The 113490-nt window shown below is 65.5% G+C and carries 105 protein-coding genes and 1 tRNA gene (2 of these 106 running past the window's edge); 48 read left to right on the top strand and 58 right to left on the bottom strand.

Annotated features, from left to right (window positions below):
* The 5 genes from RB623_RS09360 to RB623_RS09340 form a co-directional block, all read right to left on the bottom strand.
* A protein-coding gene (locus tag RB623_RS09360; protein WP_308056509.1) for a hypothetical protein crosses the window boundary here: on the bottom strand, positions 1–1099 show its 5' portion. 647 nt of this gene lie to the left of the window's left edge; 1099 of the gene's 1746 nt are visible here — the first part of the coding sequence; its start codon is at positions 1097–1099; its stop codon lies beyond the left edge, outside the window.
* 77 nt (positions 1100–1176) lie between these two features.
* Positions 1177–2442 carry a S8 family serine peptidase gene (locus RB623_RS09355; RefSeq protein ID WP_308056508.1) on the bottom strand — a complete coding sequence of 422 codons (1266 nt, stop codon included), beginning with the start codon at positions 2440–2442 and terminating at the stop codon, positions 1177–1179.
* Between the two features lie 76 nt (positions 2443–2518).
* Positions 2519–3505, bottom strand: a complete 987-nt coding sequence (locus RB623_RS09350) for a DNA/RNA non-specific endonuclease (protein WP_308056507.1) — start codon at positions 3503–3505, stop codon at positions 2519–2521.
* Between the two features lie 32 nt (positions 3506–3537).
* Complete coding sequence (locus RB623_RS09345; RefSeq protein WP_308056506.1) at positions 3538–6342, bottom strand: S8 family serine peptidase; 2805 nt, start codon at positions 6340–6342, stop codon at positions 3538–3540.
* A 760-nt stretch (positions 6343–7102) separates the two neighbouring features.
* Positions 7103–8497 carry a YcaO-like family protein gene (locus tag RB623_RS09340; protein WP_308056505.1) on the bottom strand — a complete coding sequence of 465 codons (1395 nt, stop codon included), beginning with the start codon at positions 8495–8497 and terminating at the stop codon, positions 7103–7105.
* Between the two features lie 218 nt (positions 8498–8715).
* Here RB623_RS09340 and RB623_RS09335 point away from each other — a divergent pair, with 218 nt between their 5' ends.
* Entirely contained in the window at positions 8716–10740 is a 2025-nt protein-coding gene (locus tag RB623_RS09335) for a BTAD domain-containing putative transcriptional regulator (RefSeq protein WP_308056504.1), read from the top strand.
* A 17-nt stretch (positions 10741–10757) separates the two neighbouring features.
* Here RB623_RS09335 and RB623_RS09330 read toward each other — a convergent pair whose 3' ends face one another.
* The 3 genes from RB623_RS09330 to RB623_RS09320 form a co-directional block, all read right to left on the bottom strand.
* Positions 10758–11162 carry a hypothetical protein gene (locus RB623_RS09330; protein ID WP_308056503.1) on the bottom strand — a complete coding sequence of 135 codons (405 nt, stop codon included), beginning with the start codon at positions 11160–11162 and terminating at the stop codon, positions 10758–10760.
* Positions 11163–11179: 17 nt separating this feature from the next.
* Positions 11180–12913, bottom strand: a complete 1734-nt coding sequence (locus tag RB623_RS09325; RefSeq protein WP_308056502.1) for a peroxidase family protein — start codon at positions 12911–12913, stop codon at positions 11180–11182.
* Between the two features lie 787 nt (positions 12914–13700).
* A tRNA-Gly gene (locus tag RB623_RS09320) sits at positions 13701–13774 on the bottom strand.
* Between the two features lie 165 nt (positions 13775–13939).
* Here RB623_RS09320 and RB623_RS09315 point away from each other — a divergent pair.
* Positions 13940–15358, top strand: a complete 1419-nt coding sequence (locus RB623_RS09315; protein ID WP_308056501.1) for a DUF3300 domain-containing protein — start codon at positions 13940–13942, stop codon at positions 15356–15358.
* 22 nt (positions 15359–15380) lie between these two features.
* Positions 15381–16370, top strand: a complete 990-nt coding sequence (locus RB623_RS09310; protein WP_308056500.1) for a DUF2950 domain-containing protein — start codon at positions 15381–15383, stop codon at positions 16368–16370.
* Between the two features lie 45 nt (positions 16371–16415).
* Here the strand turns inward: RB623_RS09310 and RB623_RS09305 are convergent, their stop codons facing one another.
* The 4 genes from RB623_RS09305 to RB623_RS09290 form a co-directional block, all read right to left on the bottom strand.
* Complete coding sequence (locus RB623_RS09305; RefSeq protein WP_374121661.1) at positions 16416–17168, bottom strand: amino acid ABC transporter ATP-binding protein; 753 nt, start codon at positions 17166–17168, stop codon at positions 16416–16418.
* Positions 17169–17218: 50 nt separating this feature from the next.
* The gene (locus RB623_RS09300; protein WP_308056497.1) at positions 17219–18166 is read right to left on the bottom strand and encodes an amino acid ABC transporter permease; all 948 of its coding nucleotides are present in this window, start codon (positions 18164–18166) and stop codon (positions 17219–17221) included.
* Between the two features lie 62 nt (positions 18167–18228).
* On the bottom strand, positions 18229–19089 hold the full coding sequence (locus tag RB623_RS09295; protein WP_308056496.1) for an ABC transporter substrate-binding protein: 861 nt from the start codon (positions 19087–19089) through the stop codon (positions 18229–18231).
* A 130-nt stretch (positions 19090–19219) separates the two neighbouring features.
* Positions 19220–20233, bottom strand: a complete 1014-nt coding sequence (locus RB623_RS09290) for a 2OG-Fe(II) oxygenase family protein (RefSeq protein WP_308056495.1) — start codon at positions 20231–20233, stop codon at positions 19220–19222.
* A gap of 98 nt (positions 20234–20331) precedes the next feature.
* Here RB623_RS09290 and RB623_RS09285 point away from each other — a divergent pair, with 98 nt between their 5' ends.
* The 5 genes from RB623_RS09285 to RB623_RS09265 all read left to right on the top strand — a co-directional run bounded on the left by RB623_RS09285 (position 20332) and on the right by RB623_RS09265 (position 25257).
* Positions 20332–21276, top strand: coding sequence for a nucleoside hydrolase (locus RB623_RS09285; protein WP_308056494.1), 945 nt, complete (start codon positions 20332–20334; stop codon positions 21274–21276).
* Positions 21277–21431: 155 nt separating this feature from the next.
* Entirely contained in the window at positions 21432–22067 is a 636-nt protein-coding gene (locus tag RB623_RS09280) for a TetR/AcrR family transcriptional regulator (RefSeq protein ID WP_308056493.1), read from the top strand.
* Between the two features lie 298 nt (positions 22068–22365).
* Complete coding sequence (gene cmk, locus RB623_RS09275; protein ID WP_308056492.1) at positions 22366–23016, top strand: (d)CMP kinase; 651 nt, start codon at positions 22366–22368, stop codon at positions 23014–23016.
* 197 nt (positions 23017–23213) lie between these two features.
* Positions 23214–24908 (top strand): 30S ribosomal protein S1, encoded by a 1695-nt coding sequence (gene rpsA, locus RB623_RS09270; RefSeq protein WP_308056491.1) that lies wholly within the window; start codon positions 23214–23216, stop codon positions 24906–24908.
* Positions 24909–25059: 151 nt separating this feature from the next.
* The gene (locus RB623_RS09265) at positions 25060–25257 is read left to right on the top strand and encodes a CsbD family protein (RefSeq protein ID WP_308056490.1); all 198 of its coding nucleotides are present in this window, start codon (positions 25060–25062) and stop codon (positions 25255–25257) included.
* Positions 25258–25341: 84 nt separating this feature from the next.
* On the opposite strand, the gene RB623_RS09260 is transcribed toward RB623_RS09265, so the two are convergent.
* Together RB623_RS09260 and RB623_RS09255 are read right to left on the bottom strand one after the other, a co-directional pair.
* A complete protein-coding gene (locus tag RB623_RS09260; protein WP_308056489.1) occupies positions 25342–26928 on the bottom strand; it encodes a 5-guanidino-2-oxopentanoate decarboxylase in 1587 nt (528 codons plus the stop codon).
* Between the two features lie 181 nt (positions 26929–27109).
* A complete protein-coding gene (locus tag RB623_RS09255; RefSeq protein WP_308056547.1) occupies positions 27110–27958 on the bottom strand; it encodes an arginine deiminase family protein in 849 nt (282 codons plus the stop codon).
* Positions 27959–28187: 229 nt separating this feature from the next.
* Here RB623_RS09255 and RB623_RS09250 point away from each other — a divergent pair, with 229 nt between their 5' ends.
* From RB623_RS09250 to RB623_RS09230, 5 genes are all read left to right on the top strand, one after another.
* On the top strand, positions 28188–29030 hold the full coding sequence (locus tag RB623_RS09250) for an aldo/keto reductase (RefSeq protein WP_308056488.1): 843 nt from the start codon (positions 28188–28190) through the stop codon (positions 29028–29030).
* A gap of 78 nt (positions 29031–29108) precedes the next feature.
* Complete coding sequence (locus RB623_RS09245) at positions 29109–30095, top strand: Gfo/Idh/MocA family oxidoreductase (protein ID WP_308056487.1); 987 nt, start codon at positions 29109–29111, stop codon at positions 30093–30095.
* 479 nt (positions 30096–30574) lie between these two features.
* On the top strand, positions 30575–32113 hold the full coding sequence (locus RB623_RS09240) for a DUF4173 domain-containing protein (protein WP_308056486.1): 1539 nt from the start codon (positions 30575–30577) through the stop codon (positions 32111–32113).
* A gap of 10 nt (positions 32114–32123) precedes the next feature.
* The gene (locus tag RB623_RS09235) at positions 32124–32816 is read left to right on the top strand and encodes a response regulator transcription factor (RefSeq protein WP_308056485.1); all 693 of its coding nucleotides are present in this window, start codon (positions 32124–32126) and stop codon (positions 32814–32816) included.
* On the top strand, positions 32813–34372 hold the full coding sequence (locus tag RB623_RS09230; protein ID WP_308056484.1) for an ATP-binding protein: 1560 nt from the start codon (positions 32813–32815) through the stop codon (positions 34370–34372). The genes RB623_RS09235 and RB623_RS09230 overlap by 4 nt, the downstream gene beginning before the upstream one ends.
* 90 nt (positions 34373–34462) lie before the next feature.
* Here the strand turns inward: RB623_RS09230 and RB623_RS09225 are convergent, their stop codons facing one another.
* The gene (locus RB623_RS09225; RefSeq protein ID WP_308056483.1) at positions 34463–35620 is read right to left on the bottom strand and encodes a zinc metalloprotease HtpX; all 1158 of its coding nucleotides are present in this window, start codon (positions 35618–35620) and stop codon (positions 34463–34465) included.
* Between the two features lie 178 nt (positions 35621–35798).
* Here RB623_RS09225 and dnaK point away from each other — a divergent pair, with 178 nt between their 5' ends.
* From dnaK to RB623_RS09185, 8 genes are all read left to right on the top strand, one after another.
* Positions 35799–37712 carry a molecular chaperone DnaK gene (gene dnaK, locus RB623_RS09220; RefSeq protein WP_308056482.1) on the top strand — a complete coding sequence of 638 codons (1914 nt, stop codon included), beginning with the start codon at positions 35799–35801 and terminating at the stop codon, positions 37710–37712.
* Positions 37713–37884: 172 nt separating this feature from the next.
* Complete coding sequence (dnaJ, locus tag RB623_RS09215) at positions 37885–39012, top strand: molecular chaperone DnaJ (RefSeq protein ID WP_308056481.1); 1128 nt, start codon at positions 37885–37887, stop codon at positions 39010–39012.
* A gap of 102 nt (positions 39013–39114) precedes the next feature.
* Entirely contained in the window at positions 39115–39723 is a 609-nt protein-coding gene (gene pmtA, locus RB623_RS09210) for a phospholipid N-methyltransferase PmtA (protein ID WP_308056480.1), read from the top strand.
* Positions 39724–39744: 21 nt separating this feature from the next.
* Entirely contained in the window at positions 39745–40335 is a 591-nt protein-coding gene (locus RB623_RS09205; RefSeq protein WP_308056479.1) for an NAD(P)H-dependent oxidoreductase, read from the top strand.
* A gap of 33 nt (positions 40336–40368) precedes the next feature.
* Positions 40369–41067: an orotidine-5'-phosphate decarboxylase gene (gene pyrF / locus RB623_RS09200; protein WP_308056478.1), complete on the top strand. Its 699-nt coding sequence runs from the start codon at positions 40369–40371 to the stop codon at positions 41065–41067.
* A gap of 25 nt (positions 41068–41092) precedes the next feature.
* Positions 41093–41380, top strand: a complete 288-nt coding sequence (locus RB623_RS09195; protein WP_308056477.1) for a DUF1330 domain-containing protein — start codon at positions 41093–41095, stop codon at positions 41378–41380.
* Between the two features lie 156 nt (positions 41381–41536).
* Positions 41537–42814, top strand: a complete 1278-nt coding sequence (locus tag RB623_RS09190; RefSeq protein ID WP_308056476.1) for a polyhydroxyalkanoate depolymerase — start codon at positions 41537–41539, stop codon at positions 42812–42814.
* A 180-nt stretch (positions 42815–42994) separates the two neighbouring features.
* Entirely contained in the window at positions 42995–43618 is a 624-nt protein-coding gene (locus RB623_RS09185) for a transglutaminase-like cysteine peptidase (RefSeq protein WP_308056475.1), read from the top strand.
* A gap of 9 nt (positions 43619–43627) precedes the next feature.
* Here RB623_RS09185 and RB623_RS09180 read toward each other — a convergent pair whose 3' ends face one another.
* The 5 genes from RB623_RS09180 to RB623_RS09160 all read right to left on the bottom strand — a co-directional run bounded on the left by RB623_RS09180 (position 43628) and on the right by RB623_RS09160 (position 49180).
* The gene (locus RB623_RS09180; RefSeq protein ID WP_308056474.1) at positions 43628–45157 is read right to left on the bottom strand and encodes a YifB family Mg chelatase-like AAA ATPase; all 1530 of its coding nucleotides are present in this window, start codon (positions 45155–45157) and stop codon (positions 43628–43630) included.
* A gap of 135 nt (positions 45158–45292) precedes the next feature.
* A complete protein-coding gene (gene gshB, locus RB623_RS09175) occupies positions 45293–46234 on the bottom strand; it encodes a glutathione synthase (RefSeq protein WP_308056473.1) in 942 nt (313 codons plus the stop codon).
* A 164-nt stretch (positions 46235–46398) separates the two neighbouring features.
* The gene (locus RB623_RS09170) at positions 46399–47652 is read right to left on the bottom strand and encodes an SGNH/GDSL hydrolase family protein (protein ID WP_308056472.1); all 1254 of its coding nucleotides are present in this window, start codon (positions 47650–47652) and stop codon (positions 46399–46401) included.
* A 158-nt stretch (positions 47653–47810) separates the two neighbouring features.
* The gene (locus RB623_RS09165; protein ID WP_308056471.1) at positions 47811–48185 is read right to left on the bottom strand and encodes a GtrA family protein; all 375 of its coding nucleotides are present in this window, start codon (positions 48183–48185) and stop codon (positions 47811–47813) included.
* Positions 48182–49180, bottom strand: coding sequence for a glycosyltransferase (locus tag RB623_RS09160; protein ID WP_308056470.1), 999 nt, complete (start codon positions 49178–49180; stop codon positions 48182–48184). Before RB623_RS09160 ends, RB623_RS09165 begins: the two co-directional genes overlap by 4 nt.
* Positions 49181–49304: 124 nt before the next feature.
* On the opposite strand from RB623_RS09160, the gene RB623_RS09155 reads away from it, so the two are divergent.
* The 5 genes from RB623_RS09155 to RB623_RS09135 all read left to right on the top strand — a co-directional run bounded on the left by RB623_RS09155 (position 49305) and on the right by RB623_RS09135 (position 55018).
* Entirely contained in the window at positions 49305–51104 is a 1800-nt protein-coding gene (locus RB623_RS09155) for a GtrA family protein (RefSeq protein WP_308056469.1), read from the top strand.
* 112 nt (positions 51105–51216) lie between these two features.
* Positions 51217–52566: an EAL domain-containing protein gene (locus tag RB623_RS09150; protein ID WP_308056468.1), complete on the top strand. Its 1350-nt coding sequence runs from the start codon at positions 51217–51219 to the stop codon at positions 52564–52566.
* Positions 52567–52680: 114 nt separating this feature from the next.
* On the top strand, positions 52681–53448 hold the full coding sequence (locus RB623_RS09145; RefSeq protein WP_308056467.1) for an SDR family oxidoreductase: 768 nt from the start codon (positions 52681–52683) through the stop codon (positions 53446–53448).
* A complete protein-coding gene (locus RB623_RS09140) occupies positions 53445–54392 on the top strand; it encodes a 2-dehydro-3-deoxygalactonokinase (RefSeq protein WP_308056466.1) in 948 nt (315 codons plus the stop codon). Before RB623_RS09145 ends, RB623_RS09140 begins: the two co-directional genes overlap by 4 nt.
* Positions 54389–55018, top strand: coding sequence for a 2-dehydro-3-deoxy-6-phosphogalactonate aldolase (locus RB623_RS09135; protein WP_308056465.1), 630 nt, complete (start codon positions 54389–54391; stop codon positions 55016–55018). The genes RB623_RS09140 and RB623_RS09135 overlap by 4 nt, the downstream gene beginning before the upstream one ends.
* Positions 55019–55113: 95 nt before the next feature.
* Here RB623_RS09135 and trxA read toward each other — a convergent pair whose 3' ends face one another.
* The 12 genes from trxA to RB623_RS09075 form a co-directional block, all read right to left on the bottom strand.
* The gene (gene trxA / locus RB623_RS09130; protein ID WP_308056464.1) at positions 55114–55437 is read right to left on the bottom strand and encodes a thioredoxin; all 324 of its coding nucleotides are present in this window, start codon (positions 55435–55437) and stop codon (positions 55114–55116) included.
* 73 nt (positions 55438–55510) lie between these two features.
* Positions 55511–59026, bottom strand: coding sequence for a double-strand break repair helicase AddA (gene addA, locus RB623_RS09125; RefSeq protein ID WP_308056463.1), 3516 nt, complete (start codon positions 59024–59026; stop codon positions 55511–55513).
* On the bottom strand, positions 59023–62148 hold the full coding sequence (gene addB, locus RB623_RS09120) for a double-strand break repair protein AddB (RefSeq protein ID WP_308056462.1): 3126 nt from the start codon (positions 62146–62148) through the stop codon (positions 59023–59025). Before addB ends, addA begins: the two co-directional genes overlap by 4 nt.
* 104 nt (positions 62149–62252) lie before the next feature.
* On the bottom strand, positions 62253–62978 hold the full coding sequence (locus RB623_RS09115) for a nucleotidyltransferase family protein (RefSeq protein WP_308056461.1): 726 nt from the start codon (positions 62976–62978) through the stop codon (positions 62253–62255).
* Positions 62975–64483, bottom strand: a complete 1509-nt coding sequence (gene tsaE, locus RB623_RS09110; protein WP_308056460.1) for a tRNA (adenosine(37)-N6)-threonylcarbamoyltransferase complex ATPase subunit type 1 TsaE — start codon at positions 64481–64483, stop codon at positions 62975–62977. The genes RB623_RS09115 and tsaE overlap by 4 nt, the downstream gene beginning before the upstream one ends.
* Positions 64484–64488: 5 nt before the next feature.
* Positions 64489–67038, bottom strand: a complete 2550-nt coding sequence (locus RB623_RS09105; protein WP_308056459.1) for an ATP-binding protein — start codon at positions 67036–67038, stop codon at positions 64489–64491.
* Positions 67039–67241: 203 nt separating this feature from the next.
* Positions 67242–68642 (bottom strand): adenosylhomocysteinase, encoded by a 1401-nt coding sequence (gene ahcY / locus RB623_RS09100; RefSeq protein WP_308056458.1) that lies wholly within the window; start codon positions 68640–68642, stop codon positions 67242–67244.
* A 147-nt stretch (positions 68643–68789) separates the two neighbouring features.
* Positions 68790–69089 carry an HPr family phosphocarrier protein gene (locus RB623_RS09095; protein WP_308056457.1) on the bottom strand — a complete coding sequence of 100 codons (300 nt, stop codon included), beginning with the start codon at positions 69087–69089 and terminating at the stop codon, positions 68790–68792.
* Positions 69086–69487: a PTS sugar transporter subunit IIA gene (locus RB623_RS09090; protein ID WP_308056456.1), complete on the bottom strand. Its 402-nt coding sequence runs from the start codon at positions 69485–69487 to the stop codon at positions 69086–69088. Before RB623_RS09090 ends, RB623_RS09095 begins: the two co-directional genes overlap by 4 nt.
* Positions 69488–69818: 331 nt before the next feature.
* On the bottom strand, positions 69819–70283 hold the full coding sequence (locus RB623_RS09085) for an HPr kinase/phosphorylase (protein ID WP_308056455.1): 465 nt from the start codon (positions 70281–70283) through the stop codon (positions 69819–69821).
* Positions 70284–70567: 284 nt separating this feature from the next.
* A complete protein-coding gene (locus RB623_RS09080; RefSeq protein ID WP_308056454.1) occupies positions 70568–72352 on the bottom strand; it encodes a sensor histidine kinase in 1785 nt (594 codons plus the stop codon).
* Positions 72353–72372: 20 nt separating this feature from the next.
* On the bottom strand, positions 72373–73074 hold the full coding sequence (locus RB623_RS09075; RefSeq protein WP_308056453.1) for a response regulator transcription factor: 702 nt from the start codon (positions 73072–73074) through the stop codon (positions 72373–72375).
* A gap of 646 nt (positions 73075–73720) precedes the next feature.
* Between RB623_RS09075 and RB623_RS09070 the strand changes: the two genes are divergently transcribed.
* The 7 genes from RB623_RS09070 (at position 73721) to RB623_RS09040 (ending at position 80850) form a co-directional block, all read left to right on the top strand.
* The gene (locus RB623_RS09070) at positions 73721–74506 is read left to right on the top strand and encodes an SDR family oxidoreductase (RefSeq protein ID WP_308056452.1); all 786 of its coding nucleotides are present in this window, start codon (positions 73721–73723) and stop codon (positions 74504–74506) included.
* 132 nt (positions 74507–74638) lie between these two features.
* Positions 74639–75745, top strand: a complete 1107-nt coding sequence (locus RB623_RS09065; RefSeq protein WP_308056451.1) for an aminotransferase class I/II-fold pyridoxal phosphate-dependent enzyme — start codon at positions 74639–74641, stop codon at positions 75743–75745.
* Between the two features lie 14 nt (positions 75746–75759).
* The gene (locus RB623_RS09060; RefSeq protein ID WP_308056450.1) at positions 75760–77025 is read left to right on the top strand and encodes a cysteine desulfurase-like protein; all 1266 of its coding nucleotides are present in this window, start codon (positions 75760–75762) and stop codon (positions 77023–77025) included.
* A gap of 244 nt (positions 77026–77269) precedes the next feature.
* Positions 77270–78880: a phosphoenolpyruvate carboxykinase gene (locus tag RB623_RS09055; RefSeq protein ID WP_308056449.1), complete on the top strand. Its 1611-nt coding sequence runs from the start codon at positions 77270–77272 to the stop codon at positions 78878–78880.
* Positions 78881–79038: 158 nt separating this feature from the next.
* The gene (arfB, locus tag RB623_RS09050) at positions 79039–79476 is read left to right on the top strand and encodes an alternative ribosome rescue aminoacyl-tRNA hydrolase ArfB (RefSeq protein WP_308056448.1); all 438 of its coding nucleotides are present in this window, start codon (positions 79039–79041) and stop codon (positions 79474–79476) included.
* Between the two features lie 136 nt (positions 79477–79612).
* Positions 79613–80131, top strand: a complete 519-nt coding sequence (lysM, locus tag RB623_RS09045) for a peptidoglycan-binding protein LysM (protein WP_308056447.1) — start codon at positions 79613–79615, stop codon at positions 80129–80131.
* 101 nt (positions 80132–80232) lie between these two features.
* Positions 80233–80850, top strand: coding sequence for an alpha-ketoglutarate-dependent dioxygenase AlkB (locus RB623_RS09040; RefSeq protein ID WP_308056446.1), 618 nt, complete (start codon positions 80233–80235; stop codon positions 80848–80850).
* A gap of 69 nt (positions 80851–80919) precedes the next feature.
* On the opposite strand, the gene coaA is transcribed toward RB623_RS09040, so the two are convergent.
* Genes coaA through hisB form a run of 11 tightly spaced genes read right to left on the bottom strand, consistent with a single transcriptional unit; the run spans position 80920 to position 87792 of the window.
* Complete coding sequence (gene coaA, locus RB623_RS09035) at positions 80920–81879, bottom strand: type I pantothenate kinase (RefSeq protein ID WP_308056445.1); 960 nt, start codon at positions 81877–81879, stop codon at positions 80920–80922.
* Positions 81880–81901: 22 nt separating this feature from the next.
* Complete coding sequence (locus RB623_RS09030) at positions 81902–82225, bottom strand: phosphoribosyl-ATP diphosphatase (RefSeq protein ID WP_308056444.1); 324 nt, start codon at positions 82223–82225, stop codon at positions 81902–81904.
* A gap of 10 nt (positions 82226–82235) precedes the next feature.
* Positions 82236–83030, bottom strand: a complete 795-nt coding sequence (hisF, locus tag RB623_RS09025) for an imidazole glycerol phosphate synthase subunit HisF (protein WP_308056443.1) — start codon at positions 83028–83030, stop codon at positions 82236–82238.
* Positions 83027–83665: a Uma2 family endonuclease gene (locus RB623_RS09020; RefSeq protein ID WP_308056442.1), complete on the bottom strand. Its 639-nt coding sequence runs from the start codon at positions 83663–83665 to the stop codon at positions 83027–83029. Before RB623_RS09020 ends, hisF begins: the two co-directional genes overlap by 4 nt.
* A complete protein-coding gene (locus RB623_RS09015; RefSeq protein WP_308056441.1) occupies positions 83607–84170 on the bottom strand; it encodes a Uma2 family endonuclease in 564 nt (187 codons plus the stop codon). The genes RB623_RS09020 and RB623_RS09015 overlap by 59 nt, the downstream gene beginning before the upstream one ends.
* A 12-nt stretch (positions 84171–84182) precedes the next feature.
* On the bottom strand, positions 84183–85019 hold the full coding sequence (locus RB623_RS09010; protein ID WP_308056439.1) for an arginase family protein: 837 nt from the start codon (positions 85017–85019) through the stop codon (positions 84183–84185).
* 11 nt (positions 85020–85030) lie between these two features.
* Positions 85031–85759, bottom strand: coding sequence for a 1-(5-phosphoribosyl)-5-[(5-phosphoribosylamino)methylideneamino]imidazole-4-carboxamide isomerase (gene hisA / locus RB623_RS09005; RefSeq protein ID WP_308056438.1), 729 nt, complete (start codon positions 85757–85759; stop codon positions 85031–85033).
* 4 nt (positions 85760–85763) lie between these two features.
* On the bottom strand, positions 85764–86054 hold the full coding sequence (locus RB623_RS09000) for a DUF1330 domain-containing protein (protein WP_308056437.1): 291 nt from the start codon (positions 86052–86054) through the stop codon (positions 85764–85766).
* Entirely contained in the window at positions 86051–86701 is a 651-nt protein-coding gene (gene hisH, locus RB623_RS08995; protein ID WP_308056436.1) for an imidazole glycerol phosphate synthase subunit HisH, read from the bottom strand. The genes RB623_RS09000 and hisH overlap by 4 nt, the downstream gene beginning before the upstream one ends.
* The gene (locus RB623_RS08990) at positions 86701–87189 is read right to left on the bottom strand and encodes a DUF2628 domain-containing protein (RefSeq protein ID WP_308056435.1); all 489 of its coding nucleotides are present in this window, start codon (positions 87187–87189) and stop codon (positions 86701–86703) included. The genes hisH and RB623_RS08990 overlap by 1 nt, the downstream gene beginning before the upstream one ends.
* 3 nt (positions 87190–87192) lie before the next feature.
* The gene (hisB, locus tag RB623_RS08985) at positions 87193–87792 is read right to left on the bottom strand and encodes an imidazoleglycerol-phosphate dehydratase HisB (protein ID WP_308056434.1); all 600 of its coding nucleotides are present in this window, start codon (positions 87790–87792) and stop codon (positions 87193–87195) included.
* 576 nt (positions 87793–88368) lie between these two features.
* On the opposite strand from hisB, the gene RB623_RS08980 reads away from it, so the two are divergent.
* From RB623_RS08980 to RB623_RS08955, 6 genes are all read left to right on the top strand, one after another.
* Positions 88369–88716, top strand: a complete 348-nt coding sequence (locus RB623_RS08980) for a hypothetical protein (protein WP_308056433.1) — start codon at positions 88369–88371, stop codon at positions 88714–88716.
* A 214-nt stretch (positions 88717–88930) separates the two neighbouring features.
* Entirely contained in the window at positions 88931–89479 is a 549-nt protein-coding gene (gene hslV / locus RB623_RS08975) for an ATP-dependent protease subunit HslV (protein WP_308056432.1), read from the top strand.
* Entirely contained in the window at positions 89469–89984 is a 516-nt protein-coding gene (locus RB623_RS08970) for a GNAT family N-acetyltransferase (RefSeq protein WP_308056431.1), read from the top strand. The genes hslV and RB623_RS08970 overlap by 11 nt, the downstream gene beginning before the upstream one ends.
* A gap of 5 nt (positions 89985–89989) precedes the next feature.
* A complete protein-coding gene (locus tag RB623_RS08965; RefSeq protein WP_308056546.1) occupies positions 89990–90589 on the top strand; it encodes a DUF2585 domain-containing protein in 600 nt (199 codons plus the stop codon).
* Between the two features lie 8 nt (positions 90590–90597).
* Complete coding sequence (gene hslU / locus RB623_RS08960) at positions 90598–91911, top strand: ATP-dependent protease ATPase subunit HslU (protein WP_308056430.1); 1314 nt, start codon at positions 90598–90600, stop codon at positions 91909–91911.
* A 167-nt stretch (positions 91912–92078) separates the two neighbouring features.
* Positions 92079–93014 carry a DUF1402 family protein gene (locus RB623_RS08955; RefSeq protein WP_308056545.1) on the top strand — a complete coding sequence of 312 codons (936 nt, stop codon included), beginning with the start codon at positions 92079–92081 and terminating at the stop codon, positions 93012–93014.
* Here RB623_RS08955 and RB623_RS08950 read toward each other — a convergent pair.
* The 4 genes from RB623_RS08950 to RB623_RS08935 are packed head-to-tail and all read right to left on the bottom strand — an operon-like array spanning position 93011 to position 95753.
* Complete coding sequence (locus RB623_RS08950; protein WP_308056429.1) at positions 93011–93379, bottom strand: helix-turn-helix domain-containing protein; 369 nt, start codon at positions 93377–93379, stop codon at positions 93011–93013. The genes RB623_RS08955 and RB623_RS08950 overlap by 4 nt on opposite strands.
* On the bottom strand, positions 93376–93924 hold the full coding sequence (locus RB623_RS08945; RefSeq protein WP_308056428.1) for a Smr/MutS family protein: 549 nt from the start codon (positions 93922–93924) through the stop codon (positions 93376–93378). Before RB623_RS08945 ends, RB623_RS08950 begins: the two co-directional genes overlap by 4 nt.
* Positions 93921–95030: a murein transglycosylase A gene (locus RB623_RS08940; protein ID WP_308056427.1), complete on the bottom strand. Its 1110-nt coding sequence runs from the start codon at positions 95028–95030 to the stop codon at positions 93921–93923. The genes RB623_RS08945 and RB623_RS08940 overlap by 4 nt, the downstream gene beginning before the upstream one ends.
* A gap of 21 nt (positions 95031–95051) precedes the next feature.
* On the bottom strand, positions 95052–95753 hold the full coding sequence (locus RB623_RS08935; protein WP_308056426.1) for a Tim44/TimA family putative adaptor protein: 702 nt from the start codon (positions 95751–95753) through the stop codon (positions 95052–95054).
* A gap of 183 nt (positions 95754–95936) precedes the next feature.
* On the opposite strand from RB623_RS08935, the gene RB623_RS08930 reads away from it, so the two are divergent.
* Positions 95937–96431 (top strand): FxsA family protein, encoded by a 495-nt coding sequence (locus RB623_RS08930; RefSeq protein ID WP_374121657.1) that lies wholly within the window; start codon positions 95937–95939, stop codon positions 96429–96431.
* An 85-nt stretch (positions 96432–96516) separates the two neighbouring features.
* Positions 96517–97020, top strand: a complete 504-nt coding sequence (gene secB, locus RB623_RS08925) for a protein-export chaperone SecB (protein ID WP_308056425.1) — start codon at positions 96517–96519, stop codon at positions 97018–97020.
* On the opposite strand, the gene dnaQ is transcribed toward secB, so the two are convergent.
* From dnaQ to RB623_RS08900, 5 genes are all read right to left on the bottom strand, one after another.
* Positions 97013–97738, bottom strand: coding sequence for a DNA polymerase III subunit epsilon (gene dnaQ, locus RB623_RS08920; protein WP_308056424.1), 726 nt, complete (start codon positions 97736–97738; stop codon positions 97013–97015). The genes secB and dnaQ overlap by 8 nt on opposite strands.
* 88 nt (positions 97739–97826) lie before the next feature.
* Entirely contained in the window at positions 97827–98411 is a 585-nt protein-coding gene (gene coaE, locus RB623_RS08915; protein ID WP_308056423.1) for a dephospho-CoA kinase, read from the bottom strand.
* Entirely contained in the window at positions 98408–99256 is an 849-nt protein-coding gene (locus RB623_RS08910; RefSeq protein ID WP_308056422.1) for a shikimate dehydrogenase, read from the bottom strand. Before RB623_RS08910 ends, coaE begins: the two co-directional genes overlap by 4 nt.
* Positions 99249–99848, bottom strand: coding sequence for a Maf-like protein (locus tag RB623_RS08905; RefSeq protein WP_308056421.1), 600 nt, complete (start codon positions 99846–99848; stop codon positions 99249–99251). Before RB623_RS08905 ends, RB623_RS08910 begins: the two co-directional genes overlap by 8 nt.
* 28 nt (positions 99849–99876) lie before the next feature.
* Entirely contained in the window at positions 99877–100794 is a 918-nt protein-coding gene (locus tag RB623_RS08900; protein WP_374121660.1) for a pyruvate, water dikinase regulatory protein, read from the bottom strand.
* A 368-nt stretch (positions 100795–101162) separates the two neighbouring features.
* Here RB623_RS08900 and hemJ point away from each other — a divergent pair, with 368 nt between their 5' ends.
* From hemJ to RB623_RS08865, 7 genes are all read left to right on the top strand, one after another.
* Complete coding sequence (gene hemJ / locus RB623_RS08895) at positions 101163–101693, top strand: protoporphyrinogen oxidase HemJ (protein ID WP_308056419.1); 531 nt, start codon at positions 101163–101165, stop codon at positions 101691–101693.
* Positions 101694–101855: 162 nt separating this feature from the next.
* Complete coding sequence (gene rho / locus RB623_RS08890; protein ID WP_308056418.1) at positions 101856–103121, top strand: transcription termination factor Rho; 1266 nt, start codon at positions 101856–101858, stop codon at positions 103119–103121.
* A 230-nt stretch (positions 103122–103351) separates the two neighbouring features.
* On the top strand, positions 103352–104713 hold the full coding sequence (mnmE, locus tag RB623_RS08885; protein WP_308056543.1) for a tRNA uridine-5-carboxymethylaminomethyl(34) synthesis GTPase MnmE: 1362 nt from the start codon (positions 103352–103354) through the stop codon (positions 104711–104713).
* A gap of 96 nt (positions 104714–104809) precedes the next feature.
* Positions 104810–106684, top strand: coding sequence for a tRNA uridine-5-carboxymethylaminomethyl(34) synthesis enzyme MnmG (gene mnmG, locus RB623_RS08880; protein ID WP_308056542.1), 1875 nt, complete (start codon positions 104810–104812; stop codon positions 106682–106684).
* Positions 106678–107316, top strand: coding sequence for a 16S rRNA (guanine(527)-N(7))-methyltransferase RsmG (rsmG, locus tag RB623_RS08875; RefSeq protein WP_308056541.1), 639 nt, complete (start codon positions 106678–106680; stop codon positions 107314–107316). The genes mnmG and rsmG overlap by 7 nt, the downstream gene beginning before the upstream one ends.
* 24 nt (positions 107317–107340) lie before the next feature.
* A complete protein-coding gene (locus RB623_RS08870; protein WP_308056417.1) occupies positions 107341–108138 on the top strand; it encodes a ParA family protein in 798 nt (265 codons plus the stop codon).
* Positions 108139–108177: 39 nt separating this feature from the next.
* Entirely contained in the window at positions 108178–109053 is an 876-nt protein-coding gene (locus tag RB623_RS08865) for a ParB/RepB/Spo0J family partition protein (RefSeq protein WP_308056416.1), read from the top strand.
* Between the two features lie 69 nt (positions 109054–109122).
* On the opposite strand, the gene holA is transcribed toward RB623_RS08865, so the two are convergent.
* The 6 genes from holA to RB623_RS08835 form a co-directional block, all read right to left on the bottom strand.
* Positions 109123–110169 (bottom strand): DNA polymerase III subunit delta, encoded by a 1047-nt coding sequence (holA, locus tag RB623_RS08860; protein ID WP_308056415.1) that lies wholly within the window; start codon positions 110167–110169, stop codon positions 109123–109125.
* 125 nt (positions 110170–110294) lie between these two features.
* A complete protein-coding gene (locus tag RB623_RS08855) occupies positions 110295–110720 on the bottom strand; it encodes a GNAT family N-acetyltransferase (RefSeq protein ID WP_308056414.1) in 426 nt (141 codons plus the stop codon).
* A gap of 40 nt (positions 110721–110760) precedes the next feature.
* Entirely contained in the window at positions 110761–111264 is a 504-nt protein-coding gene (locus RB623_RS08850; RefSeq protein WP_308056413.1) for an L-2-amino-thiazoline-4-carboxylic acid hydrolase, read from the bottom strand.
* Entirely contained in the window at positions 111261–112058 is a 798-nt protein-coding gene (locus RB623_RS08845; RefSeq protein WP_308056412.1) for a dipeptide/oligopeptide/nickel ABC transporter ATP-binding protein, read from the bottom strand. Before RB623_RS08845 ends, RB623_RS08850 begins: the two co-directional genes overlap by 4 nt.
* Positions 112055–112834 (bottom strand): ABC transporter ATP-binding protein, encoded by a 780-nt coding sequence (locus RB623_RS08840; RefSeq protein ID WP_308056411.1) that lies wholly within the window; start codon positions 112832–112834, stop codon positions 112055–112057. The genes RB623_RS08845 and RB623_RS08840 overlap by 4 nt, the downstream gene beginning before the upstream one ends.
* Positions 112831–113490, bottom strand: partial view of an ABC transporter permease gene (locus tag RB623_RS08835; protein WP_308056410.1) — the 3' portion only. The gene runs 171 nt beyond the window's last position; only the last 660 of its 831 coding nucleotides appear in the window; its start codon lies off the right edge, out of view; the stop codon is at positions 112831–112833. The genes RB623_RS08840 and RB623_RS08835 overlap by 4 nt, the downstream gene beginning before the upstream one ends.

Here is a 113490-nt window from a genome sequence, read left to right as displayed (position 1 = left end):
CGGCGACGAAAGTCTCCACGTCGAACAGCGCGTCGCTGCCGCGCGTGCTCTCCTCCTGCAGCCTGCGGCACAAGGCGCCGTGGCCGTCCCACTGCGTGGCCACGAAGACGTAGAGGTAGCCGGGCGGACGATTGCGCCGGAAGCCGTCGAGATAGAGCTGCACAGGCTGCTCGCGATCCAGTCGGTGGAGAAGGTCGCGGGCGCGCTGGACGGGATTTCCCACCGCATCCGGCCCGGCCAGGGGCCGGCCGTAGCGGTCCTGCGGGACCAGGGCCCAGAAGCCCGCCGCGTGCTGGTCGATGCCTGGCCGGGGGATCGGAGCGATCGTCAGGATCTGGCCGTCGTCGACGTTGAGCGACCGGTTGAGCGTGCCGTAGATCTCGACCAGGTTCGCGTTTTCGTCGTTGCGGTATACGGATGCGCCGGACAGGCCCGCGAGCGGATTGGGCATCTTCTCCGTCGCTTCCCAGACCCGATCGGTGTTCACGAAGATGATACCCAACGCCGCCGGCTGTGCCTGCGGAACATTTCCGAGGAACGGCATCGCCGCCGCGAGGTCTGCCCGCCCGGCGTTTCGCGCCAGGGCCTCCAGGGTCGAATACGCCGCCGCCGGATAGCCGATGAATTTCGCCAGTGGCGGAGGGTTGCCCGCGACACCGAGGCGGACCGCCTCGGCGCGCTTGGCAAGCTGATGGCGTTCGAAAAGATCGTAGAGCCCGTCAAGCTGGTTGTCGTCGATGCCGCGCCCAGCCTGCGCCGGTTCAGGGTCGTCGACGTCGAGGGCGATCAGCGCGATGTCGGTTGCGTCCCTGCCCGCATCCGACCCGGGCGGCGGCCACACGAGCCGCGCCGGATATTCGGTTTCCGGCGACCAGGTCGCGCCGGGCATCGCCCTGCCCGCCACCTCGAAGCGGACGTACAGCGACAGGCTGTCATGCGGCGGCACCACGCAGCCCGGACCGAAGCCACAGACCACGTGCAGCGCCGTCAGGATCAGCCGTGGCGTGATCAGCAGGCCGGTTCCGGTCTCGTCGGAACCGCCGCCGGTCTCGCGCAGGACGAACACGGTCAAGTCGGCAATGGGATCGGATGTCGTCACCAGCACCCCCACGGATGCCCCGTTTGCCTAACATATAGAAATCATAGCACGATCAGCCGCCGCTCGCGGCTGAAACTTCAGCTCTGCCGGCGCCGCGCCACACGGCGCGGCCGCACCGCGGGGGGCGCCTGCACGAGGCCGAACCCGACGTCGTCCCGTCCGAAGGCCGCTCCAAGTCCCTTCGCGGTCGACCTTATGCGCTCGGCAACGCCGGCGGCGCTGAACCCGCCATTCTGCTTGAGTTGCTGCGCCCACAGTGCCGCCACGCCGGCGACATGGGGCGTCGCCATGCTGGTGCCGCTATAGGCCACGAGGCCGCCGCCCCGCTTCGCCGAGAGGATGTCTTCGCCCGGCGCCGAGACCGCCGCGCCTTCGTTGGAGAAATCGGCGACCCGGTAGGTCCCGTCTCCATTGCGTCCAAGTGCAGCGACCGACAGGAACATCTCTCCGGTCGCCGGCGGCGCGACGATGATGGTGTAGTCGGGCCGACGGCTCTCATTGCCGGCCGCGGCGGTCACCAGGCAGCCGGTCATCAGTCCGTCATGCCCGACCATGGCGCGTGAGAGCTGGTCGAACAGCCGCGTGTTGAGCCGGTATCCGGCCAATGCCAGCGACGTCGCCTGCTCGGGCGCCATGCCGTATTTGTCGGTCAGGATTTTCTGGTAGCCGGGGAAATCCATGCCCAGCGACATCGAGATGATCTCGGCGCCCTCGAGCTGCGCCCAGTGGATCGCCTTGACGATGTCTTCCGACGAGCCGCCGGTATCGCCCAGCACCTTGCCGATCAGCGCGCGCTTGACGCCTTTCGCGACGCCGATCCGGCGTCCGTCGACGTCCCGACCGAAAATCGTGCCGGCGCAATGGGTCCCGTGTCCGTCGACGTCCTCCGGCGGGTCGGCCGTGAAGTTGCGGGGGACGATCTCGACACCGTCGAAGGCCGGATGCGCCGCATCGATGCCGGTGTCCAGCACCGCGACAGTGACCCCTTCTCCCGTGAACGGGCTGTCGTGGGCGCCCACCGCCTCGATGCCCCAGCCCGTGGCCGGGGCATCGGCGGCCGCATGGCGCGGCGTCTCGAAGGCGCGGATGAGCGTCACCGGCATGCGCGGCGCGATCGACAGGACGGTCGGATCGGCCGAACGGCGGGCGCGCTGCCCGGCGTCCATCTCGTCGACCTCGACGCTAATCTCCTCGGCCCGGGCGCGCAGTGCGCGATTGCGCGCACTCGCACTGGGGCGCAGGTTGGACACCAATTCGCGGTCACGCCCGGCGCCCGCGCTCTCCGTTGCGGGGGCGCTACCAACAGGCGCCCGCAGCACCACCATTTCCAGCTTCATCGCCATGTTACTCTCCTGTCTTCGAAAGTTGCTCCTGTTGAATTCCCGCCTTGAATCGTACTGTGCCGCGCGGCTGGCGCGGCTACACCCGTATGTCGCTCAACACCCTGATTTCCGAGGAGATGGTCAGGCCGCCCTCGAGTTCCTCCTCGTTGGAAAACCCGTCGAAATTGGCGAGCGGCCCGAACGAAAGGCCGGAAAGCTCTTCGACGTGCCTTACGCTTCGCTGATAGGTCTTGTAGGCGCCGAACGCTGCTTCCAGTTCGTTGAGTTCCCGTTCCTGCCGCACCACGTAGGCGGTCGCCGACGGCCTGCCGTCATCCGACAGGAACGCCACGACCTTCCAGAATGCTTTCGGAATCAGGGCCTCGCGATAGCGAAGGTCCGTGCCCGTCAGCACCGGACCGGTGAACACCGAGCACCGGTCTTTCCAGGCACGCGCATTCTGCAGGATGTAGTTCTCAAGCCCGAGCCACGTCTTCTGGTTCACCACGTCCATCTGCGGCGCGCAGTTGGTGAAATGGAAGGTATCCTCATTGGCGACCAGGGCGTCCGGCCCCCAATTCGGATCCTCGCGCCGCACCAGATGGCCGCGGTCGAGGCGGTTGCCGGCATAGAGCGCCTCGCCGAGCTGCGCTTCAACCGGCAGGCGGCCGTCGAGCGACCATTTGTCGTCCCTTCGCTCGATCGACACCGAACGCTCGCCTTCGATGTTGACCGCCGTGAACATCGCAATGCGGCGCGACGCAGACATCACAATGGAGAAGTTGCGGTAGTCGAGCCGTCCACTCGCGTCGCCGCCGACCGGCGACACATCGCGGGACCGCGCGCCGACAGGCTTGGCCATGTCGACCTGGAACCCGGCCAGGAAATCCTTGTCGAAACCGTTCCGGCCGGCGAAAGCTTCCGGCGGCGTGATGCGGGGCCGGGCCGCCCGCTCGGCGGCGGCGCCTTCGAGCCTGACATGCGTTTCGAGCGCGGCCGCGGCTTCCGGTCCACGCAGCCGCCGCATGTCGCGCAGCCGCGGCCTGCGGTCGATCTTGACGGTAATCGGTCGGGGCGAGTTCATGATCGTTCCTCCAGACAAAGATGCCAACGAGGTCATGCGGCGTCGAAGAAGGCCCCGAACGAGGCCAGGTCGAGCAGCCGGGTTTCGTCACGCACCACCGTGCGGATGCCGGAAAGGTCGTGGGCGAGATTCTGGCGCAGCGTCTGGCCGCCAAAATGCAGGCCGCCGATGCGATAGGGATGGCGCAGGCTGATGACCGGGGCGCCGGAATTGCCCGCCAGCGTCGTGGCGTCGTGGCTGAACGCCCAGCCGCGCTCGTCCCCGACAATCTCGCCGGGCTTGTTCGAGACCTGGCCGGGGCTGAGGTACTTGGTCCCATATTCGTCGCCGAACAGTTCCCAGAACCGGTCCCAGACGTCGATCGAGACCTCGCCCGTGTCGGGGTCGATGGCGGCCGAAAGCCCTGGCTTGGCCGGATAGCCGACGACGATGAGCCTGGACTGCTCGGGCGATTCCATGAAGAGCGGGCCCGAAGGCACCGGGCCCGGCAGGTCGGCGCCGGCCACGTTGGTCGTCTCCACTTCGAGGAGGGCAACGTCCAACTTTCCGACGTCGGCGAATTCGCCGATCTTCCAGGGACCTGCCGTCAGCACGCTCTTGATGGCAAACCGGCGCGCCTCGTCCTTCGCCGCCTCGTCGAAGCAGATCGATACCGACGCATTGAGCAGGAATGCCTGATGACCGTTGGTGGAGGGAATCGGTTCGGCAAAAGCCTCGATCACATGCCGGTTGGTCATTACCACGCCCTTTCCGATGACCGTTCCGGTGCCGACATGCGAGTGGCCGTCCGGGCCGGCAATGTCGATCCGCCCCACCGCATCGATGAGCGGCTTGAGCACCTTGCGCGGCGGGCCGAGGTCGCCCGCCCAATGTTCAAGCTGCGGATCCTGCGGGTCGATCATGCCGTTGACGACCCTCAGCGCCGGCCGGTCGGTCAGCCGCACGATCGCTTCGGCCGTAGCCCGCGCCGCGCCGATCGACTCGGCGCGAATGTTCGCGCCGCGCGCCCAGGCGTCGACGACCTGCTCGGCCTGGGCCATGATTTCGCGGCGCGTCCTGTCGGCGGATTCCGTATTGGCGATGCGCGCGCTCTGGCGGTTGAGCACGCTTTCGATTCGATCGAGCATGTCCTTCTTGCCCGAGCGAGCGAGCAGCTTCCGGACGGTGACCGGAGGAGGCGTCTCGCCCCGCAAATCCGGCGCCCCCCGGGGAACCAGCCTGGCCGACGGCGTGCGCGGCCCGATGAACGGGGTGAGCGGCGTTATCGCGGTTCGCGCCGCCCCGCTGCCAAGCAGCGCCGCGCCGAGGCCGGAGGCTTTCAGGGCGGCGGCAAACGCTTGGCTGGGCCGGGGCGCGGCCGGGCTTTCGAGCGCTCCGATGCGCTTGGGGTCCGACCTTTGCCGGTGATCCAGCGCGAGAAAGCCGGCTTCGGCGACGAAGCGCCGCGAATCGGGTATCGCCTCCAGCAGCGGCTCGCCCGGGTTGGCATTGCGCCGCGACGGCGGCGCCGGGATGTCGGCGAGCGGCATTGCAAGCAGCCGCTCCGCATCGACTATGCCGGCGCCCATGGATTTCGACGGCCACCTGGCGGGTTTGCGGGACGTCTCGCGCACCGCGGACCGGAACAGACTCTGGACCGTGATGTTGCGCTTGCGCGCCTCGGCGCGGACTGCTTCCGGCGAGTGCTTCGCCAGCCACAGCGCCGCGCAGCCAGCCGTTATCGCGACCGCGAAGGAGGTGCCCTGGCCCGGTTCGACCAGGGACTTGTCGGTATCGGACGGCCAATGCCGGCGCGCCACGTAGACATTTTCGCCCGGGGCCGAAATGTCGACCTTCGGTCCATGAGACGTGCCCTTCCAGGGCTGGTCGTCGACGTCCACGCCGGCGACGGCGATGACGTTGGCGTCCCAGGCGGGATAGACGACGGCGTGCACGCAATTGCCCGCGGCCGCGAGTACGATCATTCCGGCATTGACGGCCCGTTCGATGGCGCGCCGCAGGTCGGGGCCTTCGATCGGCCCTCCCAGGCTCATCGAGACGATGCCGCAGCCGACAAGCCGGGCGTGGTCGATCGCCGCTGCGACCGCGGCGCCGCTTCCGATGATGACGGAGTTGACACAGCGGATCGGCACCAGCGTCGCGCCGGGGGCCACGCCGACAATTTCGAGCGACGGCCGGCTCACAGCCGCGCTCGACGTGGCGGTGCCGTGGCCGGGCGACCCCATCGACGGGGACAGCGGATCGATCGGCAGTCCACCGCCGGCGATCACATCTGTGCCCTTGCGGATGTCGATCGCGCCGTCCAACTCGCGGTGGTCGGCCACGCCGGTATCCGGCTGGCCGATCAGGATGCCCTGCCCGGTCGTGCCGAAAGCCGCCCAGGCCCTGTCCGCCTTCACGGCCGACACGGCCCACCGCCGCTCCGGCGGCACGGCGGCGTGCGACTTGCACAGCGTCCAGACGATGCCGCCGACCGACTCCGGCGGAAAGTGGCCGAGTTCGTCGTCGGCGATCCAGCCTGGATCGACGTCCGGGACGCAGGAGGCCAGACCGCAATCGTCGACGAGATGCTGCGCGACGTCGAACAGGAAGGTTGAGGATTGCTGCCGGACCACGCCGGGGAACTGCAGGACGCGGACAAGCGGGTCCTCGCCCGGCGGAAGCCGAAAGAAGGCGAAGCGGTCGCTGCCGATGACCCCGGCGAGCTTCCGCCTTTCCACCTCCGGATCGGGGACGTCACGGTATTCGAGCGTAAACCGGATGATGCCGGGCGTCAGCGTTTCGGAAGCGGGATTGCTTGTGGCCGCGGCGGCGGCCTCGAGGAACTGGCGATACATGTCCTGTCTTCCTTTCGCGGCGGCCCGCCTGACAGGCTGGCCGAACCTGACCTCGAAGCCGGCTATCGCCGATCGGCCGAGAACCCGGTCCAGCGCCGGATCACCTTGCTCGATATCGAGATCTTCGTTCCGTTTCCTTGGCGGCTCCGGCTGCCGACCACGCGCGACAACGTCACAGCGCAGGGCTGCTTGGCCAGGAGAACCGACAGCAGGCCGCCACCGCGGCGGCAAGCGGTGGGCAACCGGATGCTGCCCACCGCCCGTCCAAAACGAGCCCTGCTCGCCATGCGAGCCCCCCTCGCTTCGAACCTCTCTCTGTTCGATCGATGCTGCTGATTGGTCAAAACCGTCCCGCCATCGCTCTTGGCTGCCCCCGGCGCCAAATCTCCGGCACAGTTACGCAACGTCACCGTGAAGTGAGCGTGAAGCCCAAATCACGCTGAGGCCGGGATGTTGGCCGGACGCTCCCGGCTATATGCCCTTTGGCGACACCCTCTCCGCGGCGGGGCGATCGTCCGTGCTTTTTGGGTCGGCTCGGTCCACCACTTTTCGCGGAGCACCTGCGGACGTTCGGGATCGTGGCAGTCCAATCAAACCGAATCGGCCTGTGCTGTCGGTCCGAAACACCCAAAGGCGCCGTCGCGCCGGCCGCCCGAGGGTCCGCGCCAAACCAGTCATGCGGCTGTCGAGAGCCGCGCTTCACATTCCATTGAAATCGCTTGACTTTCCAGACTTCTCGCGGAGTCCGGCAGGCCAGTGCCTACACTAGCAGCGGCGGCGGCTTTCGCCAATCGCGCCGTCCATATTTCGTCGCCCAGCCGCGCTGTTGCGGCAAATCCCAGATGCGCCGGCAGCCCCATCGTGGCTTGAAATGGGCCAAGCCGGCCGATATCGCCTTCACCACGGGCACACCGATCTCGGCGCGCGACAGATCGGCAAACCAGACATCCGAGCCTGCTTCCGCCATTTCCCCGATCAGACCGGATAGCGTGCCGGTCCGGCCCGCCGGCCGTTTCGAGGGCGGGCCGTCGGCGCCGGCGACAAAATCGAGCGCGCCAAGATTGGCCTGCCGGAGCCACCGCGCCATGCGGCTGTCGCCGGCCGCTAGCGGGCCGTCCGGATCCACCTCCCGGCGAATCTCATAGGCGTCGATCGCCAGCTCCGTCTGGATCATCTCGAGAAACGACGCCCTGACCGCGTCGCGCAAGCAAAGGGCGGCGGCGAATCCCAATGCGACACGCTCGCCGTTGGGCCCGCATGAAACCGCGGCCACGGCGCGACAGTTGCGGAAGGTGGAAATGTCCAGAAACCAGGCCCTCCGCCCGGTTTCCTCGCCATGTTCGGCCAGTGCCGAAGACAGTTTGGCATCGTCCAGGCGATCGGGCGCGATGCGTTCGCGCCGGCAGCCGCGCCACCACCAGATGCCGGTCGCGTCGCGCTCCGCGATTTCGAGGATCGCGCGCAGCCGCGCGTCGTCCATGGAGCTTCCGGCGGCGCAGCCGTTCGAATCGACGTTCATGCTCTTGTCGCCATGGACGGCCTCGCCGAACCGCCCGAAGCAGAGGAACGCCGGGCAACGGGCGGCTTTCGAGCCAGTCGCGTCGCGCACCGTCGTCCACAGATCCGCCTTCCTTATCTGCCGCGCTGGCGCAATCGCGTCCCAGCCATCCCAAAACCGGTTGAAGTCCTGCCGGTTGCGTATCTGGGCCGCGGAAAAGCCAAGCACGTCTCCGGCTGAGACCGCCGCCTGCCGATCCAGCACCACGTCCCCGACCAGGACCTCCCGGTCGGTCGGGCGATACATCCAACTGCTGACTTCCGCCGCCTCGCCGAGGCAGCCCAGCACCGCCGGCGCAGTCGAAAAACCCTTGCCGCTGACCGTAACCTTTTCCGGCCCATCAGTGCCTGGCAGGTCGATATTGCTGGCGGCCAGGCTGCCTCCGGGAACCTGGAAAACGTCGACGGCCATGCCGCGAAGCGCCGCCAGAGCGAACAACCGCCGGCTGGAGAAATCGGAGGCCGCAAGATCCCCGCCGAACCCCGCGCTTGCTATTTCGGCCGCAACAGCCGGGTCGATGCCGCGAGACAATTCCCGGGCGCAGCCGATCGACGGGTGATTGGCAAGTACATCCCAGTGACGTTTTTCCAGCCGCAAACCGGTTGTCCACTTAACTCGAAATCGTTTCCGGTATTAGATGGGAGCAATGGCCCATTGATATTCGGACGGCGGCCGTCTGCAAATGGCACTTTCTGTGTTTCCGATACCCATCTACCGGCGGGTATGCTGTGCTTCGGTTCTCGGAAACCACCATTTTCAGCCCGCCCTCGATACTGACAGGCCACGGCGGGCGCAGGCGCGGGATGTCGATAGCATTGGTTGAAAAACTTGGGGAAGAAAGCGTTTCCGAGAAATGCCTTGAAGTCAGGCTTCTCGGCAGCTTCGAGATGCGCTGCGCCGGCAAGGTCCAGGCCTTCGACAAGCGCAAGGCTTGCGCCATCCTCGCATACCTGCTGCTCAGCGAGCAAACGCGCGAAACGCGCGGACGCCTGTCGGCGCTGTTGTGGAGCGACAGGGACGAGGAACATGCCCGCGCCTCGCTGAGGCAGTCGATCCGCGACCTGCGGCAGATCGAAATCGATACCGGCCTCGACTTTCTTCTCGTCGACAAGCTCTCGGTGGGGGTCGACCGAAGCGTGATCAAGGCGGACGTCTCGGAGGTTCAGCGCGCCCTGGCGGAACGGGATTTCGCGGCTGCCGACCGCTTGCTGTCGCGGCGGGGAGAGTTGTTTTGCGGGGGCGTTGAAGATTGCGATCCCGTGTTCGACAACTGGCTGAGGACGACCTCCACCCATTGGTGCGACGGTCAGGTGCAATCGCTGTCGAAGGTGCTCGACGGTCCCAATTCGACGCTCGCCGAACGGAAGGCGATCGCCACCTGCATTCTGCGGCTCGATCCATTCCACGAAGCCGCCGCGATCGAAATGCTGCGCGCGCTTCACCGGGAAGGTGGCTATGCGCGGGCGCGTGTCTTCTTCGAACGCTACGCGGCCGATCTGCGCTCGGAACTGGATATTTCGCCATCCCGCGACATCGTCCGGCAACTGGAGCAGTTCAGGTCGGCGCGCGAAACACCAGACGCCGGCGCAGCGTCCAGCACCTATGACAATGCCGAGTCGTTCCCGAATTTCATCGAGAGGCCGACCATCGTCCTCGTCACCGAAAGATACAAGGCGACCGACGCGCATGTGCAGTTCGCCCTGGTGAGCGAACTTTCGGCATCACTCTCACGTTTCAGGCACTGGACGGCGATCCAGGCCGAACTCGATCGCGATGTGCTCCGCTCCGGTTCGATCGAGGCGCTTCGCGCAGCGGCCGGCGGCAACGCGGATCTCGCCGTCGTGATAACCGCGTCGGATGACGGGCACGGGCACGCCTTCGAAATCTCGTGCCGCGCGCTGGCGTCGGGCGACCTTCAGTTTGCAACGACGGCGCCAGCCGAACCGTCGGCATGGAGAACGGTTTTCAACGAGATATGCGCGCAGGTAGCCTCCCGCCTTCAGCTCGTGATTTCCACGACGCGCCTGCATCGCATCGCCGAACAGTCGCCCAACTACATCTCGGCCTATGACAGTTGGCTGGACGGGCAGAGGCTCTCCATCCTGTGGCGCAACGACACCGAGGCAGCGGCAATTGCCCGCTACGAGGATGCCATTCGCCTCGATCCCCGCCTGTCCTGCGCCTATTCCAGCCTGGCCGCGATCCTGAACTCGCGGTGGATCGTCCTGCCGGGTTATCCGCTGGACAGCGCCGATCTCGATCGCGCCTTCGACCTGGCCAAACAGGCGGTCATGCTGGATCCGCTGGATCATCGAAACCAGGTGAACCTGGCCTGGAGCCATCTACTGGCCCGGCGCTGGGAACTGGCGGATTTCCATTTCCGCCTCGCCCACGACCTCAACGCAGCCAATCCGTCGACCCTGATCGCCTATTCCCTGGCGAGCGGGTTCATCGGCAATCACGAGCGCGCGGTCGAGTTGGCACGGCGGTCGTTCGAACTCAATCCGCTGCACGAGCCGCATTACTACGGCTATCTGGCGACCGTATGTTTCCTGGCGGGCGATCTGCAAGGCTGCCTGGATGCGGTGGAAAAGAGCGACGGCCTGTTCCCGGACATCCGTGGGTGGTCGGCGGCCGCAAATGCCCTGCTGGGCAACGACGCGACCGCCGGGGCCGACTTCCGGATGTTCCTCCGCAGTGTTACCGCCGCGTGGCACAATGGCGAACGCCCGACGCGGCGGGCCGCCATAGATTGGTTCAGAAACGTATTCCCCATCCGGCTCGACGCCGATCGGGAGCGCCTTTGGCAAGGCATCGACCGCGCCGCCAGGCTGGCCTGACGCGGCCGGCGCGACAACTATTTGCAGCGCGACATCACATAGTCGCCCAGGCGGCTGCGGTAGCCTCGAAGCCGGTTGGCCTTCTTCTCCTCAGGATTCGCGCCGGAATTCGGATTGAAGGTGTAGTGCGCCGGGAAGGGATAGTCCTCGCCGTCGCCGGTCTCGGGTGCAATCGTCCTGACGGTCTCTTCCACGTCGCCGGTGAAGGGGAACGCGATGTTGACGACATTGTCCTCGTCGAAATGCGGAACGATCGTGATCTCGTCCCAGCTCTTGCCCTTCGGCGTCATGAAGCCACTGAGAAGGCCTTTGATCTCCGACTGCGAGCCGGTCTTGAATATCTTCACCATTTCAGGGTCCTTGATCGCCCGCTGGATGAATTCGCCGAGCGCCTCGAACTGGATGTTCTCGAACTTTGCCATATTGCCCTCCTTGATTTTCAGGTTGCGTTACCGGTTCTGCGATGTCCCCTGGCGGAAAGATCGGGACGAACAGTCCGCTCAAGATAGCCGTTCAGGGTTTCGTCCGGGACGAGCCTTTCGTCCGCCAGGCTGAGAAGGCCAGCGAGAGTGCGAGGCTTGACCGCCCACGGCAGTTGCACGTGGATTTCGCTATCGCTGGCATTGAAAAGCGCCGCCGCGACGGTGGCGGCGATGACATAGGATCCGACGGGCCCGAGATGATTTCCGTCGTCGCCCAGCAGCGAAGCTTCCTGCAGCACATAATAGGAGAGCGGCGTCTCCTCCAGGAACTGCGGATGGGCCTGCAAGGCGCGTTCGAGTTCGGCGGCATGGAAACTGTGGCGCTGCCTGCATTTCTGCGTCGGCAACATGTCGCTGCCGGTGAGCACCTTGACCTCGCCGCATTCACGAGGAAGCGCCGCCGCGACGGCGGCGGCGACGCGCTGCCCGGACGGAAGCCCGAGGTGATAGCAGCGCCAGCAATCCATGAAGGCGATCGAACGCGGGGTCCCGTCGAGATCGGCCGCATGCTTGACGACCGCCAGTTCGTAGGTGAGGAACGGACTAATACGCCGCGCCTTCACCAGATCCCCGGCGCCGCCGAGCTCGGCGAAGCGGTGCCAGTCCACCGCCCAGTTCGCCCGGATCGGAACGTCTCCGTTCGGGCGCTGGCTGGAGAACGACAGGACCTCCCGCAACGAGCTTGGATCCCCGTCAAAGGTCTGATTGACGCGATAGCGGTCGCGAACCATCGCGTGCGCGAAGCGCGAGGCACCGAACGAGAATTCCAGCGGAAGGTCGGCGAGAGGCTCAAGCGAGGCCAGACCCGGCCCGTGAAAATCCTCGCCCTTGAAGAAATGCTCCCAGACCGGACCGAACAGGATCCGGCGCAGATAGTCGTCGACCACGACGCGGCGATAGGCGCTGGTCAGATAGGCGCGCGCTCGCTCGAAAGCATCCTTCGGAGACACCGCCTGGCGCTTCATCTGCACGTCGATGAGACGGTTGTGCACCTGCATCAGCGTGCAATGAAGCTGCGAAAGAATGAGGTTGTCGTCGTTGCGTGGATCGGCCACCAGCGGGCGATAGGGCGCCTTGCGCCCGCACACGCTCATATAGCCTCCGGCCCCATCGATGCGCGGCAGGTCACGCGCCCTTTCGACGGTCCCGTCCACAGGAAGATTGACGGTGCGGTCGCTGACGGCCGGCAGGCCCAGGGGAAACCGGCACAGCGTCGGATCGGTTGCGGAAGCCCAGTCATAGAGATGCGGGTCGACGACCGGACCGCGACCGTACAACCCGGACAGGTCGATGCTGCCGGAGGAGGCGTTGCGCATCGGGCGCTCCCCTACCTCCCGAGCCGGTGCACCGAAGATCCGGCTGAAGACCATGTCGTGGAAGACGAACTGGCCAAAATAGGTGAAGGCGGAGGGTATGTCGCTGACATCGGAAGGATCGATCGGGCCTAGCATCCGGCTGGAGATGGCAGAGATCGCCTCCTGCGTGCGTTCTACCGCCACGCTGTCGTCGTCGGACGAGATAAGGCTGATCGGCCTGCCGGCCAGGCTTGGAAAGAGAAGACGTTGTCGCAGGACTTCGCCGGAACTCGAGCGCGCCGATTCGACGGCAGGGCGTGCGCTCATCCGTTTCGTGCTGTAGGTTCGCCGGTGATTGACCAGCGTCTCGTAGTCCGCGTCGTCTCCGTGTCGCATCGCCCCCTCCACCTGTTCAGGCAGGCCTTTCATTTCTCGGCAATATCCGAACCGGCCCAATGCAATGCCGGCCCGGCAAGCCGCAATGCGGGCGAAAACTGCGCCGCAGCGACACGCCTAGCAAGCGAAAAGAGCGGAATGCTGCCCTGCCGGCGCCTCGCCCGGCGCCCGCTGGGTTCCCGCGCGCAAACAGGCGAGATGAAAAATGGGACGGATTGTGCAGGAGGCCACAATCCGTCCCGGCAACCGGCCGACCGAGCGGCGCTGCGACTGTCACGCAAGCCGTTCGATTCTGGTGACCGGCGCAGCAGGCTTCCATGTCGGTCGATGGCAGATCGTCCATTGGCGTCACGCCCGCGATCATCGGCGTCTCTGCCCCCACGCCGGGCGGCAGGACGAACCCTCGAAACCGGCCCCGGTCGGAGCCGGTGGCGGGTCAAGCATCATGTCGAAAATTCGCGACGACGCTGAACTCGCCCAAAAGTTCCGGACGCCGCGGTGCCGCGGCCCGCGAGTGCCGACAGGATCGGGCCTCGCATGGGCCGGCAGATCGAGCAGATAGGTCTTCGGATCTGGCATAGCCTCCCCCGGCGGCCCGGATGACGGCTCATTCGTCGCAAGCCCAGCGTGAAATCAGCGTGAAGCCCCACGCGGTCCCCAATGCGGCGACAAGCGTTCCGGTTCGCCGGCGCGCGACAATCGCGCCGATGGACCAGTACTTGCAGCCAGTTCGCCCGCTCGGATCTCGCACTGCCAGGAATGTGTGGACAGCAAATTTCTGAAAGGCTGGAGCGGGTAGCGGGAATCGAACCCGCGCGTTCAGCTTGGGAAGCTGACAGGCTACCATTACATCATACCCGCGCGGCAGCCTCGATAGCACGGCCCACCGCGGCTCGGCAATCGCCTTGAGGAGCCTCGGCTGCTCCGATCTTGGCCCAGTCATGCGGGACCAGACGGGCTAGCTTAATCCGACATGTATTGCTACGCTGGTCTGCTACTGGTTGCATAGGAGGTGAGGTTACCGGCATGAACAGCAAAAGCACCCGCAGGCTTGGTTTCGCCGTCACGGTCGCGCTCGCCTCCATCCTCTTGACTGCGCCTGGTCCGACATCCGCCTTGGCCCAGGAGCAGACGGCCGCCGCCGGGACGGCCGACGCGGCAAGCACCACGCCGGAGCCGCTGAGCGCCGACGAACTGGAAGTGCTTGTGGCGCGCATCGCGCTCTATCCGGACGAGCTGGTCGCCGTCATCACCGCGGCCTCGCTCTATCCGTTGCAGATCGTCGAGGCGTCGCGCTACCTCGACGACTACGCCAAGGACAAGAGCCTGAAGCCGAAGGAGAGCTGGGACGGCAGCGTGATCTCGCTGCTCAACTATCCCGAGGTCGTCAAGATGATGAGCGACGACCTGGAGTGGACGCAGCAGCTCGGCGACGCCATCGCCTATCAGCAGAAGGACGTGCTCGTCGCCATCCAGCAGTTGCGCGAGGAGGCGGTGGCCAAGAACATCGTCAAGACCGACGACAAGATGAAGGTCGAGACGCAGGGCGACAACATCGTCATCCAATCGGTGAACCCGCAAACCGTTTATGTGCCGCAGTACGAACCGCAGATGCTTTATGTGGAGGACTATCCCGCGGCGCCGATCGCCTATTATCCCGAACCCTATCCGAGCTACTGGTATCCGGGTGCGACATTCTTCGCCGGCGCGGTGACCGGAGCGATCTGGGCGGCCGCCGTCGACTGGGACGACTGGGACGTGTGGGGCGGCCATTGGGACGGCGGCGACATAGACATCGATTGCGACCATTGCTTCAACAACCGCGATTTCAACGGCAAGGTCAATTTCAACGACATCGACTGGAAGAACGTCGACCGCTCGAAGATCAAGTTCGACAAGGACCAGTTCGCCAAGTTCGACCGCACCAACATCAAGAACCGCGTCGAGAGCAACCGTAACAATTCGGTCCGCGACCGGGCAGCCGACATCAAGAGGAACCAGGCTGGCAACTTGGCAAACAGGAACATCAAGGCCAACGACATTCGCAAGAGCACGCTGGACGGGCTGAAGAACCGGCCGGGAGGGGACCAGGCCCGCCGTCCGGACGGTCAGCGGCCGGCGGCGCGTCCCGCCGGCGACCGCCGCGAGGCGGCGCGTCCGAATGCCGATCGCCGGCCCGACAAAGTCAACCGCCCGGCCGGCAAGCCGAAGGCCGCCAATCGGGTCGACAACCGGCCGAAAAAGCCTTCCGGGCTGGGCAATGTCGATCGCGGCAAGACCGCCAAGATGCATTCGAACCGCGGCCAGAAAGCCATGGGCGGTGGATCCCGCGGCGGCGGCCGGGCCATCCAGCACGGCGGGGGAGGCAGGCAACAGATGCATCGCGGCGGCGGCGGGGGCAGGCATGCTGGCGGCGGACATCGCGGCGGCGGCCGCAGGCGCTGAGAACGGGCAAGGGAGCAGAACCATGAACACGATCCTTCATCGTATGATGCGCACGATCTGCCTGTCCGCACTTGCAGCGGGGCTCGCGGTGGCTCAGCCCGCGGCGTCCTTGGCGCAGGATCAGGCTCCGGCCGATCAGGCGGCGGCAGGCGCCGAAGACCCAGGCATCTTCGCCTTCGAGGCGGAACAGGATCCGCCGCTGTTCGACAACGCGGAGGCCGCAATCGCCGCTTTCAAAAAAACACTGGCCGACAACGACTTCGACGGTTTGGCCAAATTGCTCGGCCTCGACGCGGCCAAGCTCAAAAGCGCCGAGGGCGTGACGGATACCTTCGCGCAGATCCGCGAGGGCGCTGCCAAAAAAGTCGTGGTCGCCGACATCGAGAACGGAAAAATCCTGCAGATCGGCGACAAGCTATGGCCATTTCCATTCCCCATACTGAAGGGGGATGAAGACGGCAAATGGGCGTTCGATACCCAGGCCGGGCTCGAGGAGATCGTCAACCGCCGCGTCGGCGAGAACGAACTGGAGGCGATGGCGACGATGCTCGCCTATGTCGAAGCGCAGGAGGACTATGCCGAAGAGGACCGCGACGGCGACGGCGTCGAGGAGTTCGCCCAAAAACTGATCAGCAGCGAAGGTGCCACCGACGGGCTCTATTGGCCTGCCGACGCGGTGAATGGCGAGAGCCCGGCGGGCGACCTCAGCCAGGCGGAGCTTGAGGACGCTAGCCAGGGTGAGGGCTATTTCGGCTACCGCTTCAAGATCCTGACCGGCCAGGGCGACAACATAGCCGGCGGCGCCTACGACTACGTCATCAACGACAACATGATCGGCGGTTTCGCGCTGATCGCCTGGCCGGTGAAATATGGCGAGACCGGCGTGCATACCTTCGCGGTCAACCAGCAGGGCATCGTCTACGAGGCCGACCTCGGTCAGGCCACGGACGCGATCGTCAAATACATTGATCGCTTCAATCCTGACGAAAGCTGGAACGTCGTCAACGACTGAGCGCTTGCCTTTGCACTCAGGTCGCCAACCTGAGTGCAAACCGCCCTATAGCACCCGCGACAAAAACTCGGCGGTGCGCGGCGATTTCGGTCGGGCGATCATCTCGCGCGGATTGCCGCGTTCGACGATCACGCCGCTGTCCATGAAGATCAGCTCGTCGCCGATCTCGCGGGCAAAACCGATCTCGTGGGTGACCACCACCATGGTCATGCCGCTCTGGGCGAGGTCGCGCATGACCTGCAGCACCTCGCCGACAAGCTCGGGATCGAGCGCCGAGGTCGGCTCGTCGAACAAGAGCACCTTCGGTTTCATCGCCATGGCGCGGGCGATCGCCACGCGCTGCTGCTGACCGCCCGAGAGTTCTCGCGGGTAGCGGTCGACCTTGTCGGAAAGCCCGACGCGGGCGAGCAGCACTTCGGCTTCCCTTTTCGCCTGGTCGACGGGCACGCGCCGCACCTGCGTCGGCGCCTCGATGATGTTTTCCATCACCGTCATGTGGGAGAACAGGTTGAAGGACTGGAACAGCATGCCGATCTCGGCGCGCCGCTTGCACAGTTCGTCGTCCTTGACCTCGAACAGTCTGTCGCCGCGCAAATCGTAGCCGACGAACTCGTCATCGACCAGCAATATGCCGCCGCTGAGCTTTTCCAGGTGGTTGATGCAGCGCAGGAAGGTGCTCTTGCCAGAGCCGGACGGGCCGATGATGCAGGCGACGGTTCCGGTCGGAACATCGATATCGACGCCCTTCAGCACCTCCAACTGGCCGTAGGATTTATGCACCGCGCGTGCAAACACCATGGAGTTGGCGGGGACGCCGAAGCGCGCCCGGTTCTCGGCTTTGATGTTGCTCATTTGACCGCTCCCGCCGGCCGCGGCCCGAAGGCGTTGCGCAGGATGCGCATGCCCATCGGATCGCGGCGCACCTCGCTGCGGCCGAAATGCCGCTCGAGGAAATGCTGTCCGACCGACATGATGCTGACAACAGCGAGATACCAGAAGGCGACGACGATCAGCAGCGGGATGGTCTCGAAGGTGCGCGCATAGATCGACTGCGCCGAATAGAACAGGTCGTCGACGGCGATGAAGGTCACCAGCGAGGTCATCTTCAAGAGGTTGATCGCCTCGTTGCCGGTGGGCGGCACCACGAAACGCATGGCCTGCGGCAGCACGATGCGTTTCAGGATCATGCGGTAGGGCATGCCCAGCGCGCTCGCCGCCTCCGACTGGCCGCTCGGCACCGACTTGATGCCGGCGCGGATGATTTCGGCCATGTAGCCGGCTTCGCACAGCGACAGCGCCACCACGGCGGAGAAGAACGGTGTCATGAAATCGTTGGTCCGCACCGAGAAGATCGTGCCGAACCAGGGCAGCGTCAGCGAGAACTCGCGGATGAGCAGCGACAGGTTGAACCAGAAGATCAACTGGATCAGCGCCGGCACGCCGCGGAAGAACCAGACATAGACGCCGGCGAAGGTGCGCAGCACCGGGCTCGGCGATACGCGCATGATGGCGATGACCGTGCCGACGACGATCGCTGCCGCCATGATCAGCACAGTCAGGATCAGCGTGTTGCCGAGACCGTGCAGGATCGGCGGATGGAACAGGTAGTTCGCCGCCGTGCCCCAGGCGAAGGCGGGATTGCTGGCGAAGGCGCGGACGATGAAGAAGGCTATGAGTAGAGCAAAGGCCGTGCCGATCCAGATGCCGTAGTGGCGGCGCGGCACCACAACCAGCCGCTCGGCTGCCGAAACGGCGGCCGGCTGCGCCGCAGGATGGCTTCCCTCAGCCGTACTCATCGTTTCTCCACGAATTCCCTTGGGTAGCGGCGCCGGCACAAGAGTCCGGCGCCGTGCCTGTGTCATTCGGCGCGCAGCGCGTCCATGCTGCCGACGAAATAGGGTTCCTTGATCGCGTAGGCGCCCATGCCGTATTTGTCGAGGATCGACTGGTAGGTGCCATTCTTGAAGAGTTCCGCCAGCGCCGCAACCATCATGTCGGCAGTCGCCTTGTCGTTCTTGGCGATCGCCATGCCGAGCGGCGCCACGTCGTAGAGCGTCGGCAGCACGACCAGTTGGCCTTTGCTGGTCACCTCGAAATAGCTGGAGGCGGTGGCGTCGTCCATGCGGGCGTCGACGCGGTCGGACAACACGGCCTGGACGATGTCGGTGGAGGAGTTGAACACCGACTTCTCGATCGCCTTCTGGCCCTTGTCGGTGCATTCCTTGCTGAGCTTGTCGACCAGAAAGTCGGACGCGGTGCCGGCCGAGACGCCTACGCGCTTGCCGCAGAGCGGCATGTCGCCGGCAAGACTGTCCTTCTTCTCCGGCGAGGTCGAGGCGGCGATGCCGGCCTTGATGAACATCACGAAGTCGACCTGCTGAAGACGCTCCGGGTTGGCCGAAAACGTCTCCCAGGCGATCTTGAAGCGGCCGGCTGCCAGGCCGGGGATCATCGACGGGAAGGGCGTACGCTGCACGTCAAGCTCGGCGCCGACCAGCTTCGCCACTTCGCCGGCGAGTTCGATGATGATGCCGACCTGCTTACCTTCGGCGTCGATGTATTCGAACGGCGCATAGTCGAGCGTGTTGGCGACGGCGAGCTTGCCGCTCTGCTCGACCTCGGGCGACTTCGGCACGTCTGCGGCAAATGCTGCAGCGCCCCACGCCGTGACCATGGCGGCAAGGCCCAGCCCCGCCAGTTGAAAGAGATTCTTGCGCATTCCCATTCTCCTCTGGAGTCTTCTTGACACTCTTGGTTCCCGCCGCTGCTCCTGCCCCAGGCCCGCAGCAGCGGTTTCCGGCCGGACCGCTGGCGGTCCCGACCGAATTCTCTAAGTGGCCGGCCCGACCTCAGGCGTTCGCAGCCTCGGCCGCCAGCTTCTTGCGATAGTGATAGTTCTTGTCGATGCGCTCCATCAAATAGTCGCCGTATTCGACCGGCCCGTATTTCGGCGCGGTCCCCGCGGGCACGCAGGCCGGCAGCGCCTCGATCATGGCCTCCATCGACGGATCGAAGAAGAAGGGCTGCGAATAGCGTTCGCGGCCCGAGCGGTTGATCACCCGGTGCGGCGTCGACACGAACTGGTCGTTCGACCAGCGGGCCAGGATGTCGCCGACATTCATGACGAAGGAGTCCGGCACCGGCGGCGCCGGCACCCAGTCGCCAGCCTTGTTCTTGACCTCCAGCCCGCCGACGTCGTCCTGTGCGAGCAGGGTGATGAAGCCGTAGTCGGTATGCGGGGCGGAGCCGAACAGGCCCTCCTCCTTCGGCTGCGTCGGATAATGAAGCAGGCGCAGGAAGGTCGTCGGCTGCTCGAAATGGCTGTCCAGGCTGTTCGCCGGCATACCGAGCGAGATCGCGATGGCGCCGACCATCTTTCGCGCCAGCGTGCTCATCTCGTCCACGTAGTTCTGGATCGTCGCATGGAACCCGGGCAGCACGGCCTCGTCCGGCCACTGATTCGGTCCCTGCAATGGCTTTCCATCCAGCGCGCGCGGATCGTCGGCCTCGACCTCGTGCATGAAGAAGATCGACTCGCTCTGGTTCGGCTTGCTGACCGTGGCGACCGACGAGGTGACTATGGTCGAACCGGCGAATGGCAGATAGCCGCGGAAATTCTTGTCGATCTTCAGCTTGAGCTTTTCCTCGTCCGGCAGCGCGAAGAATTTCTTGCCCGTCTCGCGCACCGCCTCGACATCGGCGCGCGGGATCGGGTGGCCGACGACGTAGAGGAAACCGATGTTTTCCAGATAGCCGCGCAGCGTCGCCGCCACCGCGCGGATCGCCTTTTCGTCGCCGCTGTAGAGGCCGGAGACATCCAGCATCGGAATCTCGGAAAAGTCGCCGCGCTCGCTTGCAGCCATCGCCGTCGTCCTGTCTTGAACATAAGATACAGTACTGTATCTCTACACATCGGCGTGCTATCGGCAAGCCCCATCGAATGCAAGCAGGATCGGACGAAATGGCGCCGCGAAAAATCATCATCGACACCGATCCGGGCCAGGACGACGCCTTCGCCATCCTGTTCGCGCTGGGATCGCCCGAGGAACTCGAAGTGGTCGGTATCACGACGGTTGGCGGCAACGTGCCGCTCGCCCTGACGTCGAAGAACGCGCTGAAGGTGATCGAACTCGCTGGCCGGCCCGATATTCCGGTGTTTGCCGGCTGCCCGGCGCCGATGGTGCGCAAGCTGATCACCGCCGAATACGTGCATGGCGAGACCGGCCTCGACGGCGCCGACCTGCCCGAGCCGGTGACGCCACTGCGGAGCGAGCATGCCGTCAACTACCTGACGCGCGCCATCATGGATGCGCCGGAAGGCGATATTACCGTCTGCACGCTCGGGCCGATGACCAATCTCGCCATGGCCATGACCATGGAGCCGCGTATCGTGCCGCGCATCCGCGAGGTGGTGCTGATGGGCGGCGGCTTCTTCGAGGGCGGCAATGCGACGCCGGCGGCCGAGTTCAACATCTTTGTCGACCCGCACGCGGCGCACAAGGTGTTCCACTCCGGCGTGCCCGTCACCATGGCGTCGATCGACTGCACCTATAGCGCGCAGATGACGACGGAATGGCTGGGCAGGCTGCGTGCCACCGGCAGCCGCGCCGCGATCGAGGCGGCCAACATGGCTGACTTTTACCGCCAGTACGGAAGCCACAAATTTCCCACCGCTGCCCGGCCGATCCACGATGCCTGCGTGACCGGCTACCTGCTTGCTCCGAAGATCTACGAGCAGCGCCAGTGCAACGTGACGGTCGACATCGTCTCGCCGGAGACGATCGGCATGACGGTCGTCGACTGGTGGCACGTCACCGGACGCCCGAAGAATTGCAACGTGCTGCGGCGCATCGATCCCGCGCCCTTCTTCGATCTGATGCTGGAGCGCATCGGCGCGCTGCCGTGATCAACGAGCGGTGGATGAGCGCGCAACCGCCTTTCGCGAGTGACCGCCATCGGGTGTATTGGCGGCACGATCAACCGCGTGGCGGGCATTGCGCTTTACGATCCGTGTGGAGATGACCCCTGGTGAAACCGAAACGGCCGTCCGCTAGACCTGCAGTGGGAAAAACTCGGCCGGCCGCTCCGCGCCAGACACTGAGCCGCGACGCCTGGGTCGCGGCCGCCAGGAAAGCGCTGGAAAAACGCGGCATCGCCGAGGTGAAGATCGACCGGCTGGCCCGGCGCTTCAAGGTGACGCGCGGCAGCTTCTACTTCCACTTCTCCAGCCTGAAGGATCTTCACGACGAGCTTCTGGAGGAGTGGCGGCGCATCAACTGCGCCCCGTTCAGGACCCTGCAGCAGATTGCCGACATGGACGGCGTCGAGTTCTTCTCCACCATTGTGCATGTCTGGGTCGACGAGGATCCGTTCAGCCCGCTGCTCGATCTGGCGGTGCGCGATTGGGCGCGCACCTCGAAAACGCTTGGCAGGGAGGTGGCGGAGATCGACGATCTGCGCATCTCGCTGCTCGAGCGTTCCTTCCTGGCGATGGGTTATGCCCCGGCCGAGAGCATCGTGCGCGCCCGAATCACCTATTTTCACCAGATCGGCCAGTACGCGATCTCGTTCAAGGAAGATCCGGCGCAGCGCAGACGCTACCAGCCGCTGTTCGGCAAGGTGCTGCTCGGACCGCTGGCCGAGGAGCCTGGCCTGGCACCGGACACCGAAACCGCCCCACGCCGGGCCGGGCAATAGCGGCCGGCGCCCTGGCGGCGGACGCGTGCGACTTCCGTTGGAACGCTGGTGCCTGTCTCCCAACTCGAAGGGCTGGGCCTTGCATTCGGCCTCATGGCGATCGCAGACCAGGCATCGCCGAACACGGCAGGGAAAATGCTGCCACAGTCGGCGGCACTGGTCGACGCCGACGCCGCAGCCGAGACGATGCCGGATCGGACCGCCGGACGCGGTTCTACAGGCCAGCCTTCGGCGTCACGGCCGCGGATGCGCGAGATAGCCGTTGCGCTTCCGGTTTTTCTCCGCCATGTCCGCCGCCATGACCAAATCACTCACCATCGCCATCGACGGCCCCGCTGCCTCCGGCAAGGGTACGCTCGCCCGCCGCATCGCCGACTATTTTCACCTCGGCCATCTCGACACCGGGCTGACCTATCGCGCCGTGGCGCACAAGATGCTGGAGAAGGGCTGGCCGCTCGACGACGCCGCGCATGCCATCGAGGCAGCGAGACAGGTCGACCTCGGCAATCTCGACAAGCATGCGCTGTCGGCCCATGCGGTGGCCGATGCGGCGTCCAAGGTGGCGGTCATCCCCGAGGTACGGAAAATCCTGGTCGAGAAGCAGCGCGCCTTCGCCGCTCAGCCCGGCGGCGCGGTGCTCGACGGGCGCGACATCGGCACCGTGGTCTGCCCGGACGCGCCGGTGAAACTCTACGTCACCGCCAGCGCCGAGGTGCGCGCCGCGCGCCGGCTGCGCGACATCGAGGCGCGCGGCGGCACCGCCGCGCTCGCCGAAATCCTCGACGACATCAGGCGCCGCGACGAGCGCGACATGGGTCGCGCCGACTCGCCGCTGCGCCCAGCCGCCGACGCGCACTTGCTCGATACGTCCGAAATGTCTATAGAAGCGGCGTTTCAGGCGGCCCGGGCAGTCGTAGACGGCGTCCTGGCCAAGCGAAACACAGCCTGAGCGGCACGGTCGCCTTCCTGCGGGAAGGCACAACCGGTCCGGTCTCGGGCGCTTAACCAGCCTGCCAGCATTCTTTCGCGCCGGTCCGCCGCTTCGATGCGGCTTCGGGTTTTCGACAAACCCAGATGCCGGCAGGCCAACGCAACACGAACCCACGGCGCCGCCTCGCCCCAGCCGCGAGGCTTTCAGGAGAAACAATGTCTGAACTGAACCCCTCCCGCGACGATTTCGCCGCCCTTCTCGACGAGTCGTTTTCCAGCGGCCATTCCGGCGAAGGCCAGGTCGTTCGCGGCATCATCACGGCCATCGAAAAGGACATGGCCATCATCGACGTTGGCCTCAAGGTCGAGGGCCGCGTGCCGCTGAAGGAATTCGGCGCCAAGGCCAAGGACGGCCAGCTCAAGGTCGGCGACCGCGTCGAGGTCTATGTCGAGCGCATCGAGAACGCACTGGGCGAAGCCATGCTTTCCCGCGACAAGGCCCGCCGCGAAGAGAGCTGGGTCAAGCTCGAGGAAAAATTCAACCGCGGCGAGCGCGTCGAAGGCGTCATCTTCAATCAGGTCAAGGGTGGCTTCACCGTCGACCTCGACGGCGCCGTGGCCTTCCTGCCGCGTTCGCAGGTCGACATCCGTCCGATCCGCGACGTCACCCCGCTCATGCACAACCCGCAGCCCTTCGAGATCCTCAAGATGGATCGCCGTCGCGGCAACATCGTCGTGTCGCGCCGCACCGTGCTTGAAGAGAGCCGCGCCGAGCAGCGCTCGGAGATCGTGCAGAACCTCGAAGAGGGCCAGGTGGTCGAAGGCGTGGTCAAGAACATCACCGACTACGGTGCGTTCGTCGACCTCGGCGGCATCGACGGCCTGCTGCACGTCACCGACATGGCGTGGCGCCGCGTCAACCATCCGACCGAGATCCTGAACATCGGCCAGACGGTCAAGGTGCAGATCATCCGCATCAACCAGGAAACCCACCGCATCTCGCTCGGCATGAAGCAGCTCGAGAGCGATCCGTGGTCCGACATCGGCACGAAGTTCCCGATCGGCAAGAAGATCACCGGCACGGTCACCAACATCACCGACTACGGCGCGTTCGTCGAGCTGGAGCCGGGCATCGAGGGCCTCATCCACGTCTCGGAAATGTCGTGGACGAAGAAGAACGTGCATCCGGGCAAGATCCTGTCGACCTCGCAGCAGGTCGACGTGGTGGTGCTCGAGGTCGATCCGGCCAAGCGCCGCATCTCGCTCGGCCTCAAGCAGACGCTGGAGAACCCGTGGCAGGCCTTCCAGGCCAACCATCCGGTCGGCAGCCAGGTCGAGGGCGAGGTCAAGAACAAGACCGAGTTCGGCCTGTTCATCGGCCTCGACGGCGACGTGGACGGCATGGTGCACCTCTCCGACCTCGACTGGAACCGTCCGGGCGAGCAGGTCATCGAGGAGTACCAGCGCGGCCAGATGGTGAAGGCGCAGGTACTTGACGTCGACATCGACAAGGAGCGCATCTCGCTGGGCATCAAGCAGCTGCAGCGCACCGCCGCCACGGCGGGCGAGGCCGGCGGCGAGCTGCGCAAGAACGCGGTGGTCACCTGCGAAGTTACGGCGATCAAGGATGGCGGCCTCGAGGTCCGGCTGGTCGACACCGGCCTCGACAGCTTCATCCGCCGCGGCGACCTGTCGCGCGATCGTGACGAGCAGCGTCCGGAGCGCTTCACGGTCGGCCAGAAGGTCGACGCCCGCGTGATCGCCTGGGACAAGAAGACCCGCAAGGTGCAGGTCTCGATCAAGGCGCTGGAAATCGCCGAGGAGAAGGAAGCGGTCGCCCAGTACGGCTCGACCGACTCCGGCGCCTCGCTCGGCGACATTCTCGGCGCCGCACTCAAGGGCCGCAACTAAGCTTCGGCGGCTTTCCAGCCTCACCGGAACGAAAAAGCCCCGCCGGAGCGATCCGGCGGGGCTTTTTCATGGGAACCGCGTCGCCGGTCCGGCGTTCACTCCTCGGCTGGCGCGAAGGCGCCGGTATCGAAAATGACCCAGGAGATGCGACATGAACTGGAATCAGGTTGAAGGCAATTGGGAGCAGTTCAAAGGCAAAGTCCAGCAGCAGTGGGGCAAGCTCACCAATGACGACCTCGACGTGATCAAGGGCAACCGCCGCGAGCTAGCGGGCCGGCTGCAGGAACGCTACGGCACCGCTGAGGAGGCCGCCGAGAAGGACATCGATACCTGGCTGTCCAGGCACTGAGGGCATCCCCTCCACGTTTCGATCCCGCCGGAGCAACCCGGCGGGTCTTTTTTGAGACGGACGACCGGGGGTGCCGCGCGGCGGTCAGGGCACGACATATTCGATCATGGCGGGCTGCGCGGTTGCGGCGCGAAGCGACGAGGCAAGCTCCTTGGCATTCGTCACCTTGGCATAAGACAAACCGTAGGCTTCGGCGACCAGGCAAAAATCGGGCGGCGCCGGCGACACACCCACGGGCTCCACGCCGACGTCGCGCATCGACACCTCGATCTCGCGATAACCGCGATTGTTCCACACCACAAAAACCACGCCGGCCTTGCTCTCGACCGCCGCCGCGATCTCCGGCAGCGTGAACTGGAAACCGCCGTCGCCGGTGAGGCAGACGACCGGCAGGCCGGGCCCGGCCAGCGCGGCGCCGATTGCCGCCGGCGGACCGTAACCCAGCGCGCCGTAGCCGGTGGCGGCATTGAACCAGCCCCCCGGTCGGTCATGGTCGTAGTAAAGATTGCCGGCATAGACCGGCTGCGTCGAATCGCCGACGATCAGCGCGCCCGGCAGCGCATCGCGAATGGCTTCGACCGCTTCCAACTGGGACGGCAGCGCCGGTCCGAGCCGCGCCAGCTCGGCGCGCGCGGCGTCGCGGCACGTTTCGGCCCGCTCGCCGCCATTCGACGTGCCCGACGGCCGGGCGCGGTCCGACAGGATCGCGAGCAGCGCCTCCAGCGCGGCGGCGCTGTCCGCCTCCACCTTGACATCAGCCGGATGCCGGTCGAGCTGCTCGGCGTCGATGTCGATGCGCACGAGATTGGCAGGCAAGGCGAAACCGCCGTCGGCATACATGTCGTAGTCGGTGGGTCCGAACTCGGTGCCGACGGCGAGCGCCAGGTCGGCGCCGTCGATCAGCTCGCGCACCGATTTCAGGCTTGGACTGGCCGGCACCACGAGCGGATGGCGATGCAGCAGGCCGCGCGCGTTCGCCGTCAGCACCACCGGCGCATCCAGGCGCTCGGCCAGCGCGCGCAGCGGCGCCTCGGCGCGGCTCGCGCCGCCGCCGGCAAGGATGACCGGACGCACCGCCTGGGCCAGCAGCCGCGCGGCCGAAACGATCGCGGCATGATCCGGCTCCGGCGGCTCGGCCATTTCGACGGGTTTCAGGGAAACGGCGGGCTTGCCCATCACGTCGAGCGGGATTTCGATGTGCACCGGCCCCGGCCGGGCGGTCCTGAACAGGGCAAAGGCACGATCCACCGCCGGCTGCAACTCCGCCGCGCTCTCGACACGCGTCGACGACAGCGCCACCTTCTCCATCATGCCGCGCTGGTCCGGCAGTTCGTGCAAATAGCCGAATCCCTTGCCGAGCGTGGCGGTGGCATTGACGCCGGACACCACCAGCATCGGCACCGAATCGGCGCGCGCCTGCGCCACGGCGGTGATGGCGTTGGTCAGGCCCGGCCCTGTGATGACGAAGGCGACGCCGGGCTTGCCGCTGGCGCGGGCAAAACCATCGGCCATGAAGGCGGCGCCCTGCTCGTGGCGCGGCGTGATGTGGCGTATCTTCGAGCCCGCCAGCCCGCGATAGAGCTCGACCGTGTGCACGCCCGGAATGCCGAACACTGTGTCGACGCCGTGGCGTTCGAGCAGGCTGATGAGAGCTTCGCCGATGGTGGTCATTGGCTTCCCTCCCCCTTGAGGGGAGGGTGGCCGCGAAGCGGCCGGGTGGGGTCGCTGCGGCCGCGCTCTACCCAATCTTCTCTACTGCAAAGAAGGCCCCTCGTACGGCCGCGAGGACCCCACCCGCCTCGCTTCGCTCGGCACCCTCCCCTCAAGGGGGAGGGACAAAAGCGCGGCCCGCTCATCCCCTTAACACCGGCCGCGTCAGGCATGTCGGTCCGCCCTCGCAGGCGATGCACAGCGCATCCGCCTCGAAAGTCTTGACCGTGCATCCCGCCGCCTCCATCGCCGCCGCGGTTTTCGGAAAACCCGCTACCGCGATCACCTCGCGCGGCGCGGTCGGCAGCACGTTGAGGCTTAGCCCGTTGGAGGCAAGAAACTCGTCGGCGTCGCCCTCGACCAGCCGGATGCCCTTGGTCTTCAGCATCTGATAGAACGCCGCCGGTAGCAGCGGCGCGTAGACCAGCGCCAGATCGTCGGCCAGCGGGCTGATCACCGACATCAGATGCAGGCAGGCTTCCTCGCCGTGCCACAGTGGCAGATCGAAGCCGTAGACCGAGATTCCGTGCGGCGTCAGCAGATTGGCCATCTGCTGGATGCCGTCCTGGTTGGTGCGCACTCCCCGCCCGATGGCGAGCGTGGTGCGGTCGACCCAGACGCAATCGCCGCCCTCGACCTGGCCGGGCTTTTCGATGCGGCCGAGCACCGGCACGCCGAGCCGCGCATAGGCCGCTTCATGCAGCGCCGGTTCCGGTTCGCGCAACGGCTTGCCCATCGACAGGATGACGGCGCCGTGGTCGGTCACTAGCGACGGATCGTGGGTGAAGACGGAATCAGCAAGACCGTCCTCGCTGTCGTCCAGCCATTCGATATCGGCGCCGGAGGCAGCCACGAGTCTTGCCAGCGCCTCGTGCTGGCTGCCCGCACGCCCGGCGTCGAAGCCCAGGGCATAGTGCCAGCGCTTCGCGTCGGCGCCGCGCATGGCCGAGGAGGCGCGGCGCATCAGCACCCGCTTCAACGGGCCGGCCATCGACTGCGACCCGTAAATCTGTGCTGCGGCCACGTTCATGAATTTCCTGCTCCCGATCGCAAGCGTCAGGATTATCCGCCCAGCAACATGGCCCGCAAGAGCCAGCACCGGCATTCGTCTTGGCGTTCGCGCCATTCGCTCGGCCCGCCCGATCTCGATTCTCCCCCACTTCCGCGCCAGGATCGAGTAACCTGCAACCTGCCGAACCAAAAAAACCGAGGAGCGCCCGATGTCCAAAAATGTCCGCACCACCCGCCTGCCGTCCGGGGTCGAAGTGCCGGTACTCGGTCTCGGTACCTGGAAGATGGGCGAGGACCGGCGAAGACATGCCGACGAGGTCGCGGCCCTCAAACTCGGGCTCGATCTCGGCATGACGCTGATCGACACCGCCGAGATGTATGCGTCCGGCGGCTCGGAAGAGGTGGTGCGCGAGGCGATCGCCGGTTGCCGCGACGAGGTCTTTTTGGTCAGCAAGGTGCTTCCCTCCAATTCCTCGCGCGCCGCCACGATGCGCGCCTGCGAGGCCAGTTTAAGACGCCTCGGCACGGACCGGCTCGACCTCTATCTGCTGCATTGGCGCGGCGGCGTGCCGCTGGCCGAGACGGTCGGAGTATTCGAGGATCTGAAGGCGGCCGGAAAGATCCTGCATTGGGGCGTCAGCAATTTCGACACCGACGACATGGAGGAACTGGCGGATGCCGGCGGCTCGGGCGTCGAGACCAACCAGGTGCTGTACAATCTGTCGGCGCGCGGCATCGAATACGACCTCCTGCCACAGGCGGCGGCGCGCGGCCTGCCGGTCATGGCGTATTCGCCGGTCGGGCAGGGCGACCTCACCGCCGATGCCCGCCTCGCCCGGATAGCGGCGCGCCATGGCGTCAGCGCGGCGCAGGTCGCGCTCGTCTGGACGCTGCGCCACCCGCATGTCATCGCCATTCCCAAGGCGACGCGGCCGGAACATGTGCGCGACAACCGCGCCGCGCTCGACCTGACGTTGACGCCGGCGGACCTTTCCGAGCTCGACGCTGCCTTCCCGCCGCCGCGCCGCAGGCAGAGGCTAGAGATGATCTGAGCCAAAACCGTTCTTGCGGTTTCATTCCCGAAAACCATGCGCTAGGGTCCGCCGGTTTTTAATTCGAGGGATGGAAAAATGTTTCGCTGGGGTGTTCTGTCGACGGCAAAGATCGGGCGCGAGCAGCTTCTGCCGGCCATCCAGGACGCCGAGAACGGTGTGCTGACGGCGGTGGCGAGCCGCGACGTGGCCAAGGCGCGCGCGTTGGCCGATCGCTTCGGCGCGCCGCATGCCTTCGGCTCCTACGAGGAGATGCTGGCTTCCGATACGATCGACGGCGTCTACATCCCGCTGCCGACCTCGCAGCATGTCGAATGGGCGGTGAAGGCCGCCGACGCCGGCAAGCACGTCCTGGTCGAAAAGCCGCTGGCGCTCGACGCCAAGGACATCGCCGAGGTGATCGCCGCGCGCGACCGCAACAAGGTTCTCGTCTGCGAGGCCTTCATGGTGGTCTACCACCCGCAATGGATCAAGGTTCGCGAGTTGGTGCAGGGCGGCGCGATCGGCCGGCTGCGCCATGTGCAGGGCGCCTTCTCCTATTATAACGTAGACGCCACCAACATGCGCAACATCCCCGAGCTCGGCGGCGGTGCGCTGCCCGACATTGGCGTCTACCCGACCGTCTCGACCCGTTTCGTCACCAGCAAGGAGCCGCTGCGCATCCAGTCGACGGTCGAGCGCGACCCAAAATTCGGAACTGACACCTATTCCAGCACCAAGGCCGATTTCGGCGACTTCCACCTGACCTTCTATTGCTCGACGCAGATGGCGCTGCGCCAGTTCATGGTGTTCCACGGCGAGAAGGGTTTTATCGAGGTGCACGCGCCGTTCAACGCCGGCGACTACGATCATCACCGCATCGAGCTGCACAACCAGAACCACACAGAGGCGACCGTCTTCCGCTTTCCGGCGACGCGGCAGTACCGGCTGGAGGTCGAGACTTTTGCCCGCGCCGCGCAGGGCGGCGGCGACGCGGTGTTCACGCTGGAGGAGTCGGTGAAGAACCAGAAGGTCATCGACGCCATCTTCCGCGCCTCGGAAAGGGACGGCTGGGAGCCGGTCTGATCTTCTTGCTTTTGGCTGATGGTCGCCGCGCAGGTTGCGGCCAGCGGCTCTCTCCCCGTTCTACACGGGGAGAGATGTCCGGCAGGACAGTGAGGGGCAGCGCCGACGGTCAAGGAAAATGACCCTTGGTATGAGTGTCGCGTCCAAGCGTGTGTCCGACCCACTTGGGCAGGAGGCCATGCCGGCCCGGTAAACCGACATCGCACCGCCCCCTGCACGATTTCTGCACGGCAAGCCTGAAACTCTGCGCGGCGGCGGCGCATGCCGGCCAGCATGGTCCGGCAAAAGCGCCGCATGCCAAACCGGAATCACGCCCTCCCCTCGCTCGAACCCCGGCTCCCGGATCGCATCCGGTTCGACGCCTGGTGGCTCGACCCGCTGCCGCGCCCGCGGGGCAGCGCGACGATTTTCACCTTCGCGCCTCCCTGCCGGCATACCAAACGGCCCGCGCGGCGCCTGGCTTCCGCAGGACGGCGGCCATGATCAGCGCCGCAATATCGCGCCCGGGTTTTGCAGCACGGCTCGGCATCACAGCCGCCCTGACGGCCGCCGCCGATTTCCTGCTGTTCGGGCATCCGTTCGGGATTTCGCTGCTTCTGTTCGCCGCACTGCTCGGCGTCGGCATTGCCATCGCCAACCGGACACCGCCTGACCGGCGAGCCTCCGTCCTGTGGGCGTTCCTGGCGGCCGGCCTGCTGCCGCTGGTGGAAAACATCAGCCTGCTTTCCGTGTCCGTCGCGATTGCCTCGCTCGGCATATTCGCCCTTGCCGCCTCGGGACGCCTGCGCAACGGCCTTGCAAACATGGCGCGGCAGTTGCCCGCGCTGGCGCTTGCGACACCGTTCCGCTTGCCTTTAGACCTTCTCCGCTGGCGCAGGGCAAGCCGCCGCACGAAAGGCGGCATGGTCCGGCTCGCCATTGTGCTGGGCTGGCTCATGCCCATCGTCCTCGCCTTAGTGTTCATTACGCTGTTCGCCATGGCGAACCCGGTCGTCGAACGATGGGTCGCACTGCTCGATCCGCGGGCGCTGCTTGCCCTGCTCCAGCCTTTGCAGCTGGCCTTCTGGCTCGCCGTCATCTTCTGTGTCTGGGCCTTGTTGCGCCCGCGCCTGCCAAAAGTCTTTCAGCGGCGAAGCACGCCCGGCCTTTCGCCCGCGCCGGGACCGAGATTTGCGCCGGCGAAGACAGAGCCCGACCGGTTGTTCGACACGCTGTTCGGCAGGGCCGCGATCTTTCGCGCGCTGCTGATCTTCAATGCCATCTTCGCCGTCGAGACTCTTCTCGACATCGTCTACCTGTGGGGCGGCGTGGCCCTGCCCGACGGCATGACCTATGCGGAATACGCGCATCGCGGCGCCTATCCGCTGATCGCCACGGCGCTGCTTGCCGCCGGTTTCGTGCTGCTGGCCTTGCGGCCGGGCAGCGCGGCCTCCGCCGACCGGCCTATCCGCCTGCTGGTTTATCTGTGGATCGCGCAGAACGTCGTGCTGGTCCTGTCGTCGATCCTGCGGCTCGACCTCTACATCGACATCTACATGCTGACCTATTGGCGGGTGGCGGCCTTCATCTGGATGGGACTGGTGGCGGTGGGGCTTCTGCTGATCGTGGCGCGCATCGCGCTGGAAAAACCGAACGGCTGGCTGGTCGACGCCAATCTTCTGACGCTTTCCTTGACGCTTTATGCAGGCTGTTTCGTAAACTTCGCCGGACTGATCGCCGACTACAACGTACGCCACAGTCTTGAAATGAACGGCCGGGGCCTGCCGCTGGATCGATCCTATCTGCTTTCGCTCGGCCCGGCGGCGGTGCCGGCGCTCGACCTTCTCATCGCTGGCGCGGTGCCGGAGCGCACTGCCGACCCGGCGTCGCTCCGCCGGGACCGCGATTGGCTGGCGCGGCGCCATGAACGGCAGACCGCCGAATGGCGCGCCTGGACGTTTCGCGGCTGGCGGCTTTCGCGCTATCTGGACGAAAACATGCGGCCGGTCCCTCCGGGCCTGCCGCTCGATCCGCGTTGAGAGGCCGCCGATGGCGCATCGCATCCTCGTTGCCGACGACGACCCGCATATCCGCGAAGTCATCTGCTTTGCGCTGGAAAAGGCCGGCATGGTGGTCGATGCCGTCGGCGACGGCGCGTCCGCCCTGGCGCAGGCCGAGCGCAAGCCGCCCGACCTGATGGTGCTCGACGTCGGCATGCCGCGCATGGACGGGCTGGAGGTCTGCCGCGAGCTGCGCAAGACTTCGCGCCTGCCGATCCTCTTCCTGTCGGCCCGCGACGAGGAGATCGACCGCATCCTCGGCCTGGAAATGGGCGGCGACGACTATGTGACGAAGCCCTTCAGCCCCCGCGAACTGGTTGCGCGCGTCAACGTCATCCTGCGGCGCGCCCGCCCGGAGCCTGACGCGGACGAGGACGAGCCCGTCTCGCATGGCCGGCTGACCTTGCGGCCGGCCAGCCGCGCCGCCCGCTTCGGCGAGACGGATCTCGGCCTCACGGCAATCGAGTTTTCTATTGTCAGGAGGCTGCTCGCGCGCCCGGCGCATGTGCTGACCCGAGCGCAGATCGTCGACGCCAGCCACGCCGCCAACATCCACATCTCCGACCGCACCGTCGACAGCCACATCCGCAACATCCGCGCGAAATTCGTGGCGGCGGGCTGCACCGACGCCATCGAGACGGTGCATGGCGTCGGCTTCCGGCTCGGCAGGTGCGGCGCGTGAGGGACAAATGGCGGCCGCGCCTCGGCCTCGTCGTATTCGCCATCCTGCTGACGGTGCTGGCGCTGCCGCTGGCCGGCCTGTTCTTCTTCCGCGTCTATGAGAACCAGTTGATCCGCCAGACCGAGGCGGAACTCATCGGCCAGGGCGCGGTGATCGCCGCAGCCTTCGCCGCGGAGCTGCGCGCCGCGTCGATCCCGTCATCGAACTTCGGAGCGAACGTGCCCGAAAGGCCACCGGCGGAACGGTCGGAACGGCTGCGCCCGATCGAACCCTCGCTCGACCTGGCGCTCGACCCGATCCTGCCGCCGCGCCCGGATTCGACGCCGGGCACGCCCGATCCCGCCTTTTCGGCACTTGGAGCGAAACTCTCGGAAATACTTGATGCCGCGCAACGGACGACGCTGGCCGGCTTTCGGCTGCTCGATCCCTCCGGCGTGGTGATTGCCGGCGGCAGCGAGGTCGGGCGCTCGCTGTCGCAAGTCGAGGAGGTTCGCGCTGCGCTCGACGGGCGATATGCCAGCGCGCTGCGCTCGCGCATCCGCGACCGGCCATCGCCGCCGCTCTATTCGGTCAGCCGCGGCACCATGTTGCGCATCTTTGTGGCGATACCGGTGGTGGTCGAAGACCGCGTCGCCGGCGTCGTCTACATGTCGCGCACGCCGAGCAATATCGTCAAACATCTCTATGCCGAGCGCGGCAAGCTGGCGCTGGCCACCGTCACCATCCTTGCCGCCACGCTGCTGATCGCCTTCGTTTTCATCCGCACCGTCAGCCGGCCGATGTACGAGCTGATGGACCGCACCGCCCGCATCGCCGCCGGCGACCGCGACGCCATCCGCCCGCTCGGCCATCACGGCACCCGCGAGATGGCCGAACTCGCCGGCGCCTTCCTCGACATGGCGCGAAAGCTGCAGGCGCGTTCCGACACGATCCGCACCTTCGCCACCCACGTCTCGCACGAGCTGAAATCGCCGCTCACGGCGATCCAGGGCGCCGCCGAGCTGCTGCGCGACGGCGGCGACAGCATGGACGAGGCGACGCGGGCGCGCTTTCACGCCAACATCGTAGACGACACCGAAAGGCTGAACGGGCTGGTGCGCCGGCTGATCGAGCTGGCGCGGGCGGAAAGCACGGTGAGCGGCGGCGAGACCGCCTCGCTGGCAGAGGCGGTTTCCACACTCGGTGAGGAACCGAGGCTCGCCGTCGAGATCGAGGCTGGTGAAAACATCCGCTTCCGCATGTCGGCCGAGAATGCCGCGATCCTGTTGCGGAATCTTGCCGACAATTCCGCACGCCACGGCGCGAAACACTTCCGGCTGGCGGCTTCCGAAGACGGCACGGTCACGGTCATTGCCGACGACGACGGCGACGGCGTGCCGCCCGTGAACCGGGCAAGAATATTCGAGCCGTTCTTCACCACGCGGCGCGACAGCGGCGGCACCGGGCTCGGGCTGGGCATCGTCGCGGCGTTGGTCAAGGCGCATGACGGAACCATCACGCTGGCCGACGGCGCCGCGGGCGCGCGTTTTGTCATCACCCTGCCGGGCGTTGGTTAGGCCGCGTCCCTCACGATCAATATAGGGAGCCTGTTCGACCGGCCGGCCGGAGCGAAGAGCGACGCGGGACGATCCGAGCGTGCGGCGCGCTCACCACCAGGCGAGGCCGCGCAGCAGACGGACGCGCGGCGCCCCGTCCGGCATGTGAAGTGAAGCGTCGCAACCCGGAGCGTCGCCGATTTCTGCCAGCGGAGCCATCAGCGAGCCGTAGAGCGGTCCATGCCGGCCGCCATGTTGATGGATGCGCGGCACCAGCGAACCACGCGGAACCGGGATCGGCCGCGCAGGTGTCGAAGTGGACGGCAGCACGATCGCCGCCTCGCCGGCCAGTGCACCCATCTCGGCCTTCAACGCCGCCAGCCGCTCCAGCCTGTCCTTGGTTGCCGGATGCGTGCGCAGCACCGATGGATCGGGGATGCGGCCGCCGGGCAGCAGGATGCCCTCCCAAAGCCGCCCGCGCGCCCGCTCCAGTTTTTGCAGCGCCGAGGCGAGCCCATCCGGATCGCCGGTCAACACCGCCGCACCGAAATCGGCGTCGAATTCGCGGGTGCGCGACAGCGCCATCTGCAGCAGGCCACCAACGGTGGGCGCGGCGAGCAGCACCAGCACGGCGAGCCACGGCACCGGCTCGCCCATGCCGCCGAACAGGCCGCCTATGTTGATGATCAGCGTGAGCAGGCCGACGGTCGACATGACCGATGTGAAGCGCGAGACGATATCGGCCAGCGCCATCACCTTGATGTCCTCATGCGCGATATGGCTGATCTCATGGGCCAGCACGCCGGCGAGTTCCCGCATCGTCAGCCGCCGCGCCAGCGCGTCGGTGATGGCGATGACGGAATCGTCGCGGCGGCCGACCGCGAAGGCGTTCATCATCTGCGAGGGGATGACATGGAGTTTTGGCGCGGCTGGCAGGCCGGCGCGCTGCGACAGGATGCGCAGAAGCCGGACGCCGGCCGGAAACTCGGCCTCGGTCACCGGCCGGGCCTTGTACATGGACAAGACCATCTGCGGGCTGACGCGCCGCACCGCCGCCAGCGAAACGGCGCCGAAGACTATGGCCAGGACCACGCCGATCGGGCCGCCGAACACCCAGGCGGTGACGGCAAGCAGCAGCAGGCTGCCGCCCGCCAGCAGGCCGGTGTGCAGCGTGTTGGTCAGCCGGTGACGGCGCATAGCTGCCGGATCGATCGTGGCCGTGTCGGTCATGCCGGTGAATATGGGGGATGGCCGCGGTTTTGCCCACATTTCCCGTTCGTTGCCGGCTTTACGGCGCTTGCACGGCGAAATGGCTATTCTTATATACGCGCCACAGCCGCCGGGCGGCCGTTGCATGCGGTCCGCCGGGCGAATTTCCAGAGAACAGGGGTTTTCACCGGAACGCCTCATTGGGTCCTGAAAACCTGCTAAACGGAGAGACTAGAACATGGCAAAAGTTATCGGCATCGACCTGGGGACCACCAATTCCTGCGTCGCCGTCATGGACGGCAAGGACGCCAAGGTCATCGAGAATGCGGAAGGCGCGCGCACTACGCCCTCCATCGTCGCCTTCACCGGCGACGGCGAACGCCTCGTCGGCCAGCCGGCCAAGCGCCAGGCAGTGACCAATCCCGAGAACACCATCTTCGCGGTGAAGCGCCTCATCGGCCGCCGCTACGACGATCCGGTCACCGAGAAGGACAAGAAGCTCGTCCCCTATCACATCGTCAAGGGCGACAATGGCGACGCCTGGGTCGAGGCCGGCGGCAAGAAGCAGTCGCCCTCGCAGATTTCGGCGACCATCCTGCAGAAGATGAAGGAGACGGCGGAAGCCTATCTCGGCGAGAAGGTCGAGAAGGCCGTCATCACCGTTCCCGCCTATTTCAACGACGCTCAGCGCCAGGCCACCAAGGACGCCGGCAAGATCGCCGGTCTCGAGGTGCTGCGCATCATCAACGAGCCGACCGCGGCCGCGCTCGCCTATGGCCTCGACAAGAAGGAAGGCAAGACCATCGCCGTCTACGACCTCGGCGGCGGCACCTTCGACATCTCGGTGCTGGAGATCGGCGACGGCGTGTTCGAGGTGAAGTCGACCAATGGCGACACCTTCCTCGGCGGCGAGGACTTCGACATGCGCCTGGTCGAGTACCTCGCGGCGGAATTCAAGAAGGAGCAGGGCATCGACCTGAAGAACGACAAGCTCGCCCTTCAGCGCCTCAAGGAGGCGGCTGAAAAGGCGAAGATCGAGCTGTCGTCGTCCGCCCAGACCGAGATCAATCTGCCCTTCATCACCGCCGACCAGAGCGGTCCGAAGCACCTGACGATGAAGCTGACGCGCGCCAAATTCGAGCAGCTCGTCGACGATCTCGTGCAGCGCACCGTCGAACCCTGCAAGGCGGCGCTCAAGGATGCCGGCCTGAAAGCAGGCGAGATCGACGAGGTGGTGCTGGTCGGCGGCATGACCCGCATGCCGAAGGTCCAGGAAGTGGTGAAGCAGTTCTTCGGCAAGGAGCCGCACAAGGGCGTCAACCCCGACGAGGTGGTGGCGCTGGGCGCCGCAATCCAGGCCGGCGTGCTGCAGGGCGACGTCAAGGATGTGCTGCTGCTCGACGTGACCCCGCTGTCGCTGGGCATCGAGACGCTGGGCGGCGTGTTCACGCGCCTGATCGACCGCAACACGACGATCCCGACGAAGAAAAGCCAGACCTTCTCGACCGCCGAGGATAACCAGGGCGCGGTCACCATCCGCGTCTTCCAGGGCGAGCGCGAAATGGCTGCCGACAACAAGGCGCTCGGCCAGTTCGACCTGGTCGGCATCCCGCCGGCGCCGCGCGGCGTGCCGCAGATCGAGGTGTCGTTCGACATCGACGCCAACGGCATCGTCAACGTCACGGCCAAGGACAAGGGCACCGGCAAGGAGCACCAGATCCGCATCCAGGCGTCGGGTGGCCTTAGCGATGCCGACATCGAGAAGATGGTGAAGGACGCCGAGGCTAACGCCGAAGCCGACAAGAAGCGGCGCGCGCTGGTCGAGGCTCGCAACCAGGCCGAGGCTCTCGTGCATTCGTCCGAGAAGTCGCTCAAGGAATATGGCGAAAAGGTTTCGGAGACCGACCGCAAGGCGATCGCCGACGCCATCGCCGCGCTGAAGACGGCTGCCGAGGGCGACGACGCCGACGACATCCAGGCCAAGTCGCAGACGCTGGCCGAAGTGTCGATGAAGCTCGGCCAGGCCATGTACGAGGCCTCGCAGAAAGAAGCGGCGGAAGCCGACGCCAAGGCGGACGCCGCCAAGGATTCGGACGTCGTCGACGCCGACTTCGAAGAGATCGACGAGGACGACAAGAAGAAGTCGGCCTGACGATCCGATGGTGAAACCTGGAAAGGCCCGGCGGCTTCGTCGGGCCTTTTGCAGAGGTGGTGTAGACGATGAGTGGCGGAAACCGTCGTTACCCGGCGCCCGGGGAGGGCGCCGCAAAAGCAGGCAGGAAGACGATGCGGCAAGACATCGGCAAGCTTGACGGCGGGGCGAGATGAAAGCTGATTTCTACGAGACGCTCGGTGTCCAGAAGGGCGTAGACGAAAAGGACCTGAAAGGCGCCTTCCGCAAACTCGCCATGCAGTTCCATCCGGATCGCAATCCGGGCGACGCCGCTTGCGAACATCGGTTCAAGGAAATCAACGAGGCCTACGAGACCCTGAAGGACCCGCAGAAGCGCGCGGCCTACGATCGTTTCGGCCACGCGGCTTTCGAGAATGGCGGCATGAACGGCGGCGCTGGCTTCGCCGGCGGCGGCTTCTCCGACATTTTCGAAGACATTTTCGGCGAGATGATGGGCGGCGGACGCCGCCGCTCTTCCACCGGTCGCGAGCGCGGCGCCGACTTGCGCTTCAACATGGAGATCCTGCTGGAGGAGGCCTACGCCGGCAAGACCGCGCAGATCCGCGTGCCGACCTCCATCTCCTGCTCCGACTGTTCGGGCTCCGGCGCAAAACCGGGCACCCAGCCGGTCACCTGCTCGCTTTGCTCCGGCTCGGGCCGCGTGCGCGCCGCGCAAGGGTTCTTCTCGATCGAACGCACCTGCCCGCAATGTCATGGCCGCGGCCAGACGATAAAGGACCCGTGCCCGAAATGCGCCGGCCAGGGCCGCGTCACCGAGGAGCGGTCCTTGTCAGTCAACATCCCCGCCGGCATCGAGGACGGAACGCGCATCAGGCTCGCCAACGAAGGCGAGGCCGGCCTTCGCAGCGGGCCGCCGGGCGACCTCTACATCTTCCTGTCGGTCAAGCCGCACGAGTTTTTCCAGCGCGACGGCGCCGATCTCTACTGCAAGGTGCCGATCTCGATGACGACCGCCGCCCTCGGCGGCTCCTTCGAGGTCACCACCCTCGACGGTTCGCAGACGCGCGTAAAAGTGCCCGAAGGCACGCAGAACGGGCGGCAGTTCCGCATGAAGGGCAAGGGAATGCCGGTGCTGCGCCAGCCGACAATCGGCGATCTCTACATCCAGACGGCGGTCGAGACGCCGCAGAACCTGACGAAACGGCAGCGCGAGCTGCTGGAGGAATTCGAAAAACTCTCCTCCAAGGAAAACTCGCCGCAATCCAGCGGCTTCTTTTCCCGCATGAAGGATTTTTTCGAATCCTTCGGCGACCGCTGACGCAGCTTGGCCGGGGGACAATCCCTTGGCAACGTTGCGTAAGCCTTGCAATGAGGGGTCAGGCTGCTATTGATCGCCTGAAAGCGACAGGGAGTGCGGCCCATGCGACGCGGATCGGAGTTGCGCAAGGCGCTGGCCGAGAAATTCGATGACGAGCTTCGGTTCTTCAAGGGCTGGATCGACAAGCCCAAGGCCGTCGGTTCGATCATTCCCACCAGTTCGATCACCGCGAAGCGCATGGCGTCCGTCATCGATGTCGGCTCCGGCCTTCCGGTGCTGGAGATCGGGCCGGGCACGGGCGTGATCACCCGGGCGATCCTGGGGCGCGGTGTGTTGCCGAAGAACCTTTATACCGTCGAATATTCGGCTGATTTCGTCCGGCACCTGCGGCGCAATTTTCCGGGCGTCAACGTGATCGAAGGCGATGCCTTCGACCTCGACGTCGCGCTAGGCCAAGACAGGCCCGAATGCTTCGACAGCGTCATCTCCGGCGTTCCGTTGCTCAATTTCCCGGTGCAGCAGCGGGTGGCCTATATCGAGGATCTGCTCGATCGCATTCCGGAAGGCCGGCCGGTCATCCAGTTGACCTACGGTCCGAAATCGCCGGTGCCGCCGGGCTTGGGCAACTATAGCGTGAAGCATTTCGACTTCGTCATCCGCAACATCCCGCCGACCCAGCTCTGGGTCTATCGTCGCGGCCGCGGCAACTGATGGCCTGACGAGCGAACGCCGGTGAACCCGACAATCCTGGTCTTCGCCGGTTCGATCCGAACCGGCGCCTACAGCGGCAGGACGGCCGACGCGGCGATGAAGGAACTGGCGCTGCAGGGCGCCGAGGTCACCCGCATCTCGCTGGCCGACTATCCGCTGCCGATCATGGACCAGGATCTGGAGACCGAAAAAGGCGTTCCCGACAATGCGGTGAAACTCGCCCGCCTGTTCGTCGAGCACGACGCAATTCTCATCGCCACGCCGGAATATAACGGCTCGATGCCGCCGCTGCTGAAAAACACCATCGACTGGATCAGCCGGGTGCGCCGGGATCGCGGCGTTCCCGTGCGGCCGCTGTCCGGCAAGGTCGTGGCGCTGTGCTCGTCCTCCGAGGGTCATTTTGCCGGCATCCGCAGCGCGGCCCATCTTCGCGCCGTGCTGTCGCACATCCAGATGGAGGTGATCGCGCCCCAGGTCTCGGTGCCGAATGCCGGCGTGGCCTTCGACGAGGACGGCAATTTTCGCGAGGAGCGGCTTCGCAGCGGCATGGAGCGCCTGTGCCGCACGCTGATCGAGCGGGCTTTGATGCTGTCGCCGCGGGGGCCGCTATGACCCAGGCGGGATGGAACTTCGACGGAGCTTCGGATGCCGCATGACGATATCGTCCGCCGCCTGATCGTCGGGCTCGACGTGCCCGACCTGAGAACCGCCCAGGCGGTGGTGAGCGATCTCGACGGCACGGTTTCCTTCTACAAGATCGGCTACCAGCTTGCCTTCGCCGGCGGACTGGACTTTGCCCGCGAACTTGTCGAAGCGGGAAAGAGCGTCTTCCTCGACATGAAGTTGCTCGACATCGACAACACGGTCGCCAAGGGCGTCGAGAGCATCGCGAAGATGGGCGTGTCGATGCTGACGCTGCACGCCTATCCCAAGGCGATGAAAGCCGCCGCCGAGGCTGCCCGGGGCACGCCGCTCTGCCTGCTCGCGGTGACGGTGCTGACTTCCATGGACGAACAGGATCTGGTTGACGCGGGCTACGAATACGATCCGCATACGCTGGTGCTGCGCCGCGCCGAGCAGGCAAGGATCGCGGGCATGGGCGGCATCGTCTGCTCGGCCGGCGAGGCGGCCGCGGTGCGAAGGATCGTCGGGCCTGATCTGGCCGTGGTGACGCCCGGTATCCGGCCGGCCGGCGCCGAGCATGGCGACCAGAAACGGGTGATGACCCCCGCCGAGGCGATCCGCGCCGGGGCCAGCCATCTCGTTGTCGCCCGTCCTGTCGTCGCCGCGCCGGACCGCCGCGCCGCAGCCGAAGCGATCATCGCCGAGATGGCGCGGGCCTGAACGGCTGAACTCCGGGAGGAAAAAGATGCCCAAGGGATACTGGATCGCCCGCGTCGATGTGCGCGATGCCGAAGGATACAAGGACTACGTGGCCGCTGCGAAGCTCGCTTTCGACAAATATGGCGCGAGGATGCTGGCGCGCGGCGGCGCCCATGAGTTGGCGGAGGGCGCGGGCCGAGGCCGCAACGTGGTGATCGAGTTCGCGTCGCTCGAAATCGCGCATGATTGCTACCATTCGCCCGAATACCAGGCAGCCAAGGCGATCCGGCAGAAATACGCGGATGGCGAAATCGTCCTGGTCGAGGGGATTTGACCCGCCCGAATGGCGGTCCTTGACGTGGACATATTGGACCAAAGGATAAGGCCACTCCCCGGCGCCGCCTCTATTGCATCGCAACAAGAGATCGTTAACTTCGTTGTCTAACGATAGGTGGGCTGCGCGCCGTTCGCGCAGCGTTGGGATTACTGCATGTATTATCAGATGTATGAGATGAACCACGCCGCAATGCAGCCGTATCGGGCCTATGCGGATGCGGTTCGCCTGTTCTACTCCAATCCCGTCAACCCGTTGTCGCAGACGCCGTTCGGCCGTTCGGTGGCGGCGATGGCGGAACTGTTCGAGCGCACGACCCGCCGCTACGGAAAGCCGTCCTTCAACATCGACAAGACCGTCGTCGACTGGAAGCAGGTGGCGGTCGCCGAGAAGGTGGTCTGGTCCCGGCCCTTCTGCAATCTGATCCATTTCGTCCGCGACCTGCCGGCGCGCCGGCGCTCCGACCCCAAACTGCTGATCGTGGCGCCGATGTCCGGACACTACGCGACCCTGCTGCGTGGCACGGTCGACGCCATGCTGCCGCATGCCGACGTCTACATTACCGACTGGGCCGACGCCCGCATGGTGCCGGTGACGGCGGGCCGTTTCGACCTCGACGACTATATCGACTACGTCGTCGACATGTTGCACCTGCTCGGACCCGACACCCATGTCATGGCGGTGTGCCAGCCCTCCGTGCCGGTTCTTGCCGCCGCCGCGCTTATGGAGGCGAGGGGCGACCGCTTCGCGCCATCAACGATGACGCTGATGGGCGGACCGATCGATACGCGCCGCAATCCTACCGCCGTGAACCTGCTCGCCCAGGAAAAGAGCATCGACTGGTTCCGCGACAACGTCATCATGCCGGTGCCGTGGCCGGCGCCGGGCATGATGCGCGACGTCTATCCGGGCTTCCTGCAGCTTTCGGGCTTCATGAGCATGAACCTCGACCGCCACATCACGGCGCACAAGCAGTTCTTCATGCACTTGGTCAAGAACGACGGCGACAGCGCCGAAAAGCACCGCGACTTCTACGACGAATATCTGGCCGTCATGGACCTGACAGCCGAGTTCTATCTGCAGACCGTGGAGACCGTGTTCGTCCGCCACGCTCTGCCGAAGGGCGAAATGACGCATCGCGGCACGCCCGTCGATCCGGCCGCGATCCGCAATGTCGCCCTGCTCACCATCGAGGGCGAGAACGACGACATTTCCGGCCTCGGCCAGACCCAGGCCGCCCATGACCTTTGCGTCAATATTCCGAACGACATGCGCGCCCATTACATGCAGCCGGCTGTCGGCCACTACGGCGTATTCAACGGCTCGCGCTTCCGCGCCGAAATCCTGCCGCGAATCGTCGACTTCATGGCAAGCTACGGCAAGGAGAGCCGCGCGCCGGCCCGACCGAGGCTGGTTCGCGCCACCAAGGTCTGATTCTCCCGCACCTCTCGACTGAATGACCCGCCCGTTTCCGGGCCGGTCCTGCTTCCTGTTGCAGATTCGCCGCGGCCGACGCCTCGCGGTAACCATCACTACAAACTGTTACCTTAGGCGAATTGACTTGGCCGGCAAATCGACCTTAACGTTTCATTAACGACAAAGGGCGAGTGGGCTATGCAATCCTCACCGCGGGCGCGGCTGACCGCGATGCGCATCGGAATGCTTGTGGCTGCGGCGATCGGTACGCTGACCGCCGGACAGGCTGTCGCGTCCGGCCCCATGATCACCGGCGGGCTGACTTCGCAACCGATCGGCCACTACGAATTCTGCAAGGCAACTCCATCGGAATGCTCGATCCGCCTGCGCGACAGGGGGCCGGAGCGCATGTCGGGAGCACTGTGGAGCCTGCTTGTCGGCATCAACACGGAGGTCAACGCGGCGGTCAAGCCGTTGAACGACCTCGACATCTACGGCAAGGACGAGGTCTGGGCCTATCCGGACGGCGGCGTCGGCGACTGCGAGGACTATGTGCTCGAAAAGCGCCGCCAGTTGCAGGAACGCGGTGTTTCGCTGTCGAACCTGCTGATGACGGTGGTGCGCAAGCCCGATGGCGAGGGCCATGCGGTGCTGACGGTCCGCACCGACAAGGGGGATTTTGTCCTCGACAACCTCACCAATTCCGTCCGCGACTGGAACCAGACCGGCTATCGTTTCCTGAAGCGCCAGGCGTCGAACCATACCGGTCGCTGGGTGACGATCCGTGAAGGCTCCGCACCGCTCGTCGGCTCGGTTCAGTAGATTCCTTTATCACGCCGCCTGTGCCAGCCGCTCGCCAGCGATGCGGTATGAGATCGCTTCGGCCAGATGGATGCGCCGCACCTCCTCGCTCTCGTCGAGGTCGGCCAGCGTGCGCGCCACCTTGAGGACTCGGTGATAGGCTCGCGCCGAAAGCCCGAGCTTTTCGCTGGCATCGCGCAGCAGCGCCGCGCCGCCTGCGTCCGGCCGGGCGATCTCCTCGACAAGAGAGGTCGGGCAATGGGCGTTGGTGGCGATCGAAACGCCCATCTCGTCGAACCGCCTGCGCTGGATCGTCCGAGCGGTGGCAACGCGCCTTGAGACATCGGCGCTCGGCTCGCCTTTCCCCGGCCGGATCAGGTCGCTGGCGCTGACGGCCGGCACCTCGATGCGCAGGTCGATGCGATCGAGCAGCGGGCCTGATATCCGCGACTGGTATTCGGTGCGGCAGCGGTCGCCTCGCGCGCAGCGAAAGCCCGGCTCGCCGGCCATGCCGCAACGGCATGGGTTCATCGCGGCGATCAGCTGCATGCGCGCCGGATAGGTGACGCGGGTGTTGGCGCGGGCGATCACGCATTCGCCGCTTTCGATCGGTTGCCGCAGCGAATCCAGCACCACCGGCGAGAATTCCGGAAACTCGTCGAGGAAAAGAACGCCGTGATGCGCCAGCGACACCTCGCCTGGCCGCACACGCAGGCCGCCGCCGACCATGGCCGCCATCGACGCCGAGTGGTGCGGCGCGCGAAATGGCCGGCGGTTGGTGAGCTTTCCGCCAGCCAGTTCGCCGGCGATCGAGGCGACCATCGAGACCTCAAGCAGTTCCTTCGGTGAAAGCGGCGGCAGGATCGACGGCAGACGCTGCGCCAGCATGGATTTTCCGGATCCCGGCGGGCCGACCATCAGGAGATTGTGGCCCCCGGCGGCGGCAACCTCCAGCGCGCGCCGCGCCGTCTCCTGGCCCTTGATGTCGGCAAGGTCCGGCAAATTGTCGGCCGGCACATGCACCTTCGCCTCCGGCCGCGCCAGCACCTGCGTGCCGCGAAAATGATTGGCGATGGCGATCAGGCTGCGCGGCGCGAGAATGTCGATCTCGGACCCCGCCCATGCAGCTTCAGGACCGCAGGCGGACGGACAGATCAGGCCCTTGCCGTCGGCATTGGCGCCCATCGCCGCCGGCAGCGTTCCGGCGACCGGGGCGATCGTGCCGTCGAGCGACAATTCGCCAAGCACGACGTAATCCATCAGCGCGTCGCCCGGTACCGCGCCGAGCGCCGCCATCAGCCCGAGCGCGATCGGCAGGTCGTAATGGCTGCCTTCCTTCGGCAGATCGGCCGGCGCCAGATTGACCGTCACCTTCTTCGCCGGCATCGACAGGCCAGATGCATGCAGCGCCGCCTGCACCCGCTCGCGGCTTTCGGCCACCGCCTTGTCGGGCAGGCCGACAATATGGATGTTCGGTTTGCCCGGCGCGATCATCACCTGCACGTCGACGGGAACCGCCTCGATGCCCTGGAACGCAACTGTGCGAACCCGCGCGACCATGCCGCCCTCTCCGGATCGCGCGGTCCGTCTGCCCCTTGCCGCGCCAATCCAATGAAGCACAGATTTCTTGTGACCGCAAGAACATTACAGGAACATTCTCGCGATCCGACAGGAGCAACCGTCTACATGGTCAAATCAGCCGCGCTTCTCCTCCACCGCGTCCCAGAACAGCGCGGCAATGTCGGCGCCGCCGAATTTTCTGACCTCGCGCACGCCGGTCGGCGAGGTCACGTTGATTTCGGTCATGTAGTCGCCGATCACGTCGATGCCGACGAGGATAAAACCGCGTTCTCGCAGCGAGGGGCCGATGCGGGCGCAGATCTCGCGTTCCCGGTCGGTGAGTTCGGTTTTCTCCGCGCGGCCGCCGACATGCATGTTGGAGCGGCTGTCGTGCTCGGCCGGCACCCGGTTGATCGCGCCGGCCACCTCGCCGTCGATCAGGATGATGCGCTTGTCGCCCTTGCGCACGTCCTTCAGGTAGCGCTGCACGATGAACGGCTCGCGGAACATCTGGGAGAACATCTCCAGCAGCGAGGCAAGATTGCGGTCGGCCTCGTGCAGATGAAAGATGCCGGCGCCGCCATTGCCGTAGAGCGGCTTTATGATGATGTCGCCGTGCCGCTTGCGGAAAGCGGCCACTTCCTGCGGGTCCTTGGTGATCAGCGTCTCCGGCATCAGGTCGGGAAACTCGGTGACGAAGATCTTTTCCGGACTGTTCCTGACCCAGGCCGGGTCGTTGACCACCAGCGTCTTGGGATGGATGCGATCGAGGATGTGGGTGGTGGTGATGTAGTTCATGTCGAAGGGCGGATCCTGCCGAAGCAGCACGACGTCCATTTCCGACAGGTCGGTCCGCACAGGCTCGCCGAGCGAGAAATGATTGCCCTTCTCGTCGTGCACCGTCATCTCCTCGATGCGCGCGAACACCTTGCTGCCGGCGAGCGTCAGCCGGTCGGGCGTGTAGTGGAAAAGGGTGTGGCCGCGCCGCTGCGCTTCCAGCGACAGGGCGAAGGTAGTGTCGCCGGCGATGTTCACCGTCGACACGTGGTCCATCTGGACGGCGATCTTGAGCGGCATGTGGCCCTTCCGAGTGACGTTTGCCTGTTTCGATGCCGCATGTATCGCGTCCGTGCGATCCTGCCAATCGCGAAGGCATGTGCGGCGAACGGAGCCGCGGCGGTCCCGGGGACCTCCGCGGTGCAAGTTCCATGGCGGGACCCGTCACAGGGCGCGGCCGCATTTCAATCGTCGGCGAGCAGCTCCAGGTCGATCGAAGAGGCCATGGCGTCGTAGCCGGCGGCGTTGGGGTGCAGGTGATCGCCCTTGTCGAACTCGGCCTTGATATAGCCGGGTCTTGCCGGATCGACCACGACCTTGTCGAAATCGATGACGCCGTCGAATTCCTTGCTGTTGCGGATGAAGTCGTTGACGGCAAGCCTAACCTTCTCCTTGTCGGGGGTGTAGTAGCCCTCGAACGGCGAGCCGGCGAAAGAATCGCCGAACGGCGTCAGCGTCGCGCCGATGATGCGCATGTCGTCCGCGTGGGCTCGGGCGATGAGTTGCCGATAACCCGCAATGATGTCCTCCGCCGTGGGCTCGGGATCGTGCGGCGCCAGACCCGTGCCGGGCCAGCCGATGTCGTTGATCCCCATCATCAGCACGACGGTATCGGCGCGCGGCTGGTTGAGCACGTCACGGTCGAACCGGGCCAGCGCGTTCACGCCCATGCGGTCGCTCAGAACCTTGGCGCCGGAGATGCCCTGGTTGAGCACCGCGACGGGATCGCCGCCGGCCTGTGCCAGACGTTCGGCGAGCGTGTCCGGCCACCGGTCGTTGCCGTCGATCGTCGAGCCGTCGCCGTCAGTGATGGAATCGCCGAACAGGACGATGGCGCGGGCGTCGTCGGGGGCATCGACCATGATGCCGGTGAGGAAGGCGCGCTGCGTCTGTGTCGAGTCTGCCTTCAGCTCCTCGTCGGCTACCTTGTTGCCGGCCGCGACGTAGGCGGTCTGATGGCCGTCCCAGTGGATGGTCGTCGCCGGCGCGCTTTCGGGGAAGAACAGGCTTACCGACAGTTCCGAAAGCGGCGCCACCTTCAGGTCGACCGGGTCGCTGATGACGGGGGCGCCGGGCGGGATGGTGATCGACGGGCTGCCGCTGAAGGTCAGCGCCTTGCCCGATCCAGGCTGGATGGCCGCGCCGTCCTTGGTAACTCCGATATGCGCCGCCCCGATCTTGAGCGGGAGCTTGCCGTATTCGTTCGACACGACCACGCGAACCTTGCCGCCGCCAATGCTGGTTCGAGCAACCTGACGGATCGTGTGGTTCCACAGATTGGCCGGCATGCCGAGCGGCACGGCGAAGTCGGCTTCCCAGGCGGGCTGGGCGCTTGCGGTCCACGTGGCGATCCAGTCACCGTCATCGTCGGCCGCGGCCATGCCGAGCAAGGCCGCAAACGCAGCACCCGCCAGAACGGCGGTCATGAGCTTCTTCATGAGGTTTCCTCCCGGCGCTGAAAACGCGCCGATGCTGGGGTTAAGTCGCTTGTCCCCGCCCCCGGCCGGCGAGAATGCCAGCCGGTTGCATTCTGTCAATGGAGTTGCACGCGATTGCCGGCACGGTGCCGGACGCCGTATGCACAATCCCTGTGCGACTACCGATCGAAAACGATGCGCGAATAACCCAGGAAGGAAAACACCGTCGCCACCAGGGACGCCACCGCAAGGGCGGCCAGCGGCGGCAGCAATGGCAGGGCAAGCACCAAGGCGGAATAGACCGCGTAGTTGATGAGGCTCGTGGCGATGCCTACGCCGCCATAACGCGCGCCTTCTTCGACGACGCCGCGCGAACTGTGCCCGAAAGTGATGTTGCGGTTCAGCAACCAGGTGACGCACAGCGCGACGGCGATCGAAACCAGTCTCGCCGGCAGGGGATGCAGCGATGTCGCCGCCAGCAGCAGTGCGAGGACGCCCGCATCCGCCAGGAAACCGATGGCGCCGACAACCAGGAATCCGACGACGCGGGTCACGCCGCCCGCTTGCCTTTGGCGGCCGGCTTGCCGGTGGTTTCGATCCGGACGTGGTTGGCCGGCAGGAAACCCATGCCGAGATAGGCGATGCGCTTCTGTTCGGCGCGGCCGCGGGAAACGGAATCGAGGATGGTTCCTGTGACAGCCATCAGCATCGAAAGCAGCATCAGGCTCACCGACAATATCCAGGTCGGCATGCGCGGTACGAGGCCCGTGCGGGAATAGTCGATCAGCACCGGCGCCATGAAGACCAGACCCGCCGCCAGGAACATCAGCGACAGGGCGCCGAAGAAGCGGAAGGGCCGCGTCTCCTTCATCAACATCGTAAACATGAACAGGATCTTCGCGCCATCGCGGAAGGTCGAGAGCTTCGACGACGAGCCCTCCGGCCGCCGGCCGTAGTCCAGCGCGATCTCGCTGACCGGCAGCTTGAGCTGGGAGGCGTGCACCGACATCTCCGTCTCGATCTCGAAACCGCCGGAGACAGCCGGAAAACTCTTCACGAAGCGCCGGCTGAAGGCCCGGTAGCCGGAAAAGATGTCGGTGAAGTCGGGACCGAAAAGACGCTTGTAGAGATGGTTGAAAATCCGGTTGCCGAAGGCGTGGCCGGAACGGCCGGCGTCGGCTGTCACGCCGCGCCGCGTACCCACCACCATGTCGCAGCGCTCGGTGATCAGCGTGTTGATGAGCAGCGGTGCGTCCTCGGGTGCATAGGTGCCGTCGCCGTCCGCCATCAGGTAGATATCGGCGTCGACGTCGGCGAACATGCGCCGGACCACATTGCCCTTGCCCTGGCGCGGTTCGCGGATGACGACGGCGCCGGCCGAGCGCGCCTTCAGCGCGGTCAGGTCGCGGGAATTGTTGTCGTAGACATAGACGGTTGCGGCCGGCAGCGCCTCGCGGAAGCGCCGCACGACATCACCGATGGTCAGTTCTTCGTTGTAGCAGGGAATGAGGATCGCGATCGTCAGGTCGGGACGAGAGCTGGGAGGCATTGCGGAACTCCGGCAGGTGGAGTGTGCCGCGACCGGCCGCGTTCCTCCGCACCTTGGCGTTTTACTATTTATTGAAGCCGTTAAGGCTAGGTTTAAGCCGGCGGATTTGACCGGGGCCTTCGACATGCATGACGCAACCACGCTTGCCGTGCCGCGTGCGGCGCGTCTCGAAGGCTGGAAGGCCGATCTGGCGGCAAGCCTGCTTGCGGCGCTGGTGATGGTCGTCACGCAGGCGGCAGGCGGTTTTCCGACCCTGTTCGATTCCGGCGGCGACAACGACAGCGTGATGCGGCTGGTGCAGATCCGTGACTGGCTGGGAGGGCAGCCCTGGTTCGACCTGCACCAGTATCGCATGGGCCCGGAAGGCGGCTTCGTCATGCATTGGTCGCGCATCGTCGACGCGCCGGTGGCCGCGATCATGCTGGCGGTGGCGGCGCTGACCGGCAGCATGGCCACCGGCGAAATCGTGGCGGCGATCGTATGGCCGGTCTTGCTCAGCGTCGCGGCGCTGTTCCTGCTGGTGCGGGCGGCGCGGCTGCTGGCCGGCCCCGACACGGTGATCCCGGCGCTGGTGATCGGCGCCATCACGCTGAACAGCGGCGGCCTCTTCACCGCACGCTCCCTCGATCACCATAATCTCCAGCTCGTTTTCGCGCTCGCCACGGTGACGCTGCTTCTGGCGCCGGGTAGGCGCCGGGCCGCTGGCGCTGGCATTTGCGCCGCCATCATGCTGGCGATCGGCATGGAGACCGCGCCCTATGTCGCGGTGGCGGGCCTCTGCGCCGCCGCGACCCTGCTGGCACCCCGAGACGACGGCACCGCCGCGGGCTTCGGGATCGGCTTTGCCGGCGCGTCGGCCCTCGCGCTCGTGACGACCGTTCCGCCATCGGAATGGTGGATCGCGCAATGCGACGCCTATTCGGCTCGACTGGGGGTGATCGCCGTCCTGGGCGGTCTCGGCCTCACGGCGGTGGCAGCCTTCACCGGCTCCAGGGGTCTGCCGGCCCGGCTTGCCGGCCTTTTGGTGCTGGCGGTTGCCGTCAGCGCCGCCGCCGTCCTGCTTGCCCCGTCATGCTTCGGCGACCCCTATGCCGGTCTCGACCAGAGGTTGCGGGACTTCTGGCTGGATGCGGTGACCGAGGCGCAACCCTTGTGGCGCGTCTTCGAGCGCCAGCCGGAGAACGTCGCCCAAAATTATGTGACGCCGCTCATCGCAATCGGCCTGCTTGCCATGACGGTGTTCAAGGCCGGCGCGCGGCGCGCCGAACTCATGCTTCTCGGCTTCCTGCTTGCCGCCACGGCGGTCAGCGTCTGGCAGATACGCGGCACGAATTTCTCGCTGCCCTTCGCGATCATCGCGCTGGCGGCCATGGTGGCGGCGGCAAGGCGCGAGGCGCGGCAAGGCGACGGCAAGGCGGCGGTCAGGATGGTCCTTGCCTGGCTGGTCTCGCTGCCGCTGGTGTGGGCCGCTGGCTCGCACACGATCGCCGACCTGGTCGCGCCCAAACAGAACACCGTCGCGCGGGGCGCCGAGAAGGGCCGGCTGACCTGCACCGCAGACGCCACTTTTGCCAGGCTGGCGCAAGAGCCGGCAACGACGGTGCTGGCGATCTCCAATCTCGGTGCGCCGATGATCGCCACGACGCCGCATCGCGTTCTCGCCGGACCCTACCATCGCAACATCGCAGGCAACGTCGCGACCCTCGACGCCTTCATGGGAACAGCGGAGGAGGCGCATGCGGTGATGCGGCGCGAGAAAGTCGGCCTGCTTGCCTTCTGCCCGGGCAACGGGGAGACGAAGTCGTTCGTAAGATGGGCACCGCACGGCTTCATGGCCGAGCTGGTGGCAGGCAACGTTCCGTCCTGGCTCGAGCCGATAGCGGAGACGTCCGGCCAACCGCTTCTGCTCTACCGCGTCCATTGACGCCGCGTCCGGCACCCGCCCGAACGATCATGCGCCTTCGGGCGACGATACGTTTCATCAAGGTTTTGATGCGACGTTCAGTTCTTGATTTTAGCATGGCATAGGAATTTTGATGCAGCCGTCCTTCGCTCCCGGATCGGACCGCGGCGAAAGTGCTGACCTGGCATTCACCGATCCCCTGACTGGACTGGGCAACCATCGTCGCTTCTTCGACAAGATAGACCGGCTGATCAGCGATCGGGCGGACGATCCCGCGCCTTTTGCCGTCGGAATCCTCGATCTCGACGGGTTCAAGCCGATCAACGACCTTTTCGGCCGCAGATCGGGCGACGACATCCTCGTCCAGGTGGCGATGCGGCTGCGCGCGGCCATGGACGGCGGCGCGACCGTGGCGCGCATCGGCCCGGACGAATTCGCCTTTCTCTATCCAATGGTATTTTCCGAGGAAGCCGTCGCCGAGCGCGCCAGGATGCTGATCGAGATCCTGTCGGCGCCCTACGACGTCGGAGATCGCACGGCCCGGCTCTCCGCCTCCGTCGGTTGCTCGCTGTTCTATTCTGGCGACGAGACCACCGAGATCCTCGTCGACAAGGCTGAGACCGCGCTCTATCACGCCAAGCGTTCCGGCCGCGGCAAGGTGGTGGTCTACACCCGCGAGATGGAAGCCGCGGCAAGGCGGGCGACGCATATCGAGCAGGCGCTGCGCCGGGCGGTTTCTTCCGGAGAGGTCGAGCCGCATTTCCAGCCGATCATCGATCTGGCGACACGGCGCATCCGCGGTTTCGAGACGCTGGCCCGCTGGACCGACAGGGACCTGGGTTTCGTCTCGCCCTCCATCTTCATTCCGATTGCCGAGGAGCGCGGCTTCATCGGGCCGCTGTCGCAACTGGTTCTGCGCAAGGCGGCGGAAGCGGCAAGGAGCTGGCCGTCGGACCTCTTTCTCTCCTTCAACCTGTCGCCGTCGCAATTGGTCGACCAGAACACCGGCCTGCATATCCTCGCCATCCTCGACCGCACCGGTTTCGATCCGCGCCGCCTCGAGATCGAGATCACCGAGACCGGCCTGATGAACGATCCGGTGTCCGCGGCCAAGATCGTCGAGGATCTGCGCCGCTGCGGCATACGCGTCGCGCTGGACGACTTCGGCACCGGCCTTTCGTCGCTCGGCCGGCTGCGCGAGTTCCATTTCGACAAGCTCAAGATCGACCGCAGCTTCGTCTCGTCCATCCTCGACGATCGGCCGTCCGAACACATCATCCGCGCCATCCTGTCGATGTGCGAGGGCCTCGGCATGGAAGCGATCGCCGAGGGCATCGAAAAGGAAGGGCAGGCGGCGCGGCTGACCGAATTCGGTTGCAGCGGCGGCCAGGGCTATCTGTTCGGTCGCCCTGCCAATGCCGAGACCACGCTCGGCCTGCTGCGCGACACCCTTCGCGGCACGGCGCTCGCGGCCGCATCCTGAATTTCGGCCTCCGCGGCGCGCCGCAACGCGGTGCCTGCAGCAGATTTCTGTCGCGCTCGGCCAGCGCCCGGTCTATGGGAATGACCGCCAGCCATCCAGCCTGAAGAGCTTTTCATGTTGCATCCGGCCAAATATGCCGACCTCGAGGGGGCGGCCGTTCTCATCACGGGCGGCGGCTCCGGCATCGGCGCCGCCCTCACCGAGGGATTTGTCGCGCAAGGCGCGCGCGTCGCCTTCATCGACATCGCAGACGGCCCGAGCGAGACGCTGCGTGACCGGATAGCCTCGTCCCATGGCGCGACGCCGCTCTATATCCGCTGCGACCTGCGCGACATCGAAGCGCTGCGCGACGCCGTCCGGCAGGCGGAAGCGGCGCATGGCGCGGCGACGGTGCTTATCAACAACGCCGCTTTCGACGAGCGGCACGACATTGCCGACGTGTCGCTCGACTATTGGGACGACAACCAGGCGATCAATCTCAGGCCGCATTTCTTCACCGCCCAGGCGGTCGCGCCGGGCATGCGCGCGGCGGGGCGCGGCTCGATCATCAACTTCACCTCGACCTCGTTCTTGATCAACCACCCGGACATGCCGTCCTACACCGCCGCCAAGGCCGGCATCATCGGGCTGACCAAGGGGCTGGCCGGCAAGCTGGGGCCGTGGAACATCCGCGTCAACGCGATCGCTCCGGGCTGGGTCATCACCGAGCGCCAGCGCGACCTGTGGGTGACCGACGAAACCCTGGCCACGCATGTCGGACGCCAGTGCATCCGCGAGGTGATGAAGCCGCAGGACATGGTCGGCCCCTGCCTGTTCCTCGCCTCCGACGCCTCGCGCATGCTGACCGCGCAGACCATGATCGTCGATGGAGGTTTCTTGTGAGCAGCGCCGCGATCCCTGCGATCGCCGCGGCCGACTGGGGCACCACGCGCCTGCGCGTCTGGCTTCTCGACCGCACCGGAAACGTGCTCGCCGAGCGCCGTAGCGACGAGGGACTGCTCGCCGCCCAGCCGGACCGTTTTGCCGAGATTCTTGAGCGGCAGCTTGCCGACATGGGTGCGCCGCCGACATTGCCGACCATTCTTTGCGGCATGGTGGGCTCGCGCCAGGGCTGGGTCGAGGCGCCCTATACCACCGTGCCGGTTTCGCTCGCCGACATTTTCGGCGCGGCGGTCCGTGTCGCGGGAACGGCGCGCGACATCCGCATCGTGCCCGGCCTGGCGCAACGCGACCCTTCTGCGCCGGACGTCATGCGCGGCGAGGAGACGCAGCTTGCCGGCGCGGTGGCGACACTCGGCTCCGGCCGTCATCTCGTCTGCATGCCAGGCACCCATTCCAAATGGGTCGAACTGGCAGACGGCGCCGTCAAGGCCTTTCAGACCTTCATGACGGGAGAGCTTTTCTCCGTTTTGTCCACGCAGTCGATCCTAAGACATTCGATCGGGCGGGACGCAAAAGTCGCTGCAGGCAGCACCGCCTTCGAAACCTGGTGCGCGAACGCCCTGGCCGCGCCGGGGCCGGTCGAAACGTCGCTGTTCCGCATTCGCGCCGCGACGTTGCTGCAGGGCCTGCAGCCGGCGGATGCGGCGGCCGCCTTGTCGGGCATGCTGATCGGCGCCGAGATCTCCGCCGCCAAGGCTCGGTTCCTGACGCAAGGCGGGTCGGTCGTGCTGATCGCCTCGGGGAGCATGAGCGATCTGTATCAAACAGCGCTCGGGCTCGCGGGCTTCGACGTCATGGTTGCCGATGCCGACGACGCCGTCCGCGCCGGACTGACGGAGGCAGCACGGCATCTGGGCATGATGGGTTCGAAGGACGTTGCATGAGCATGCCGTTTCCCAAACTGCAAAGAAACCTCGTCGCCATCCTGCGAGGACTGAAGCCCGAGGAGGCAGTGGACGTCGCCTCCGCTATTTACGACGCTGGGATCGAGGCGATCGAGGTTCCGCTCAACTCGCCCGATCCGTTTCGTTCGATCGAGGCTGTTGCACGACAATTACCGGGCGCGTTGCTGGGCGCCGGCACGGTGCTGAAGGCCGGAGAGGTCGACCGGCTGCACGCTGCGGGCGGGCGGCTGCTGGTCAGCCCCAACATCGATGCCGACGTGATGCGCCAGGCAGCCAGACATGGCCTGGTGACGATGCCCGGCGTGTTCACGCCGACAGAGGCGTTCCAAGCCCTCAGCCTCGGCGCGTCGGCGCTGAAGTTTTTTCCGGCAAGCGTTCTGGGACCGGGCGGCATCGCCGCGATCCGCGCGGTGCTGCCGGCCGACGCCACGGTGGGCGTTGTCGGCGGCGTGTCGGAAGCCGACTTCGCCGCCTACGCCAAGGTCGGCGTGCGCACTTTCGGCCTCGGCTCCAGCCTCTATAAGCCGGGTTTGAGCGCCGCCGCCGTCGGCGAGCGAGCCGCAGCCGCCGTCGAGGCGTGGGACCAGGTCTTCGCCAACCAATAAATGTGGAACGGCCCCTTCGGACCAAGGGGATAAGGGCGGGCATAAAAAAGCCCGGCGCGAAGGCCGGGCTCGGTCAGGTGGAGAGAAGGATCGGATCAGGCGACGGCGCCGTTGATCCAGTGCGACAGCGCCGTCTTCGGCAGTGCGCCGACCTTCATGTCGGCCACTTCGCCGCCCTTGAAGATCATCAGCGTCGGAATGGAGCGCACGCCGAACTGGGCGGCTAGCTCCGGATTCTCGTCGATGTTGAGTTTTGCGATCTTCACCTTGCCGGCGAGTTCGGTCGAGATCTCCTCCAGCGAGGGGCCGATCATCTTGCACGGACCGCACCATTCGGCCCAGAAATCGACGACGACCGGCGCCTTGGCGTCCAGCACATCGGCCTGGAAATTGTTCTTGTCGACCTTGACGGTGGCCATCAAAACTATCCTTTCGGTTCAAGCTTGCACAAGATGTGGTGGCTCAGGCGCCGCCAGTCAAGCACCGGTTGTTTCACGCCTTGGTGAGTCGGACAAGGGCCTCGTCCATGGCTTGCGCCGGCAGAACGATGAGGCGCGGCGCCTCGGTGAACAGCAGCGCGGCAGAGACGGTCTTGTCCGGGTAGATCGGCCTGAGCAGCGCCCGGTAGAGCGCGAGCTGCGCCACGTAAGCCGGCGGCACCGCCGCGGGGTCGCGCGGGGCGGGGCGGTTGGTCTTGTAGTCGACGATCATCACCTCACGGTCGGTGACCGCCAGCCGGTCGATCTTGCCCGAGACGGCACGCCTTTGCCCGCGCACCTCAAGCTCGCCCATGACCGCCACCTCCGGCCGCGAGCCCGGCAAAAACAGCGGCCGGAAATTCTCGGCGTCGAGGATGGCGAGCACCGAGGCCAGCGCCGCATCCCGCTCAGATGCGGGCCAGTCGGCGGCGGCGCGGTCGAGATAACGGCGGGCGGCTCCTTCGCGGACCATCGCCTCCATGTCGGGCAGCACTTGCAGCAGCTTGTGCAGCACGTTTCCGCGCGCAATGGCGAAGCCGGGCTCTTCGTCCGCGTCGAGCACCGGCGAGCGGCCGGAAACCACCACCTCCTCTGCCTCGACCAGCAGCGACGAGGCGCCGGAGGGCGCCAGCGGGCGCGGCAGGGTCTTGTCCGGTGGCAACGGAACCAGCAGGGCGGACGGGAGGATCGCCGGGGGAGCCTCCTCCGCCTCGGTGGCCGCCTCCGGCGCGAAACCCTCGCCACCGTTCCGGCGGAACCGCAAGACCTTGCCGGCGACCGGGTGGTCCAGCTCGGCGCTTCCGGGTGCCCCGGCAAGCGCGCCGGCGACCAGCGAATGCCAGGATGTGGGCGGCGGCGGGCGGCGGCCGTGGAAACCGCAGACGACCAGCCGGTCTTCCGCCCTTGTCATGCCGACATACAACAGACGGCGGTATTCGTCGTCGGCGCGGCCGCCTATGCCGGCCTCTATGCCCCGGACGAAGGCGGCCGGCGTTTCGCCCGGCGCGCGCCAGAGATAGCCGGGCGTGCCGGCCAGATCGCCCTTGGGCGAGAACGGGATCAGCCGCGGCAGGTGCTGGGCGCTGAATGGCTGCGAGCCGCCGTCGACAAGAAACACCACCGGCGCTTCCAGCCCCTTGGCGGCGTGCACGGTCATGATGCGGACCTCGTCGCGGGTCTGGTCCATCTCGCGCTTGATCTCGGGCGCCGCCGACTGCAGCGTGGCGAGGAAGGTTTCCAGGCCGGGCAGGCCGGTCTTTTCCTGCGCCAGCGCGAAATTCAGAAACTCGTCGAGAATGTCGCCGGCCTCCTGGCCGAGCCGGGCGATCATTTTTGACCGCACCTCGTCGCGGCCGAGCACGCCGGAGTAAAACTCGAAGGGGCGGCGGAAGGCGGCCTCGCTGGCCCAACGCTCCAGGGTTTTGGCGATACCGGCAAGGGCCGAATCGGCCGAGGAGCGGCTTTGCAGCGATTCAGCGAGCGACACGCCCTCGGCGCGGCCGGCGGCGAGCGCAAACAGCGCCTCCTCCGAGAGGCCGAAGACCGGGCTCTTTAGCAGCGCGGCCAATGAGAGGTCGTCCTCCGGCTGCAGCACGAAGCGACCGAGCGCGATCATGTCCTTGACCGCTATATGGGCCGGCAGGCTCAACCGGTCGGCACCGGCGACGCGGATGTGGCGGTCCTTCAGGCTCTTGGCCAGCGCGTTGACAAAACTGCCGCGCTTGCGCACCAGCACCAGCACGTCGCCCGGGCCGAGCCGCTTGCCGCTGCCCTCGATCACCTCGCCGGACTTCAGCCAGCGGTCGACGGTTTTCGCGATGGTCTCGGCCAGCCGCACGGCGGGCGCGGTGGCGTGGTCGATGGGCGTCGTCCAGTCGTCCGGCTCCTCGACCGTGTCGGCGCCGAGCGACGGCCACAATTCGACATAACCCGGCGCCCCGGCGCGGATGGCGGCGTGCTCGACCGGATCGCCGGCGAAGGTCAGACCGCGCCGCGCCTGCTCGTTGGCGAAGACGCGGTCGACGGCGGCGAGCACGTCGTCGGTGGAGCGGAAGGAGAGGTTCAGTCTGACATGCTCGAAGCGGCCGGCCGCGCCGCGCACTCTTTCCGAAAAAGCGTGCCCGCTCTCGGCGAAAGCTTCGGGGGCGGCGCCCTGGAATGAGTAGATCGACTGCTTTTCGTCGCCAACGGCGAAGACGGTGCGTCGAACATGGTCGCGCGCGCCGGCGCCGGCGAAAAACTCCTCCGCCAGGCGGCGCACCACGCTCCACTGGTCGGGGCTGGTGTCCTGCGCCTCGTCGATCAGGATATGGTCGATGCCTTTGTCGAGCTTGTAGAGCACCCAGGGGCCGGCATCCTGGCGGGCGAGCAGGCGCACGGTGCGGGTGATCAGGTCGTTGAAGTCGAGGAAACCGCGGCCGGTCTTCAACTGCTCGTAACGGCCGATCAACCAGTCTGCGATGGTGAGCGCGGCCCGGGTGTTTTCGACCAGGCGCAGATGGGCGAGGCGGTCGAGGGCCGTGACGATGGCCTCGCACGCGGCCTCGTAGCGCTCTGGCAGGCGCGGCAGGCCGGAAAGCAGCGCCTTGTTGAACAGCCAAGAGAGGCTGTAGGGCTCGCCCTTGCCGCTCAAAAAACCCTCGGCGAGGATTTTCAGCCGCCGCTCCGGATCGGTCTCGGCCATGGCGGCGCGCGTGGCGGGCACGATGCGTTCCAGCGCGCGGCGGGCGTCCAAGGCTTCCGCCGTCTGGGCGAAGGCGTCGATATAGGCGGGCGGAAAACCGCGCAGCGGCCACACCGTCGCGGCGACGGAAGCCGCGGTCTCACCGGGCTCGAAGCCGAATTCGGCGAACAGGCCGGCATAGGGCGGGTCGTCGACGGCGACCGCGTCGATGAAACGCCGCAACCCGTCGCGGTCGCGCAGGATTTCAGTGAGCAGCGTGTCGAGCCCGGCCTCGCCGCCGCGCGCCAGCACGGCGGCAAAAGCCTCCTGCAGGTCGGGATGGTCGGCGCCCATCGCGCCGGTGAGTAGCTCGCGCCTGGCGGCGCCGAACAGTGCTTCCTCCATCAGCGGGTCGAGCATATCGAAATGCGCGGCGATGTTGGCCTCCAGCGGAAACTGGTGCAGCACCGATTCGCAGAAGGCGTGGATGGTCTGGATTTTTAAGCCGCCCGGCGTCTCCAGCGCCCGGGCGAACAGTCTGCGCGCGCGCGCCAGCTTCTCGCGGCCCGGCCTTTCGCCCTCCATCGTTTCGATCTTCTCAGCCAGGGCTTCGTCGCCAAGCATCGTCCATTCCGACAGCGTCGAGAACACGCGGTTCGACATGTTGGCGGCGGCGGCGCGCGTGTAGGTCAGGCAGAGGATGCGCGACGGGTCGGTGTCTTCGAGCAGCAGCCGGATGACACGCTGCGACAGCACATGCGTCTTGCCCGAGCCGGCATTGGCCGACACCCAGGCCGAATTGCGCGGGTCAGAGGCGGTGGCCTGCGACAGTCTCGTGGCTTCGGGGACGGGGTAGACGCGTTTCATTCGCCCGCCTCCGCCGCATCCTCGCCGCCGGCCGACCATTCGAGCACACGGGCGAGATGATCGTAGTCGCCTTCCATGTCGCCCTCGCGGAACGGCAGCGCGCGCGACAGGTAGCCGGCCGAGGGCAGCGCATAGTGGTCGAGCAGGCGTTCCAGCCGCGCCCAGGAATCCTCGGCGAGATCGGCGGCGGAGCGGACGCTGCCGCGAATCTCCAGAACCGATTCCGGCACGACCTCGCCATTGGGCTTCAGCCTTATGTAGGCGAGGTCGGCGGGCTCGCGGCGGCCGATATCGGCGAAAGCCCCGCGCCTGAGCAGCGCCGCTTCAAGCGCAAGTTGGGGCGCGATCAGCCGGTGGGCCTGGATCTTCGAGGGCGACGAGCCGGTCTTGTAGTCGAGGATGTCCGCCATGTTTGCCGGCAAAAGATCGACGCGGTCGGCATAACCCGAGAGCGTGACGCCGGTGCGGCCGACCGGAGTGTGGGCGGCGCGCAGCTCCGGCAGGCGCGTCAGGACGGAATCGGCGCGGCCTGCCTCCCAGGCGACGACATTGGCCGCCAGCCGCTCGAAGCGCGGCCACCAGACGGCCGACACGTCGTCGGGAAGCTCGAACGCGGCGAAGCCGGCGCGGCCGGTCGTGAGCAGCGTGTCAAGCGCTTCGGGTGACGCGGGATCGACGCCGGACGCCGAAAAGCGATGCAGGATTTCGTGGAACAGCGTGCCGCGTTCGGCCGCTCCGGGATCGCGCACCAGCGGATCGACCGGGAATAGCTCGAGGATACGGCGCGCGTAGATCGCATAGGGATCACGGCGCAAGGTTTCGATCTCGGTGACTGAAAAGTGCTTCGGCCTCACCGCGACCGGCGGTTTCGGGTTCGGACGGGCGGCCAGCTCTTCCTCCGGGCGAAGATCCAGCGCGCGCGCCCAGGCAAGCAGTTGGCCGCCACGCGTCCGCATCTTCGCGGCCTCGCCCGGCCCGGCGAAGGTGAGGATGCGCTGCAGCCAGCGCGAGGCGACGGCCGGCGCGTCGCCCGAGCGCGCGGCACGCGTCAGCACCAGGTTTTCGATGCCCAGCGCCATCTGGAAATCATGCGCCGACTGGCCGATGCGGCGCTCCGGTGGCTCCAGCGCGATGCCCGCCTTCATCACACGCGACATGAAACGGTCGGACACCGCCTTGCGTGGCCACACGCCTTCGTTCAGTCCGCCCACCACCAGCGTATCGGGCGACAGCAGGCGCGCTTCCAGTGCGCCCCAGATCGAGACGCGGCTGTCCGAGCCAAAGGCCGGCTTGACCGTCTCCGGGCCGATCAGCGCGTCGAAAACATCCGGCCACTCGCGCGGCGGGAAAGCGAATTCCGCATCGGCGCCGACCAGGCCGCGCAGGAACTCCGCCAGTTTTTGCCCGGCATCGCCGGAATAGAACGCGTCCAGCCCGCCGTCAGCGCCGCGCACCAGATTTTCAACCACGACCACCGAGGTTTTCACAATGCGCGACAGCGGCGCTTCACCCTCGCCGGCCGCCTCCCGGCGGATGCCGGCCAGCGCCTCGCCGAGCGCGGCCAGCACGGCGCGCGCCTGCTCGAGATCGCCGGCGGAGAGGCGCGCGAACCAGAATGGCGCGCGCCTGTCGCCCGCAAGCTCCGCCAGCCGCTCCTCAAACAACATGGCCAGCGTGGCGATTTCCGGCCGGCCATAACCGCCGCGCAGGGCCACAAGCTCGATGACCTCGACGGCGCGCCGCACCTTTGCCCGGCCGAGGCCGAGCGACAGCAGTGGGTGCTTCAGCAGCGCCAGCACCGGCACGGGATCGCCGGGCTGGAAGACGGCGCGCAGCATCAGCGTCAGCAAGGCAGCCGGCGGTGTACCCGATAATGGCGTGCCGCCGGAATCGTCGGCGCGGATTCCGAAGCGCAGCAGCTCGGCCGAAACGCGCCGCGCCAAGTCGCGGTCGCCGGTGACCAGCGCCGCGGTCTTGCCGGGCGCCTCGACCGCCAGCCGCAGCGCGATGGCAATCGCCGCCGCTTCGTCGCGCTCGTTCGCAGCCTCGACCAGCGAGACGCCCCCCAAGGCAACGGCAACGTCCCCATCGGCAAAGACACCACGCCCTGACGCCCACAAATCCGTGGTGGCCGCCGGACGGAACGCCTCGCCGGCGATTTTGGCGCGTGCCGCGAGCGCCTCGGATGGGGCAGCCACATCCTCGATATCGGCGCGCAACACACCGATCCGTCCAAGCAGCTTTGCCAGGCCGAATTGCGGATGGCCGAGCACCGCCGGTTCCGGCGCCGGGGCGGTCACCACCTTCCAGGACGCCTCGTCCATGGCGCGGTCGAGGCCCGGCAACACCACTGCGCCGCGCGGCAGGCGGGCGATCGCCGCAAGCAGCGCGGCGGTGGCGGGAATGGAACCGGTGGAGCCGGCGGCGATGACGGGACCGGCGGGGGGATGCGCCTTCAGGCGCTCCGCCTCGGCGCGGATCAGTGCGTTGCGGTGCGCAGCCGGATCGGAGCGGCCGCGTAGGGCCAGAATGCCCGGCCAGTGCTCGGTGACGATGGCGAGGAAATCCAGCGTCACCTGCCACCAGGCCGCGAGGTCGCCGTCGACGAGGCCGGCCAGTTTCGACCAGGCGGCGCCTTCGGTCTCGACCTCGTCGATGAGCGCAGCGAGGTCGCGCGCCAGCCACAGCGAATCCGCCGCCGAGGCGGGCACGACCACCTCCTCGGCGAATTTCGCAGCGACATGGGCGGGCAGATTCTTCTTCCAGCGCTGCACCAGCGGAGCGAGCAGCAGCAGACGGTCGACGGAGGAGATCGGCGGCACCAGATCGAGCGCGGCGGGGTCGGCGTCGAGGAAGGAGGAAACATCCTCGTCGAATTCGCCGAGCGGACGCACCGTCGGCAGGATGACCGACCGGCCGCCGGTGCGCTCGACGAAGATGGTGCGCAGCTCGCGCGCGGCGCGGCGGGTCGGGACGTAGATGGTAACGTCGGCCAGCGCCAGCGGGTCGGCACCCGGCCGGAAATCCGGCACCAGATGGCCGTCGACCAGCGCCTCCGCCAGCGCCGGCAGGAACCGAACGCCGGGCGGAATGGAGAGGACGCGGGGAGCAGCGTAGGACATCGGTGGTTCAGGCTGGCGGGCAGGTCGCAACATGTCGGATTCGCGACTTGCAGCCTAACGTCAACTCGGCCCGCATCAAAGCGGCAACGGACCAGGCGCCAGGGTTATGCCCGCTCTCCACGCGCCCTCCTCACCGCCTCCTCCGCCGGCGCGATGGCATCGGGCGTGCCGACGGTGATCCAGCTCCCCTCCAGCGGCATGCCGAAGAAGCGGCCTACCGCGATGGCGTCGTCGAAATAACGGTTCAACGAGGTTTTTTCGATCCGTTTGCCGGCAAAGAGTTTTGGATGAGCGATGGCCGCGCCGGCATAGATGAAGCCGGACAAGGCACCGGCGGCACGCCTCAGCAGGCCATCGGAGTCGCGCAGGAAATCGATGCCACCGCTGTGGCCCGTCGCCGAAGCGAGATCGGAGAGCATGATCAGAATATCCATGCGTTCTTCGTCCCACGCCTCGGCCAGCCGCGTCAGGTTGGGCGCGCCGCGATCGATCCAGAACGTGTCGGCGTTGAGGATGAAGAACGGCTCCGGCCCGAGCGTCTCAAGCGCCTTCACAATGCCGCCGGCCGAATCCAGCAATCCGTCGCGCTCATCGGAAATGACGACTTTCGGCCTTTGCCGCGAGGCGACATGCGCGACGATCTGGTCCGGCAGGTAGTGGACGTTGACCACGGCCGTCTCGACGCCCGCCTCGGCAAGACTGTCCAGTCCCCAGTCGAGCAAGGTCTTTTCGGCAACCTTGACGAGGGGCTTCGGCATGGTGTCGGTGATCGGCCGCATGCGGACGCCAAGCCCGGCGGCCAGCACCATGGCTGTCTTGGGAGCCGTCATTTGTCCTCCGCGAGCAGGCCGTGCGCTGTATAGAGAGCGGCGACCGGCGCCAGCGCCGGATGCACCAGCGCCCGGCGCAGATACGCCCGAATGCGTGGCAAATGCCTTAGATAGGCCGGCTTGCCGTCACGGCGATCCAGCCGCACGAAAATGCCGAGGATTTTTGTGTTCCGTTGCGCCGCGGTGATCGCGTAGGCCTCGCAGAAACCGGCCTCGTCGAAGCCGCCCGCCGCGCGCCGCGCCGCGACATAGGCGGCGACCGTCGCGCGCTCGACGTCTTCCGGCACGGTGACGCGGGCGTCCATGGCCAGCGAGGCGACGTCGTAGGCCGACGGGCCGATCATGGCGTCCTGAAAGTCAAGAATGCCAAGACGGTCGAACCCTTTGCGCTTCGGCCGCCAGACGATGTTGGGCGAGTGGAAATCGCGCAGCACGATGCCGCGCTCGGCGCGGTCGAGGTGATCGAAGACCACATTCCAGGCGCCGGCGAAGTTTTCGCGCAGGGTAGCGTCGGCGGGCCTGCCCGTCTTCCACGGCACGTACCAGTCGATCAGCAGCTCGACCTCGATCGTCAGCGCGTCGCGGTCGAAGGGCGGCACGTCGTGAACGATGCCGGGCGCGACGTCGAGCCGGTCGGGCCAGGGCTTTCGATGCAGCATCGCCAGCAATTCCCCGGCGGCGGCGTAACGGCTGGCGACGGGCCGTCCTTCGGCGTCCAGAAAACGGCCGTCGCCGAGATGCTCCAGCAGCAGGAAACCTTTGTCGAGCTCGGAGGCCAGCACTTCGGGGGCGGCGATCCCTCGCTCGCGCAGCGCCTTGTCCATGGCGACGAAGGCCGCAACGGTCTGGGCGGTATGCGCGATCACCGCATAGGGTTTGCCGTCCTTCACCGGCGGACCGAGCACCAGACGCGGCGAGTTCATCAGCACGCGCGGCGGCTGATTGTCGGCGTAGACGGTCTCGTAGGCGCGCGCCGAGGCGTCGCCGGGAAACGGCACGCGGCGCGCCTCGCCATAGCCGGCGGCGCCGAGAAAATCGCGGATGGCGAGCGAATGGGCGAGGCGGTCGAAGGCCGGACCTGAACCGGACAGGACCGCACGGCGGCCATCGCCTTCGTGCCGCAACTCCACCCTGACGGTGGCGGCAGGCAGGCGGTTCTCGGCGCGCTCCGGCCATTCGACCAACGCAGCCCCCTCGGCCAATGCCTCATCGAAGCCGAGCTCATCCAGTTCCGCAGGCGAGCCGAGGCGGTAGAGGTCGAAATGGGCCACCGGCACGCGCCCCTCGTAGTTCTGCACGAGGGTGAAGGTCGGGCTCGGCACTTCGAGCTCGGGATCGCCGGCACTGGCGCGGATCAGCGCGCGCGCCAGCGTCGTCTTGCCGGCGCCGAGATCGCCGGCAAGCGCCAGCACGTCGCCGGGTTTCAGCGCGGCCGCCAGATCCTCGCCGAGCCGCGCGGTGGCGGCCTCGTCCGCGAGGAAGCGCTCGAGCGAAAGGTCCGTCATGAAACCTATTCAGCCGCGGCGCGGACGCCCGACGGGACGAACGGAAACAGGCAGATAACGGTGGTGCCCGCTCCCGCGCCGGTCTCGATGCGGACCGAGCCGCCATGCAGCTCGACAAAACTCTTGACGATCGACAGACCGAGCCCCGCGCCGCGCTTGCGTCCGCCGTTGATGCGCGGCTCGAAGCGTCGGAACACCGTGTCCAGCACTTCCGGCGCCATGCCGGGGCCGTCGTCATGCACGGAAAACTCGACACCAGCGTCGGTGCGGCGGCAGGCGAGCTTTATCGTGCTCGATTCCGGCGCGTAGTTCACAGCGTTGCTGAGCAGGTTGTAAAGGATCTGGCGGATGCGCGTCTCGTCGCCATGGATGGTGGCGGGGCCCTGCGCTGTGTCGATCTCCAGCCTGATCGAATGCTCCTCCAGCCGCTCGGCGACCAGATCGGCGGCGGCGGCCAGCGTGCGGTCGATGCGCACCTCGGAGATTTCCAGCTCCATGATGCCGGCGTCGACGGTGGCGAGGTCGAGGATGTCGTTGACGACGGTGAGCAGCACCGCGGATGATGAGCCGATGTGCTCGACATATTCGCGCTGGCGCGGCGTCAGCGGGCCGGTGGAGGGGAGCGACAACAGCTCGGTGAAGCCGATGATGTTGGTGAGCGGCGAGCGCAGCTCATAGGAGACGTGCTGGACGAAATCGTTTTTCAGCCGGTCGGCCCGCTGCAGCGCGTCGTTCTTGTCGAGCAGGGCTCGCTCGACATTCACGCTGTCGGTGACGTCTACGAAGGTCATCATCACCTGGCCGTTCGGCAGATGGATGATGGCATAGCGCAGCACGACGCCGCTCTTCAACTCGGCCTGGCCGTGGCGGTCTCGGCGCTCGTCGTCGAAGCCGGTGACGGCGGCGGAAAAATCGCGCCACGGATTGTCGACGGCGAGTGCGTCGCACCAGAGCTGAACGGCGGAGATGTGCATCTTCTGCGCGACAATGTCGGGCGGCAGCTTCCACAGCGCGGTGAAGGCGGGATTGGCCAGCCGGATGCGGCCATCGGGGCCGAACACGGCGACGCCCTCGGCGAGATTGTCGAGCGTCTCGCCCTGCACGCGCACCGCCGTGTTGTAGCGGCTTTCGAGATTCATGCGCTCTGTGAGGTTCTCGAATATCCAGGCGACGCCGCCGTTGCGCTGCGGATTGGCGACGACGCGGACGGTACGGCCGTCGGGCAGGTGCCACCAGTGCTCCTGCGACTCGACGGCGCGGTAGGCCTCGAGCAGCGTCTCCTTCCAGCGTCGCCACTCCGGCTGCTCGGCGATCTTGCCGTCGCTGCGCAGGCGGTCGAGCAGCAGCGCGTTGTCGGGGGCGCTTTCGAGGAAGTTGACGTCGAGGCCCCACAGCTTCTGGAACGCCTGGTTGAAGAAGCGCAGCTTCTCCTTGGTGTCGAATATCGCCACCGCCGTGGTCAACTGGTCGAGCGTGTCGGCGTGGCTGCGCACGGTGCGCTCGAACTCGTCGCGGATGGTCTGCACGCCGCTGATGTCGACGGCGAGCCCGGCCGAGCCTTCGCCCGCGGAAAAGTCGGTCACCGCGAAAACGCGGCGATCGCCGCCGACCACGGTGGAGGCCGTCTGGTCGAAGACGCGGCTCTTCTGGTGATGGGTGGCGATCGATTCGCGGGTGATCGTACCGAGGAACTCCTTGGCGTCGCGCACGGCATCGCCGCCGCTCGGACTCTCGACGGCGTCGGCATAGGCGCGGTTCACCCATTTCAGCCGACCGTCGCCGGCGCGCAGCCAGAACGGCATCTTCAGCGCGTCGATCAGGCCAAGCATGATGTCGTAGTCGGCGGCCAGGCGCTGGTTTTCCAGACGCAGCCGCGCCTGCACGCGCAGGTTCTCCGACAGGCTGGTGAAGCGCACGATGACATGCGAGGCGGTCTTGCGGCCCTGCACCTCCAGCGGCACGCCGGTGTTGGTCTCGACAGTCAGGTCGAACTGCACCGCCTTCTCGCGCAGCGCGATGATGGCGTGGTCAAGTGCGGCGGCGGACCGCGGCATCAGCCAGCGGCCGAAGGCCAGGAAAGCCGAGCGGTCGTCCGGGGCGCCGGTCTCGGCCGGCAACGCGCCGACCAGATCCGCCTTCTGACGGTCGCTGGCCCAGACGACGAGACGCTGGTCGCGCAGGTTGAGCAGGGCGTCGGAACGCTGCACGGCGGCGTTCAGATCGGCGACACGGGCCCGCAACTCGACATTTTCCGCGGCGGTGCGGGTGCGCTCGCGGATCATCACGATGGCCGAAATCATCGCTGCGCCGATGATGCCGGCGAAGACGGCGAGCTGGATGACCTCGACCGTGTTGACCGAAATCCCCATGCCCTGCGATTGCGCAAGCGCCGGCATCAGCGGCAGGCAGGCCGACATGGCGGTGGCGCCGAGCAGAACGGCAACCGCCCTGCCGGCACGCAAACGGCCGCTCCGCCGCATGGCGCCGTCAGTCCCCGAATCGCTCGACAGGCCCGTGCCGGCCTCGTACCCGGGACGCGGGTTTACCCCCTGCATTTCCTGTTCCTCTCCGCCGCCCGAATGCAAAGCCGCCGCGAACCCGCCTCTCGGTTCGACGGCCGAAACGGCCGTAAGCGTCGCGAATCATGTCCACCATACAAGCTCGGCGATTCGCCGTGAAGAAGATTGCGCGCCAAAAACAAAGCCGGACGGAAGTCAATCCGCCCGGCTCAATATATTGTGTATTGGTTAACGAAAGATCAGTATCTGTAGTGTTCGGGCTTGAACGGTCCCTGTGGCGTCACGCCGATATAGGCGGCCTGCTCGCCGCTGAGTTCCGTCAGCGTGGCGCCCAGCTTTTCGAGGTGCAACCGAGCGACCTTCTCGTCGAGGTGTTTGGGCAGCACATAGACCTTGTTCTCATACTGACCGGGCTTGGTCCACAATTCCATCTGCGCCAGCACCTGGTTGGTGAAGGAGGCCGACATGACGAAGCTCGGATGGCCGGTGGCGTTGCCGAGATTGAGCAGGCGGCCTTCCGACAGCAGGATCATGCGCTTGCCGTCCGGGAAGGAGATCATGTCGACCTGCGGCTTCACGTTGGTCCACTTCAGGTTGCGCAGCGACGCGACCTGGATCTCGTTGTCGAAGTGGCCGATGTTGCCGACGATCGCCATGTCCTTCAGCTTGCGCATGTGGTCGAGCGTCAGCACGTCCTTGTTGCCGGTCGCGGTGATCACGATGTCGGCGGTCGAGATCGCGTCGTCCATGGTGACGACCTCGTAGCCGTCCATCGCGGCCTGCAGCGCGCAGATCGGATCGGCCTCTGTGACCTTGACGCGGGCGCCGGCGCCCTTCAGCGAGGCGGCCGAGCCCTTGCCGACGTCGCCATAGCCGGCGACGATCGCCACCTTGCCGGCCATCATCACGTCGGTGCCGCGGCGGATGCCGTCGACCAGCGATTCCTTGCAGCCATATTTGTTGTCGAACTTCGACTTGGTGACCGAGTCGTTGACGTTGATCGCCGGGAAGGGCAGCAGGCCCTTCTTCTGCAACTGGTAGAGGCGGTTGACACCGGTGGTGGTTTCCTCCGTGACGCCGCGGATCGCCTCGCGCTGCTTGGTGAAGAAGCCCGGAGAGGCCTTCAGGCGCTTCTTGATCTGGGCGACGAAATATTCCTCCTCCTCGCTCTGCGGATTGGAGAGCACGTCCTCTCCCGCCTCGGCGCGGGCGCCGACCAGGATGTACATGGTGGCGTCGCCGCCGTCGTCGAGGATCATGTTGGTGAGGCCGCCATCGGCCCACTGGAAGATCTTGTCGGTGTAGTCCCAATAGTCTTCCAGCGACTCGCCCTTGACGGCGAAGACCGGGATGCCGGCGGCGGCGATTGCCGCGGCGGCGTGGTCCTGGGTCGAGAAGATGTTGCAGGAGGCCCAGCGGATGTCGGCGCCGAGCGCCTTCAGCGTCTCGATCAGCACGGCGGTCTGGATGGTCATGTGCAGCGAACCGGTGATGCGCGCGCCCTTGAGCGGCTTGGCTTCACCGAATTCCTCGCGCGCGGCCATCAGGCCAGGCATCTCGGTTTCCGCGATCTCGAGTTCCTTGCGGCCCCAGTCCGCGAGAGCAAGGTCGGCGACCTTGTAGTCCTTGTTGTCCGCCATAATCAGCGCTCCGGTCAGAAATGGCCCGGGCAGGGTGCCGAAATGGGCCTGATGGGGCGCCTGACTACCAGAAAGCCGACAGGGCGACAATGGGATATAAAGAAATCTTTATACGGATATGTGTCTAGGGCATGTCGACGCGCGGCGTCAGGCTTCCTCGCCAAACTTGTCGGCGACCAGCCTGGCAAGCGCCTCGACCGCCTCGGCCGCTTCGGGGCCGCTTGCCGTCACCTGGATGCAGCAGCCGGGGCTGGCGGCCAGCATCATCAGCCCCATGATCGAGGTGCCGCCGACCGTGACGCCGTCCTTTTCGACCTCGATGGTCGCATGAAACCCGGCGGCAAGCTGTACGAATTTGGCGGAAGCGCGGGCATGAAGGCCGCGCTGGTTGACGATAAGGAGTTCGCGGCTGATCGGTCCTCCGGCCACAGCCGCTCCGCTCGTCATTTGCCGCTCAACATCTGGCTGGCGACGTTTATGTATTTGCGTCCCGCGAGCTGGGCCAATTCCAGCGCCTTGCCCATGTCGTCGGCCTTGCGGGCGCTGGAGAGCTTTATCAGCATCGGCAGGTTCACGCCGGCGATCACCTCGATGCGCCCCGGCTCCATCACCGAGATCGCCAGGTTGGACGGCGTTCCGCCGAACATGTCGGTCAGGACGATGACGCCGGCGCCGGAATTCGTGCGCTCGACGGCGTCGACAATATCCTTCCGGCGCTGCTCCATGTCGTCGTCGGCGCCGATCGAAACCGTCTCGAAGCTTTCCTGCGCCCCGACGACGTGCTCGACGGCATTGCGGAATTCCTCCGCCAACCGACCGTGCGTCACCAGCACGAGTCCGATCATTCCGTCCTGACTCCCGTCATCGGCAGTTCACGCATGGTCTCTACAATTCCTGCCGCTCGCATATATCCGGGGCGGGAGCGCCATCTTCTCCAGCAAGGAACCGTTGACAAGCCCAAAAGTGCACTGCGGTATGCCATTTTGCCGCACTCCCTAGCGGCAACTGCGACGTTGAAAGCATGTCGCGCCTTATCTGCTCCATTCTGCCGGTGACGGTTTGGGCCAAGGTCGAGGACTTCGTCGCGGGCCGGGCTGGTGGCCCGGACAAGACGAAGTCCGATGGATTTGGCCCAAACCGGCCTGACACGATGGGGCAGATAAGGCGCGACATGCTTCAGCCAAAAGGAGGAAGCGACAGCCGCGCTAGAACGGCCGGCAGCGCTGCGGGAAGATTGTGCGCCGCAAGCAGGAGTTCCGGCAGCTCGCACCCCGCAATCTCGGCACGTCGCCCCTCGTCGTATCGCGGTGCGTCACCTGCTTCGACGAGCGTGACGACCAGATCGACCACCGCCGCGCCTTCATGGGCGATCGGCAGCGGCGTCAGTCCGCGCACCTCCACCAGCCCGGCGATGGTTCTTGGCGCGAGACACACCAGCCGGTCCCCACGGGCAGTAAGCAGCACCTGATCGTCGGCCAGCAACGCGGCGTTGCGGCCCGCGGCGCGGCCGGCGGCAAGCAGCGCCAGCGCCAGCGTCGTCTTGCCCGACCCCGAGGCGCCGCGGATGAGGATGCCCCGGTCACCGATGACGATCACGGTCGCGTGGAGGTTTGGAGGAGGTTTGCTCGTCGGGCCAGTCATGGCATCGACAGTATCGGGGTGCGTCCTTCGAGGCTCGCCCGCCGAAATGTTTTGTCATTCGGTCGCCGCCATGCGGGCTCGCACCTCAGGATGAGGATGGTTGTGCCTGTATCGCCAATCTCCAAAATCGCAGGCCCGTCCATTGAAGACGGCATGCGCGTCTTGTGTTGTCGCCGGCGGTCAGCGATGCCGGCACGCCCTTCCTCATCCTGAGGTGCGAGCCCGCACGGCGACGGAATCCTTGACGCCAGACCCTCATGGGCGAGCCTCGAAGGACGCAACCACTATCCTTCCGCCGGCAGCGACATGACAAAACGCGCGCCCCGAACCTCGCCGGGTTTTGTACCAGGAATGTTTTCCGCGGTCAGGCGGCCGCCATGCGCCTCGGCGATCTGGCGGCTGATCGACAGGCCGAGCCCGGAATTTTGCCCAAACGCCTCGCTGGACGGGCGGTCGGTGTAAAAGCGCTCGAAGATGCGGTCGATGGCGTCAGGGCGGATGCCGGGGCCGTTGTCCTCGACGGTGACAACCACGAACTTTCCGGCGCGCGACAGGCCGACGACGATATGGCCGCGCTCCTCCGGCACGAAGGAGCGGGCATTCTCGACCAGATTGGTGATGACTTGGCCGAGGCGCAGGTCGTGGCCGGTGACGAAATAGCCCTTGACGCCTTGAGGCAGCCGGGCCGGCTTGAACTCGATGGTCACCTTGCGCTTGTGGCGCGTCCCCTCCTGCGCCACCGAAACGAGCTCGGCGATCAGCTTCTTGAGATCGACGGTGCTGGCATCCTCGCGGGCGAGTTCGGCGTCGAGGCGCGAAGCGTCGGAAATGTCGGAGATCAGCCGGTCGAGCCGGCGCACGTCATGCTGGATGATCTCCATCAGCCGGCCGCGCGACGCCTCGTTCTTGGCGATCGGCAAGGTCTCGACGGCGCTGCGCAGCGAGGTCAGCGGGTTCTTCAACTCGTGCGCCACGTCGGCGGCGAAACTCTCGATCGCCTCGATGCGAGCGTAGAGCGCATTGGTCATGCCGCGCACCGCGACCGAAAGATTGCCGATCTCGTCCTGGCGGTCGGAGAAGTCCGGGATTTCCTCGCGGCTCTTGACGCCGCGCCGCACCCGAACCGCCGCTGCCGACAACCTTCGCAGGGGGTTGGCGATGGTGGAGGCGAGCAGCATGGAGAGGATCGCCATGACCAGCGCGGCGACGCCGAAGACGCGCAGGATCGCCTTGCGTTCGGCCGCGACGATCTTGTCGATGTCGCCGCCCTCCGTCGACAACATCAGCACCCCGAGCACGGCGCGGAAACGCTGGATCGGCACCGCCACCGAAACGATCTCCTCACCCTTCTCGCTGACGCGCACCACCGTGGACGGACTGCCGGTGAGGGCATTCATGACCTCGGGGAAAGCCGCGCCGTTGCCGCCCGGCTGCTCGCGATAGATCGGCAGCTCGGTGTTGCGGAACAGGTCGAAGACGAACTTCTCGATGCGGTCGAAGACGTCCGGCTCCTCGACGTCGACCGGAGGCAGATCGTAGCGGAGGATCTGGCCGCGCGAATAGAGGTGGCGCGAGTCGAGCAGCAGGTTGGCGTCGCGGTCGTATATGCGGGCGCGGGTACGCGTCGGCGAGATCAGCCGCTTCAACAGCGGCGCGACGCGCTCGGGATTGATCGGGAAGTCGAGATTGTCGAGCTGGTCGGTGCCCGGCCCGATGCTCTCGCCCGCCTGCATTTCCAGCAGCTTTTCCGGATCGATCGAGATGGAGTCGGTCTCGACCGTGGCCGACGAAGCGATGGCGCCGGCGATGATCTCGCCCTGCGTCATCAGGCTTTCGACGCGGGCGTCGATCAGCCCGTCGCGAAACGTGTTCAGGTAGAGGATGCCGGCGACGAGCACGGCCAGGCCGGCCAGGTTGAGGAACAGGATGCGGCGCGTCAGGCTGGAGAAGACGTGGTGGCCGAGAAACCGGCGCAGCGGCACGGTGACCACGCCCAGCGCACGGCCAAAAAAACCGCGCGGCCGCTTCACAGCGGCCGCCGGTTTTTCAAGCTGCAAGTCTATCGCCATCCTGCTCCGGTCCCGCCGGCTCAGGCCTCGCGGAAGCGGTAGCCCACGCCGTAGAGCGTCTCGATCATCTCGAAGTCGTCATCAACAGCCTTGAACTTCTTGCGAAGCCGCTTGATGTGGCTGTCGATGGTGCGATCATCGACATATACCTGCTCATCATAGGCTGAATCCATCAGCGCGTCACGGCTCTTGACGACGCCGGGGCGCTGGGCCAGCGAATGCAGGATCAGGAATTCGGTGACGGTAAGCGTCACCGGCTCGCCCTTCCAGGTGCAGGTGTGGCGCTCCTGGTCCATGACAAGCTGGCCGCGCTCCAGCGATTTCGCCTGCTGGCTCGGGGCCTTGGCGGCGGCGTCGCGGGCGCTGGCGCGGCGCAGCACGGCGCGCACGCGCTCGACGAGAAGCCGCTGCGAGAACGGTTTGCGGATGAAATCGTCGGCACCCATCTTGAGGCCGAACAGTTCGTCGATCTCGTCGTCCTTGGAGGTCAGGAAGATCACCGGCAGGTCGGTCTTCTGGCGCAAGCGGCGCAGCAATTCCATGCCGTCCATGCGCGGCATCTTGATATCGAGGATGGCGAGGTTCGGCGGCCGGGCCGCGAATCCCTCGAGCGCGGACGCTCCATCGGTGTAGGTCTCGACACGGTAGCCTTCGGACTCCAGTGCGATCGACACCGAGGTCAGGATGTTGCGGTCGTCGTCGACAAGCGCGATCGTTGCCATTTCAAGCGGCTCCCTCATGTGCGGGCGTCCCTTCCTGCATCAAGAAGAGGCTATTGGCGGACAAATTGAGTACAAAATGTGGCACGGCTTCTGTTCCTGTCACAGCAAACACGCTGGCACAACCCCCGGGCAAATGCCGCGATGTTCCAGCAACGCATTGGCCGCGCGACGGTTTCGCGCCGAAATTGCTTGCGCGGATGCTGCGGAAGTACCCGTCAGGTCTGCGATTCCCGCTTCCTGGAGGAACAAGACCAGCGACCGAAGCCGCAAGCCGGGCCGTGCGGCAATGACGAGCCAAGCAGGCGCCGAGGACATGGAGAACTCATGATTCCAGCAGCTTGGACCGGATTCAGCCTGGAAGGCCGAAACAGAGGTCTGGTCACGGAGCTTCCCGTGGCCGTTGTCGCTCCGTAGTCCCATTTGACGGTTTCTACCGCGACCTCAGAAAGCCGTTCCGAAAACAATCCCAACGACGGCGCAGCGACCGGAAGCCTGGCTCGAGGCGTCACGATGTCGTGAGCGCCAGCCGGAACGGGCCGGATTCGCCAGCAGGCGGTAAACCCCGCTCCGAGCCTCTCAGCAATGCTGGGAGATGACGGCGACGGCCGATATGCTAGAGAAACGCGCTCCACGCAGGGGAAAAAGCATGAGTGAATTCGACGGCAAGGTTGCGCTGATCACCGGAACGACCGGCATCGGGCTGGCGACGGCGAAGCGCTTGGCAAGCGCAGGCGCAAACATCGTCGCCTGCGGCATCGACCGCAAGGCGAACGCTGCCATGCAGGCGGATTTCGAGCGAGCCGGGTACGCCGCCCTGGTGCTGGAAACCGACGTGTCGGTTCCGCAGGCGGTCGAGGACGCAGTGGCGCAGGGTGTGCGCCGCTTCGGCGGGCTGGACATCATCGTCAATTCGGCGGCGGTGCATCCCTACGGCACAGTGCTCGACACCGCGTTCGACACCTGGAACCGGGCGATGGCGGTGAATGTCGGCTCGATCTATCTTACCGGGCGTTTCGGCATCCCGGAAATGGTCAAGCGGGGCGGCGGCGCGATCGTCAATGTCTCCTCCGTGCAGGGTTTCGCCTCGCAGCAGAACGTCGCCGCCTATGCGGCCACCAAGGGCGCGATCCACGCGCTGACCCGCGCCATGGCGCTCGACCACGCCCGCTCCGGCATCCGGGTGAACTCGGTCAGCCCCGGCTCGGTGCGCACGCCGATCCTCGAAAACGCCGTGCGGGTTTCGGATGGCAAGGACGCCGACATCGCCGCGGCGTTCAAGCGTTTCGGCGACGCGCATCCGATCGGACGGATCGGCGAGCCGGAGGAACTGGCCGAACTGATCGCCTTCCTGTGCTCGGACAGGGCCGGCTTCTGCACCGGCGCCGACTACAAGGCCGACGGCGGGCTGACCGCCGGCATCGGCGTGCGATAGGGCACCCCGGCTTGGGCCTCGGAGCATTTCCTGACGGGCCATGCCGTCAGCCGCGCTTGCGGAACGGTGGCTGCTCCAGCTAACACCGTCGCAGCCGCGGTCCTCTGGCCGCGCGGGCCTGAGGGGGCGCCGATGAACTACGCCAGAATGGTGATCGAAAAGGAAGCGCCGGAGGAATACGGCTACGAGCGCATCCGCTTCAATCTCTCCGAAAGCTCGATCGCCGACCGAAAACTTTCGGATTTCGGGTTTTCGCTTCCAGATTTGACGCTGTATTACGGCGAACATCGCGGAGAACCGGAGCTTCGAAAACTGATCGCCGCGCAGGATGCGGGCATTTCGGCAAGCGACGTGCTGGTGACGGCGGGAGCAGCCGGAGCGCTGTTCATCATCGCCACGACGCTGCTTTCTGCCGACGACCATCTCATCGTGGTGCGCCCCAACTACGCCACCAACATCGAGACGCCGAAGGCGATCGGCTGCGCGATCAGCTACATCGATCTTTCCTTCGACGACGGTTTTGCGGTGGACGTCGAGCGCATCGCCGCCGCCATCCGTCCCAACACAAAGCTGATCAGCGTCACCTGCCCGCACAATCCGACCGGCACGATGATGCGCGAGGCGGACCTCACGGCGCTGGTCGAACTGGCGGAACGTCATGGCTGCCGGCTGCTGGTCGACGAAACCTATCGCGACCTGAGCTATGGCCGCCGGCTTCAAGCTGCCGCCTCGCTGAGCCCAAGCGCGATCAGCGTCTCCTCGCTGTCGAAAGCCTTTGGCATTCCCGGCATCCGCATCGGCTGGCTGATGACGCGCGACGCCGACCTCTACGAGCGTTTTCTCGCCGCCAAGGAGCAGATCGGCATTTGCGGCAGCGTCATCGACGAGCGCATCGCCCGCGCCATGCTCGAGCAGCGCGGAGAATTCCTCGCCGCCGTAATGCCCGAGATGGCCCGGCGGCGCGACATCGTGCAGGACTGGATCGACGGCGAGCCGCTGGTCGGCTGGGTAAAACCCGAGGGCGGCGTGGTCGGTTTTCCCAGACTGAATGTCAGTCCGGATTTCGATCTCGACGCCTTCTATGTCCGGCTGCTCGAACGCCACGGCGCCTATGTCGGGCCGGGCCACTGGTTCGAGATGCCGAAGAGCTTTTTCCGCGTCGGCTTCGGCTGGCCGACGGAAGCAGAACTGCGGGGCGGGCTCGCTGCGATCTCCGCGGCCCTGCGCGACCAAGACTGACTTCAGGGGAAGACATGCCGATCGACATCGATGCCATTCGGGCGCAATTCCCTTCGCTGGCGGTGACCGACGACAATCGGGCGCGGATCTATTTCGACAATCCCGGCGGCACGCAGGTGCCGCAGATCGTCATCGACCGGATGACCGACTGCCTGATCCGCAACAACGCCAATCTCGGCGGATACTTCGCCACCTCGATCGGCGCCGGCGCGATCATGGACGGCGCGCGTTCAGCCATGGCCGACTTCCTCAACGCCGCTTCGCCCGACGAGATCGTGTTCGGCCAGAACATGACGACGCTGACTTTTTCCATGTCGCGGTCGCTCGGCCGCCGCTTCGGACCCGGCGACGAGATCGTGCTGACCCGCATGGACCATGACGGCAACGTCTCGCCCTGGCTGCTCCTGGCCCGCGACCTCGGGCTGACGGTGAAATGGCTCGACTTCAACCCCGAGACCTTCGAGTTCGACCTGCCGGATCTCGCAAAGCTGCTTGGGCCGAAGACGCGGCTCGTCGCCGTCAACCACGCCAGCAACGCCACCGGCACGATCAACGACGTGAAGGCGATCAGCCGCATGGCGAAGGAGGCCGGCGCGCTGGTCTATGTCGATTCGGTGCAATACGCACCGCATGGCAGCATCGACGTGCAGGACATCGGCTGCGATTTCCTTGTCTGCTCGGCCTACAAGTTCTTCGGGCCGCACCAGGGCATCTTGTGGGGCCGAGCCGACCTGCTCGAGGAACTGGAAGCCTACAAGGTGCGGCCGGCCGCCAGCGCCGGACCTGAAAAATTCGAGACCGGCACCCAGAGCCATGAAGGCATGGCGGGCGTCACTGCCGCGGTCGACTATTTCGCAGGCATCGGTGCGACCATGGCGAAGGAGCATCACACCCGGCATGCCGGCTTTTCCGGACGACGGCGCGACGTGCGGGCGGCGATGGATTTGCTTTTCGCCTATGAGACCAGCCTAGCGGAACGGCTCATCGACGGGCTCAAGACTCTCCCGGACGTCACCGTCCAGGGCATCACCGCGCCGGAGGCGATGGCCCGGCGCGTGCCGACGATATCGTTCATCACGCCACACCACGCGCCGCGCGAGCTTGCCGCCGCACTGGCCGGGCAGAACGTCTTCGCCTGGAGCGGCCACAACTACGCGGTCGAGGTCATCGACCGGCTGGGATTGGCGGAAAGAGGCGGCGTGCTGCGCCTCGGTCTCGCGCATTACAACACCGCCGCCGAGGTGGATTTCGTGCTCGATGCGCTGCGCCGCGTGCTGTGACGCCGGCACTCCCGACGCATCGGCCGAACTGCCGGAAATGCCTGCCCGCCGCTTGTGAAGCAACCGGAAAGCGGCGGCCGTTTTAAACGATTAAAGCGATTTCAAAATCTTTAAATCGATTAATGGTTTGATATATCTATATTTTTCTGGTTTCGAGAATTCAGCTCGAAAAGGTCGAGCGGCAGCATTCTCATATCCCGGCGCATTTCCGGGACGGCGCACACCCACCAGTTCGAGGGTAAAGATGGGCGAAATCGGCATGCGCAATCCCGCCTGCGGGATCGAGACTTTTGGCATCAGGACCTCCGGCACGGTCCATTACAATCTGCTGCGCCCCGCCCTCTACGAGGAGGCCATCCGCCGCGGCGAGGCGACTCTGACAGCCGATGGCGCGTTGGTGGCCTATACCGGCCAGCACACCGGGCGTTCGCCCAAGGACAAGTTCGTCGTCCGCGACGCGGCCACCGAGCCGCATGTCTGGTGGGACAACAACGCGCCGATGCAGCCGGCGCAGTTCGAGGCTCTACTCGCCGATTTCCTCGCGCATGCGGCCGACCGCGACCTGTTCGTGCAGGACCTGATCGGCGGCGCCGACGAGCGCCAAAACCTGCCGACGCGGGTGATCACCGAATATGCCTGGCATTCGCTGTTCATCCGCAACCTGCTGATCCGGCCCGAGCCCGAAGCGCTGGCGGATTTCCTGCCGAAGATGACGATCATCGACCTGCCATCCTTCCGCGCCGACCCGGCGCGCCACGGCACGCGCACCGAGACGGTGATCGCTGTCGACCTGACGCGCATGATCGTGCTGATCGGCGGCACCTCCTATGCCGGCGAGATGAAGAAGTCGGTGTTCACCGCGCTCAACTACCTGCTGCCGGCGCGCGGCGTGATGCCGATGCATTGCTCGGCCAATGAAGGCCCGGCGGGCGACACGGCGGTATTCTTCGGCCTCTCCGGCACCGGCAAGACGACGCTGTCGGCCGACGCCTCGCGCACGCTGATCGGCGACGACGAGCATGGCTGGGGGCCGGACGGCGTCTTCAACTTCGAGGGCGGCTGCTACGCCAAGACCATCCGCCTCTCCGCCGAGGCCGAGCCGGAAATTTTTGCCACGACACGACGTTTCGGCACGGTGCTGGAAAACGTCGTGCTGGACGAACGGCGCGTGCCGGACTTCGACGACGGCTCGCTGACGGAAAACACCCGTTGCGCCTATCCGCTGGATTTCATCCCGAACGCCAGCGCCACCGGCCGTGCCGGGCATCCCAAAAACATCGTCATGCTGACCGCCGACGCGTTCGGCGTGATGCCGCCGATCGCAAAACTGACCCCGGAACAGGCGATGTACCACTTCCTGTCCGGCTACACCGCCAAGGTCGCCGGCACCGAGAAGGGCGTGAAGGAGCCGGAGGCAACCTTCTCGACCTGCTTCGGCGCGCCGTTCATGCCGCGCCACCCGTCCGAATACGGCAATCTGCTGCGCGAACTCATCGCGCGCCACGGCGCGGATTGCTGGCTGGTCAATACGGGATGGACCGGTGGCGCCTTCGGCACCGGAAAACGCATGCCGATCAAGGCGACCCGCGCGCTGCTCGCCGCCGCGCTCGACGGCAGCCTGAACAAGGCCGCGTTCCGCACCGATCCGAATTTCGGTTTTGCCGTGCCGGTGGCCGTTCCAGGCGTCGATCCGCAGATTCTCGACCCGCGCTCGACCTGGGCCGACAAGGCCGCCTACGACCGGCAGGCCAAGCGCATCGTCGGCATGTTCATCGACAACTTCGAAAAGTTCGGGGCGCATGTCGACGCGCATGTGGCGGGCGCGGCGCCGCGTTTCAGCGAGGCGGCGGAGTAGAGCCGACATCACCCCCTTGAGGGGAGGGTCGGCGAGCAGACGGAGCGGAGCGTAGTTGGCGAGACGGGGTGGGGTCGCTTCAGAATGGAGCACTTCATCGGCAACCCCACCCCGCGCCGCCTCTTCCCTTTTTCGCGCAGGCGCGTCATGTCTGGCGCATGAACCCGGACGAGATCATCACCATCGCCGACGGCGTCGCCATCCACCCCGACGACCTGCAGGAGAGTTTCATCCGCTCCTCCGGTCCCGGCGGACAGAACGTCAACAAGGTGGCCACCGCCGTGCAGTTGCGCTTCGACGCGGCCAACGCGCGTGGCCTGCCCGAGCGCGTGCGTGTGCGTGCGATCGCGCTTGCCGGCCAGCGCGCCACCAAGGATGGCGTCATCGTCATCGAGGCGGACCGTTTTCGCACCCAGGAGCGCAACCGCGCAGATGCCCGCCAGCGGCTTGCCGCGCTGGTCGCCAAGGCGGCCGAACCGCCGCCGCCGCCGCGCAAGAAGACAAGACCGTCGAAGGGCGCCGTCGAGCGGCGGCTGAAGTCGAAAGCGGGTCGCTCGACTGTGAAAAAACTGCGCGGCAAGATCGGCGACGACTGAGCGGCGGGCAGGTTTGCGGGGGACCGGGTAATCTGTCCGCGGACGCTTCGCGGCTGCCGGCGCGCGGAAGGCTTTTCATCCTGTCCTTTCGGTGCAAAGGTTGGAGCGACACAACCGGCCATGGAGTGCCACCACGATGGGTATGTTCGACTTCGTGAAAAACGTCGGCAAGAAGCTGGGTTTCGGCGACGATGACGATGCAGCGGCGAAAGCCGAAGCGCTGAAGAAGGAACTCGATTCGCACAAGCTCGGCACCGAGAAGGTCGACGTCTCCGTGACGGGCGACAAGGTCGTGCTGAAGGGCGTGGTCAAGGACCAGTCGGTGTTCGAGAAGGCGGTGATCGCCGTCGGCAACACGCTTGGCGTATCCTCGGTCGAAGCCGAGGAGTTGAAGGTCGTTGCGCCCGAATCGGGATTGAAGCTCGAGAGCACCGACCTGACCGCCCTGGTGAAGGCCGCGACACCGGCCAAGGAGCCTGTCTTCTACACGGTCAAGAAGGGCGACAATCTCTGGAAGATCGCCGAGGCGCAGTACGGCAAGGGCAAGGGCGTCAAAAACACGGTTATCTTCGAAGCCAACAAGCCAATGCTCACGCATCCCGACAAGATCTATCCGGGCCAGGTGCTGCGCATTCCGGACATCGAAAAGGCCTGATTAGGCTCCGGTCCGGTTTCGGATCGCGAACGCCGCGGCACTTCTGATACCGTCTGACGGCCACGCCTCGAAGCGTGGCCGTTTCGTTGAAGAGAATCTCGATGCTCGTGCTGCCGAAGGGTGTCCGGCATTTGCCCGGCTTTCTAAACCATCAGTCGCAGATGGAACTTGTCGCGGCGATCCGCGAGGTCGTACGGGCAGCACCCCTCTATACGCCCACCATGCCGAAGAGCGGCAAGGAAATGAGCGTGCGCATGACCAATTGTGGATCGCTCGGCTGGGTCACCGACAAGGAATGCGGCTACCGCTACCAGGCGACGCATCCCGTGACGGGCAATCCCTGGCCGCCGATCCCAACGATGCTGCTTTCGCTGTGGAGGGATCTTTCGGCCTACCCGCACCCGCCGGAAGCCTGCCTGGTCAATTTCTATTCCGAAACCGCGAAGATGGGCCTGCACCAGGACCGCGACGAACGCGACCTTCGGGCGCCCGTCGTCTCGGTGTCGCTGGGCGACGCCTGCCTGTTCCGGGTCGGCCAGACCTCTCGCGACGGGCCTACCGTGTCGTTCCGGCTGGAAAGCGGCGATGTTGTCGTGCTTGGCGGCGAAGGACGGCTTTGCTTCCACGGCGTCGACCGCATCTATCCGGAAAGCTCGACCCTGCTGCCGAAGGGCGGGCGCATCAATCTGACGCTGCGCCGGGTGACGGCGCCGGAGTGACAACCCCGGCGCCGGCAACCCGAGTTGAGTTGCTCCAAAACCCGGTTTACCGGGCTTCCTGCTTCGGTCTCACAGTTTGCGCAGTGCGACTTCCTCGACGAAATGATCCTCGCCTTTGCGCAGGATCAGGTCGGCGCGCGGGCGGGTCGGCAGAATGTTCTCGCGCAGGTTCTTCAGATTGATGTTGTGCCACAGGCCCTCGCCGATGGCCCGCGCCGCGTCTTCCGAAAGCTGCGAATAGCGGTGGAAGAAGGAGTCCGGGTTGCGGAAGGCGGTCTCGCGCAGCCGCATGAAGCGCGCGATGTACCATTGGTGGATCAGATCCTCGTCGGCGTCGATGAAGATCGAAAAATCGAAGAAATCGGACAGGAAGGGCACGTATTTGCCGTCCTTCGGCAGATCGCGCGGCTGCAGCACGTTGAGCCCTTCGAAGATGAGAATGTCCGGCCGGTCGATGGTAACGAACTCGCCCGGCACCACGTCGTAGGTCAGGTGCGAATAGACCGGGGCGCGAACGTTGGCCTCGCCCGACTTGATCGCCGACAGGAAGCGCAAAAGCGCGCCGACGTCGTAGCTTTCCGGAAAACCCTTGCGCTCCATCAGCCCCTGGCGCCGAAGTACGTCGTTGGGGTGCAAAAAACCGTCGGTCGTGATCAGGTCGACCTTCGGGCTCGAAGGCCAGCGGCGCATCAGCTCCTTGAGCAGGCGCGCGGTCGTGGACTTGCCGACGGCGACCGAACCCGCCATGCCGATGATGAAGGGCGTCTTGCGGGCGTCCGCGGCGTTGAAGAATGCCTTGCGCTGGCGGAACAGCGCCTGGCTGGTCTCGACATGGGCGGAGAGCAGGCGCGACAGCGAAAGGTAGATGCGGCGGACCTCGTCGAGGTCGACCCGGTCCTGCAGCGAGCGCAGCCGCTCGACCTCCTCGGCGCCGAGCGTCAGCGGCGTGTCGGCGCGGAACTCGGCCCAGCGCTCGGCGGAAAAGAAACGATAAGGGGAATATTTCTCGGTCGGAGCGAATTGATCCATCTGTCCTCTCGCCGCCGACCTGTCAGCCGGCACGGGATGCCTTTTCGGCAAGGCCGGACTGGCCGGTCCTGCGCTCCAGTTCCGCCAGCACATCGGCCAGCGGCACGCCGGCGATCGTCAGCACGACCATAAGGTGATAGAGAAGATCGGCGCTTTCGGCGACAAGATCGGCCGGCTCGCCGCGCACCGCCGCGATCACCGTTTCCACCGCCTCCTCGCCCAGCTTCTTTGCCGCGCGGTCCATGCCGGCGGCGACCAGCTTTGCCGTCCAGGACGAGGAAGAATCCCCCGACGCGGCGCGCTCGGCGACGATCTTTTCCAGGTCGGAAAGCGAGAATGCGGTCATCGGCCGCCGTTTAAGCGTGTTGCAGTGCGAAGTCGAGTCGCATCGCGAGACCGGCCGCCGCCATATGCGCCTTTGCCTCCGCGATGGAATAGGTGCCGAAATGGAAGATGGAGGCGGCAAGCACCGCCGTCGCGTGGCCGTCGCGGACGCCTTCCACGAGATGGTCGAGCGTGCCGACGCCACCCGAGGCGATGACCGGTACGCGCACCGCATCGGCGACTGCTCTGGTCAGCGCGATGTCGTAGCCGGCCTTGGTGCCGTCGCGATCCATCGACGTGAGCAGGATCTCGCCCGCACCGAGGTCGACGACCTTTCTCGCGAACGCGACCGCGTCGATGCCGGTTTTTTCCCGCCCGCCATGGGTAAAAATCTCCCAGCGGTCGGCCTCGCCAGGGGACGACACCTTCTTGGCGTCGATGGCGACGACGATGCACTGGTTGCCGAACTTGTCGGCGGCCTCGGCGACGAAGTCCGGATTGTTCACCGCCGCTGTGTTGATCGACACTTTGTCGGCTCCGGCCAGCAGGAGTTTCCTAATGTCGGCCACCTGGCGCACGCCGCCGCCGACGGTGAGCGGCATGAAACATTGTTCCGCAGTGCGGGCGACAACGTCGAAGATCGTCTCGCGGTTGTCCGACGAGGCGGTGATGTCGAGGAAGCAGAGCTCGTCGGCGCCGGCGGCGTCATATGCGCGCGCCGCTTCCACCGGATCGCCGGCATCGATCAGGTCGACGAAATTGACGCCCTTGACGACGCGGCCGTCCTTGACGTCGAGGCAGGGAATGACGCGGGATTTGAGGGTCATGCGGGACGGCGCAGCTCGACGCCATCATAAAGATCGGCGAGGGGAAGTTTGACGTCGATCAAGTTCAGATGGAGAACCTGGTCTGCGCCCGCCACCTCCTCCGGCTTGGTCCACGCTCCCTGCTTGCGCGTTGATAGCCAGACTCTTGGCTCCTCATGCGACAAAATCAAATAGTAGAGAAGCGATTCGACATGCTGGTAGTCGGCCATCTTCTCCACGAAGTCGCGCCCGTACGATGATGGTGAAAGAACCTCCGCCAGCAAAAGCGGCTTCACTGCCGCGAGATCGGAGCCTTGCGAACCGGAAGACTTGTGATCGACAAAGACATCGGGATAGCGGATGCCGTCCGGCGTACGGACACCGAAATCCGCTGACCCTACGCTGAACGTCTTGCGATCAAGCTGCTGGCGAAGCGCATGAACCAGGTTGGTTGCGATCTCGACATGGTTACGCGTCACGTTGATCATCATCTCGACCACCCTCCCCCGCACGAATTCGCGCTTGCCCTCGCGCCCCTCGTTCCAGCGCAGGAACTCGTCCGGTGTAGTCGGATATTTAGACTGGATATTCATGCTCTCAATTGCCAACAACGCCGCGATACAGGGCGTCAAGGTCGACAAAGACAGGTTTGCCATCGATCCGCAGCGTAATGCGGCCGCCTTCTACAATTTCGGGTCCGGTCCATTGCCTCCGGTCATCACGGGACCAGAGCCAGGCGCGAACCTCGTCCTGCGACAGTGTGAGGTAGTGCTGCAAGGTGTCCAGGGCCAGATAGTCCCGCGCTTTCGGCCCGAAATCGTCCGCCATCGTCGATGGCGAAAGCACTTCGGCCAGGAGCAACGGCGAATTCGCGGCAAGCGCTTTCCCGTCCTTGGAAAACGCCTCCACCATAATGTCCGGAAACCGGACGCCCTCACCCGTGCGGACCCCGAACTCGGCCGCCCCCACGTCGTATTGGTCGACCCCAAGCTGGGACGCCAGTTGCACCATCAGGCGCGAAGCCAGTTGCCAATGGCGTCGCGTCACGTTGATCATCATCTCGACCACCCTCCCCCGCACGAATTCGCGCTTGCCTTCGCGCCCCTCATTCCAGCGCAGGAATTCGTCCGCCGTGGTTGGATGTCTCGACTGAATGTTCATCGGATCAATCTATCAAATCCGCTCCAGCGCCGCCAGAAAATCGATCAGCAGCTCGCCCACCAGCGGCGGCACCTCGGCCTTGGCGTCGAAGGCCGGATCGTAGGCGGTCAGCGTCAGGCCGGCGATGGGGATCGAGCGGGCGATGCCGCAGGCCATGCGGCGAACCTCCTGCGGGCCGGGACCGCCGGGCGCCGTGTATCGGTTCACCTGCAGGGTCTTGGGGTCGTGCACGTCGAGGTCGAGATGCAGATGGGTGCGGCCGACGCCTGCCGCCTTGAGTTTTGCGACCTTCTCGACCGCTTCGCCGCAGCCGGCGCGGATAATCGGCAGTCTGTCGAGCGCCACCTTCTCCTCGGGATCGAGGTCGCGGGCGTCGACCAGCATGCAGCGGGCCGGATCGAGCGGACGAAAGCCGGGAATGCTCGCCGCCATCGGCTTCCAGCAAAGCCCCAGCGCCACGGCCAGCGCCATGCCGTCGAGGAAGCCGTGGATCGAGGTTTCCGGCGTGTTGACGTCGCCGTGCTGATCGACCCAGACGACCGAGTCCGCCGCCTCGCCGGCCATGGCGCCCAGCGCCGTCAGGCAGTTGCCCGCCAGCACGATCGGGAAGCGCCCTTCTGCGACGCTGGCGTCGACCTTGCCGGCGACCGCCCGGCAGACGGCAAAACCCTGCGCGATCTCGCGGCGTGGCGGCGCGCCGATCTCGCCGATGTCGACGACGTCCACGTCGTGGCCGTTCAGCGCCAGCGCCTCAACGATGCCGCCGGCGATCAGCGCCTCCGGGCCCTGGCCGAAGCCGACATGGTAGTGGCCGCTGTCATAGGGCGCGGTGATGATCGAAAGTTTCATGTCTGCCTCTTTCAGGCGGCGCGCAGCAGCGCGAGCGCCTCTTTCGGGTCGATGCGGCCGTCATAAAGCGCGCGGCCGGAGATCGCGCCTTCCAGCTTTTTCGCATCCGCCATGGTCAGGCGGCGGATGTCGGCCAGCGAGGCCAGCCCGCCGGACGCGATGACGGGAATGGAAACCGCCTCGGCCAGCGCGATGGTGGCCTCCCAGTTGATACCGGCAAGCACGCCGTCGCGGTCGATGTCGGTGTAGATGATCGCCGCCACGCCGGCGCCCTCGAATTTTTTCGCCAGCTCGACGGCGCCGAGCGACGAGGCCTCGGCCCATCCCTCGACCGCCACCTTGCCGCCGCGGGCGTCGATGCCGACGGCGATCTTTCCGGGGAACAGCCGGCAGGCCTGCTTCACCAGTTCCGGATCGCGCACCGCGACCGTGCCGAGGATCACGCGCGCCAGCCCCTTTTCCAGCCAGGCCTCGACATGCGCCAAGGTGCGGATGCCGCCGCCGAGCTGCACCGGATTTTTTGTCGCGCCTAGAATCGCCTCCACGGCCACACCGTTGCGGCTCTCGCCGGCAAAGGCGCCGTCGAGGTCGACGACATGCAGCCATTCGAAACCCTGCTCCTCGAAGCTTTTGGCCTGCGCCGCCGGGTCGGTGTTGTAGACGGTGGCCTGGTCCATGTCGCCCAGCTTGAGGCGCACGCACTGCCCGCCCTTAAGGTCGATGGCCGGGAAAAGGATCATTTTGTCACGCGCCTTCGACGATGACGAAATGGCCGGTCGACGCCGCCAGCCGGTATTTCAGCGCCTCCTGGTATTCCGGCGAATTATAGCAGGCGAGCGCCGTCTCGTAGGAATCGAACTCGACGACCACATGCCGGTTGCCGGTCGGGGCTTCCGGATTGGAGTATTGCCCTGCCCGCACCGGGAATTTCGCGCCAAATTTAGCGAAAGGCGCCGCATTGGCCGCGATGTATTTCTTGTACGTCTCGGGATCGGTGACGTCGACCAGAGCGATCCAGTAACCCTTCTTGCTCATGGCCTCCACCTCAAAAAATTGGCGATCAGGGCCAGGCCAAGCGCCTGGCTTTTTTCCGGATGGAACTGCGTGCCGGCAAAATTGTCGCGGCCGACGGCGGCGGTCACCGGGCCGCCATAGTCGGTTAGCGCCAGAACCTCATCTTCATGCAGAGATTCAAGATGGTAGGAATGCACGAAATAGGCGTGCAGGCCGTCGTCGCCGGTGCGGATTCCGTCGAACAGCGGATGGGAATGTTTCACGTGAATCGTGTTCCAGCCGATCTGCGGGATTTTCAGCACCGGGTCGGCAGGCTCGATCTCTTTCACGTCGCCGGCGATCCAGCCGAAGCCGCGGGTCACCGTCTTCTCCAGTCCGCGCTCGGACATCAGTTGCATGCCGACGCAGATACCAAGAAAAGGCCGCGCCTTGCGGAGCGCGACCTCCTCGACCGCCTCCCACATGCCGTCGACGGCGCGCAGGCCGGCGGCGCAATCGGCATAGGCGCCGACGCCCGGCAGCACGATGCGATCCGCGCTGCGCACACGCTCCGCATCCGCCGTCAGGTCGATCTCGGCGGCGATGCCGGCTTCCCGCGCCGCGCGCTCAAAAGCCTTGGTGGCCGAGCGGAGGTTGCCCGAGCCGTAGTCGATGATGGCGACGCGCATCAGCTTCGTCCCGGATAGCTGAACAGCCCAAGCGCCGGACCGTCGGCGAAGCGCTGCGGCCTTGCGGCCCATGGGGCGTCGGCGGGTGGAAGGACGTCGCCTTGCTTTTCATCGCCGTCGAACACGGCCGCCGCATAGCGGATCTCGGCGTCGGCGATACTGTCGGCCTCCAGCACGCCCCACTCGCGCCAGCCGCGGCGGCGCAACGCCGCCAGCCGAAGTGCCGCGCCCTCCAGGCCGACATAGATCGACAGAAGCAGCGACAGAATCGAGCCGGCCGGGCCGAGACCGAGCACTTCGGTCAGCCCGGCAATGCCGAACATCGTGGCGAAGGCGAGGACCGCCTCGATTATGAGCCCGTGCCAGAGCAGCCAGAACGGCGGAAAGATGAACCCGAGCAGCGCAAATCCGTCGCGCACGATCCGCGCCTGCGCGGCCGCGTCGCCCGCAAGCGCGTCGGCCGGTTCCATCACGACGAAACGTGCCATGACCTACCCCTTCAGGCTGCCCTTGGTGGACGGCACCGCGTCCGGCTGGCGCGGGTCTCGCTCGAGGGCGGCGCGCAGCACGCGCGCCACCGCCTTGAAGCAGGTCTCGGCGATATGGTGGTTGTTGGCGCCGTAGAGGTTTGTGACGTGCAGCGTGATGCCGGCATTCTGCGCGAAGGCATGAAAAAACTCGCGCACCAGTTCGGTATCGAAGGTGCCGACCTTCGGCGCCGAGAACGGCACGTTCCAGACGAGATACGGCCGGCCCGACACATCGATAGCCGCGCGTGTAAGAGTCTCGTCCATGGCGAGGTCGATCGAGGCGTAGCGCATGATGCCCTTGCGTTCGCCCAGCGCCTTCGATAGCGCCTGGCCGAGCGCGATGCCGGTGTCCTCCACCGTGTGGTGGTCGTCGATATGCAGATCACCCTCGGCGCGCACCTTCATGTCGATCAGCGAATGGCGGCAGAGCTGGTCGAGCATGTGGTCGAAGAAGTCGACGCCGGTGGCGATCTCGCCCTTGCCCGTGCCATCGACATCGATCGACACTGCGATACGCGTCTCCTTGGTCGAGCGGCTGATTTCGGCGGTTCGGGTGGCCATGGAGAGTCCCGTGGTTGGCGAAAACGCGAGCCTTGTAACAGCATGGTCAGGGGGAATCAAAGCCGCCCATATTACAGGCCCTGAGCAGGGGGATAACTTATCGCGCTTCTTCAAAAAACAGCGATGCCTCAAGGCCTCCACTGGAAGCAAAAGTGAACGGTCTCCGCCACTTACCGCGATAGCCGATCTCCCCTGGATAAGTTTTTTTCCAGATTTTTCGACGGCTTTATCCCTCCTGCTTCAGGCTCCCGCATAATCCCTGCCATCGCTCTCGCGGGAAACCTGGTGCGCACCGGGTATCAGGGGAGAGCGACGGCGCCGGGGTGGCCGCGTAACGGTGCGCGGCTGGGCAAGAGCCTAAAGACCCGGGCCCCAGACCGCGACGACACGCTCCGGAACGAGTGAGCGGTATCAGCGGTCGGGCAAGAACGCCGGCGGGGCGCGAAAGTCGCGCCACGTTTCTAACTTTTGAGAGGCTCGGCCTCGCGCCCCGCTTCCCAACTTCAATCAATGGCCAGACTGCGAAAGCAGGGCGTGGCGACGGCGAAACACGCGCCGAACCCGAAAGGACCTTTCATGGATGACGATATCGAGAACGACGATGCAGACACCTGGCGCATTCACTGGACCTGGGATGTGCTGCCGCCCTCCACCCGCGAGGCGATGGCGGATGCGCTGCGCCTCGCCGCCACGGCGGGCGGCGCGCCGGCGCGCTGCCGCCGCAAGGATTGCAAGCAGGCGCACCGATGCAGCTTCAAGCTGGACAAGCACGGCGACGGCATCTGCCTTGGCGGCATCACGGACGAGATGGTCCGCGAGGCTGCGCTCATGCTGAAATACTCGGCCGACCTCTGGAGGAAGTACGGGCCGACCTGGAGAGAGATCCTCGATGCCGAGAAGAAGCTTCGCGACGCGAAGTTCTGAGGAATTCCGGGGACAGTTTACTTAATTCCGCAGAAAGGCGCGGCGCTTCGGGGTTGATGCGAGCGGAACTAGGTAAACTGTCCCCGGAATTACCGTTCCCCGGGGGCGCCGGCGGCAATTTGCATTCCATTCGCGACTGCATACATATGGCGCTTCATACCCTCGTATCGCGCGGATCGCCGCTGACCGGGACCGCGCGGAATCGGAGCAAGACATGTCGAACGAACTGACCATGCACGCCACCACGATCGTGACGGTGCGCAAGGGAGGAAAAGTCGTGATTGCCGGCGACGGCCAGGTCAGCCTCGGCCAGACGATCATGAAGGGTAACGCCAAGAAGGTCCGCCGCATCGGCAAGGGCAATGTCATCGCCGGCTTCGCCGGAGCGACCGCCGACGCCTTCACCCTGCTTGAGCGGCTGGAGGCGAAACTCGAACAATACCCGGACCAGCTCACCCGCGCCTGCGTCGAACTCGCCAAGGACTGGCGCACCGACCGCTATCTGCGCCGGCTTGAGGCGATGATGCTGGTCGCCGACAAAAGCGTCTCACTGGCGCTGACCGGCACCGGTGACGTGCTGGAACCCGAGCACGGCGTGATGGCCATCGGCTCCGGCGGCAACTATGCGCTGGCCGCAGCGCGCGCGCTGATGGACACCGACAAGGACGCCGAGGAGATCGCCCGCAAGGCGATGCAGATCGCCGGCGACATCTGCGTCTACACCAACCACAGCATCGTGGTCGAAACCATCGATGCCGCGTGAGCCAGGAATCCGCTATCGCTTCCGGCCGGTGACCGAAAAGGATTTACCCCTGCTCGGCCGCTGGCTGCGCGAGCCGCATGTGGCCGAATGGTGGGACGATCCTGACGAGGAGCTTGCGGCGATCCGCGAGCACATGGATTCGATCTCGGTCGAACCGCTGATCGTCGAGCTCGACGGAAAACCGATCGGCTATCTCCAGACCTACGACCCTCATCTCGAAGACGGCCATCCCTATGCCGACCAGCCTTTCGGCACGCTCGGTCTCGACCTGTCGATCGGCGAGCCGGAACTGGTCGGCGTCGGCCACGGCTCGGCGCTGCTGCGGCAGTTCGTCGACGAGCTGTTCGCCGAAGGCGCGCCGCGCGTCGTCATCGATCCGGATCCGTCAAACATCCGGGCGATCAGGGCTTATGAAAAGGCCGGGTTCTCGCCTGTCGGCGAAAGGACCTCGATCTACGGGCATGTTATGCTGATGGCGCGTGACAACGAGGAGATCGAGACGTGACCAGCATCGCCCCGTTGCCGGACTCCGAGACGGCGGTCACGCACAGGAAGGTATTTCTCGCCGGCCTGCTGCTGTCCGCCGCGCTGATCGCGGCTCAGGGCATCGCGCTCTACCTGATGGGCCAGCCGCTCATATGCAAATGCGGATATGTGAAACTCTGGCATGGCGTCGTGCAGAGCAGCGAGAACAGCCAGCATCTTGCCGACTGGTACACATTCTCGCACATCATCCACGGTTTCCTGTTCTACGGCCTGTTCTGGCTGGTCATGCCGCGCGTCAACGTCGGGCTGCGGCTCGTCGGCGCGGTGATCGTCGAAGCGGGCTGGGAGCTTCTCGAAAACACCGACCTGATCATCAACCGCTATCGGGAATCGACGATCTCGCTCGACTATTTCGGCGACAGCGTCATCAACTCGGTGTCCGACACGCTGTGGATGGTGCTGGGTTTTGCGATGGCCGCACGGCTTCCTATATGGATGACAGTGGCGCTGGCGATCACCTTCGAACTGGCCGTCGGCTACATCATCCGCGACAACCTTACCCTCAACATCATCATGCTGCTGTACCCGCTGGACGCGATCAAGCAGTGGCAAAGTGGATTGTAAGAAGTACCATGACCACCTTCTCTCCCCGCGAAATCGTCTCCGAACTCGACCGCTACATCATCGGCCAGAAGGACGCCAAGCGCGCCGTGGCGATCGCGCTGCGCAACCGCTGGCGCCGCCAGCAACTGGAAGGCCAGATGCGCGAGGAGGTGATGCCGAAGAACATCCTGATGATCGGCCCGACCGGCGTCGGCAAGACCGAGATTTCCCGCCGCCTGGCAAAGCTGGCCGGCGCACCCTTCATCAAGGTCGAGGCGACGAAATTCACCGAGGTCGGCTATGTCGGCCGCGACGTCGAGCAGATCGTCCGCGACCTGGTCGAGGCGGCGATCGGCCTGACGCGCGACAAGATGCGTGAGGACGTGAAGGCCCGCGCCCACATCAACGCCGAGGAACGTGTGCTGGAGGCGCTGGTCGGCAAGACGGCCTCCCCTGCCACCCGCGATAGTTTCCGCAAGAAGCTGCGCGACGGCGAGATGGACGACAAGGAGATCGAGATCGAAGTGGCCGACACCGGCAGCGGCGGCATGCCGAGCTTCGAGATCCCCGGCATGCCGGGCGCAAACATCGGCGTGATGAACATCAACGACATGCTGTCCAAGGCCATGGGCGGCAAGCGCACCAAGACGCGCAAGACCACGGTCAAGGAGTCCTACGACCTCTTGATCAACGACGAGTCCGACAAGCTGCTCGACCAGGACGAGGTGGTGCGGCGCGCGCTGGAATCGGCGGAGAATGACGGCATCGTCTTCATCGACGAGATCGACAAGGTGGCCGCGCGCCAGGACGGCATCTCGGGCGGACCTTCTCGCGAAGGCGTGCAGCGCGACCTGCTGCCGCTCGTCGAAGGCACGACCGTGGCGACGAAATACGGGCCGATCAAGACCGACCATATTCTCTTCATCGCTTCGGGCGCCTTCCACGTGTCGAAGCCGTCCGACCTGCTGCCGGAATTGCAGGGCCGCCTGCCGATCCGCGTCGAACTGCGTGCGCTGGAGAAGGAGGATTTCCGCCGCATCCTCACCGAGACGGAAGCTAGCCTGATCAAGCAGTACATCGCGCTGATGCAAACCGAGGGCGTCGAACTCGATTTCACCGAGGATGCCATCGACTCCCTCGCCGGCATCGCCGTCGATCTCAACGCCAGCGTCGAAAACATCGGCGCTCGCCGGCTCCAGACGGTGATGGAGCGGGTGCTGGACGAGATCTCCTTCACCGCCACCGACCAGGGCGGCACAAAAGTGACGATCGACGCCGCCTATGTGCAGAAGCACGTCGGCGACCTCTCGAGGAACACGGATCTGTCGCGGTTCATCCTTTGAGGAGCTGACGCCAAGGTGCAGCGAATCCGGCGCCGGGGCAGGCCGGCAAACGCAATCGGCAGAAAGCGCTCGACGGATACGGGCGCTTTCCCTACCTTGTCCCGTCAAAGACAGGGCTCGGGCGCGTGCAAAACCTCCTCAGACAGTTCATCCACCATCTGGCGGCCATGGCGGTCGCGATCGGCATCGGCCTGTCGGCGGCGTCCGCCCAGACCGTCGTGCCACCCGGCAACAGCATGGCCGAGCAGCCGCCGATCCCAGGCGCCTCGACCAAGCGCACCAAATCCAGCGGCACCACCTTCGAGCGCAAATACCGCAAGGTCTATGGCCTGCTGAAGAACGACGCCAAGCTGCGGACCAAGATCAAGCAGCAGGCGGCCGCCTACGGCATCGACCCGATGCACATCGTCGGCGCCATCGTCGGCGAGCACACCTATAATGTCGACGCCTACGACCGGCTCCAGACCTACTACGTCAAGGCGGTCTCCTATCTCTCCAGCAAGCTGCATTTCGCCTATGACGGCGAGGAGGTCACCGACTTCATCCAGCGGCCGCAGTTCCAGGTCTGCGCCGACAAGACCGGCAGCTACGCGCTGTGGACTTGCCGCGAGCGTGTCTGGAACAGCGAGTTTCGCGGCCAGGCCGTCAACGGCCAGTCCTTCCCCAACAACCGCTTCAGCGCAGTGTTCTTCCAGCCCTTCTATGCCGGCCAGACTTTCGGCATCGGTCAGTTGAACCCGCTGACGGCGCTACAGATGAGCGATCTTGTCAGCCGCGTCTCCGGCTTCCCGCCGCTCGACGCGTCCAACCCGAACCAAGTTTACGAGACGATCATGGACCCGGACCTGACGCTCGCCTATGTCGCGGCGACGCTGAAAATGTCGATCGACAGCTATCGCAAGATAGCCGGCTTCGACATTTCCCAGAACCCCGGCATCACCGCCACGCTTTATAATGTCGGTGATCCCGAGGGCCGCGCCTATGCGCTGCGGGCCGAGAACGAGGCCCGCGCTGCCAAAGGCGAGGAACCGCGCATGCCCGAGGTCAACTATTACGGCTGGCTGGTCAACGATAAGCTTCCGGAGCTGCGGGCGCTGTTCTAACCCTTGCGCCTGAGCGCTTCCTCGAGCGTCGCATCAAGCGAAGCGAGGTCGGCTCCGTCGAGCCGGCGGATGGTTCCGGCGAGCTTGTTTGCAAAGGCAGTCGCCTGCGGCGACAGCCCGGCCGTGTCGACGACGATACGTGGATGAGAATTCCAGGCGAGCTTTTCCAGCTCCTCGGCGTCGTCCCAGATGACGTTGAAATAGCCGATGATCTTCTGCACCATCGGCCAGCCCGGCGCGCCGCGGCGGCCATGCTCCAGCGCCGACAGATAGGCCGCGCTGACGCCGAGCGCGGCGGCCATGTCCTTCTGGCTGACGCCGCGTTCGGTCCGCAGCGCCCGCATCTTCGCCCCGAACGGCGTCATCGCCGAACCTTCCGGCGCAGCCGCACGTAGAGCGCGCCGCCGCCGCCGTGATGCCTCGCGGCCGGATCGTGACTGCTCACCATGAGCCGGAACGGGGCGGTGGCCAGCCAGCCCGGCACCGCCCGCCGAAGCACGCCGTCGCCTCCCGACGCTGAACCCTTTCCGGTGATCACCAGCACGTAGCGGATGCCGTTCGAATAAGCCCGACCAAGGAAGGAAAGAAGCAGGCCGTAGGCTTCCTCCTGCGTCATTCCGTGCAGGTCGACGCGGCCCTCGATTTGCAGCCGCCCGGCGGCCAGCTTGTCGTGGGTCTGGCGGTCGAGCGGATTTTGCGCCAGCGGGTTGCGGCGCGGCGCGGCGGTGGCCGCGATTGGCCTCGGCGGCTCGGTCGGCGTCACCTGGGCCAGCGCTTCCGCCATGGAAATCGGTGCAAGCTCCGGCGCGGTCACCGGCTTGCGGCCCCTCAGCGGCGTCGCGCTGCGCGCCACCAGGTTCCAGAGGACGCGGTCCTCCTCGGTCAAGGCCTTCTCGGCGCGACGGCTCACGGCTGGCGGCCCTCGAAGAGGCCACGCGGGAGCAGCGCGAAAAAATCCGCGTCGTTGCGGACCACGCCGGCGATCTCGCCCGCCGCGTTGCCCGAACCGGCAAACAGGTCGCCGCGCGCCGGCCCGACGATCGCCGATCCCGTATCCTGCGCGATCATCAGGCGCCGGAACGGTCTTTGGTCGAAGGCCGTCAACTGCGGCGCGTCTATGTAGAAAGGCGTGCCAAAAGTGTGCAGCAGCCGGTCGACCGCCACCGAGCGGCCCGGCGTCAACGGCACCTTCGCCGCCGCCACGGGCCCGAGCGCCGGATCGTCGACCTCGGCCTCGCGGAAGAAGATGTAGGAGCGGTTCTGCCAAAGGATTTCGTCGACCCGCTCGGGATGAGCGGCGAACCATGCGCGGATCGACTGCATGGTCACTTGGGCCAGCGGGATTTCCCCTAGATCGGCCAGGATGCGGCCCGGTCCGGAAAAACGCTGTCCGCTTTTGGCCGCATAGGTGACGCGTCTGGTGTTTCCGTCTGGCATCCTGAGGCGGGCCGCGCCTTGCACATGGATGAAGAAAGCGTCCACCTTGTTTTCCAGCCAGGCGAGTTCCAGCCCCCTGCCCTGCAGTGCGCCCCGCTCGATCTCGCCGCGGTCGAAATATTCGACGATGCCGCCCTCCGTCTCGCGGCCGAAGGCGAGATAGGGGTCGAAGCCGGCTGGCCGGTTCAAATAATCAACGTCGACCAGGTCAGCCGGCCGCAAAAGCAGTGGAACGGCAAAATCCGGCGTCCGCACGGGAGACGCCTCGACTTCCGGCTCATAGAAACCGGTGACCAGGCCTTTTTCCGCTCCGTCCGGCTCTACCAGGGCAGGGACAAAATGCCTCTCGAAGAAGGAGCGCGCCTCGACGCGGCCCAGCGCGCCGGTCGCCCGCGCCTCCTCATAGGCGGGTGCAAACGCGCCGAAATCGACGCCGAGACCGCCGGTGCGGTAGGGTTTGGTCAGAGCCTGAAACGCAGAGCGGCGAAAAGCCTCGAATGCCGGACGCTGGTCGTCCTCGGTCCAGCCGGGAAGATCGTCATAGCCGACACGCCGGAAAAGGTTGGAAAGCGGCGGCATGGCGGCGTGCCCGGCGAGAAATCATTCTTCCTCTTCGGTGGCGACCAGCTTCCAGTTGGGGTCCTTGGAACGAGTGTCGCGGGCGAAGGTCCAGACGTCCTTGACCTCGGCGACGGTCTCGGGATCGCCGTCGATCACCTCGCCGGCCTTGTTGCGCGTAGCGGAGATAAGCTCGCTGACGATACGCAGCGTGATGTGGGCCTCGCCGCCCTTCATCTCGGCCGAAACGATATCGGCCTTGTCGATGCCGACGAAGGAGGACTGGATCTTTTCCGCGCGGCTCTCGCGATCGGCGATCGCCGCGACGAAACCGTCGAAAACCTCGCGCGACAGCAGGTTCTTCAGCGTCTTGCGGTCGCCGTCGGCGTAAGCCATCACGATCATCTCGTAGGCCATCTTGGCGCCTTCGACAAAGGCCTTGGGCTCGAACGACGGATCGGCGTCGCGGATGGCGCGCATACCCTTGTTGAGCTCGCTCGGCGGCGGAGCGAAGGCGTCGATCGCCACATAGGTCTCATCCGGCTCGCCCGGCGCCCGCTTGCGCGGCAACGAAACGACGTTGTCGGTCTTGGCCGGATCGGCATCGCGGCTGCGCCCGGCAGTGTAGGGATCGAAGGGGGGCCGCTCGTTGCCCGTCCGCCGGCCGAGCACATTGCGCAGCTGGAAGAAGATCACGACCGCCGCGACCAGGAAAAAGATAGTCCCGAAGTCGAAGAATTCCATCTCTTCCGCCAAACCATCCTTGGACGCGGCCGCCGGCCCATCAAGGACGCGACGACGAGGGTTGCAAGCGACTGATATAGATCGCAGGGTGCGATCATTCAAATCAAACGCTTGCATACCTATGTATGAAGCGATGCGCCAGCAGCAATTGGCCGGCGCGACAAAGACAACTTCGGACCGCTCGTGTATCGCCTGATCCCGCTCCTCTTCCTGTTTGTGCTGCCTCTGGCTGAAATCGCCGGTTTTGTCGTCGTCGGACGCGAAATCGGCGCGCTGGCCACGATCGCCCTCGTACTGGCAAGCGGCATAGCGGGATCGATCCTGCTGCGCTGGCAGGGTTTTGGCACGCTCGCCCGCTTGCGCGCCGACCTCGAGGCGGGACGCGACCCGGGCCGGCAGATGGCACACGGCGTGATGATCGTGTTTGCCGGCATCCTCCTGATTATCCCAGGCTTCATCACCGACATCGTCGGCATCCTGCTGTTCATCCCGCCGGTGCGCGATCTCGCCTGGCACTTCCTGCGCAGCCGCGTCCGCGTCGTCAGCAATTTCGGTATGTTCCGCGGCGGCGCCGGCGGGCCGCATACGAAGCGCGGCCCGACCATCGACCTCGGCGAGGACGACTATACGACGACCCGCAATCCGGATTCCCCCTGGCGGCGCATCGACGACCAGTAAACTTGTGTTGACCTGCCCACCATGCTAGCGAAGCCGCGATTTTGGACGGGCCGCGAGCGCGGCTGCAACGAAAGGACTGCGGCCGATGGCCATCAACGAGAACACGCCGGCGGGGACGGCGACCAACGGAAACGCCCAGGCGGCAAAACCCTCTCTCAACGTGCTTGCCCAGTATGTGAAGGATCTGTCCTTTGAGAGCCCCGGCGCGCCCAATTCGCTGCGCGGCCGCGACAAGGCTCCAGGCATCAACATCAACGTCAACGTCGCCGCCAATCCGCTCTCGGACAAGGAATTCGACGTCAATCTGACGCTGAACGCAAAAGCCTCGGCTGAGAAGGACGTGCTGTTCAACGTCGAGCTGGTTTATGGCGGCGTCTTTCGTATCGACGGTTTTCCGCAGGAGCACATGCTGCCGGTCCTGTTCATTGAATGCCCGCGGCTTCTGTTCCCCTTCGCGCGCCAGATCATCGCCGAAGCGACCCGCAATGGCGGCTTCCCGCCGCTGATGCTCGATCCGATCGACTTCGCGCAGATGTTCCAGCAGAAGCTGGCCGAGGATCAGGCCGCTTCCAAGGTCCAGGTCAGCTAACCGCTTCCGCCGGCTCCCTGGGGCCGGCAAGCTCAAGCCACAGCGATTTTTCGCCGAGCTGCGCGACGAGGCGCTGATGCGCCTCTCGTTCGGCAGCGGTGATCCGCGGCGCCAGCGGGCGCGGTCTTTCGCGGACGATCGTCTCCACCGCGTCGATGGCGATCTCGATGCTGGAAACCTCCACCGTCTCCAGCACCAGCGCAGCCTGCTTGCCGCCGATCAGTTCGATGTAGACTTCCGCCAGCAGTTCGGAGTCGAGCAACGCGCCGTGCTTGGTGCGGCGGCTGTTGTCGATGCCGTATCGTCGGCAGAGCGCGTCCAGCGAGTTCGGCCCCATCGGGTGTTTTCGACGCGCCAACGCCAGCGTGTCGGTAACCCGTTCCGGACCGATCGGCGGCATGCCGAGCCGCGCGAACTCGGCGTTGATGAAACCCATGTCGAAGCCGGCATTGTGGGCGACCAGCCGCGCCCCGTCGACGAAGGCTTGGAACTTTTCGGCGATCTCGGGAAAGGTCGGCTTGCCGGCAAGATCTGCATCGCTGATGCCGTGCACCGCCAGTGCGTCCGGATGCACCGGCCGGCCTTGCGCGTTGATGTATTCATGAAAGGTGCGCCCGGTTGGAAACCGGTTGTCGAGCTCAATCCCGCCGATTTCGATCACGCGGTCCTCGCGCGGGTCGAGCCCGGTGGTTTCCGTATCGAAGATGATCTCGCGCATGCGAATCGCGCCTTTCGGGAAGACTGGTGTCAGAAAACTTTCGGCTGGGACGTCGCGGACCGCAAGTATGCTCGAGAATCAGCGCCCGCTATCCCCCGACAAGATCGGTGACGATCGCCGCCACCGCCGCGCGAGCGCTGTCCATGCCAAGACCGGTGTCGATCAGATAGTCGGCCCGCCGGCGCTTTTCGGCATCGGGCACCTGCTTGGCGAGAATCGCCGCGAACTTCGCCTCGGTCATTCCTGGACGGGCAAGCACGCGCTGCCTCTGGATTTCCGGTTCGGCTGTGACAACGACCACCTTGTCCACGCGGTTTCGGCCGCCGGTCTCGAACAGCAGGGGAATGTCGAGAACAGCCAGCGGCGCGCCGGCCAGCCTATGCCGCGCCAGAAACGCGTCGGCGTCGGCGCGCACCAGCGGATGGACGATCGATTCCAGCTGTTTCAGTGCTTCTGGCTTGCCCAGCACATGTTTTGACAGCTCTGCACGGTCGATCGCACCGTCTTTCAGCGTGCCTGGAAATGCTGCTTCTACAAGCGGCGCCGCCTTGCCCGCATAGAGCCGGTGCACCGCGTCGTCCGAATCATGCACCGGTACGCCGGCTTCCGCGAACATGCGCGCCGTCGTCGACTTGCCCATGCCGATCGATCCGGTGAGGCCAAGAACGATCATGCCGCCTTCGCCAAAAGATCGTTGACGATCAGGTCGCGCAGCGCCGGCGTTACCTCCGGCCGGACGCCGAACCATTTTTCAAAACCAGGCACCGCCTGATACAGCAACATGCCCAGGCCGTCGACTGTTGCAAGTCCCCGCCGTCGCGCCGCGGCGAGGAGCGGCGTCTCCAGCGGCACGTAGACGATATCGGTCACCAGCGCATGACCGGGAAGCCGGCCGACATCGACCGGAAATTCGGTCTCGCCATGCATGCCGAGCGCGGTCGTGTTCACAAGCAGCGAGGCGTCGCCCAGTATCGCGTCGGTATCTTCAAAACCGTGTGCGGAAAACACCGGACCGAACTCGCCGGCCAACGCCCTTGCACGCGCGACGGTGCGGTTGACGATGCGGATGTCGGAAAATCCGCGTTCCCGCAGCGCATAGAGCACCGCCCGGGCCGCGCCGCCGGCGCCAAGCACGACCACAGGGCCGGGAACGGCGCTCCAGCCGGGCGCACGGTCGTCGAGGTTGGCGGCAAAGCCGTAAGCATCCGTGTTCGATCCGTGGAGCAAGCCATGCTCGACCCACAGCGTGTTCACGGCACCTATGTCCTGGGCCGCCTGATCGCGGCGATCGACGGCCGCGAAGGCAGCCTCCTTGTGCGGAATGGTCACGTTGCCGCCGGCGAAACGACCCGCCCGGACTGACGCGGCGAACTCGGCGAAGCCGGCCGGATCAACGTCGATCGCCTCATAGTTGCCGGCGAGACCATAGTGCTTCAGCCAGTGGCCATGGATTTTCGGCGAGCGCGAATGGGCGATCGGATGGCCGCAGACAAAAGCCTTTCGCAACGCCTCAGCCATCGATCGCACCCAGATTGCGGAGCGCGGCCAACACGGGCAGCAGCGGCAGGCCAACAATCGAAAAATAGTCGCCCTCGATCTTTTCGAAGAGCTGGATGCCCTCGCCCTCGATCTGGTAGGCCCCGACGCTCTGCAGCGCCTTGTGACCGACGCGCGCCAGATGCCTGCCGATGAACGCCGGTTCCAGCTTGCGCATCGTCAGCCCGGCGATCGAAACCGTGCTCCAGAAGGTTTCGCCATCGCGCACCAGCACGGCGGCACTATTCAACTGATGCGTCTTGCCCGATAGGGCCAGAAGATGCCGGCGCGCCGCCTCCATGTCCTTCGGCTTGTGGAAGATCTCGTCGCCGAGCGAAAGCGTCTGGTCGCATCCGAGTACCAGCACGCCGGGATTACGCTCGCTGACGTCAACGGCTTTCGCGACCGCCAGAACCTCCGCGACCTCGCCGGGCGTGGCGCCGGTGTCCTTGAGCGGCGCTTCGGCGGCCCGCTCGTCGATCTCCGGGGCGACAGCGATGAAATCGAGACCGGCATTGGCCAGCATCGCCTTTCGGAACGGGCTCGCGGAAGCAAGAATAAGGCGTTCGGCCATGGGATCACACCTGTTGTCGGCAGATCGCCTAACGCGTCTTGCCGCGCAGGGCAACGATTGCCGCCGCCGTCTCCTCGATCGACCTGCGGCTGACGTCGATCATAGGCCAGTTGTGGCGCGTGCAGATCTGCCGGGCGTAGGACAATTCCTCTGAAATGACCGAGCGGTCGACATAGGACTGCGTGTCAAAGCCGCCTGCCGAGCCCAGCATGCGATTCTGGCGCACCTGCGATACCCGTTCGGCGCTGGCCACCAGCCCGACGATCAGCGGCCGCGTCGCCTGGACGAGACTGTCGGGGATCGGAACGCCGAGCACGATCGGGATGTTGGCGGTCTTGATGCCGCGGTTCGCCAGATAGATGCTAGTCGGCGTCTTCGAGGTCCGCGAGATCCCGACCAGGACCACGTCGGCCGAATCGGCGTCCTCCGGCAACTGGCCGTCGTCGTGCTCCATGGTGAAGTTCAGTGCGTCGATGCGGCGGAAATAGTCGGCGTCCAGCACATGCTGGGCGCCCACACGCCGGCCTGCCGGAGTACCGAGATAGGATTGGAACACCGCCAGCACCGGCTCCAGCACCGACACGCAGGGGAGGCCCATTTGCGCGCTGCGCGAGTCGATCAGCCCCGCCAGTTGCTGGTCGACGATCGTGTAGAGCACGATCCCAGGTTCCTCCTCGATGTCCTCGAACACCTTGGCGAGCTGCCTTTCGGTACGGATCAGCGGATAGATGTGCTCGATGGCGCGCGCGTCCTTGTATTGCGCGGAGGCCGCGCGGCCGGCCGCCAACAGCGTCTCGCCGGTGGCGTCCGAAATCAGGTGCAGGTGGAAAAAACTCTGCGGTTTGTTCACCGGATACGTCTCGCCCTGTGGCCTGCTGTGGACAACCTGGCGCTGTCGGCAGGCAGCCTCGGGGGCGACTGTATCAGAAGCGGATTTGTCCACAATTCGCGGCGCTGTCGAAACGGCAAAGCCGGCGTGAACAACTCTGGGGACAATTTTTCCGCCTCGCCGCCGCTCCACCGCTGGTCGCCATTTGTGGCCGGCTTAGTCCTTGAACGGCAATCCCTTTTTCGACTTGTCCCCGCTATTGCCATTGTTCAGCTCAGGACGATGCGATTGTATGTCCGCTTGTTTCCGGGGCCGGCATGGGAACAAAACGGAATCATCGATTCCAACAGAGTCTTAGAATCAAAAGATTCCTTTAAAAAGGATTTAGGATTTGGAGAGAGCCCTGTGAGCGCCGCACTCCAGGGGTCCGAAGAGAGCCACGAAGGCTCGGCAAACCAGAGAGCGCGGAGATCGGATCAAGTCCAATGAGCGAACACGCAACGAGTGGGCGCAAGGCGGCGATACGCGCGGTCGCCGGCCTTGTCGTTTTTGCGGCCGCCGCGCTGCTGCTGTTCGCAATCGATCCAGACGGTCTCTATCTATGGATCAAGGCGGCGCATGTGATCGCGGTCATCTCCTGGATGGCCGGAATGCTCTACCTGCCACGCCTTTTCGTCTATCACGCCGACGCCGAGCGCGGCTCCGTGCAATCCGAGACGTTCAAGATCATGGAGCGGCGGCTTTACCGATTGATCATCAATCCGGCGATGATCGCGACCTGGGTATTCGGGTTGTGGCTTGCCTGGAAAGGTTTTGGCTTCTCCGGTGGCTGGCTGCACGCCAAGATCGCCGCGGTGCTAGCGCTGTCGGCGGTGCACGGCTATTTCGGCGGCGCCGTGCGCAAATTCGCGGAGGACCGCAACGACAAACCAGCGCGTCACTGGCGCGTGATGAACGAGGTTCCGACGCTGCTAATGATCGCCATCGTCGTCCTTGTCGTCGTAAAACCGTTTTGAGACGGAACCGAAAACCCGCCTTGCTCTTTCGCCGGGTTGGCGATAAATAGCGAGTCCTTCCTTCCCGCCCACGCGTCAGCCGTTCTTTCTTTCGCAGTCGGTCGCGTCAGGCGCGCTCATCGCCTTTTTGCCGATAGCCTCCTCTTCCACCAAGGCCCCTCCATGCAGGAAATGAAACTACAAGACTTCAAGAACAAGAAGCCGATCGACCTGATCGCCTTCGCCGAATCCCTCGACGTCGAGAACGCCAGCGTCATGCGCAAGCAGGAGCTGATGTTCGCGATCCTGAAGAAGCTTGCGGCGCAGGACGTCGAGATCATCGGCGACGGCGTCGTCGAAGTGCTGCAGGACGGTTTCGGCTTCCTGCGTTCGGCCAACGCCAACTATCTGCCGGGCCCGGACGACATCTACATCTCGCCCTCGCAGATCCGCCGCTTCTCGCTGAAGACCGGCGATACTGTCGAGGGCCCGATCCGCAGCCCGAAGGAAGGCGAGCGCTATTTCGCGCTGCTCAAGGTCAACTCGATCAATTTCGACGACCCGGAAAAGATCCGCCACAAGATCCACTTCGACAATCTGACGCCGCTCTACCCGACGTCGCGCCTGAAGATGGAAATGGAGAACCCGACCACCAAGGACATCTCGCCGCGCGTCATCGACCTGGTGGCGCCGATCGGCAAGGGCCAGCGCGCGCTGATCGTCGCACAGCCGCGTACCGGCAAGACTGTGCTGCTCCAGAACATCGCCCACTCGATCACCAGCAACCATCCGGAATGCTACCTGATTGTCCTCTTGATCGACGAGCGGCCGGAAGAGGTCACCGACATGCAACGTTCGGTGAAAGGCGAGGTCGTGTCCTCGACCTTCGACGAGCCGGCCGTACGGCACGTCCAGGTGGCCGAGATGGTCATCGAGAAGGCCAAGCGCCTGGTCGAGCATGGCCGCGATGTCGTCATCCTGCTCGATTCGATCACCCGCCTCGGCCGTGCCTACAACACGGTCGTGCCGTCCTCCGGCAAGGTCCTGACAGGTGGTGTCGACGCCAACGCTCTGCAGCGCCCGAAACGCTTCTTTGGCGCGGCGCGCAACATCGAGGAAGGCGGCTCGCTGACCATCATCGCGACTGCCCTCATCGATACCGGCAGCCGCATGGACGAAGTGATCTTCGAAGAGTTCAAGGGAACCGGCAATTCGGAAATCGTGCTGGACCGCAAGGTCGCCGACAAGCGTATCTTCCCGGCCATGGACATCCTCAAGTCTGGTACGCGTAAGGAGGATCTGCTGGTGCCGCGCCAGGACCTGCAGAAGGTTTTTGTTCTTCGCCGCATCCTGGCGCCGATGGGCACCACCGACGCCATCGAGTTCCTCATCGACAAGCTCAAGCAGACCAAGAGCAACGCGGACTTCTTCGATTCGATGAACACCTGACCGTTCGCCTGGGTGGCTCCAACTTCTGTTTCACGGAAGATGGGGCCATTTCTGCTGCCGCCAGCTACAGACCGACGGATGATCGGTACAGAATCGATTCGCATCCGAAATGATTTCTGTCATCGTGGAAGTGAGCATTACCGGCTCATTCGATTCGCTCCCGAAATGATTTTCGGATGTGGCACCTAGCCTACCGCTTGGTAATGAACCCTTTTTGTCTCTTGACCGGAATGCTGAACTTCTCGCATTCCAGACAAATGCGTCTCGGTCGCGAAGCATCACCCGATACCATCGTCGCCTTGTCGAGCGGCCATTTGCCTTCGGGCGTCGCGGTGGTCCGCGTCAGCGGTCCGGGCGCACGTGCGGCGATCGCAAGCCTGTCCGGTTCGCTGCCCGTGCCGCGCATGGCGCGTTACGGTGCCTTGCGCTCACCTGACGGAGCATTGCTTGATCACGGCCTGACGCTCCTCTTCCCCGCACCTAACAGCTTCACGGGCGAGGACTGTGCCGAATTTCAGGTTCATGGTGGCCGCGCCGTCGTGGAGGCGGTCCTGGAAACCATAACTGGACTGCCCGGTTGCCGCCTGGCACAGCCAGGCGAGTTTTCCCGGCGGGCATTCCTGAACGGCAAGATGGATCTACTTGCCACTGAGGCCACCGCCGACATCGTGAATGCCGAAACTGAAGCGCAGCGACGCTTCGCTATGCTCAACAGCGGTGGCGGCCATGCGGCGCTGTACGCGCAATGGCGTGAAAGACTGATCCGCGCGCGCGCCTTCATCGAGGCCGAACTGGACTTTTCCGATGAGGGTGACGTGCCCGGTTCTGTTTCGGACGAGATCTGGCGGGACGTTGCGGCGTTGCGCCGGGAGATCGATGCGCATGCCGCCGGCTATGGCAAAGCCGAGATCGTCCGCGACGGATTTGACGTCGTGCTGATCGGGGCGCCCAACGCCGGCAAATCCAGTCTCCTCAATGCACTGGCGCATCGCGACGTGGCGATCGTCACGGCCGAGCCGGGCACCACCCGCGATCTGATCGAGGTGGCGTTGGATATCGGCGGGCTCAAGGTGCGTGTCACCGATACGGCGGGCATTCGCGGAAACGCCGGGACCGTCGAGATGATCGGCATCGAGCGGGCGTTGGCGCGCGCCCGGACGGCAGGGCTGGTTCTGCTCCTGGAGGATCTTACCGATCCCGTTGCAGTCGAGGAGGACTTGCAGGCGGTGGACGTGGTGCGGATCGGCACGAAGGCAGACCTTGCGCCACCTGGTGGGGGCGATGACCACGACCTCCGTATATCCTGCGTTTCCGGTCAGGGATTGCCTGACTTACTGGACATGATAGGCCGAAAGGCGCGAGCCGCTGCGCCGCTGATGGGCGAACTCGTTCCGTGGCGCATCCGGCACGTCGAGCTTCTTCACGAATGTTCGCGTCAGTTGGACGCCGCCCTCGCAGATCCCACCGCTAGCCTGGAGCTGCGCTCTGAAGAATTGCGGCTGGCGGCGACTGCCTTGGGGCGCATCAGCGGTGCGGTCGATGTAGAGGACTTGCTGGACGTCATCTTCTCGCAGTTCTGCATCGGCAAATAGCCGCTTGTGATTCACGTGAAACACGCGGCCTCGTCCTACCCGTAAAACATGTTGACAGAGCCGGCCCCTGGCATAATGCAAAGCGGCATGAAAACGATGCCTTCAGAATTCGATGTCGTCGTGGTCGGTGGCGGGCATGCCGGCTGCGAGGCTGCCGCTGCCTCTGCGCGGCTAGGCGCCAGCACCGCACTCATCACGCTGCGCGCCGATGCGATTGGCACCATGTCCTGCAATCCCGCGATCGGTGGCATTGGCAAGGGCCAACTGGTGCGTGAGATCGACGCCATGGACGGCCTCATGGGTTTGGCGGCGGATGCGGCCGGTATTCAGTTCCGCCTGCTCAACCGTCGCAAGGGGCCGGCTGTTCGTGGCCCGCGCACGCAGGCGGACCGCAGGCTCTACAAGCGGGCCGTCCAGGAGCTCGTCGCCGCGCAGCACAATTTGACGGTCATCGAAGGCGAGGTAGCCGAGCTGCTGATCGCTGGCGGCCGCGTCGAAGGCGTAAAGCTCGAGACCGGGGTGGAAATACGCTGCGGCGCCGTCGTCCTGACCACAGGAACCTTTCTTCGCGGACTCATCCATATCGGTGAGCGCCGTTTTCCCGCCGGCCGTATGAACGAGAAAGCCGCGGTCAGCCTGTCCGATTCGATGATGAGGGCAGGTTTTGCATTGGCCCGTCTCAAGACCGGTACACCGCCGCGGCTGGCTACCGAAACGATCGACTGGTCGGGGCTTGGCGTCCAGGCTCCGGATGAGCAACCCGTACCATTTTCGGTGTTGACCACAAAGATCAGCAACCCACAAATCGATTGCGGCATTACCCGCACCACTGCGGAGACGCATCGGATCATCCGCGAAAATCTGCATCGCTCGGCTATGTATGCCGGAGCGATCGAGGGGATAGGACCGCGTTACTGTCCTTCCATCGAGGACAAGATCGTAAAGTTCGGCGATCGGGATGGGCATCAGATCTTTCTGGAACCCGAAGGACTTGACGATCCGGTCGTCTATCCCAACGGCATCTCCACGTCCCTTCCGGAAGATGTGCAACTGGCAATCCTGAAGACGATTCCCGGGCTTGAGCAAGCCAAGATGCTGCAGCCAGGGTACGCCATCGAATATGACCACGTCGATCCGCGGGAACTGCGCACGACGCTGGAGACCCGCAAGGTTGCCGGCCTTTTTCTCGCCGGACAGATCAACGGCACGACCGGCTATGAAGAGGCGGCGGCACAAGGTCTGCTTGCGGGCATGAATGCGGCCCGCTGTGCGGCCGCCATGGAAGGTGTGACGATCGGGCGATCGGAAGCCTACATCGGCGTGCTTGTGGACGACCTGACGAGCCGTGGCGTCACTGAGCCGTATCGGATGTTTACCTCGCGCGCCGAGTTCCGGTTATCACTACGTTCCGACAATGCGGACGCTCGTTTGACGCCGAAGGCCATGATGCTGGGTCTGGCATCGGACGCACGCATTGCAGCATTTTCAGCGCTGTCGGCGGAGGTGGGCTCGGCGATTGACTTGGCCAAGTCGCTGTCGCTGACACCGAACGAGGCTGGCCGAGCGGGCCTTAACGTTAACATGGACGGCCACCGCCGTACCGCGTACGAACTCCTGTCCTACCCAGGTAACTCATTGAAAACAATTGCAAAAGTATGGCCGAAGCTTTCCATGTTGAGCGCGCGGGCGGGAGAAAGTTTGGAGATCGATGCCAACTATTCCGTCTATCTCGACCGGCAGTCAGCAGATATCCAGCAGATGAAACGTGAGGAAGGCAGGCTCATTCCGGATGAGATCGACTTTTCCGCGCTGCCGGGGCTTTCTAACGAACTTAAGCAGAAGATGTCCCGCCATCGTCCGCCATCGATAGCTGCGGCGGAGCGGATGGAAGGAATGACGCCCGCGGCAATGGCGATCATTGTGTCTCATGTCCGCGAACTGGAACGTACAGCGGAGCGGTCGGGATCGTGACGGCGTCGTTTGACGAACTTGTCAAGGTCGCCGGTCCTGTTTCACGTGAAACATATGCGATACTCCAGGAGTTCTTGGTCGAATTCCAACGCTGGAACAGGATCACGAATCTCGTTGCGCCATCCACGATCGACGAGAGTTGGAGTCGACATGTTCTCGACAGCGCTCAGCTAAAGGCGCTTGCCCCGGAAGCCAGGCAATGGGTCGATCTTGGTTCGGGTGGCGGGTTCCCCGGTCTGGTGATGGCTATTCTCCTGCGGGAAACGCAGGAGGCACGGGTCCATCTGGTCGAGAGCAATCGAAAGAAAGCGTCCTTTCTTCAGGCAATGGTTGGCCGATTCTCCCTTCAAGCAGTCGTTCATCCACGGCGAATCGAGGAGATATCGGGAAAGCTTGCGGGAATCGAGGCGATCAGTTCCCGCGCTTTGACCTCCCTGGCTCAGTTACTCACGTTGTCCGAGCCGCTTTTCGCTGCAGGAGCGCGGGCCTATTTTCACAAAGGCCGGGACTATCGGCGTGAGATCGAAGAAAGTGCTCACGCGTGGACCTACGACCTGCTAGAACACCCAAGCGCGGTCGACTCGCAAGGTGTGATCCTCGAGATCAGCAATCTGAGGCGAAAGGCCCGCTAAGACAGGTCAGAAGCGGTCAGGATCATGTCCGGCACACCTCGGATCATCACTATCGCCAACCAGAAGGGTGGAGTCGGCAAGACCACCACCGCCATCAATCTGGCCACGGCGCTGGCCGCTATCGGCGAAAGCGTCTTGCTGGTCGATCTCGACCCGCAGGGCAACGCCAGCACCGGACTCGGCATCGACAAGCGGGATCGATCCACCTCATCTTATGACGTCATGACGGGCGCGCTCTCCTTGGAGGATGCCGCGGTCCCTACCGTGGTTCCCGGCCTCTCAATCGTTCCCTCGACTCTCGACCTTCTCGGTGTCGAGATGGAGATCGCCGGAACGCCGGATCGCGCGGTTCGGTTGCGCAACGCCGTGCGCGCCTCGGCTGCAAAAGTCGATCTCTACAGCTATATATTGATCGATTGCCCGCCTTCCCTCAATCTGTTGACGTTAAACTCGATGGCGGCAGCGGATTCGGTGCTTGTTCCCCTGCAATGCGAGTTTTTTGCGCTTGAGGGTCTTAGCCAGTTGCTGGAGACCGTGGGCGAGGTTCAGCAGACGATCAATCCCGAGCTTACCATTCAAGGCATCGTCATGACCATGTATGACGGGCGCAACAACCTTGCCAACCAGGTGGTGGACGACGTCCGCACGCATCTCGGCGACAAGGTCTACAACACCATCATTCCGCGCAACGTGCGAGTTTCGGAAGCGCCGTCCTATGGCAAGCCGGCCATTCTCTACGACCTGAAATGCTCGGGCAGCCAAGCCTATCTGCAGCTCGCGTCGGAAGTGATCCGGCAGGAACGCAAGTTGCGGGCGGCCTGACGCTATCCTTTGTCCATCAGTCAAGTGTTTAGGCAGGATATGAACGAAGATCTATCGAAACGGCGACTCGGTCGCGGATTGGCGGCGCTGATCGGCGAAATCGACAAGCCCGCCGCCACGCGTCAGACGCCGGTGCAGAGCGACAGCAAGGCGCCGATCGAATTTATCCAGCCCAATCCGCGCAACCCACGGCGGGCCTTCGGTGATGCCGACCTCACCGATCTTGCCCAGTCGATCAAGGAACACGGCATCGTCCAACCGGTCGTGGTGCGGCCAATTTCCGGACAGTCGGGGCGCTATGAGATCATCGCCGGCGAGCGCCGCTGGCGAGCCGCGCAGCGCGCCGGCCTGACCGAAGTACCGGTCATTGTGCGCGACGTGAACGACCGTACCGCGCTCGAACTCGCCATCATCGAAAACGTCCAGCGCACCGATCTCAATCCGATCGAGGAGGCGATGGGCTATCAGCAGCTCATCGACGACCACAGCTATACGCAGGCCGATCTCGGCCAGGTTATCGGAAAGAGCCGCTCCCATGTTGCGAACACGTTGCGGCTGCTAAAGCTGCCCGACGACATACGTGGCCTGCTGATCGACGGCGCGCTTTCCGCCGGCCACGCAAGGACGCTGGTGACAGCCGCCGATCCGGCGGCGCTCGCCCGCCGCATCGTCGAAGAGGGTCTTTCGGTCCGCCAAGCCGAGGTGCTGGCGCAGCAGCCGGCTCCGCCTGAGCCGGAGGCATCACCGAAACCGGCGGCACAAAAGGAAGCCGACACGGTCGCGCTGGAGAAACTGCTTTCGGACGTCACCGGGCTGAAGGTGGCGATCAACCACAAGCAGCGCGGCGGCGAGATGCGGATCGGCTACAAGACACTCGAGCAGCTCGACGAGTTGTGCCGCCGGCTAAAAGCCTGAATTGCATCTACTGAGCCGGCTAATTTTTCGACCAACAGCGGCATTTTATGCAAAGGCGCGGTCCGTTGGTTATCGCACGCCGTTTGCGCGGGCTGCGGAAACCGCGATTTCGGTAAGCGCCTTGTGCGCGGACGCCACCGCCAAATCCGGCCTTTGGCGTGTCTGCAGCACCGTCTCCTGAAGCCGTTCGAGAATGCGGGCCAGCGAGCGGCTGGTCCAGCGTGCCAGAGCCTGCTCGATCAGCTTGCGGCGGCTGAAGAACACTGGCGGCCGTGCCGACGCCACGGCCGACGCGGCATTGCCTCCGTCGCGCTCCATGGCGGCGCGAATCAGTTGCAGCGCCTGCACCTGCCGCTGCAGCGCCGACAGCACCGCATAGGCCTGGCTCGCGCCGAGCGCCTGGCGGGCGAAGGCGGCGTCGAAGGCCGCAAGATTGCCCTCAAGTACCGCGTCCACCGCCTCGTCCACCGAAATCGCCGACACGTCGCCCGTCAGCGCTCGCACGTCGTCGACCGTGATCCGTTCTCGGCCAAGCGTGTAGAGCGCGAGCTTTGCCACCTCGGCGCGCGTGGCCATGCGGTCGCCGCCGAGGTTGCGGCGCAGCAGCGCACGCGCCTCCGGCTCGATCGAAGCGCCCGCCTTGCGCAGCTCGTCATCGATCACCGCCTCCACTGAACGCTGGTCGTCGTTGTAGCAGGGCAGCGCCATGGCGGCCTTGCCGGCCTCCACCGCGGCCCGCAGCCCGACACCCTTCTTCAGGTCGCCTGCCTCGATCAGCACGGTCGTGTCACCGGGCGGCGCGGCGCACAACGCCTTGACGTCGTCGGCCAGCGTCTTCTGCCCGCCGGCATTGCGCACCCAGAGCAGCCGCTTGCCGGCGAACATCGGCAGCGTGTTGGCCTCGTCGAGCAGCCGCCCCGGTTCCTTGTCGAGGTCGGAGGCGTCGAGCTTCACCACGGAAAACGGATCGTCGAGCGGCACGCCAGCCTTTTCGGCAAAACGCCGCGCCCGCTCGCTCACCAGCCCGCGGTCCGGCCCATAAATCAGCACGACCGGCGTGTTCGGCTGCGGCCGTGCCAGCCAGCCGTCGACCTCATGCGCTTTGACCTGTGCCATGGCGGCGGGATAACACGGCGCGCCGCAAGAGGTAACGCAAAATCGGTGACGCGGCTCGCCAGCCGATCCTCGGCCGTCGCCGCCTCGCCATCTGGTCCCCTGGCGGTTGCCGCCGAGCCGTCCGATCAAAGCTTGAGCTGCATGTCGCGATGCGGAATGCCGGCGTCCAGATATTCGTCGCCATAGGCCTCGAAGCCGAGTTTCCGGTAGAAGTCCAGTGCGTGAGTCTGCGCGCCCAGGCGCGCGAACGCCGCCAGCCGGTTGTTGCGTGCATGCTCGACGATGAATTCGATGATCGCCGCGCCGGCGCCCCTGCCCCGAAAATCCTTCGACACGCAGACCCGCTGGATTTTTACCGCGTCGCCGACGACCCGGAAGCGCGCCGCACCCACCGGTCTATCGCCCGATGTGGCGAGCACATGCGTGCAGACGCCGTCCAGCCCGTCGATCTCGTCCGCCTCGGAAACGCCCTGCTCCTCGACGAACACCTCCCGGCGCAGTTTTGTGCAAGCCGCCTTGTCCGGCCCGTTCTCGGCGATGCTGATGTCCATGGCTTCCTCCACAGTTCCGATACCGCGCCTCATCCAGGCTTCAACCGTCCCGGTCCTCCAGCCTTATATGGCAGCAGCCATCGCCGTGTCCCGGCGTCCAGGTGATGTTGGAAAAGCGCACGCCCGTCGCCTCGAACAGGCCGCGGTCGAAGGCGCCGGCGATGCGGCAGAGCCGCGAAAGCTCGTCGTCGCCCAGCCCGGCCTCGACCCAGGCATCCTTCAGCGGGCAGCGTTTTACCTGGAAGGCGATCGAATGGTGGTCGCGCTCGACATCGGTCGGATACATGCGTCCGCCATCCGGGCTCACCGCCAGGAACGCCTCGCCGATTGCCCGCGCATCGTTCGGACCGAAACCGGCAAAGGCGGCGGCAGCCACCTCGCGGCCGCGCCGCTCGACTACCGAAACCATGATCGCCTCGGCCTCCGTCGGCCCGAGCCGCGCCTCCAGCTCCTCGAAGAACAGCCGGTAGAGATCGGCCCGGTTGCGGAAGGCCGCGTCCAGTTCCCGGCTCAAGGTTTCCGCGCGTGCTCCGCCGTCGGTCATGGTAAAAACTCCGGCCCGTTGCGCCGCGGCAGCTTCATGGCCGCCGCCACCAGTGCCTTTCCCATGGCGGATGCCGGCGCGGCGATCAGCCTCTTGGCCTCACCCGTCTCGACGATACGCCCCTGGTCGATGACGGCGACTCGATGCGCGGTGTCCCGCACCAGCGCCAGATCGTGCGAAATGAACAGATAGGCAATGTTTTGCTCCCGCTGCAGACAGGCCAGCAGCGCCATGATCTCTGCGCGCACCGAAACGTCCAGCGCCGACACCGCTTCGTCGAGCACGACCAGTTCGGGCCCGGTGGCGATAGCCCTAGCGATCGCCACCCGCTGCCGCTGCCCGCCGGAGATTTCATGGATGCGCCGCCCGCGCAGCGTATCGGCCAGTCCGACGCGCTCCAGCAGCGCGCCGATCCTTTGCGGCCGCTCGCCGCGTCCGGCGATCCGGTGGATGCGAAGCGGGTCGTACAGCACGCGTTCCACCGTGGCGCGTGGGTTGAAGGCGGCGAGCGGGTCCTGGAACACCATCTGGAACCGCGACCGAATCGCCCGGAGCCTTGAGCCCGTCAAGGCAAGCAGATTCTCGCCTGCGAACCGCAGCGCGCCGGCGTCCGGCTCGATCAGCCGCATCAGCACGCGTGCGAGGGTCGACTTGCCGCTGCCGGAGGGGCCTACCAGCGCCAGCGTCTCGCCGGCCGCGATCTCCAGGTCGACGCCGGCCAGCGCTGCGAAACGGTTTTCGCCGCGCCGAAAGGTTTTTTGCAGGCCGGTGGCGGAAAGCAGGGGGCTCTTCATAGTGCGCCTTCATCAGCCGTCTCGTCCAGCGTCAGGCACGCCGCCAGCAGTTTTTGCGTATACGCCGCCCGTGGCCGCGCCACGATCTCGGCACTCTCGCCCGCCTCCACCACTGCGCCGTCCTTCAGCACGACGATGCGGTCGGCAATCGCCACGGCCAGCGCGATGTCGTGGCTGACGATCAGCAGCGCCATGCCGGATTCGCGCACCAGCCGGCCGATCAGCGACACGATTTCGGCCTGCACGATGGTGTCGAGCGCGCTTGTCGGCTCGTCGGCGACCAGCACGGCAGGCCCGGCGGCAATCGCGGCGGCAATGCCGACCCGCTGCCGCTGGCCGCCGGAAAGCTGGTGCGGATAGGCATGCAACAGCGTCCCTTGAAGCCGCACCCGCTCGAACAGTTCTGCCGCCAGATCCATCGCCCGCCGGCGCGAAAATCCGAGATTGACCTCGGCCACCTCCGCCACCTGCCGGCCGACGGAGATCACAGGGTCCAGCGTGCCGCCCGGATCCTGGAACACGAAGCCGATATCTTTTCCGTTGCGCGGCGCGTGCGCCAGTCCGGGCCATCGGATGTCGCCTTCGAGTAGGGTGTCGCGCGGCAGCAGGCCGGCAATCGCCAGCGCCAGCGTACTCTTTCCCGAGCCGCTCTCGCCGATCACGGCGACGCGCTCGCTGGCGCTGAGCGACAGGTCGATGCCACGCAACGCCTCCGCTTCCGACCTGCCGGAGCGGTAGCGCACCCGCAGCCCGGAAATCTCCAGCAGCGTGCTCACGCAAAACTCCGGCGCGCGGCGGAGGCTTCGACCACGCCCTCGCCGGCGAGGTAGACGCCGAGCACGGTGAGCACCAGTGCGATGCCGGGAATGATCGACAGGAAGGGCGCCGAGCGCAGCACAGTGCGCCCTTCGGCGATCATGCCACCCCAGGTCACCCGGTTGGGGTCGCCCAGCCCGAGGAAGGACAGCGACGCCTCGATCAGTACCGCACCGGCGACGATAACCGAGCTCAGCGCCAGCACCGGCGGCAGCGCGTTGGGCAGCACCTCGCGCAGCGCGATCTCCACCGGATGCATGCCGACGACACGCGCGCCGGCGACGAAATCGCGCTCGCGCAGCGACAGGATTTCCGCGCGGGCAATGCGTGCGGGGCCAGTCCACGCGCCCAGCGCGATTGCCGCCACCACGGTTGTCAGCGACGGGCCCGCCACGCTGACAAAGGCCAGCGCGAGCAGGAAGGCCGGTACGGTCTGGAAGGCGTCGGTGACACGCATCAGCGCCTCGTCGGCGAGGCCGCCAGCAAAACCCGCCGCCGTTCCGATCAGGCTGCCGGCGACGATAGCCGCCGCCGCGGCCGCGAGCCCTACCGCCAGCGAGGTGCGTGCGCCGTGGAACAGGCCGGCGAGCACGTCGCGTCCCAAGCGATCGGTGCC

The organism is Mesorhizobium sp. LHD-90 (assembly GCF_030929505.1).
In the GTDB taxonomy this organism is placed as follows: domain Bacteria; phylum Pseudomonadota; class Alphaproteobacteria; order Rhizobiales; family Rhizobiaceae; genus Kumtagia.
The sequence above is the reverse complement of the archived record's forward strand: the minus strand, read 5'-3'. Positions and strand labels throughout refer to the sequence as shown.

Bases quoted from the DNA above. Each gene is read 5' to 3' on its own strand.
- RB623_RS09355 (WP_308056508.1), bottom strand. From the start codon at position 2,442: ATGGCGATGAAGCTGGAAATGGTGGTGCTGCGGGCGCCTGTTGGTAGC.
- RB623_RS09350 (WP_308056507.1), bottom strand. From the start codon at position 3,505: ATGAACTCGCCCCGACCGATTACCGTCAAGATCGACCGCAGGCCGCGG.
- RB623_RS09345 (WP_308056506.1), bottom strand. From the start codon at position 6,342: ATGTATCGCCAGTTCCTCGAGGCCGCCGCCGCGGCCACAAGCAATCCC.
- RB623_RS09330 (WP_308056503.1), bottom strand. From the start codon at position 11,162: ATGGCAAAGTTCGAGAACATCCAGTTCGAGGCGCTCGGCGAATTCATC.
- RB623_RS09325 (WP_308056502.1), bottom strand. From the start codon at position 12,913: ATGCGACACGGAGACGACGCGGACTACGAGACGCTGGTCAATCACCGG.
- RB623_RS09315 (WP_308056501.1), top strand. From the start codon at position 13,940: ATGAACAGCAAAAGCACCCGCAGGCTTGGTTTCGCCGTCACGGTCGCG.
- RB623_RS09310 (WP_308056500.1), top strand. From the start codon at position 15,381: ATGAACACGATCCTTCATCGTATGATGCGCACGATCTGCCTGTCCGCA.
- RB623_RS09305 (WP_374121661.1), bottom strand. From the start codon at position 17,168: ATGGTGTTTGCACGCGCGGTGCATAAATCCTACGGCCAGTTGGAGGTG.
- RB623_RS09300 (WP_308056497.1), bottom strand. From the start codon at position 18,166: ATGAGTACGGCTGAGGGAAGCCATCCTGCGGCGCAGCCGGCCGCCGTT.
- RB623_RS09295 (WP_308056496.1), bottom strand. From the start codon at position 19,089: ATGCGCAAGAATCTCTTTCAACTGGCGGGGCTGGGCCTTGCCGCCATG.
- RB623_RS09290 (WP_308056495.1), bottom strand. From the start codon at position 20,233: ATGGCTGCAAGCGAGCGCGGCGACTTTTCCGAGATTCCGATGCTGGAT.
- RB623_RS09285 (WP_308056494.1), top strand. From the start codon at position 20,332: ATGGCGCCGCGAAAAATCATCATCGACACCGATCCGGGCCAGGACGAC.
- cmk (WP_308056492.1), top strand. From the start codon at position 22,366: ATGACCAAATCACTCACCATCGCCATCGACGGCCCCGCTGCCTCCGGC.
- rpsA (WP_308056491.1), top strand. From the start codon at position 23,214: ATGTCTGAACTGAACCCCTCCCGCGACGATTTCGCCGCCCTTCTCGAC.
- RB623_RS09265 (WP_308056490.1), top strand. From the start codon at position 25,060: ATGAACTGGAATCAGGTTGAAGGCAATTGGGAGCAGTTCAAAGGCAAA.
- RB623_RS09260 (WP_308056489.1), bottom strand. From the start codon at position 26,928: ATGACCACCATCGGCGAAGCTCTCATCAGCCTGCTCGAACGCCACGGC.
- RB623_RS09255 (WP_308056547.1), bottom strand. From the start codon at position 27,958: ATGGCCGGCCCGTTGAAGCGGGTGCTGATGCGCCGCGCCTCCTCGGCC.
- RB623_RS09250 (WP_308056488.1), top strand. From the start codon at position 28,188: ATGTCCAAAAATGTCCGCACCACCCGCCTGCCGTCCGGGGTCGAAGTG.
- RB623_RS09245 (WP_308056487.1), top strand. From the start codon at position 29,109: ATGTTTCGCTGGGGTGTTCTGTCGACGGCAAAGATCGGGCGCGAGCAG.
- RB623_RS09240 (WP_308056486.1), top strand. From the start codon at position 30,575: ATGATCAGCGCCGCAATATCGCGCCCGGGTTTTGCAGCACGGCTCGGC.
- RB623_RS09235 (WP_308056485.1), top strand. From the start codon at position 32,124: ATGGCGCATCGCATCCTCGTTGCCGACGACGACCCGCATATCCGCGAA.
- RB623_RS09225 (WP_308056483.1), bottom strand. From the start codon at position 35,620: ATGTGGGCAAAACCGCGGCCATCCCCCATATTCACCGGCATGACCGAC.
- dnaK (WP_308056482.1), top strand. From the start codon at position 35,799: ATGGCAAAAGTTATCGGCATCGACCTGGGGACCACCAATTCCTGCGTC.
- dnaJ (WP_308056481.1), top strand. From the start codon at position 37,885: ATGAAAGCTGATTTCTACGAGACGCTCGGTGTCCAGAAGGGCGTAGAC.
- pmtA (WP_308056480.1), top strand. From the start codon at position 39,115: ATGCGACGCGGATCGGAGTTGCGCAAGGCGCTGGCCGAGAAATTCGAT.
- pyrF (WP_308056478.1), top strand. From the start codon at position 40,369: ATGCCGCATGACGATATCGTCCGCCGCCTGATCGTCGGGCTCGACGTG.
- RB623_RS09195 (WP_308056477.1), top strand. From the start codon at position 41,093: ATGCCCAAGGGATACTGGATCGCCCGCGTCGATGTGCGCGATGCCGAA.
- RB623_RS09190 (WP_308056476.1), top strand. From the start codon at position 41,537: ATGTATTATCAGATGTATGAGATGAACCACGCCGCAATGCAGCCGTAT.
- RB623_RS09185 (WP_308056475.1), top strand. From the start codon at position 42,995: ATGCAATCCTCACCGCGGGCGCGGCTGACCGCGATGCGCATCGGAATG.
- RB623_RS09180 (WP_308056474.1), bottom strand. From the start codon at position 45,157: ATGGTCGCGCGGGTTCGCACAGTTGCGTTCCAGGGCATCGAGGCGGTT.
- gshB (WP_308056473.1), bottom strand. From the start codon at position 46,234: ATGCCGCTCAAGATCGCCGTCCAGATGGACCACGTGTCGACGGTGAAC.
- RB623_RS09170 (WP_308056472.1), bottom strand. From the start codon at position 47,652: ATGAAGAAGCTCATGACCGCCGTTCTGGCGGGTGCTGCGTTTGCGGCC.
- RB623_RS09160 (WP_308056470.1), bottom strand. From the start codon at position 49,180: ATGCCTCCCAGCTCTCGTCCCGACCTGACGATCGCGATCCTCATTCCC.
- RB623_RS09155 (WP_308056469.1), top strand. From the start codon at position 49,305: ATGCATGACGCAACCACGCTTGCCGTGCCGCGTGCGGCGCGTCTCGAA.
- RB623_RS09150 (WP_308056468.1), top strand. From the start codon at position 51,217: ATGCAGCCGTCCTTCGCTCCCGGATCGGACCGCGGCGAAAGTGCTGAC.
- RB623_RS09145 (WP_308056467.1), top strand. From the start codon at position 52,681: ATGTTGCATCCGGCCAAATATGCCGACCTCGAGGGGGCGGCCGTTCTC.
- RB623_RS09135 (WP_308056465.1), top strand. From the start codon at position 54,389: ATGAGCATGCCGTTTCCCAAACTGCAAAGAAACCTCGTCGCCATCCTG.
- trxA (WP_308056464.1), bottom strand. From the start codon at position 55,437: ATGGCCACCGTCAAGGTCGACAAGAACAATTTCCAGGCCGATGTGCTG.
- addA (WP_308056463.1), bottom strand. From the start codon at position 59,026: ATGAAACGCGTCTACCCCGTCCCCGAAGCCACGAGACTGTCGCAGGCC.
- addB (WP_308056462.1), bottom strand. From the start codon at position 62,148: ATGTCCTACGCTGCTCCCCGCGTCCTCTCCATTCCGCCCGGCGTTCGG.
- RB623_RS09115 (WP_308056461.1), bottom strand. From the start codon at position 62,978: ATGACGGCTCCCAAGACAGCCATGGTGCTGGCCGCCGGGCTTGGCGTC.
- tsaE (WP_308056460.1), bottom strand. From the start codon at position 64,483: ATGACGGACCTTTCGCTCGAGCGCTTCCTCGCGGACGAGGCCGCCACC.
- RB623_RS09105 (WP_308056459.1), bottom strand. From the start codon at position 67,038: ATGCAGGGGGTAAACCCGCGTCCCGGGTACGAGGCCGGCACGGGCCTG.
- ahcY (WP_308056458.1), bottom strand. From the start codon at position 68,642: ATGGCGGACAACAAGGACTACAAGGTCGCCGACCTTGCTCTCGCGGAC.
- RB623_RS09095 (WP_308056457.1), bottom strand. From the start codon at position 69,089: ATGACGAGCGGAGCGGCTGTGGCCGGAGGACCGATCAGCCGCGAACTC.
- RB623_RS09090 (WP_308056456.1), bottom strand. From the start codon at position 69,487: ATGATCGGACTCGTGCTGGTGACGCACGGTCGGTTGGCGGAGGAATTC.
- RB623_RS09085 (WP_308056455.1), bottom strand. From the start codon at position 70,283: ATGACTGGCCCGACGAGCAAACCTCCTCCAAACCTCCACGCGACCGTG.
- RB623_RS09080 (WP_308056454.1), bottom strand. From the start codon at position 72,352: ATGGCGATAGACTTGCAGCTTGAAAAACCGGCGGCCGCTGTGAAGCGG.
- RB623_RS09075 (WP_308056453.1), bottom strand. From the start codon at position 73,074: ATGGCAACGATCGCGCTTGTCGACGACGACCGCAACATCCTGACCTCG.
- RB623_RS09070 (WP_308056452.1), top strand. From the start codon at position 73,721: ATGAGTGAATTCGACGGCAAGGTTGCGCTGATCACCGGAACGACCGGC.
- RB623_RS09065 (WP_308056451.1), top strand. From the start codon at position 74,639: ATGAACTACGCCAGAATGGTGATCGAAAAGGAAGCGCCGGAGGAATAC.
- RB623_RS09060 (WP_308056450.1), top strand. From the start codon at position 75,760: ATGCCGATCGACATCGATGCCATTCGGGCGCAATTCCCTTCGCTGGCG.
- RB623_RS09055 (WP_308056449.1), top strand. From the start codon at position 77,270: ATGGGCGAAATCGGCATGCGCAATCCCGCCTGCGGGATCGAGACTTTT.
- arfB (WP_308056448.1), top strand. From the start codon at position 79,039: ATGAACCCGGACGAGATCATCACCATCGCCGACGGCGTCGCCATCCAC.
- lysM (WP_308056447.1), top strand. From the start codon at position 79,613: ATGGGTATGTTCGACTTCGTGAAAAACGTCGGCAAGAAGCTGGGTTTC.
- RB623_RS09040 (WP_308056446.1), top strand. From the start codon at position 80,233: ATGCTCGTGCTGCCGAAGGGTGTCCGGCATTTGCCCGGCTTTCTAAAC.
- coaA (WP_308056445.1), bottom strand. From the start codon at position 81,879: ATGGATCAATTCGCTCCGACCGAGAAATATTCCCCTTATCGTTTCTTT.
- RB623_RS09030 (WP_308056444.1), bottom strand. From the start codon at position 82,225: ATGACCGCATTCTCGCTTTCCGACCTGGAAAAGATCGTCGCCGAGCGC.
- hisF (WP_308056443.1), bottom strand. From the start codon at position 83,030: ATGACCCTCAAATCCCGCGTCATTCCCTGCCTCGACGTCAAGGACGGC.
- RB623_RS09020 (WP_308056442.1), bottom strand. From the start codon at position 83,665: ATGGCAAACCTGTCTTTGTCGACCTTGACGCCCTGTATCGCGGCGTTG.
- RB623_RS09015 (WP_308056441.1), bottom strand. From the start codon at position 84,170: ATGAACATTCAGTCGAGACATCCAACCACGGCGGACGAATTCCTGCGC.
- RB623_RS09010 (WP_308056439.1), bottom strand. From the start codon at position 85,019: ATGAAACTTTCGATCATCACCGCGCCCTATGACAGCGGCCACTACCAT.
- hisA (WP_308056438.1), bottom strand. From the start codon at position 85,759: ATGATCCTTTTCCCGGCCATCGACCTTAAGGGCGGGCAGTGCGTGCGC.
- RB623_RS09000 (WP_308056437.1), bottom strand. From the start codon at position 86,054: ATGAGCAAGAAGGGTTACTGGATCGCTCTGGTCGACGTCACCGATCCC.
- hisH (WP_308056436.1), bottom strand. From the start codon at position 86,701: ATGCGCGTCGCCATCATCGACTACGGCTCGGGCAACCTCCGCTCGGCC.
- RB623_RS08990 (WP_308056435.1), bottom strand. From the start codon at position 87,189: ATGGCACGTTTCGTCGTGATGGAACCGGCCGACGCGCTTGCGGGCGAC.
- hisB (WP_308056434.1), bottom strand. From the start codon at position 87,792: ATGGCCACCCGAACCGCCGAAATCAGCCGCTCGACCAAGGAGACGCGT.
- RB623_RS08980 (WP_308056433.1), top strand. From the start codon at position 88,369: ATGGATGACGATATCGAGAACGACGATGCAGACACCTGGCGCATTCAC.
- hslV (WP_308056432.1), top strand. From the start codon at position 88,931: ATGTCGAACGAACTGACCATGCACGCCACCACGATCGTGACGGTGCGC.
- RB623_RS08970 (WP_308056431.1), top strand. From the start codon at position 89,469: ATGCCGCGTGAGCCAGGAATCCGCTATCGCTTCCGGCCGGTGACCGAA.
- hslU (WP_308056430.1), top strand. From the start codon at position 90,598: ATGACCACCTTCTCTCCCCGCGAAATCGTCTCCGAACTCGACCGCTAC.
- RB623_RS08955 (WP_308056545.1), top strand. From the start codon at position 92,079: ATGGCGGTCGCGATCGGCATCGGCCTGTCGGCGGCGTCCGCCCAGACC.
- RB623_RS08950 (WP_308056429.1), bottom strand. From the start codon at position 93,379: ATGACGCCGTTCGGGGCGAAGATGCGGGCGCTGCGGACCGAACGCGGC.
- RB623_RS08940 (WP_308056427.1), bottom strand. From the start codon at position 95,030: ATGCCGCCGCTTTCCAACCTTTTCCGGCGTGTCGGCTATGACGATCTT.
- RB623_RS08935 (WP_308056426.1), bottom strand. From the start codon at position 95,753: ATGGAATTCTTCGACTTCGGGACTATCTTTTTCCTGGTCGCGGCGGTC.
- secB (WP_308056425.1), top strand. From the start codon at position 96,517: ATGGCCATCAACGAGAACACGCCGGCGGGGACGGCGACCAACGGAAAC.
- dnaQ (WP_308056424.1), bottom strand. From the start codon at position 97,738: ATGCGCGAGATCATCTTCGATACGGAAACCACCGGGCTCGACCCGCGC.
- coaE (WP_308056423.1), bottom strand. From the start codon at position 98,411: ATGATCGTTCTTGGCCTCACCGGATCGATCGGCATGGGCAAGTCGACG.
- RB623_RS08910 (WP_308056422.1), bottom strand. From the start codon at position 99,256: ATGGCTGAGGCGTTGCGAAAGGCTTTTGTCTGCGGCCATCCGATCGCC.
- RB623_RS08905 (WP_308056421.1), bottom strand. From the start codon at position 99,848: ATGGCCGAACGCCTTATTCTTGCTTCCGCGAGCCCGTTCCGAAAGGCG.
- hemJ (WP_308056419.1), top strand. From the start codon at position 101,163: ATGAGCGAACACGCAACGAGTGGGCGCAAGGCGGCGATACGCGCGGTC.
- rho (WP_308056418.1), top strand. From the start codon at position 101,856: ATGCAGGAAATGAAACTACAAGACTTCAAGAACAAGAAGCCGATCGAC.
- mnmE (WP_308056543.1), top strand. From the start codon at position 103,352: ATGCTGAACTTCTCGCATTCCAGACAAATGCGTCTCGGTCGCGAAGCA.
- mnmG (WP_308056542.1), top strand. From the start codon at position 104,810: ATGCCTTCAGAATTCGATGTCGTCGTGGTCGGTGGCGGGCATGCCGGC.
- RB623_RS08870 (WP_308056417.1), top strand. From the start codon at position 107,341: ATGTCCGGCACACCTCGGATCATCACTATCGCCAACCAGAAGGGTGGA.
- RB623_RS08865 (WP_308056416.1), top strand. From the start codon at position 108,178: ATGAACGAAGATCTATCGAAACGGCGACTCGGTCGCGGATTGGCGGCG.
- holA (WP_308056415.1), bottom strand. From the start codon at position 110,169: ATGGCACAGGTCAAAGCGCATGAGGTCGACGGCTGGCTGGCACGGCCG.
- RB623_RS08855 (WP_308056414.1), bottom strand. From the start codon at position 110,720: ATGGACATCAGCATCGCCGAGAACGGGCCGGACAAGGCGGCTTGCACA.
- RB623_RS08850 (WP_308056413.1), bottom strand. From the start codon at position 111,264: ATGACCGACGGCGGAGCACGCGCGGAAACCTTGAGCCGGGAACTGGAC.
- RB623_RS08845 (WP_308056412.1), bottom strand. From the start codon at position 112,058: ATGAAGAGCCCCCTGCTTTCCGCCACCGGCCTGCAAAAAACCTTTCGG.